Source organism: Klebsiella sp. 2019SCSN059 (genome assembly GCF_021739525.1).
In the GTDB taxonomy this organism is placed as follows: Bacteria; Pseudomonadota; Gammaproteobacteria; order Enterobacterales; family Enterobacteriaceae; genus Klebsiella; species Klebsiella quasipneumoniae.
In genome coordinates this window covers 113,119-224,656 of the sequence record NZ_JAKKOM010000005.1, presented here as the reverse complement: position 1 = coordinate 224,656, position 111,538 = coordinate 113,119, and the positions used below count along the sequence as shown (strand labels likewise).

The following is a 111,538-nucleotide window of genomic DNA, read 5'->3' as shown; positions in this document are numbered from 1 at the left end:
CTACACGCTGATTGGCAGCTGGCTCATCAACGATCAGCCCGCCGGGATCGGCATTCGTGAAGACCGGGCGCTGATTACCCAGGATCTGTCGCGCTTCTATCCGCACATTTTCGTCGAATAATGTCGCGCTCCGGCGACGATACCGCCGCCGGAGCACAATCTATCAGGCGCCAACCACCACCGACAGCATACTCAACGAGCCCATCTCGATGCCATCGACCGGGGTCGAAATCGCCTCCACGCCATCCCACGCCCCCAGGACGTATAACAGCGGCAGAAAATGCTCCGCCGTTGGGTTGGAGAGCGAGCCCCCTTCATGTGCCAGGTAGTTAACCAGCGGGTGCTGATCGTCCGGGCCCTGCCACTGCAGATTCGCCTTCACGTAGTTATTGAAGGACTCCGCCCACGGATACGGCATGTTCTCGCCATGCCAGCGGGCGGTACGCAGGTTATGCACCACGTTGCCGCTGGCCACCAGCATAATGCCTTCATCACGCAGCGAGGCCAGCTTCCGCCCCATTTCGAGATGCCAGGCCGGCGGTTTGGTGCTGTCGATGCTCAGCTGAACCATCGGGATATCCGCCTGCGGATACATCTTAATCAGCACGCCCCATGAACCATGGTCAAATCCCCAGGCTTCTTTATCGAGGGTAGCCGGCACCGGCGAGAGCAACTCCACCAGTCGTTGCGCCAGCGCCGGGGAACCCGGAGCCGGGTAATGGGTGTCATACAGCGCCTGCGGGAAGCCGCCGAAGTCGTGAATGGTCTTCGGGGCCTCCATCGCCGTCACGCCCGTACCGCGCGTGAACCAGTGCGCAGAGACCACCACGATCGCTTTCGGACGCGGCAGGGTTTCGCCCAGGTGAGCCCAGGCGCGGGTATAGCGATTGTCTTCCAGCACGTTCATTGGGCTGCCATGGCCGAGGAACAACGCGGGCATTCGGGTACGGGACATGATGATATCCTTAGGGTGTCAATGTGATGTGCTCACATTACGCGCTTTTGCGCCAGGATAAACTCAGATAACCATGATGATGATCGTCAGAAAATTTGAATGTAATTCGCGGTAAAGGGAGCTGTCCCGTACGCGCATCCTCAGGCAATATACTCGTATGCACTTATTTTCGCAGGGAGAGAAGCGATGTCATCACCCTTAATATTGACGCTGTTAGCCGGTAGCGCAACCTTTATTGGCGCCATATTCGGCGTGATTGGCCAGAAACCCTCTAACCGCCTGCTTGGCTTCTCCCTCGGCTTTGCCGCCGGGATCATGCTGTTGATTTCGTTGATGGAAATGCTGCCTGCCGCGCTGGCCGCCGAGGGCATGTCGCCGCTGCTCGGCTACGGAATGTTTGTTGTCGGCCTGCTGGGCTACTTTGGTCTCGATCGCCTGCTGCCGCACGCCCACCCGCAGGATCTGATGCCGCCCGCCGCGCCGCGGCCGCGCAATTTACGCCGCACCGCCATTTTGCTGACGCTGGGTATCAGCCTGCATAATTTTCCGGAAGGCATCGCCACCTATGTCACGGCCAGCAACAACCTCGAGCTTGGCATGGGAGTGGCGCTTGCCGTCGCCCTGCACAATATTCCTGAAGGTTTGGCGGTTGCCGGGCCGGTATATGCCGCTACCGGATCGCGCAGCAAGGCGGTGCTCTGGGCCGGTCTTTCCGGTATGGCGGAGATTTTAGGCGGCGTGCTGGCGTGGCTGATTCTGGGCAGTCTGGTCTCGCCGCTGGTCATGGGCGCGATCATGGCCGCCGTCGCCGGGATTATGGTGGCGCTGTCGGTCGATGAACTGATGCCGCTGGCAAAAGAGATCGATCCGCAAAGCAACCCGAGCTATGGCGTCCTGTGCGGGATGTCGGTGATGGGGCTGAGCCTGGTGGTGCTCCAGACAATGGGCATCGGTTAAGGCGCAGAAACAATACAGCCCACTAAAAAGTGGGCTGTTTTCACTGGCGTTGTCAGCCGCTGATTAGCTGGCTTTACGCTCATGTTCGCGACGATAGGCCACCAGATCTTCAATCGTGACCACTGCCATATTGTGCTGCTGAGCGAACTTGATGCACTCCGGCGCGCGGGCCATAGTGCCATCGTCATTGGTCAGCTCGCACAGCACGCCTGCCGGTTTGAAGCCGGCGAGGGTCACGAGGTCGATAGTGGCTTCGGTGTGGCCGCCGCGGGTCAGTACGCCGCCCGGCTGCGCCCGCAGCGGGAAAACGTGGCCAGGACGGTTGAGATCGGAAGGTTTCGCGCCGTCGGCAATCGCCGCGCGGACGGTGGTCACGCGGTCGGCAGCGGAAACGCCGGTGGTCACGCCTTCGGCCGCTTCGATGGTGACGGTAAAGCCGGTGCCGTAGGCGCTGGTGTTGTTCTCCACCATCATCGGCAGATCCAGCTGTTTACGGCGATCTTCGGTCAGGCACAGGCACACAATGCCGCTGCCGTGACGAATGGTCAGCGCCATCTGCTCTACGGTCATGGTTTCGGCGGCGAAAATCATATCGCCTTCGTTTTCACGGTCTTCATCGTCAAGCACCATCACGCCGCGGCCTTCGCGCAGGGCGTTTAAAGCGTGTTCCACACGTTCAAAAGCGGTACCAAAAGAAGAAAGGAGCGTCTGATTCATGGTAAAAAAACCTCATTAAAATTATGGTTACCAGAATCAGGGCAGTCTTAGGAGCGCCGGTTTAGCGGCAAAAGTCAACGCGAGCGGGCCTGGGCCCGACTGTGCCGTTACTCTCTCCCATCCGGACTTTAACCGTCGGCCCCGGAATTACACCGGATCTGCTGACCTTCCCGTAGTCACGGGAAGCGCTCGCGGGCTTTCAACGCCATGGTTGATTTACCGCCGGTGGGGAATTTCGCCCCGCCCTGAGAATAAGCGAGATAACTATAACGCTATTGACTATCCTCGGCAATGTATAAGCTTCAAACATTTCTGGTTTATAGGCGGCCTGGTTCGCACTACAATGATCAATCATCCGACCCGAGCAGGAAACCACCATGATTGACCCGAAAAAAATTGAACAAATCGCCCGCCAGGTCCATGAGTCGATGCCAAAAGGACTTCGCGATCTGGGTGAGGATGTTGAGAAGAAAATCCGCCAGGCGTTGCAGTCGCAGCTGACCCGCCTGGATCTGGTTAGCCGCGAAGAGTTTGACGTGCAGACTCAGGTTCTGCTGCGGACCCGCGAAAAACTGGCGCTGCTGGAACAGCGCCTGAATGACCTTGAAAACCGCCCGGCGACGACGCCTGGCAGCGAAGAGCAGCAGTAAAAAAACGGGCCCTCAGGGGCCCGTTTGCGTTGGCTTAGTGTGCGGCTTCCGCCGGGCTGTTCACCTGACGACAGTACAGTTCATAGCGCTGGCAAAACCATTCACGATGTTCTTCATCCATATTGCCGACGATGGCCTGAAGATCAACTGGCTGGCCCTGGGCGTGCATTCTGGCGAAACTCCGCGCCAAAAAATCAAAATTCTTCATTGAATACATATCGTTATGGTTCATGCGCATACTCCTTCAGCGGTGGATGTTCTGATCAGTCATATGCCTTTTACTCACTTCAGTATTTACGCTTACCTTAACGCCATTTGTACGAAAAATGCGCTTAATGTGATTATTTATTGCGCCAAATCATTTTCCACATCATTAAATAAAAACGGCCCGCGATATCGCTATCGCAGGCCGTGATGCCGCACCGTTCTGGTGGGTGAATAGCGAAACGGTTATTTTTCGCTATCTTTCTGTATTTTCTTAATAATGTTGGTGGTTGAGCACCCATCTTCAAAGTTGAGCACCAGCACTTCGCCACCGTTCGCCCAGACCTCTTCACTGCCGGCGATCTGTTCCGGTTTGTAGTCGCCGCCTTTGACCAGCAGATCCGGCAGGATCCCGGCAATCAGGCGCTGCGGTGTATCTTCTTCGAAGGAGACCACCCAGTCGACCGCCTCCAGCGCCCCCAGCACGATCATCCGCTGCTCCATCGGGTTAACCGGGCGGGTTTCGCCTTTCAGACGTTTGGTGGAGGCATCGCTGTTGACCGCCACGATCAGACGGTCGCCCAGTTTGCGCGCATTCGCCAGATAGGAGACATGGCCGGCGTGCAGAATGTCGAAGACGCCGTTGGTCATAACCACTTTCTCGCCGCGCTTGCGCGCTGCCGCAACCGCCTGTTTGAGTTCCTCTTCGCTCATCACGCCGAAGCCAGTCTCAGCCCGTCCGCGAACCGCATTTTCCAGCTCGACAGGAGAAACGGTGGAGGTCCCCAGCTTGCCAACCACCACGCCCGCCGCGGCGTTGGCGAAATAGCAGGCCTCTTCCAGGGTATTGCCGGAGGCCAGGGTCGCCGCCAGCACGCCAATCACCGTGTCGCCGGCGCCGGTGACATCGTACACTTCCTGGGCCTGGGTCGGCATATGCAGCGGCGGACGCCCCGGCTGTAGCAGCGTCATCCCCTGCTCAGAGCGCGTCACCAGCAGCGCTGACAGTTCGAATTCGGCGATGAGCTTCATGCCGCGCTCAACGATCTCCGCTTCATTCTGGCACTTGCCCACCACCGCTTCAAACTCAGAGAGGTTCGGCGTGAGCAGCGTTGCGCCGCGATAGCGTTCGAAATCGGTACCTTTCGGATCGATCAGCACCGGCACGCCTGCTTCTCGGGCGAGCTTGATCATCGTCTGGACGCTGGTCAGCGCCCCTTTAGCGTAGTCCGAGAGAACCAGCGCGCCAATCGAGCCCAGCGCCTGTTGAATGCGCTCGTGCATCGGCTGCGGATCAACGCCGGAAAAGCCCTCTTCAAAGTCGAGGCGGATCAGCTGCTGATTGCGCGACAGCACCCGCAGCTTGGTGATGGTCGGGTGTGTCGGGACGGAGACAAAGTCGCACTTCACATTGACGTTGGCCAGCGCCTGGCTCAGCGCGCGGGCGGCGTCATCAATCCCGGTCAATCCCACCAGGCGCGACGTCGCCCCCAGGGAGGCGATGTTCATCGCTACGTTTGCCGCGCCGCCGGGACGTTCTTCGATATTTTCCACCTTCACCACCGGCACCGGGGCTTCCGGGGAAATACGACTGGTGGGGCCGTACCAGTAGCGGTCCAGCATCACATCGCCCACCACCAACACTCCTGCACGTTCAAACTCCGGCAGCGTTACTTTCATGACTCTCTCCTGCGAGACGCAAACTTTGCGCGCGATAATAGCACACCCGATTTTATAGTTAAGCCATCAGCCACTTCTGCCAGCTGGCGCTGACCTGCTCACGCTCCCGGCTGAATGCCTCCGGCGCCACGTGTCCCGGCAGCTCCTGCAGGGCCAGGTGATGGAGCGCATCACGCAAGGTGGTGTACGCGTGCGTTAAAGCTCGCGCTTCCTCCTCGTCCATGATGTCGTTCTGCGCCAGCAGCTCGAGAATACGCACGTTATCAGACCAGCGGGTCAACTTCGGCTTGTCGCTGGCATAGCGTAGGACCAGATACTGGGTAATAAATTCAATATCCGTGATCCCACCGGCATCGGCTTTGATATCAAAACGATCGGCATGTTTGTTGCCGAGGTGGGCGCGCATCTTCTCACGCATCTCGCGAACTTCGGTCTGCAGGGTCGCGCCATCCCGCTCGGTGGTCAGGATATCGCGACGAATGGCGTCAAATCGCGCCTGCAGCGCCGGGTCGCCATAGACCACGCGAGCGCGCACCAGCGCCTGATGCTCCCATGTCCAGGCTTCGTTCTGCTGATAGTCGGCAAACGCGTCGGCGGTGGTGACCAGCATCCCCGCCGCGCCGGAAGGGCGCAGCCGGGCGTCAACTTCGTAGAGAATACCGGACGAGGTGCGGGTGCTGAACAGATGCATGATCCGCTGAGCCAGCCGCAGGTAGAACTGACGGCCGTCGATCTCCCGCTCGCCGTCGGTCATCACCTCCGCCGGGCAATCATGGAGGAACACCAGGTCGAGATCGGAACTGTAGCCCAGCTCCCAGCCGCCGAGCTTGCCGTAGCCGACGACGGCGAAGCCGCGCCCCTGGAGATCGTGCAGGTGGGTCGGCTGGCCGTAGCGGGCCACCATCTGTCCCCATGCCTGCTGCACCACCGCGTCGAGGATCGCTTCGGCAAGCCAGGTTAAGTGATCGCTGACCTTCATCACCGGCAGCGTGCCGGCGATATCCGCCGCGGCGATATGCAGCTGCTGCGTCTGCTTGAACTGGCGCAGTGCCTCCAGCTGCTGCTCTTCATCCTCTTCCGGCACGCGCAGCAGATACTGGCGCAGCTCGTCGCGATAGGCATCGGTCGCCGTCGGCTGATAGAGGGTGTTGGGATCCAGCAGTTCATCAAGCAGCAGCGGGTGGCGCGCCAGCTGGCTGGCGACCATCGGCGACGCCGCGCAGAGCGTAATCAGGTGCTTCAGCGCGCCGGGGAATTCGCTCAGTAGCTCAAGATAGGTGGTGCGAGTGACGATCCCGGTCAACAGCGGCGTGATCCGCGCCAGAGGCAGAGGCGCATCGGCGCGCGAGCAGATTTCGCTCAGCAGATGCGGCATCAGTTGATCCAGCACCTGGCGGCCTCGCGGGCCGATGGTGCGCCGATCCAGCTCTTTACGGAAATCAGCAATCAGCGCCAGCACGCTGCGGCGGTCGGCGTCGTTTAAATGCGCCAGCGCCGGGCTGGCGTCATCTTCTTCCAGCGCATCCTGCCACAGTTCGCGCCAGTACTCCGCCAACTGCTCATCCGGCGACTGGGCCTCATCATCGCCGATCAGCTCATTAAACACCCGCCGCACGCTGGCCATATGGCTCGCCAGCTGCGCGCTCAGCGTCTCCCAGTCGTCGGTATGCATCCCCCACGCCAGCCTGGCGCGGTTCAGTTCATCCTGCGGCAGAGTCTGAGTCTGCTCATCGTTGATGCTCTGCAGCAGATTTTCCAGCCGGCGCAGGAACAGATAGGCCGCGCGCAGCAGCGTCGCGTCGCCTTCCGGCAGCAGATGCAGCTCATCAATCGCCGCCAGCGTCGGCAGCAGCGCCCGCTGCTGCAGCGCAGGTTCGCGACCGCCGCGGATCAGCTGAAAGACCTGCACGATAAACTCAATTTCACGGATCCCGCCGGCGCCGAGCTTGATGTTGTCTTTCAGCCCGCGACGCCGCACTTCGCGAGCGATCATGCCTTTCATGTTACGCAGCGACTGGATCACGCTGAAGTCGATATAGCGGCGGAAGACGAAGGGGCGAAGCATCGCGCGCAGCTCGCTGGCGTAGACGTCGTCGTTATCGCCCATGATCCGCGCTTTCACCATCGCGTAGCGTTCCCAGTCCCGGCCCTGCTCCTGGTAATAATCCTCCAGCGCCGCAAAGCTGAGCACCAGCGGCCCGCTGTCGCCAAACGGCCGCAGGCGCATGTCCACCCGATAAACAAAGCCGTCCTGCGTCGGCTGGTCGAGCGCCTTGATAAGCCGCTGCCCCAGGCGGGTAAAGAACTGGGCGTTATCCAGCTCGCGGCGGCCGCCGCGGGTGGCACCATGCTCGGGCCAGGCAAAAATCAGATCGATATCGGAAGAGAAGTTCAGCTCGCCGCCGCCCAGCTTTCCCATCCCGAGGATCAGCAGCGGCTGCGGCTGGCCCTCGGCATTGCAGGGCGTTCCCCACTCTTTACAGCAGGCGGCGTACAGCCAGTCGCGGGCGGCGACAATCAGGGTCTCCGCCAGGACGCTCAACTGCTGCAGCGTCTCTTCTTCGCTTACCAGCGACAGCGCCTGCGCCCAGGCGATGCGGACCATCATATGACGGCGGAAAAGACGTAGCTCTCGCATCAACCCCGCTTCGTCAGCCACCGCCTGCAGGCGTTCCTGCAGCCAGGTCTCATAATGCCGCCACTCTTCCGCCTCCGGTGAAGACTGGGCAAGCTCGTTCAGCCAGCCTGGCTGGGCGATCACACTCTGTTCGACAAAATCACTGAACGCCATCACCGACCTGGCCTGCGGGCTCAGTTCGGCGACGGGGAAATCCGCTGGCAGGCGGTCAGCGACCGTCTGCCAGTGCTGCTGTAACTGCGAAGAAAGCGGCATCATAGGGGCTCCCTGGCCTGTAATTATCGTTTTCCACTATGCAGCCAGAACGGCTCGGCAGCCAGCGCCTGGCGACGGAAATATTCAAAGACGCTGCGGTCGTCATGCTCTATCGCACGCTGTAGTTCCTGCCAGTTCTCCAGCCACGGCGCGACGGCGTCGCCATAGGCGCCCGCCAGCAACTGGACGCTGTCGATGTCGCGCGCCAGCTTCGGCAGCTGGTCGGCGGCATCCTCCACCGCCAGGTGCTGCACGGCGCCGCGCAGCTCAGCCGCCGCCCGGGAAAGGTGAATATCGGCAAACCGTTTGAACGATCCGGCTATTTTTTTCTCTCCCGCCTCGTTGAGGAACGGACGCCAGCCGCGCTGGACCAGCCATTCGGTCAGCGCCAGTTTGGCGGCGACGACCTCGGTGCGGAATAACGCCTCATTGGCGGTGTCCGCGGCCAGCAGCGCCGCTTCGGCATCGTTCAGCAACACGCGGAGGTGGGTGGTCGCCTTCCGCGGCACGATGCCGCCGAACAGCACCAGCGCATGGCGCACGCGGGCAATCGCCAGCAGGATTTCCGCTTTGGCTTTCGCGTTGCCGCGCAGCCAGACCTCATCGTGATACAGCCAGTGCGCCAGGGCGCTCTCCAGCGCCGCCTCCAGCCCCTGCTCCACGCTGGCCTTCGCCGCCACCGGCAGCACCGCCAGCCGGGTTACCGGGCGCTCGTCGTTGCCTTGCGCCAGATGATACCCGCGCGCGGCTTTGCTCAGGCTCCCCTGACGCAGGACGCCGCTCTCCAGCAAACGCTGCGCGAGGCGCAGCAGATCGGCGGTCTCCCCGGCGAGCAGCTCCAGCTCCAGCTCGCAGATCGGCTCCTGATGCTCGCCCGCCTTCACTTCGCCGCGATCGAGGGCAATCTCAATTTCACTCTTTCCTTCCTGGATCACCCAGCGCTCACGGGCAAAGTCGGTGCTGAACAGCGGTTGCACATGCTCCGCCAGCGCGGCTGGAAGTTCCCCTTGCGGCCAGACCTCCGCCGGCAGGCGCTCAAGCGCCAGCTCCGGTTTATCCAGTGGAATATTGTATTCCGGGCGCTGGTGCAGGCCGCCCACCACCCGACCGGCGATTTTCAGCGTCATCTCATAACGCCCCTGGTCGCCGCGGATGCGCAGCCCCATGTCGTGACGACGCAGCCAGTTATCGGCGGTTTCATAGTAAATGTTCAGCAACTGGCCCGCGGGCGTATGTTTCGCCTCGAGCGCATTGAGCTGCTCGCGCAGCGTCTCTACCCCATCCTGAGCGACGATAAACTTAAGTTCGATTTCTTGAGCCATGACTGAATTCTTCCGCTTCTGTGCTGCGCCGACAAATTGCGGCGAACTTACGACGATATTTTTTGTCAGTAGATAGTATTTTGCGGCGAATCGCCATGCAACGCGCTTTTTGCCGGGCCACCTCCTGGATGATTCCGATTGTGGTGGAAAACTTTGCGTCGCTCTGGCGATGCCTCTACTATCGTTCCACTTTTTATGACCAAACGATGACCTGATGCCAAAATTACGCCTGATTACTTTTACTTTGCTCGCGCTTAGCGCCGCCACGGCGGTTCACGCAGAAGAAAAGCGCTACGTTTCCGATGAGCTGAACACCTGGGTTCGCAGCGGCCCGGGCGATAATTATCGTCTGGTCGGCACCATCAACGCCGGGGAAGAAGTGTCGGTGCTGCAAACCAACGACAGCACCAGTTACGCGCAGATCCGCGACGCGAATGGGCGTACCGCCTGGATCCCGCTGAAAGAGCTGAGCAACGAGCCCAGCCTGCGCACCCGCGTCCCGGATCTGGAAAACCAGGTCAAAACGCTGACCGATAAGCTGAATAATATCGACGCCACCTGGAACCAGCGCACGGCGGATATGCAGAAGAAAGTCGCCGGCAGCGACAGCGTGATCAACGCGTTGAAAGACGAGAACCAAAAGTTGAAAAACGAGCTGGTTGTCGCGCAGAAGAAGGTGAATGCGGCGAATCTGCAGCTTGATGATAAACAGCGCACCATTATCATGCAGTGGTTTATGTACGGCGGCGGCGTGCTGGGCGTCGGTTTGCTGCTGGGTCTGGTGCTGCCGCATCTGGTGCCAAGCCGCAAACGTAAAGACCGGTGGATGAACTAATTCGTCTTCTCTGCCAGACTTACGTATCATCTTGCGAAAAACAGATACGGGAGAATCAGGCGTGAAGAGTTATCTGGTCGGTGGTGCGGTGCGCGACGCGCTGTTAGGACTGCCGGTCAAAGACCGAGACTGGGTGGTGGTGGGCGCCACCCCGCAACAGATGCTTGACGCGGGCTATCAGCAGGTAGGCCGCGACTTTCCCGTGTTCCTTCATCCGCAAAGCCGGGAAGAGTATGCCCTGGCCCGCACCGAGCGCAAATCCGGCGCAGGCTATACCGGTTTTACCTGCTATGCCGCCCCGGACGTCACTCTTGAGGCGGATCTGCTGCGCCGCGACCTGACGGTCAACGCCCTCGCCCAGGATGCCGACGGCACGATTATCGACCCCTACGGCGGACAAAACGATCTCCGCCAGCGCCTGCTGCGCCATGTCTCTCCCGCCTTTAGCGAAGACCCGCTGCGCGTGCTGCGCGTGGCGCGCTTTGCCGCCCGCTATGCCCATCTCGGTTTTCGCATCGCCGAAGAGACCCAGACCCTGATGGCCGCCATGGTTGAGGCTGGCGAACTGGCCCATTTAACGCCGGAGCGGGTGTGGAAAGAGACGGAAAGCGCGTTGACCACCCGCAACCCGCAGGTCTTTTTCCAGACGCTGCGCGACTGCCAGGCCCTCAAGGTGCTGTTCCCGGAGATTGACGCCCTGTACGGCGTGCCGGCCCCGGCCAAATGGCACCCGGAAATCGATACCGGCCTGCACACCCTGATGACCGTCACGATGGCCGCGATGCTATCGCCGGACGTCGAGGTGCGCTTCGCCACCCTGTGCCATGACCTCGGCAAAGGGCTGACGCCGAAAGCGCTCTGGCCGCGTCACCACGGCCATGGCCCGGCGGGAGTCAAGCTGGTGGAGCAGCTCTGCGCGCGTCTGCGGGTGCCGAACGATATCCGCGATCTCGCGAAACTGGTGGCGGAGTACCATGATCTGATCCACACCCTGCCGATCCTGCAGCCAAAAACCCTCGTCAAACTTTTCGACAGCATTGACGCCTGGCGTAAACCGCAGCGCGTGCAACAGATCGCCCTCACCAGCGAAGCCGACGTCCGCGGGCGTACCGGCTTTGAGGCCAGCGATTATCCGCAGGGGCGCCTGCTGCTGGAGGCCTGGGAAGTGGCGCAGTCGGTCTCCACCAAAGAGGTGGTAGCGGCGGGCTTTAAAGGGGCGGAAATTCGCGAGGAGCTGACGCGGCGGAGAATTGCGGCGGTGGCGCAGTGGAAGGAACAGCGTTGCCCCCAGCCGCAAGGCTGAGGGCGCAGGCCTTAGAAAAAGACCACGTACACCGCTGCCGCGACGATAAAGCGGTAGATAGCGAACGGAATGAACGAGATCCGTTTGATCAGCTGCAGGAAGGTTTTAATCGCAATCAGCGCCACGATAAACGCCATCACGAAGCCGACGGCAAACATCGGAACATCGCCCATGTTGAGGAAGCCGATGCTCTTGTAGACGTCCAGCACCGTGGCGCCCATCATCATCGGTACCGCCAGCAGGAATGAGAACTCCGACGCCGCGTAGCGGCTGACGCCCATCAGCATGCCGCCGGAGATGGTCGCCCCTGAGCGGGAGAAGCCCGGCCACAGCGCCAGGCACTGGAAGCAGCCGATAACGAATGCCTGACGATAGGTCATATCGTCAATCCCGACCGCGCGCGGCTGTTTCGGCTTCAGCACTTCCGCCGCAATTAACAGCACACCGCCGACAATCAGGGCGTACATCACGTTTACCGGGTTAAACAAGGACTTAATGGTGTCGTGGAAAATAAGCCCCATCACCACCGCGGGGATCATGCCGAGAAGGATATGGATAAGCGATAAGCGACCGCTGCCCTTGCCTTCATGCGCCGGCGGCTTGCCGAAATGGATGCCGATCAGGCCGAACAGGCGACGCCAGAACATCACCACCACGGCGAGTATCGAGCCTAGCTGAATAACCACTTCAAAGGTATTTGCCGTATCACCTTCAAACCCCAGCAGGTGACCAACAATAATCATATGACCGGTACTGGAAACAGGTAAAAATTCTGTTAACCCCTCAACCACACCCAATATTGCCGCCACCAGCAGCGAGTGTATATCGCTCATCCAATTAAACCCTTTAAAAAAGTAAAATGAAAAAAACCAGGAACACGGTATCGTTCAACAGGCATAACCCGGCTGCCAGAGGGCGCGCAATCCGCAGCGTACACGGCGTACACAAGGATTCACCTGCCGTTCTGGTAGGAGATCGCCAGTAAAATTGCCTGATGATCGGATGCTATGACCGGTATAAACGCAATTTGTTTAACAAGTATGACCTGAAAAGTTTTGTTTCAGATTAAGGCCACGTTCAATAATCACCCCGACGTTTGCCGCGCGAGCCACGGCGCCAGGTTTGCTGACTTTAATGCGCACCCATGGCGACTGGAATGTCTCCAGCAGCAGGTCGGCCACCTCTTCCGCCACCCGCTCCACTAACGCGAATTTTCCCCCCTCAACATGCGCGATGACGCGCTCGCTGATATCAGCATAGCTAAGGCAATCGCTGACATCATCGCTGGCGGCCGCCTTGCGGTTATCCCATGCAATTTCGATATCGAACACCAGCTTCTGTTCAATGGTTTGTTCCCAGTCATAAACACCAATGGTGGTGATTACCGAAAGTTGCTCTATAAATACAATATCCATCACGCCCTGCCTGCTTTTTAGCTAAACCGGATACCACTTCCGGCGAATTATGCGTATTATCCACAGATGCAGAGAATACAACGACATTTTCAAAACGGAACAGCGTTATGAGTGCAATCGCGCCTGGACTGGTACTCCTCGCCTACCTCTGCGGCTCCATTTCCAGCGCCATTCTGGTATGTCGCCTTGCTGGCCTGCCCGACCCACGCGACAGCGGCTCAGGCAACCCCGGGGCCACTAACGTACTACGAATCGGCGGAAAAGGGGCGGCCGTAGCGGTACTTATTTTTGATGTGCTGAAGGGCATGTTGCCGGTATGGGGCGCCTGGGCGCTGGGCCTGACGCCGTTCTGGCTGGGTTTAGTGGCGATTGCCGCCTGCGTGGGCCACATCTGGCCAGTCTTCTTTCATTTCCGCGGCGGTAAAGGCGTCGCCACGGCCTTCGGCGCTATCGCCCCCATCGGCCTCGACCTGACCGGCGTGATGGCCGGGACCTGGCTGCTGACCATCCTGCTCAGCGGTTACTCTTCCCTTGGCGCTATCGTCAGCGCGCTGATCGCTCCGTTCTACGTCTGGTGGTTCAAACCGCAGTACACCTTCCCGGTGTCGATGCTCTCCTGCCTGATCCTGCTGCGCCATCACGACAACATTCAGCGTCTGTGGCGCCGCCAGGAGAGCAAAATCTGGACGCGGGTGAAGAAGAAAAAAACGCCAGAAGAGAAGTAATCTCCCCTCCCGGCCACGCCAGCCGGAGGGATCCCCGGTTCTATTTAGCGGTCTCACCCGCTCTTTCGCCTTACGTCATCATGATTGGCGATCATCGCCACATCCCCCTTTTGTAACAATGCGTTAGCGGCGACCCACAGCAAAAATCACGCCAGCGACCGGCGGCGCGGCGTGAACCGCGCTGACGCCTTTTCCGCCGCGGCCAGGCAACGGTTCAGGATATTGACGGCAATGATTATCCGGGTGAATAATCCGGAGCGGTTATGCCGCTTTCCCCTCGCGCCCGATGCGACGCTCCGGGTAACAGATGACATAAGCGTTTCGTATGACCGGGATAATCTCCCGCCGATCAATACTCATTGCTGCTGTTTTATCTTGATTTTGCAGGGGCGCAACATTGCACGGCACCGTGTTACCACCACTCAAAAAAGGCTGGCAGGCCACGCTGGATCTACGCTTTCAGCAGGCCGGCGGCAAGACCGTTCTCGCCAGCGCCCAACACGTCGGCCCGCTGACCGTCCAGCGCCCGTTTTACCCGGAAGAAGAGACCTGTCATCTCTATCTGCTTCATCCCCCCGGCGGCATCGTCGGCGGTGATGAGCTGACGATTAGCGCCCACCTTGATCCCGGCTGCCATACCCTGATAACCATGCCTGGCGCCAGCAAGTTTTACCGCAGCAGCGGCGCGCAAGCGCTTTTGCGCCAGCGGTTGACCCTCGCCCCGCAGGCGACCCTGGAGTGGCTCCCGCAGGATGCCATCTTCTTTCCCGGGGCGAACGCCCGGCTGTCCACCACCTTTCACCTTTGTGCCTCCAGCACGCTGCTGGCCTGGGATCTGCTCTGCCTTGGCCGCCCGGTGATCGGCGAAACCTTCAGCCACGGCACCCTCAGCAACCGGCTGGAAGTATGGGTGGACGATGAGCCGCTGCTGGTCGAGCGCCTGCACCTGCAGGAGGGAGAGCTGTCCAGCGTCGCCGGACGCCCCTGGGTCGGCACGCTGCTGTGCTATCCGGCAACCGATGCCCTGCTCGACGGGGTGCGCGACGCGCTGGCGCCGCTCGGCCTCTACGCCGGCGCCAGCCTGACCGACCGCCTGCTGACGGTGCGCTTCCTCAGTGACGATAATCTGGTTTGCCAGCAGGTGATGCGCGACGTCTGGCAGTTTCTGCGCCCTCATCTCACCGGCAAATCCCCCGTACTTCCCCGAATCTGGCTGACTTAAGAGAACGTTATGGAACTGACCCCCCGAGAAAAAGACAAGCTGTTGCTGTTTACCGCCGCGCTGGTGGCGGAACGCCGCCTGGCCCGAGGCCTGAAGCTCAACTATCCGGAGTCCGTGGCCCTGATCAGCGCCTTTATTATGGAAGGCGCCCGCGACGGCAAAAGCGTGGCCTCGCTGATGGAGGAAGGCCGTCACGTCCTGACCCGCGAGCAGGTGATGGAGGGCGTCCCGGAAATGATCCCGGATATCCAGGTCGAAGCCACCTTCCCGGACGGCTCGAAGCTGGTCACCGTTCACAACCCGATTATCTGAGGTAGCGCCATGATCCCCGGTGAATATCACGTTAAGCCCGGCCAGATAGCCCTCAACACCGGCCGGGCGACCTGTCGCGTGGTCGTTGAAAACCACGGCGATCGGCCGATTCAGGTCGGTTCGCACTACCATTTCGCCGAGGTCAACCCGGCGCTGAAGTTCAACCGTCAGCAGGCCACCGGCTATCGCCTGAATATCCCGGCCGGCACGGCGGTACGCTTTGAACCTGGCCAGAAACGCGAGGTTGAGCTGGTGGCCTTCGCCGGTCACCGCGCCGTTTTCGGCTTCCGCGGCGAGGTCATGGGCCCTCTGGAGGCAAACGATGAGTAATATTTCACGCCAGGCCTATGCCGACATGTTCGGCCCCACCATCGGCGACAAGGTGCGCCTGGCCGATACCGAGCTGTGGATAGAGGTGGAGGACGATTTGACCACCTACGGGGAAGAGGTCAAATTCGGCGGCGGCAAAGTGATCCGCGACGGGATGGGTCAGGGACAGATGCTGGCCGCCGACTGTGTCGACCTGGTGCTCACCAATGCGCTGATCGTCGATCACTGGGGGATCGTTAAGGCCGATATCGGCGTGAAGGACGGTCGGATCTTCGCCATCGGCAAAGCCGGCAACCCCGACATTCAGCCCAACGTCACCATCCCCATCGGCGCCGCGACGGAAGTCATTGCCGCCGAAGGAAAAATCGTCACCGCCGGCGGGATCGATACCCATATTCACTGGATCTGTCCGCAGCAGGCGGAAGAGGCGCTGGTCTCCGGCGTGACCACCATGGTCGGCGGCGGCACCGGCCCGGCGGCGGGTACCCATGCCACCACCTGCACCCCGGGGCCATGGTATATCTCACGCATGCTGCAGGCGGCCGACAGCCTGCCGGTCAATATCGGCCTGCTGGGCAAGGGCAACGTTTCTCAGCCGGACGCTCTGCGCGAGCAGGTGGCGGCGGGCGTTATTGGCCTGAAGATCCATGAGGACTGGGGCGCCACCCCGGCGGCGATCGACTGCGCGTTAACCGTCGCCGATGAGATGGATATTCAGGTTGCGCTGCACAGCGACACGCTCAATGAGTCCGGTTTTGTGGAAGATACCCTCGCCGCCATCGGCGGGCGCACCATTCACACCTTCCATACCGAAGGGGCCGGCGGCGGCCATGCGCCGGATATCATCACCGCCTGCGCCCACCCGAACATTTTGCCGTCCTCCACCAACCCAACGCTGCCCTACACCCTTAACACCATCGATGAACATCTCGATATGCTGATGGTCTGCCACCATCTGGACCCGGACATCGCCGAGGACGTGGCCTTTGCCGAGTCGCGCATTCGCCGGGAAACCATCGCTGCGGAAGACGTGCTGCACGACCTTGGCGCCTTCTCGCTCACCTCCTCGGATTCGCAGGCCATGGGCCGCGTCGGGGAAGTGGTTCTCCGCACCTGGCAGGTGGCGCACCGCATGAAGGTGCAGCGCGGAGCGCTGGCGGAGGAGACCGGGGATAACGACAACTTCCGCGTGAAGCGCTACATCGCCAAATACACCATCAACCCGGCGCTGACCCACGGCATCGCACACGAAGTCGGCTCCATTGAGGTGGGTAAGCTGGCGGACCTTGTGGTCTGGTCGCCTGCCTTCTTCGGCGTGAAACCGGCCACCGTGATCAAAGGCGGCATGATCGCCATCGCGCCGATGGGCGATATCAATGCCTCAATTCCAACCCCGCAGCCGGTGCACTACCGTCCGATGTTTGGCGCGCTGGGCAGCGCCCGCCATCACTGCCGCCTCACTTTCCTGTCGCAGGCGGCGGCGGACAACGGCGTTGCCGAGCGGCTGAACCTGCGCAGCGCGATCGCCGTGGTGAAAGGCTGCCGTACGGTGCAGAAAGCCGACATGGTGCACAACAGCCTGCAGCCTAACATCACCGTCGACGCGCAGACTTATGAGGTGCGGGTGGATGGCGAACTCATCACCAGCGAGCCGGCAGAGGTTCTGCCGATGGCGCAACGTTATTTTCTGTTTTAAGGAGAGCGGATGCTTTATTTAACTCAACGTCTGGAGACCCCCGCCGCCGCGACCGCCAGCGTTACGCTGCCGATTGATGTTCGCGTCAAAAGCCGGGTAAAAGTCACCCTCAACGATGGCCGGGAAGCCGGCCTACTGCTGCCCCGCGGGCTGCTGCTGCGCGGCGGCGATGTGCTCAGCAACGAAGACGGCACCGAATTTGTGCAGGTGATTGCCGCTGATGAAGGAGTGTCGGTGGTGCGCTGCGACGATCCGTTTATGCTGGCGAAGGCCTGCTACCACCTCGGCAATCGTCACGTACCGCTGCAGATCATGCCGGGCGAGCTGCGCTACCATCACGATCATGTGCTGGACGATATGCTGCGCCAGTTCGGCCTGACGGTGACCTTTGGCCAGCTGCCGTTCGAGCCGGAAGCCGGCGCTTACGCCAGCGAAAGCCACGGTCATCATCATGCTCATCATGACCACCACGCTCACAGCCACTAGCATGTCGACAGCGGAACAACGCCTGCGGCTGATGCAGCTGGCCAGCAGCAACCTGCCGGTAGGGGGTTACAGCTGGTCCCAGGGGCTGGAGTGGGCTGTGGAAGCCGGATGGGTGCCGGACGTCGCGGCCTTCGAGCGCTGGCAGCGACGGCAGATGACGGAAGGCTTTTTTACCGTCGACCTGCCGCTGTTCGCCCGCCTGTACCGCGCCTGCGAACAAGGCGATATCGCCGCGGCCCGGCGCTGGACGGCTTATCTGCTGGCCTGCCGGGAGACCCGTGAACTGCGGGAGGAAGAGCGCAACCGCGGCGCGGCGTTTGCCCGCCTGCTTGGCGACTGGCAGCCGGACTGTCCACCGCCGTGGCGCACGCTGTGCCAGCAAAGCCAGCTCGCCGGGATGGCCTGGCTCGGCGTGCGCTGGCGCATCGCGCTGCCCGAGATGGCCCTAAGCCTGGGCTACAGCTGGATTGAGAGCGCCGTGATGGCCGGCGTTAAGCTGGTGCCCTTCGGCCAGCAGGCCGCTCAACAGCTGATTTTACGTCTTTGCGACCACTACGCGGCGGCGATGCCCCGCGCGCTGGTCGCGCCGGACGGCGATATCGGTTCGGCCACGCCGCTCGCCGCCATCGCCTCTGCCCGGCATGAAACCCAATACTCCCGATTATTCCGTTCCTAGGAGAAGCCATGAATTCTTATAAACACCCGCTGCGCGTCGGCGTTGGCGGCCCGGTCGGCTCCGGTAAAACCGCCCTGCTGGAAGCGCTGTGCAAAGCGATGCGCGATACCTGGCAGCTGGCGGTGGTCACCAACGACATCTACACCAAAGAAGATCAGCGCATCCTCACTGAAGCGGGCGCGCTGGCGCCTGAACGCATTGTCGGGGTGGAAACCGGCGGCTGCCCGCACACGGCGATCCGTGAAGATGCCTCGATGAACCTCGCCGCGGTGGAAGCGCTGAGTGAAAAGTTCGGTAACCTCGACCTTATCTTCGTGGAAAGCGGCGGCGATAACCTGAGCGCCACCTTCAGCCCGGAGCTGGCGGATCTGACCATCTATGTTATCGACGTGGCCGAAGGGGAGAAGATCCCGCGCAAAGGCGGGCCGGGGATCACCAAATCCGATTTTCTGGTGATCAATAAAACCGACCTTGCCCCCTATGTGGGCGCTTCACTGGAGGTGATGGCGAGCGATACCCAGCGTATGCGCGGCGATCGCCCATGGACCTTCACCAACCTGAAGCGTGGCGACGGCCTGAGCACCATTATTGCCTTCCTCGAAGACAAAGGCATGCTCGGCAAATAGGCCTTTTGCACCAGCCGGGCGCAAGCGCGTCCGGATGGTGCAGCTCCTGCCCTCTCTTCTGTCACCCTGCACCACCCTCCCCGCCACGCCTGCCCTGCAATATGGCATAAGGTTTGCTAATTCAAGTCATGCCTAACCATTAAGGAATGACTATGTCATCACTGGATCTCAACCCTGAATTACCCGCGACCGCGCGGACTTCCGGCTCCCGGGAAACCTTAGAAGATTACACCTTACGTTACGCCCCGCTGAGCTTCCGCCGCTGGGGACCGGGCGTCGTCGCGGTCACGGCGCTGGGCGGCATCGCCTATCTGGCGGACTTTTCCATCGGCGCCAGCATCGGTATGGCCTGGGGCACCAGCAACGCCATCTATTCGATCCTGGTGGCGGCGCTGGTGATCTTCCTCACCGGCATTCCGTTGGCGATCACCGCCGCGCGCTACAACATTGACCTTGACCTGATCACCCGCAGCGCCGGCTTCGGCTATTTCGGCTCGGTGATCACCAGCATTATTTTTGCCGGCTTCACCTTTATCTTCTTCGCCCTCGAAGGCTCGATCATGGCCCAGGGGCTGCTGGTGGGCCTCGGGATCCCGCTGTGGATGGGGTATCTGATCGCCACCCTGATGGTGCTCCCGCTGGTGGTCTATGGCATGAAAGCCCTGACCCGCCTGCAGGTGTGGACCACTCCGCTGTGGCTGGTGCTGATGGTGGTGCCGGTGGTGTGGCTGATTGTCAAAGATCCGCAGCTGGTGGACGGCTTCCTGCATTTCGCCGGTAAAAACAGCGCGTCGACGGTGGATATCACCGCCATCATGCTCGGCGCCGGGGTATGCCTGTCGCTGATCATGCAGATTGGCGAGCAAATTGATTACCTGCGCTTTATGCCGCCTAAAACCGCTGAGAACCGTAAAGCCTGGTGGCTGGCGGTCTTTTCCGCCGGCCCGGGCTGGGTGGTGCTAGGCGCGATCAAACAGATTATCGGCGCTTTCCTCGGCTTCTATCTGTTGACGCGTTTCCCGGCGGTACACAATACCGAACCGGTGCAGCAGTTCGTCAGCGTCTTCGATAACCTGGTGCCCGGCTGGCTGGCCCTGACGCTGGCGGTGGTGCTGGTGGTGATCTCGCAGATCAAAATTAACGTCACCAATGCCTATTCCGGCTCGCTGGCGTGGACCAGCGCCTGGACCCGCACCACCAAACGCTATCCGGGGCGGATTATTTTTGTGGTGGTCAACCTGGCGATTGCCCTGGCGCTGATGGAAGGCGATATGTTCAGCGCCCTGTCGTGGATACTCGGCTTTTACTCCAACTTCGCCATCGCCTGGGTCGTGGTGGTGGCGACCGACATCACCTTTAATAAAGGCTTACTCAAGCTGGCGCCGGCGCAGCCGGAGTATCGTCGCGGCATGATCTACAATGTGAACCCGGTGGGCGTAGTCTCCTTTGGCCTGGCCGCCGGGCTGTCGATCTGCGCCTTCTTCGGCCTGCTGGGGACGACGCTGGCGCCGTTCTCGCCGCTGATTGCGCTGGTCGTCGCCTTTGTCATGACCCCGCTGATGGGGATCCTCACCCGCGGGCGCTACTACATTAAGCAGAGAGATGACGGGATCGCCGAACCGCGCTATGACGCGGCGGGGAACGCCTCGACCACCGTATATCAATGCGTTAGCTGTGAGGAAGAGTACGAGCGCCCGGACGTGATGCTCTCGCATAAGCATCAGGGCGCCATCTGCTCGCTGTGTAAAAGTATGGAGTAGTCAGGAAGGCAGGCCGACGTGACGTCGGCCTGTGTCAGGACGCTTTAGGCGGCAGGCAGCTCGGCCAGCGGCCAGCGCGGGCGGACCGTCACGCCGAGCTCGGCTTTGGCGCCGGTTTGCAGACGCACCATGCCGGCGTAGGCGATCATCGCGCCGTTATCGGTACAGAACTCAGGGCGGGCGTAGAACACCTCGCCGCCGCGTTTTTGCATCATCTCCGCCAGCTTCGCCCGCAGGGTGCGGTTGGCGCTCACGCCTCCCGCCATCACCAGACGCTTAAAGCCGGTTTGCTCCAGCGCGCGGCGACATTTAATCATTAGCGTATCGACGACCGCATCCTCAAACGCGCGGGCGATGTCGGCGCGGGTTTGCTCATCGTCGCCGTTGCTGCGAATGGTATTGGCGGCGAAGGTTTTCAGACCGGAGAAGCTGAAGTCCAGCCCCGGACGGTCGGTCATCGGACGCGGGAAGACGAAGCGGCCTTCAGTACCCTGGGACGCCATTTTCGACAGCATCGGCCCGCCGGGATAATCCAGCCCCAGCAGTTTCGCGGTTTTATCAAAGGCTTCGCCCGCCGCATCGTCAATCGACTCGCCCAGCAGCTCGTACTGGCCGATGCCGGTGACGCTGATCAGCTGAGTATGACCGCCGGAGACCAGCAGCGCGACGAACGGGAACGCTGGCGGGTTATCTTCCAGCATCGGCGCCAGCAGGTGCCCTTCCATATGGTGTACCGGAATCGCCGGCACGTTCCAGGCGAAGGCCAGCGACCGGCCCACGGTGGCGCCGACCAGCAGCGCCCCCACCAGGCCAGGACCCGCCGTATAGGCGACGGCATCGATATCTTTCGCCGTCAGACCGGCCTCTTTCAGCGCCGCCTGGATAAGCGGCACCGTTTTGCGCACGTGGTCGCGCGATGCCAGCTCCGGCACCACGCCGCCGTAGTCCGCATGCAGTTTCACCTGACTATACAGTTGGTTGGCTAACAGACCTTGCTGGTCGTCATAAATCGCGATGCCGGTTTCATCGCAGGATGTTTCAATGCCCAGTACACGCATGAGTTGTTTTACCTCGCTTCAATACCGCGCAGTGTAGGTCCAATGACCGGCGATGTAAAACTTTGCTCACCCCTGGTGCTCTCTTCGTGTATACTCCTCACCCTTATAAAAGTCCCTTTCAAAAAAGGCGCCGGTGCTTTACAAAGCAGCAGTAGTTGCAGTAAAATTCCGCACCATTTTGAAATAAGCTGGCATTGCGGCCAGCGGCAAACCGAATTAATCAAAGGTGAGAGGCACATGCCGGTAATTAAAGTACGTGAAAACGAGCCGTTCGACGTAGCTCTGCGTCGCTTCAAGCGTTCCTGCGAAAAAGCAGGTGTTCTGGCGGAAGTTCGTCGTCGTGAGTTCTATGAAAAACCGACTACCGAACGTAAGCGCGCTAAAGCTTCTGCAGTGAAACGTCACGCGAAGAAACTGGCTCGCGAAAACGCACGCCGTACTCGTCTGTACTAATCTGTTGAGAGCGACGCTCTCAATTCAGACCGAGTTGTAGTTGTAAGGCCGTGCTTCCGAAAGGAATGCGCGGCTTATTTTCGTTTATAGTCATCAGAAATAACGGGGCTTATGGCTGGACGAATTCCACGTGTATTTATTAGCGATCTGCTTGCCAGAACCGACATCGTCGATCTGATCGATGCGCGGGTAAAGCTGAAAAAGCAGGGCAAAAATTTTCACGCGTGCTGTCCGTTCCATAACGAAAAAACCCCCTCTTTCACCGTCAACGGTGAAAAACAGTTTTACCACTGCTTCGGCTGCGGGGCGCACGGCAATGCTATCGATTTCCTGATGAACTACGACAAGCTCGAGTTCGTGGAAACGGTCGAAGAGCTGGCCGCCATGCACAACCTCGAAGTGCCTTATGAAGCAGGCAACGGACCCAGCCAGATAGAGCGCCATCAACGGCAGAACCTCTACCAGTTACTGGATGGTCTGAATACGTTTTATCAACAGTCTCTGATGCAGCCCGCCGCCGACCCTGCGCGCCAGTACCTGGCAAAACGGGGGTTAAGCAGCGAGGTGATTACGCGCTTTGCCATCGGCTATGCTCCCCCAGGTTGGGATAACGTTTTAAAACGTTTTGGCGGCAATCAGGAAAACCGCCAGTCGCTTATTGATGCCGGCATGCTGGTCACCAACGATCAGGGACGCAGTTACGATCGCTTCCGCGAACGGGTAATGTTTCCCATCCGCGATAAGCGAGGCCGGGTGATTGGGTTTGGCGGACGGGTGCTGGGCGATGCCCTGCCGAAGTATCTCAACTCCCCGGAAACCGACATATTCCATAAAGGCCGTCAGCTGTATGGCCTGTATGAAGCGCAGCAGGACAACCCCGAACCACCGCGGTTGCTGGTTGTCGAAGGCTATATGGACGTCGTGGCGCTGGCGCAGTACGACATCAACTATGCTGTCGCCTCGCTGGGTACCTCGACCACAGCCGACCATATCCAGCTGCTGTTCCGGGTGACCAATAACGTCATCTGCTGCTACGACGGCGACCGGGCCGGCCGCGATGCCGCCTGGCGCGCGCTGGAGACGGCGCTGCCGTACATGACCGATGGTCGCCAGCTGCGCTTTATGTTTCTGCCTGACGGCGAAGACCCGGATACGCTGGTGCGTAAAGAGGGCAAAGCAGCGTTCGAGGCGCGGATGGAGCAGGCTCAGCCGCTCTCCACGTTCTTGTTTAACAGCCTGCTGCCGCAGGTCGACCTCAGCACGCCGGACGGGCGCGCGCAGCTGAGCACGCTGGCGCTGCCGCTGATAACCCAGGTGCCGGGCGAAACCTTGCGCATCTATTTGCGTCAGGAGCTGGGCAACAAGCTGGGCATTTTAGATGACGCCCAGCTTGAACGTTTAATGCCAAAACAGGCGGAAAATGGCGCGCCGCGCCCCGCACCACAGCTAAAACGCACGACCATGCGTATACTGATAGGACTGCTGGTGCAAAACCCGGATCTGGCGCCGTTAGTCCCACCGCTGGAGGGGCTGGACTCGCGCAAAATGCCGGGGCTGAGCCTGTTCGGTGAGCTGGTGAAAAGCTGTCTGGCGCAGCCTGGTCTGACAACCGGGCAACTTTTAGAGCAATATCGCGGCACAAAAGAGGCCGCAACCCTTGAAAAACTGTCGATGTGGGACGATATAGCAGATAAAGATATCGCTGAACAAACCTTCACCGACTCGCTCAACCATATGTTTGATTCACTGCTGGAACTGCGACAGGAAGAGTTGATAGCTCGCGATCGCACACACGGTTTAAGCAGTGAGGAACGCCGGGAGCTCTGGACCATCAGCCAGGAGCTGGCGAAGAAATAAATGACAGACTCAGTCATTCACGTTGCATTGATGCAGCAGCAGAACGCAGAGCAACGTGAAGGACACCGTATTTAACGGCTTAAGTGCCGAGTATCGATCGGGAAGCCCCCGACAGCCGCGCAGAGGCGCAGCGGCAATAATATAAGTACGCCCTCGCTTTAAATGTCGACAGCCCGCCTGCCGACACCAATCAAACGAATTAAGTGTGGATACCGTCTTATGGAGCAAAACCCGCAGTCACAGCTGAAGCTTCTTGTCCAACGTGGTAAGGAGCAAGGCTATCTGACCTATGCCGAGGTCAATGACCATCTGCCGGAAGATATCGTCGATTCCGATCAGATCGAAGACATCATCCAAATGATCAACGACATGGGCATTCAGGTGATGGAAGAAGCACCGGATGCCGATGATCTGATGCTTGCCGAAAACACCGCGGATGAAGATGCTGCCGAAGCCGCCGCGCAGGTGCTCTCCAGCGTGGAATCCGAAATCGGGCGCACGACCGACCCGGTGCGCATGTACATGCGTGAAATGGGTACCGTAGAGCTGCTGACCCGTGAAGGCGAAATCGACATCGCCAAACGCATCGAAGACGGCATCAACCAGGTGCAGTGCTCCGTTGCCGAATACCCGGAAGCGATCACCTACCTGCTTGAGCAGTACGACCGCGTTGAAGCGGAAGAAGCCCGTCTGTCCGATCTGATCACCGGTTTCGTCGATCCGAACGCCGAAGAAGATATGGCGCCGACCGCCACCCACGTTGGCTCCGAGCTGTCTCAGGAAGAGATGGATGACGACGAAGACGAAGACGAAGATGAAGACGCCGACGACAACAGCGATGACGACAACAGCATCGACCCTGAGCTGGCCCGTGAGAAGTTCGCCGAGCTGCGTACCCAGTACGAGCTGACGCGCGACACCATCAAAGCCAAAGGTCGTAGCCATGCCGCCGCCCAGGAAGAGATCCTGAAGCTGTCCGAAGTCTTCAAGCAGTTCCGCCTGGTGCCGAAGCAGTTCGATTACCTGGTCAACAGCATGCGCAGCATGATGGATCGCGTCCGTACTCAGGAACGTATCATCATGAAGCTGTGCGTTGAGCAGTGTAAAATGCCGAAGAAAAACTTCATCACCCTGTTCACCGGCAACGAAACCAGCGAAACCTGGTTCAACGCCGCGGTGGCGATGAACAAGCCGTGGTCCGAGAAGCTGCTGGAAGTGAAAGAAGACGTGCAGCGCGGCCTGCAGAAGCTGCAGCAGATCGAAGAAGAGACCGGCCTGACCATCGAGCAGGTGAAGGATATCAACCGTCGCATGTCCATCGGTGAAGCGAAAGCCCGCCGGGCGAAGAAAGAGATGGTGGAAGCGAACCTGCGTCTGGTTATCTCGATCGCCAAGAAATACACCAACCGCGGTCTGCAGTTCCTCGACCTGATTCAGGAAGGCAACATCGGTCTGATGAAAGCGGTTGATAAGTTCGAATACCGCCGCGGCTACAAGTTCTCGACCTACGCCACCTGGTGGATCCGTCAGGCCATTACCCGCTCCATCGCGGATCAGGCGCGCACCATCCGTATTCCGGTGCATATGATTGAGACCATCAACAAGCTCAACCGTATCTCCCGCCAGATGCTGCAGGAGATGGGCCGTGAACCGACCCCGGAAGAGCTGGCTGAGCGCATGCTGATGCCGGAAGACAAGATCCGTAAAGTGCTGAAGATCGCCAAAGAGCCTATCTCCATGGAAACGCCGATCGGCGACGATGAAGATTCGCATCTGGGGGATTTCATCGAGGATACCACCCTCGAGCTGCCGCTGGATTCCGCGACCACCGAGAGCCTGCGCGCGGCAACGCACGACGTGCTGGCCGGCCTCACCGCTCGTGAAGCGAAAGTCCTGCGTATGCGTTTCGGTATCGACATGAACACCGACCACACGCTGGAAGAAGTGGGTAAACAGTTCGACGTTACTCGCGAACGTATCCGTCAGATCGAAGCGAAGGCGCTGCGTAAACTGCGCCACCCGAGCCGTTCTGAAGTGCTGCGTAGCTTCCTCGACGATTAATCGTCGCGGGGCATCGTCTACAGCCTGTTAAAAAGCTCCCTGCGGGGAGCTTTTTTTATGGCGTTTCGCTGGTCGCTCGGGGAAAGTCGCCCCTCTCCGCTACTGGCCGCGGGTCGCCAGGGCATCATCCAGTTCACGATAGGCCGCCACCAGCTTATCGAGCGTCGCCCGGTTTAAGCCGCTGGGATTGGGCAGCACCCACACCTGGGTCGTGCCGATGGTCATGGCCTGTTTCCCCCACTTCGCGCCGCGCTGGTTAAAGGCCAGCTCGAAGGCCTGCTTGCCGAGCACCGCCAGCGCCTGCGGCTGATACTCCTCAATCTTCCTCACCAGCTCACGGCCGCCGCTGCGCAGCTCCTGCAGGGCGACCTCGCTGGCCTGCACCGTCGGACGCTCAACCAGCATGGTGATGCCGCAGCGCGTATCCAGCAGCTGCAGCTCCTCTTCCGGCCTGAGCTGTCGGTCGGTAAACCCGGCCTGATGGATGACCTTCCAGAAGCGATTGCCAGGATGGGCAAAATGAAAGCCGGTATGGGCGGAGGACTTCCCCGGGTTGATACCGCAAAAGACAACGCGCAGGCCCGGCGCAAGGATATCGCTAATCATGTTTTCTCCGGCTGTATGGCTAAAACATGATTATAAAGGATTGAAAATGCATTGTTTATAAAAACAGCAGCTGCGCGCTTTACGCTGGATTGCAACCGTCAGTTACTTTATAATCCCTCGCCACGGCCCCTTAGCTCAGTGGTTAGAGCAGGCGACTCATAATCGCTTGGTCGTTGGTTCAAACCCAACAGGGGCCACCAAATAAAACAAAGGGTTACGATGGAAATCGTAACCCTTTGTTGTTTTCCAGGCTTCCTGTAGGCTACCTTTCACCGGTAATAATCGGCAATCAAGCAGAACATTCGCATACCATCAGCGCCAGTCGATACCATCAATCAGGCATCCTGCCTCGTAGTTTTCCACCATGTAGGCATCATTGCGCGATTCATACATCGCCAGGCGGTTATATTCCGGTTCGTCTTTCGCCTGCTTCCTGACGCCGTTCTTTTGCCAGTACAGCGAAATATTGCTCAGGGTCGTCACCCATACAGCATCGTCGGGAAAGAACGGCACCACAATGGCCGGAAGCCCGCCAATGGTGGGGTTCTTGAGCATAATGTCATTGATCAGCCGCTCGTAGTTTGGCCGGTCTGGCGAGAGGTGACGTACAAAAGGCCACTCCTTCCGAAACAGCGTCTCAGCGCTACAAATTGACACCAGACCGTTCCTGTACTGCTCCGCTATCGCCGACTGCCAGCCATCCAGCGCAAGGGCGTCAATGGTACCGTAATCCCCTGAAGTAATAATTTTGTTGCTCTCATCGCGGCCGGCAACCGAGAGGCCGCTGATAACTCGTTGAGGCGCTTCTTGTCGGTATTTCTCCAGCCAGCCGACCCCGCAATCCTGGCGCTTAGGATAAGCGCTGGCGTCGGAAGGATCGGCGTAATGGGTGCCATTAAAACCAACCAGAAGGCGATCCAGCGCTCTCTGGCGGTCAATGGCCGCCTTTACCAGTTCAGGATAGTTCTCAACGGTAGCCCATGATTCAAGGTCGGCATAAGGAATGCTGACGTCGAGATTCACCTTTTTGCACTGGTAGCGATGCGGTGCGAGTGATGCCGCATTCTGCGGATTGCGGCGCCCTGAATTATTGATATGAGCCAGAGGGCCGCCGGTGCCGACAAGAACCCGCTCCCCTTCCTGATCAGTAACGGGGAGGACATTAATTTTTGTCAGAAAATCCGTGCTGTGGTTGGCCGCCAGCTCGCCCGTCAGCGCCGGTGTGGGCGCGACCTCGCTATAGATGGCAATGGCTTCTTTACCCGGAACGGCGCCAAGCTGCACGACATCATCCCGGCTCACCGCCGTCAGAATATTACCAATCACCGTCAACATTGAGCGCTGATCCTGATCGCCCGGGATGACAGCGGCCGGCGGAGTCAGTCTCCCAGGCGCACTGGCGGAGAAAAAATGCGGGGAGGCATTGTTGCTGTTGTCCTCATTACGGGCCTGAAACTCTGAGTCGTTGGCCAGCCTAGAAATCTCCTCTCCCAGCTTCTTGTTCTCCCGTTCCAGTTCGGCCCGAATAGCCGGGGAAGCGGTTTTCATCGCCTCGATATTTTTGTAAAAGAGCGCACGGGCGCTATCGAGTGGATTCATGGTTAAGCTCCCCCTTGGCTCAGACCTTTACACGGCTCGCGGCCATCGGCCAGCGCCTGCATTTTCTGCGGGCTGGTACGCGCCATAGCCATTTGCGCGGCGGAAGGCGACCGGCGAATAACCTCTTTCATCACTGAGGGTACCGGGCCGGGGAACAACGAAAGTGGCGTTTCGGCATCCCCGGAGGCGGACTGAAGATGCTGTTCGGCAGGGTGTGAATTGTCGCTTTTTTTGACGTCATTGAGCACGTCTTTCAGCATGTTATCAAACTCATAGTCCATGCCCTGCGTCATGCAATGAAGCCCCCAGGCAATTTCCAGCAAAGGCCGCAGGCTACCCAGTAACGCCCGACACTCAGGCTCAATAACCAGAGCGCGCAGCTCCTTATGCTGGTTGATATATTCAAGCGCGGCTTGCCCAGTATCAAACCGGGCGGTAATTACCTCAGCCTGCGCCTTCTCAATCAGCGGGTTAATGCGCTCCAGTTTTTGCATCGCCATCCCGGAAAGGAACGTGGTGGTATCGGATGCCTCCGTTTCAACGCCACCAGACGCCAGGAGGTTACGCTCCCACTCGTCCGACTGGTGATGAGCTTCTTCTTTCAGGCTCTCACGAGTAGCCAGCAGGTTTTTCAGCGTGGTTTGTTTTTCAGCGAGTACGGCGTAGCAGCCTTCGAAATAAGCTCGCTTTTCATCAATATTTTCCGCCAGCGCGGTGATTTTCTTGTCAATGCTCATGCTCTGATCTCCTGATGTATCACAGTTTCACTGCACGCCTGTCAGCGTGAGGTTTCGCGGTTATCTTTCACCAGCTGCCGCAACTGTGTCGCGTCATAAAAGTTGTCAGGAGATGGGGACAACAAAAACTGTATTACAGTAAAAACAGGGCGACAGATAATGCCTCCAACCGGCGAAGAGGAGATGCCATGAAAAGCCCACCAAGAAATGAAAAGTCGATACTACGCAGCCTGCGCATCCCGCATGATATCGATAAGGCAATCCATCACGCGTCAGTTGCCGGCGCCTGCAGCTATTCCGCCTGCCTGATTGAGTTGATTCGCATGGGGCTGAGGAACGCCCACGCCGCAGCACCTTACGGGGTATCTGAGCGGGAGCGTATGGCTGAAGAGATGATAACGAGGATTAAAGGAGCTGCTCAGGGTCAGCGCCGGCCTTAACTGCCATCCCGTCGCCTTCTTTGTCAGGCGTAGGTGCTTTCTGTGGCGCTCCATCCCCGGCAATATCTCTGCGCCTTCGCTGGGGAATAAGTCCTTCGTAAGCGTTAAGCGTGGTAAACGCTGCGCTGCATTCAAGGTTCTGGCACTGGTGGTACTGTCGTACAGTGTAATCACTGAGGCGGCGGCTGGTTCGTGTGTGGGCAGTATGCCCACAATGAGGACAGGTAAACATAAATTCTCCCCACGGGGAGTTAGACTCAGCACCATTATCGCTAATTGCTCAGGGGGGGGGCAACTCCTCCCACCACATCACCATTTCTGGTTGTGTGGTACTGACCTGCAGCACCATCATTTCTCGCTGTATCGGCCAACCCGCAACACCTTCGCGTTATATCCCGAACCAGACACAGCCTGCGCCATTCTGGCGGGCTTTTTCCTGCGCGTTCACCCCATGCTCTGCGAAAGCTCGTGTTCGTCCAGCAGCTTTTGGTGAGGTATGTCGATCCCTGCCCTGCCCCCAAAGCGCGCGCTTGCTCCCCCGCCTCGCCCGCGCGCTAAACATGCGTCTTTTTGTGCACTTTGTGCGAACCATCCAGGCCCCGCCAGCACTGGCGCTGCGTGGCAAAAACGACGTGTCTAAAATTGTGCAAATTTGTGCACTTTTTTGCATGCTCTGATCATGGCTGATGGTATTATTTTAGAGATATTAACCGTTATACTTGTTTTATGGGCGTTGGCTACAGGAGATGCGATGGAGATAGTAACTTCTACTGAGTTTTTCTTAATTCATATTAAAACCACCATACGATTTAAGCAGTAACTTGCGATTGTGAATATGGCTACATTTTTTAATTCGATTATCAAATATAAGTTCAGTTTGAAGGAAATTAAACTATGAGAATGACCGCAGCAGTAAATTCCTTTTCTGATGGCTTTAGCGAAAGCGATGACATTTTTAATCGCAAAAAACTACATGACACAATTATCAGGGTGGCGACAAATGCACCTGATGCGAGCCTAGTTTTAGCACTTAATGATAAGTGGGGGAATGGAAAGACATCATTTGTCAAAATGATGTCTTCAGAAATCAAAAAAAACCACTCGGAACAGTTTGACGTTATTTATTTTGATGCTTTCGAAAGCGATTACCAATCAGACCCATTTATTGCTCTAACATCAAGAATTTACTCATTAATAAAAAATGAAGATTCAAAGCTTAAAAGCTTAGGACAAGAATTGTTATTAATAGGTAAAAAACTAGGTGCTTCATTTGCCCTGAACGGTGCTAAATTTGCCGTAAGCTCACTAACAAGTGGGTTAGTCTCAGGCACTTCGCTGGATAAATTTGGTAACAACATCTCAGAGGCCCTTACGTCTCCAATTGAAGATTATATAGAGGAGAAAATAAAAACCAGTGAAAATGAGTTAGCCACAATCCAACAATTCAGTGACGTATTAACCAAAATACATAAGGAAACTTCCAAAAAAATAATCTTCGTAGTTGATGAACTTGATCGCGCCCGTCCCGACTTCGCCTTAGATCTGTTAGAAAAAATAAAACATATATTCTCCGTTGAGGGGTTTGTATTTTTGCTTGTAATTAATCGCGAGCAGTTTGAGCGGAGTATTGAATGTCGCTACGGGAATATAAATGCACGACTCTACCTTAATAAGTTCATACATTACTGGTTTACTCTACCCAAAAAAAACCTCTTCACTGAAACATGTCTGAATGGATATGAACAATCAACCATAGCTCGACATCTTTTGTCTCTAGATCGTGGGAATAATTTATTATCTAGAAACGGAAAACTTGTCAACACCCTATCATACCTTTTGGAAAGCAATGACTGCTCACTGCGTGAAGCAGAGAGGTGCTATTCTGTTTTCTCTGTCATGTCCCGCCCCGATGAAATACTTGGATATAATATAGAGATATTTCTCGTTGCTTTTGGCATGGTTTCTTTCTTGAAGGTATGTAATGAGTCTCTTCTTAATGATATTGCATACAAAAGAATAAACCTTGAAGAATCCTTAATCAGGCTATCCATTAATAACGCACCTGAAATAACTGAAACATTATATATTGCAATGCTACTAAGATACCACTTCGCCACAGATAAGGAACTCTCCGAACCAGAAATGGCAAGGGAATATGCCTTTATGACTGGAATGCCTGGAAGGCGTATCAGGTGGCTTGAAACAATGTATGAGAAAATTGAAGGATTTACAGTTTCAAATTCATAATTTCGTATGGGGGGGTAATTATCTTTTGGCCTTTTGTTTGACCGCCTTCTTCCAGTGCGTGGCCAGGTCACGCACTGGCATATACTTGGAAGTTGATTTATCTTTCTCGCCTGCGTACCTCACTTTCACTATAGAGCAGTTCGCGGCCCCAGCGTGATAAGGAGGGCCAGCCAGGAATAAGGTATTTTGTTACTGATTGCTGATTTCTATTGAATTCACACTAAACGGCAGTTTTTTATCTTTTTTTAGGTATATGATCTTTTTTGGTGGGAACAGTGGGAACAGAGGGAACGTCGTTGATATTTAATGGTTATTTTTGTTCCCACCAACATTAACCAGTGGGAACAGGCTTACAAGAGGCGAAATAACTTATTGATTATAATCGTGTTCCCACTGTTCCCACCTGGGTACAGAAGGTGGGAACAGAAAAAAGCCTTTTAAATCATACCTGTTCCCACTGTTCCCACTGTTCCCACCGAAATATAATACTCGCGCGATACTTCTTTATTCTGGAAGGGTTGGTCTATCAATGCATGGTGCCTTTGATTGCGGCCGACGCTGCTGCGTACTCCTTGCAGCACGGTCACTTTTGACCGTGCTGGCCGTTCTATCGAGTACCGTCATCTTTGACCGTGCTGCAGATAAGTAGGAGCCGGCGATTAATCTGACCGGAAAAGGTGCGAGGCGGGAAGCATTGATTTCAAACCAGGGTTGCGACTGGGTTAAATCTTACGGCATCAATTAAGTAATCTGGTGAAAAATGCGCATAGGTCATAGTTTGCTGAATCTTAGAGTGACCAAGTATTTTGTTCAGGGTCAAAATGTTACCGCCATTCATCATAAAATGAGCGCTAAATGTATGACGCAACACATGTACCGCCTGTCCTTTCGGTAAATCTGGTTTTATCGCTTTGAGTATTTTGCGGTATTCGGAGTAATCAACATCAAAGAGCCTTCCAGCATGCTTGGTTTTGACATAACTCATAACATCATCCCCGACAGGAACAGTACGTGGTTTTCCATTTTTAGTTTTAGTGAATGTAACTTTCCCATGCAACATGTTTTGAGCCAACATATTAACAGACTCCCCCCACCGACCTCCCGTACTCAAACACAGCACAGTAAGGCGACGAGCATCACCACTAACCGCTGATAAAAGAGCTTTTATTTCCTGAGTACTGAGGTAAGACATTTCTGGCCTCTCCTCCCTGAGATCAGCAACACCTTTGAGCGGATTCTCCAAATAAATTTCCTCGGATTCTATGAGCACTCGAAACATTCCTCTCAGCGTGCTTAGATCCCTGTTAATAGTTGATGCTTTCGCACCATCATAGAGACGCTGACTTTTATACTCCGCAATGAATCCCTTGCTCATTTTTGAAAGCCGAGGGTCGTCCATATCGCTTATAACTTTTATAAGCTCCCGCCGCCTCTTATCTCCGTATTTATTGCTGCGCCCCGAAAGCACCCACCATTTTTCGAGTAACTCACTCAATCGCCTGTGATCTGTTGGTTTTTCGAGCCAATGTTTGTCATTCATGTGGCTGATAACATACCGTTCAAAAGCGACGGCATCTGATTTCTTATTGAAAATTCTCTGTATACGACGCCCGGCTACGCCGTGAGGCCTGATATCTACCTTGTATCGTTCATTACTTATTTTTTTAACCGACATAGATAATCCCTCCGCACAAATTAACCGACAACATCACTTTTAAACACATATACCCATTTGGAACCGATCTCCGGCAACCTTACCTTGCACTGGAGCCGCTTTCCATCATCCGTATCCAGCCATCCCGCCTCGCTACATAAGCGGGCAGTTTTAACCGTATCAGACGTACCGCAGATCTCTTTCCAGCCACTGGGTAGGATGTAATATTTGGTGTCCGTTTCCGTATTGTTATTGCCTTTAGTGACACGGCGAAACCCCACCATATTAGCGGGCCGGTTCTTTTCATCTTCCGTCCATTCAGCAAAGCGGGTGTACTGATTACCGGTGATAAATCGTCGCACTTTTTCTAGCGCATCGGCATCTTCCTGGTTGGCGGTGTGTCCGCGATCCTGTATCCACGCATCAAGACATTTTCTGGCTGCGTACTCAGCCTCGCCGGGTTCCCAGCCGGTTATACCAGCTTCAGTTGCCAGCTCACCCGCAACAGCCAGCAGAGCAAAACGGTCAACTACACGCCCCACCTGATTACCAGCATTTTCAGGCAGAAGTGTTTTCTCATATTTTTTGCGCAAGCCCCTGGCCCGCTCCGTTACCGCGTTGAGGTTAGCTGTCAGCCAGCGCAGCCAGTCGCGGAATACCGCGCCATGATATTGCCTGCTCGCCTGTTCAAGGTGCTCAGCAAAGGCTTTACCCCCGCCGAATCCGTGTAGTTCCTCAAAGGCACCGAACTGGCCGGTATTGCTGGGGATCTGCACCATCCTGACCCCAACCCCGGCACCGGTGCGACGTTCGCCCGCCTCGGCTGCATGCTCGGCAATGGAGACCTCGCCAGTGGAGAGAAATAAAAGCGTCCACTGCGCCTGTTCACGCGGGCTTCCATCCACCCTCGCCCTTGCCTTACCCTGGCCGTTACCCAGCATGTAAGCAATACGGCTGGCCTCTTTACCGTCAACCTCGCTGATCTCGTCGAGCATCAGCACGGCGTCATTACGGCGTAGCGCTATTCCCTCCAGCGCGTTCCCCGTCGCACGCCACGTTTTCCAGTAATCGGGCCCACCACAGACAGAAGCGGCAACTTTCATTGTGGTGGTTTTACCATCGGTGGATTCACCCTTGAGGTGATACCCACCCCCGCCCATCCCCAGCAACGTCAGCAGGGGGGCGGCAAATGCCAGACTCACGCAAAACACTAGGCGGGAATTACCCGCACAGTAACGGCCTACATGCTTCATCCACTCGCGGGTGTCGCCGCTGACCCTGAAATCATTTTTTGATGACCGGGCCGCCTGAAAAATGACCGATCCCGTTTCACCGCCAATCACCTCGCCGTTGAGTACATAAGAGCCACCGTACCAGCCCGTTTTCTCCACACAGGTGACTTTACGCACCGGCCGACAGGTGGCGATATACTCCATCAGCAACCCTCGGGCGGAACCGTTCACGCTGATAAAGTGAAGGCCATTTTCAAGCAGTACTTCGCGCAGATCCTGACCGGCACCAGCCAGTACCGTCATGGGCATGGCCCATTCGTGACGAGAGCCGTTGGAATCATCCCACTCAAGAAGACGCCCGAAATTCCCCCCATCAGCGTCGCAGGTAATCGCTGTCACTTTTAGTGGGCTGCAAATCTTTATCTGCTGTACCTGGCCGCTTTCGCTTCCGTCATTACGGGTACGCTCACACCACAGAAATTCTTTCGTCAGCCTGAAGCCAGGAGGCAGACGGGTTTCCGTATCACCCGGATTAAACATTTCTTCAGCAAAGGACTCCCGCGCCCGCTGTACACCAAAATCACGGCGATAATCATCCCAGTCTGCTTTTGCTCTGCCCGGGGGGATACTGACCCAACCTTTAACAGCAAGCGCAGCCTTGATTGCCACTTCCCGCCCTTCATTGGGCTTACCGTCCATAAAATCATTATCACCGGCAATAATAATCTGCGCTTCAGGCCATCTCTCCCGCACCGCTTCTGCCGCTGCTTTGAGGTTAGTTTTAGACAGCGCCGCCAACGGCCAGGCATCACTGAGCAGAGAAACGGAAACAGCCGTACCGTAACCTTCAGCAATAGCTACCTTTTCGGGTGCCTCCTCCGGGAAATCACTCACAGGGATAAAGCAACCGGAATATTTAGAGCCCTTCATCAGGCTTTTCACGCCATCACCACTGATCAGCTGAATCCCGGTTATCGCTCCCTGACTGTTTTTAACCGGCAACATGAGTGATCCCGCCGGATATTTTTCACCGCCGGCCATCAGTTCTCTTGTTGAAAGTCTGGATACATATCCGGTCAGCCCCTTACTCACAAGATAGGGGCTCTCTCCTGCCACCGACTGACCGAAAATCGCAGGCCAGTTAATAGGTGTCGCCTGCCTTGCAGCTTCTTTTCTGGCGGGGGTATTTACCTCCGGTGCAGACGGCAGACATTCAGCTATACGAGCTGCGGCGGGGACGGTATCAATATCAAGAACCAACTTCACAATATCAATACCATCACCACTGCCACAATGATTACAGAACCACGTTCCGCGGCCATCTTTATTATCAAAACGGAAACGATCTTTACCTCCACATTTCGGGCAGGGGCCATGCTTTCCCCCTTCAGGTATTTTTATGCCAAGAATCTGAAGAATGAACTCCCATTTACCAACAGACTGCTTGCTAATTTCTGATACTTTGATATTCTTCATGTCGTAACCTTTTTCAGTAAATACATTAAGCGCCGCTTGCCACGGCGCTTTTTTCTTATCTGCTCATCACCCCGATTTCTTATCCAGAAAGTCATTACAAATACCCATAGACTTCACTTCCTGTAAAACATCGGAGACATCCTGACTGATATAACTAAAAATATCCGGAATCCATAAAAGTGGCGCTGCATTAACCTCACACCGACGAATATGTAAATGCATCTGGAATGCGACATTACTCGCGCGATTCAGTTTATGATAACTCTCGATACTGAGGTGAGATGGGTTGACGTTATGAATACGATTATTAGTTTTCATTATATAGTCCTCTTTCGACGGATGAAGTTATCCCCCGAAATGATTTCGGTTTAAGTTAAGATGAATTAACTACAGTTTATCAGTGCAGCTTGCTGATTAGTGGTGATGTTATTTCCAGCACTCTGAGGGCCTTAAAGTACGTTAACCCCTCCCAGCGTAATTGAGCTGTTGCCAGAATTATCGCCTCATCACGATTAAGCGCTTCTACGGTTGCCTCTGCACTGCGCGTATAGCCTTTTGACGTTACTGCATAACCGGAAACCAGATATTTTTTATTACGTGTTACTTTGCCGCGAAAAATGTCAGCCATGTTTCACCTTCCCAACCGTCACCGTATATTCGTTATCGTCTAAATAACGCCCATTAAAGGTAATGTCATCAACAAGCCTTCTGGCTGTTTTGAACGCTTTACCCGGTGAATTATATTTTTTTGAATGACGGTAAAAATTGATTTCACCGGTGATTACATTTCTGGCTTTTACATGAATCTCATACATGACTCCCCCCCACAACTTTAACCCTGCATTCGTGCGTGGTCTTGCCGTCATCGCCTTTACGAACATAGGCCATTTTATTTGCATCAATCCAGGCTTCATCACTGGTTTTATAGCGCCAGTTATGCACCAGCTCTCGCTGATCACCGTTTTGATAATTGATGAGTGTGATAATGAGTTTAAACATGAACCACCTCGCGAACCGGCAGACGACCGGCGAAAGAGGCGATAAAATCACGCGCTATAACGCGGCGTGCGCTTGTGAGATCAGGGGCGGTGACTTCCTTACGCTGCGGCTTCGCCAACACGTCAGAACGGCGGACAGCAAGAAAGATCCAGATAAATTGAGGGTGCAAAGAGATAGGGGTAGTAGCCATAAGGCAACCTCCGATAACAGCGCTAAGTACGCTATCGCCGGAGTTTCCACGCTCAGTGGCGATAGCCCAGACGGGGGTGGAAATACCGGCGTTATCGGAAACCGGCCAGCCCGAAGGCTGCCCCGCCTGAGCTACCATTGACATGGCGGAGTGGTGCGCTACCTGTTCATGCCCGGCAATTGAATGGCCGGAGTGAACGCACCACGCCATAATATGGCGCTCTGTGGCGTTGATTACGACGTAAAAAAAGACGCATGGCGCGTCTGTCGTCGCCGATAACATACACGGGTTTCCACGCCCGGTTGCCGATTTTGCGGCAACGTCTGGATTCTGCGATCCATCGGGCGAGGTTGTCAAACAGTATTTTGAATTTATTTTGTCATGTGGCATGATGATTACCTCCGGTGCGGCCTTGTTTGCTCTTCGTTCATATGCCTGTCAGCCTGCCGGTAATTTGAGTTCATAGTAGTGCTGAAATGCATTACCCCGAAGCCCGCTCTCTCCAGCGGGCTTTTATTTTTCTCGCTTACGGTGATGTGGCATATCACGCCTGCAATCGACGGGTTGACTTTAAGTAGTCATCAAGGTCACTTTTGAGATAGATAACCTTTTTGAGGCCAGCCTTGTAATAAGGCAGTTTGACTTTCCCTGTACAAGCCCAGTTAGCCATTGTGGCGGTTGAAACACCGATATAGCTCGCAGCTTCTTTGCGGGTCATGCGGTCTCGAATTTCCATAGTGATTACCTTTCATTGATTTGAATCGACGCAAAACAGAATAAATCGAGACAAAACAAGAAAATAAGATCACATGAGAAAATGATATTATCATTAACAAAATGATTCTACTCATTTAGAAAATGGAACTATGACCATTAACCAAATGAGTTTTTTAAAATCAATAAGTTACACCTTCAAGCTTCAAGTTGCCATCATGCTTTCCTTGCGAGTCCTGACCCGTTAACTCCCGATGTTCTTTGATCCATCTCCTTAACTGGTTTTCTGATATCCGCCAATTTTTCCTTTCGGGATGGTTATGGCGATATTCCTCTAAATGTGCTCCGAGCTTCTCAGTCAATGCGTAAGTCGTTGCATTTGGATTTTTAAGCAACGTTGCGTCAACGATCTTAATAATATATGAATGCAACTCGGGGTTTCTTGGGCCTTTTTTGGGTGATAATCTTACTTTACTTTCTCCTTGCCCATTTTTATGTCGAATATCACTATTGTCGCGAAAAAACTCAATCAGAATATTTGTGTATGGTGACACTATAACTCTACCAACAACATAATCCGAGATCAGAGAAAAAACTTCTGTTTCATAAGAAAAATAATCATCCTTCAGACAAACACCACCAGAAAGAATTTTTATCTCTCTCTCTTCAATAAAAACTAAACCGTTATCATTTAAAAAGTCGCGAATAGATGAAATCACAACGTTCGGTGAAATTAAACGTTCACCATTGAATTTTAATTTAAGGTGTGCACTCATTTCATTAAATTTAATGTTAATTTTTTTATCTAGCTCATCTTTGGCAATGCGGATAATAAATTCAAAAAAAGAAATTATATCTTTGCCATCAACATAATATTGCTCTAATAAATCTCTAACGGTGTCTAATGTTCCAATACCATTAAATCCATATTTATGTATAGAAAATAAAAATTGCGTGGCAATAGAATCAAGTTCATCTACCGACATCAATGCCCCTTCAATTAAATTATTCTTTCTGAATGAGATCCAACTGTCCACAGCAAGGCTCTGTATATCAAAAAATTCAGCAGGCACCCTGATATTGGTCACTTGAGGCTCATTCTGATTGATAGTTTTTCTTTTCATTTTCCACCTCTTTTCATATCATCAATGAATCTTAAAACTAACTCAGTTTCCTCCGGACTAAGACTATCGAGAAAACCCGCTCTAGAATCCTCATGTATTTTTATAAGTCCAGCCTCTTTTAATATTTTTGTTTCAATAATTTTTGCTGGTTCGAGAAGTTCCTCAACAGGAAAGATAAGATAGCCTTGTGTTTGATCTGAACTTTTATAGTTACGTGCTGACTTGTGATTCATTAACCGCTTGAGTATATAGGTTCCGACCCCGCTTAATTCGGCTAAGGTTGCAAAAGTGCGTCTTGCATCATGGCATGTAAATTCTATGGGGTTCTCATTTATATTATTCCCGCTATTTGTTTTTTCAACAATCTTATCAATTGCTCTGCGAGGGTCAGTTATCCTGCCCCCTTTCGCCGCAGGAAAAACATAGTTATTATTATCAACTCTGTATTTTCTTCTTCTGGTAAGAATAGTTAACAGAGTATTAGTTAGGGGAAGTTCAAGCGGTTCGCCGTTCTTTGTTTTGTCTATCCAAAAATATCCTCCATCAATATTTACCCTATCCCATTCCAAGCCGAACACCTCACCACGCCGTAGACCTGTAAATAACGCCATATCAAGAGCATCGCAAATTGCAGCGATATGATCATCCCGGTTAAGTTCAGCTTCCTCTCTGACGTCCTTAACAGCTGTCAGCCATCGGCCTAATTCATGATTGCGGATGCGTGTATTCTTTCTGGTTAAGCCGTGCCATTGCCGCTTTGTGCTTAATGCAATGGTAGGGGGATCAGGTAATAATTTAATACCCTCATCATCACGATAATTATCGTAGGAAAAATTATATACAGCCCTCAGCGACCGGCCCCACAAATCAGCTTGGGCTTTACTCCCAGATCCGACGCCTTTGCGTAGCTTAGATAATTCAGCTCCGAACCAAACCATACCTTCCGTAATAGCTTTATGCCGGCTCTGAGTATCATCTCTTGAGATTTTGGCAATTGGTCTATCTAACCAGTCACCTGAAAAATTGGTGAGCAAACGCCGGTACTGATTGGCCGTTGTTTCTTTTAGTCTATCTCCGCGGGTTTCAATATATAGTTCCATTGCTTCGCGAAGAGTAACACTGGCCCTTTCAGCTTCCCTCTTTGTTTCGTTCGGGTTCTTTCCTGTCGTCCCAATACCTCCGAGCGTTTCAAGAGCCATCGTCCGGGCTTGCTCAACAGATATCTCCGGGAACCGGCCCAACGCAGTTCTGATGAACTTCCCTTTAAGTTTTCTGACGGCATAGAACGTCTTCAAGCCAGTAGCCCCGACCCTGAGGCGCAACCCTCTAACGTGACTATCGTAATATTCGTCCTGCTTGCCTTTTGGTGCGTGTGGCAACTCGTTTATCTTGGATTTTGTGAACTTGAAGGACTCCATTATCTGCCCCTGTAAAAATCGCGCCGAAATCGCTTGGTGCATGACCCAAAAAGCCAGGCTCCCTATAGGCTACCTCAGAACGTTAATAAAAGGGAATAAACGTGATTTTACGTTAGTAATCACAAACCATTAATTAATTGAATTAAAACAAAATATACATAATGAGAACAAACGAAAATATATCAGGTTTTTTCTCATAATCGCTTGGTCGTTGGTTCAAACCCAACAGGGGCCACCAGATATCAAGGGCTTACGTGAAAACGTAGGCCCTTTTCCTTTTCCAGACGCCCCTGAAAAGAGCAGAATCCGGTCAGCCACCGGCCAAACCCGGACCTTCGCTTATGCCGGCAGGCGCCGAAGACGCCCGCCGGGTCTGCCGCAATGTATCAGCCCACCTCTCAGGAGGTCGGTAACGCCATCATGTGGTACTTATTGCCATTGAAGTGAAAGAAACCGACGTCCTCAAACTGGTTGCGGGTATGAAATGCATACGAGCGCGGGTTCAGCACATTGACAAAGGTAACGATGACGGGATAACGCGGTGCAAACACCTTGCGTTGATACTCAAGCAGCATCTCGCCTACGCCCTGGCCACGATACTCTTCTGCGACACAGATGGGGCCATACTGGTATGAGCTAACCGCATCCAGATTTTTTCCCTGGTAGTGATATTCATTGAGAATACTTGCCATGTATTTAAACATGGGCCAGGGGCTGAGAAATTCCCACGATCCACCAAGCAACAGGCCAATGACCTTGTCGCATGTACTATCAACCGCAATCACCACACCACTTTCGGCTGAACGCAGTTCATTTAACTGCTGCTCCGTCATATCGGTGGTGACAAATCCATTCGCCCGTTGCTCTCCCGCAAGATTTTTTGCGTGATAGCGCTCCAGCAGTTGTTTCACCTCTGGAATGTCAGAGTCTTGCGCCAGCCGCACGACGATATTTTCATTGCCCATTGCCATTTCATACTCCTGTAAAATATTTTACTGAAAGCGTCACCATCATCGCACCCACGGTGACAAAGAGAACTTTACGGATAATTTCACCATTGGTTTTAATGGCATGCAGACTGCCAATGTGATTACCAGCCAGACTGGCAATAATCATCGGAATGCCGATTAAATAAGCCATCTTACCGGCAATCGCAAAGGCAACAAACGCCCCTATATTGGATGCAAAATTAAAGATTTTGCTGGTCGCGGATGCCTGCAGCAGTCCAAACTTATTAATAACCGTTAAGGCAATGATGAAAAGGCTACCGGTCCCAGGGCCAAAAAAACCATCATAAAAACCCACGATAAAACACACTACAAAGATTGCCAGAAAGTTAGTCCTGGCAGAGTCGTCTGCGGACTCTTTAATTTTTCCCTTAATCGTTGCTGCGAGTAAACCAACGGGTAATAGCACCACAATGACGATCGATAAGGTCTCCACAGGCAAAAGTAATATCACCTTCGCGCCCACATAGGCTCCCGCCAGGGCAGAAATTAATCCCGCAGGGATAACGCGCCAGATAACAGACTTATTTTTAACAAAATTCTTAATGGCAGCGATGGTACCTATAGTACTGACCAGTTTTTCCTGTCCCAGCGCAAGCTGAGGTGGTAGCCCTGTCAGGATAAAGGCTGGAATTAACACGAGTCCAGCACCGCCAGCAATCGCATCAATATAGCCCGCGATAAATGATGCAATAACCAGCAGGATCACCCCGAGAACAAGGTAATGAGCAATAACGCTTCCCTCAATGAACATTGAGTGATTAACTAAATCTGACATTTTTTGTTCCGTTATAGTGTGCGCAGGTGGTGGAGACAAAGTGAAGAATCGACAAGCTGCGTATCAGTTGGTCTGTGTTTCATAGCAAAAACCCGCAATAACCACCTGTCCGTGCCATCAAAACGAGGTTCAAAAGCATTTCTGGTATGCATTGTTCTTTGGTTTAAAAAAGTCACTGCATAGCCTGGCTCCAGCGGAACATTGAACCACAGGTCATGTTCCAGGGTGATAAATCGCATTTTTTCCAGCGCGGCTTCGGCTTCGAGAGTCATACCTTGAGTATTGTGCCAGTCAAATCGTGAATACCAGACACCGTTGTCGCTCACAATAATCGGCACCTTCTCAATACTGGATCCCTCTGTAAAGCTGGCTGGCCGTTTAATCCTGAAGGCGGGGCTGGCAAGAATAGCGATATCCTTATCAGAAAGCCTCTTCAGAATCTGATCCAGTTTTAACAGACTGGTGTGAACGCCTTCCTCTTTCCTGAGACACAACAAACTCAGAGTGTCAGGACAGCCGCCAAGTCGGTTAGACGGCGTCTCGCCGGTAATGTACAGATCGGGATTATCGACATGCGGGTAAAAGTCATACTTAGCCCCCTGAGAACTTATTTTCTCTTCTGCCTGGAGCATCGGGCAGACATGCCTTATAAGATGTCCGTTATTTTCGCCCTGATAGACGACAGGCCATAGGCCGGCCTGAAAATGTGCAGAAAGATAAGCGCCATGTAACGCTGCATTTTTTGACTCGACATAATCAGCATAAGAGGGAACAACGGGAGTTTGAGTGATTTCTTGTGCATCAAAGTGTGGCAATTTCCATATTACATAACAGTCCTCTTCAAGCCTTTTCCTGAATTCGTCTGTTGGTATGGGAAGCGCATCTTTGATACGGTCGGCGATTGATAGAATAATTCCATTCTTCATAAACATACCCTGTCCTGAAGCTACCAGTATAATAAGATTTATTTCACTATTTCTCTGAATTGTTCATTCAGATATTTCCATTTCATGCTAAATAGTGCGGTTAATTTATAACGCAGATTTATTAACCCCTTCAAGGTAGCGGATAAAATCCAGACGATCTTTCTATCTTTAGCGCTGACTACAAACCTTTAAATTTTAATCACATAATTTTTACAAAATATTATCCTGCGAGCCGTTAGCTGAATCAGTTCAGCTAAACGCTGTCAATGATTCATTAATAACAAATAGAAATAAGATATATCAATATTAGCAACGCTACTGGATACGACGTTTCTCAAGTCAGGTCAGCGATGCGGGCAACTGCGCATTCCTATCCCTGCTGCCCTCAGGATCGTTCATGTCGAACGGCCCGACTTTACGGTAGCGTTCGATTGGTCGATCATCAGGGCGTGGCGCGATATCGGTATCCCCATAGACCGGTTGTGTTGTCAGAGATAAAAAACAGCGATTGCATAGCTACCGTCTCCCTTGCGATGAGCATGGCCGCGATTGCATACATGGCTAACGCAAGCGAGAAACGGCACTATGCAAATTTTTTAGTTAAGCTCATCCTTTTTCCCGGCGGCATCTGATCAGCCCTGGCTTGCATGACAAATGTTGGTGAATTGCTTATCCGCAATGACTGTGGCATAACACCAGTCCAGAATAGAAAGATGTCGTTTTTTATATTGTTGGCGCCACATCGAGGATTTATTGATGCAATTAACGGTTCTGGTTGATAATAATACATTCATTGACAGGTACCTTATCGGTGAACCTGGTGTGTCTTATCTGATTGAGTATGATGGTCAAAAAATTCTTTTCGATACGGGATATTCAGATGTTTTCCTGCAAAATGCGCAAACGTTGAAAATAGATTTGACCAGTATCGATAGTATCGTGTTATCCCATGGCCATAACGATCATACCTGGGGACTCAATCATTTAACCCAATATTATGATCGACTCAACTTCACTCCCGAGAAAAAGATAAACTTAATCTGCCATCCAGATGCATTAAGCCCAAAGTATTTTGATGAAAAATCTATAGGGATAAACTACAGATTCGATAAAAATGATCTCTTCTTCAACAAAATTTGCAGCCAAAAACCTTATCCACTCACTGAAAACATCATCTTCCTTGGTCAAATACCAAGGGACAATAAATTCGAGATGCTGACACCGGTAGGCCAAACGGTGGATGAGACAGGCGAAATCACTGATGATTACGTTATGGATGATTCTGCGCTGGCAATAAAGACAGAAGATGGACTGGTGGTAGTCACAGGCTGTTCTCACGCGGGAATAGCTAACATTATTGAATATGCGAAACAGGTTACCGGAGAACATCACATTGTTTCGGTCATTGGCGGGTTCCATTTGCAAAATGCTGATGAAGATCGCCTCACACAGACAGGGGATTACCTTAAAGCATTGTCCCCGGGCTCCGTCTATCCATGCCATTGTACCGATCTTGCGGCGAAGGTTAGCCTGGCGCGTTTTATCAAAATTAACGAGGTCGGCGTTGGATTAACGCTGAATTTTTCTGCCGCCGGGAAATAAATGTGAAAGCGCGCAGATGACAGCGCCTCTGGATGCCATCTGCGCCGGCGCCAACCCGACGCCAGCGAGCAAGGCCTGCGACGCCCTGTCGCAAAAAGCGGACCGCTGCCGATCCCCGGCGCAGGAATGGGCTGCTAATTGCACATTTAGTCACTTTTTCTGCCGCTTTATCGCGGTCGCTTAATTTAGCGACCGCACCTGCTGGTAGGAATTGAGCCGTTCACGCAGCGAAGTCAGCCAGGCATCTGGCTCCTGACGGCAGATTTCGGTGAGGATCGGCGTCAGCACCAGCTCGGCTTCATGGAAGTCGGTCCACTCCGGCGGCTGCAGGGAAAAAGGATCGTTCATCAGCCAGATCACCATCGGCGTCCAGGTGCGCGGATCCAGCTGCAGATAATCCTGACAGCGCATCATATCGCGCGTCCGCGCCTCAGCGGGCGAGGCGCCCTTACCCACCGCGGCGCTACTCATTGCCACGAGTATTATTCCTGCCATTAGACGTTTCCAAACCCATTTTTGCCAAAGGGCGAGCTTCACTTTTGCCATTGTTATTATTTTACCTGCCAGTTGTCACCGGACGATATTCCCGGCAACTCACCTTAAAAAGAGCAGATTAATCGTTTGCATTTTTTTTAATACCAGACAGCGCTGAAGTAAGCGAACGCCTGTTCCTACAGCTGTCATCCAGATATGCAAATATATTCAGCGAGGGTTCGCCCAGAATATCTTCCCCGGGCGAAAACGATTTGTGTTACAATTGCGCCTTATTACGGCATCGATAAAAATAACCCCCGCCGCACCTGCACCAGACATCGCCCTTCTTTTTCATATCAGGATTTACGCCCCCATGAATGCGATAATCATTGACGATCATCCATTGGCACGTATCGCCATTCGCAACCTACTCGATACCAACGGTATTACCGTCGCGGCAGAGCTCGACAGCGGCGCTCATGCGGTGCAGGCCGCCGAAACGATGCAGCCTGACCTGCTGATCGTTGACGTCGATATTCCGGAGCTCAGCGGCATCGACGTTCTTGAGCAGCTGCGCAAACGCCGCTACCAGGGAAAAATTATCGTCATTTCCGCCAAAAATGAACGGTTCTACGGCAAACGCAGCGCCGACTGCGGGGCCAATGGTTTTGTGAGTAAAAAAGAGGGAATGAATAATATCCTCGCCGCGATCGAGGCGGCCAATAATGGCTACAGCTATTTCCCCTTTTCACTGGAGCGCTTCTGCACCCACGGCATCACCGATCAGGACCGGCTGGATACGCTGTCAACGCAGGAGATGAAAGTCTTCCGCTATATCCTCAGCGGCGTCGACTACACCACCATCGGCAGCAAAATGAATATCAGCAATAAGACGGTCAGCACCTATAAGGTCCGTCTGATGGATAAATTAGGCTGCAGCTCCCTGCTCGAGCTTTATGACTTTGCGCAACGCAATAAAATAGGGTGATGCCATGGTCGTTCGTCTTATTTTATCCCTGATTGTCGGACTGGCGCTAAGCCACTCCCCCGCCGCGTTTGCCATGAAGCAACTGGAGCTGAAAAGCCATGCCCACATTGCGGCAATCGACATTCCGCTTAACGATACGGAAAAGGTCTGGCTGGCCGCCCGGCCGACGCTGACCGTCGGCACCTGGCTGCCTGAGATGACGCCTATCGTCTACGACAGCGACGAGGAGAGCTATCAGGGGATTAACGCCGACTATCTGGCGCTAATGGCGCACAGCCTCGGGTTGAAGGTGGTTATCCGCCAATATGACACCGAGCAGCAGGCGCTGGCCGCCCTGGCCGACCGCCAGGTGGATACCCTGCTCACTCAGGTGGCGCACCGGGATGCGCTCGCGCCGGGACTGACGCACACCGCACCGCTGATCAAAACCTGGCCGACGCTGGTCACCTCGCTAAAATCCCCCCTGCCGCCGCTGACCACCGACCGCCGCGTCACGCTGGCCTGCACCCGCGATTGCGCCTTTTTCGATATCATTCAGCAGGCGTTTCCCAACGCCAAAATCACCCTTTACGATAGCGACTATCAGGCTCTCGCCTCGGTGGTCAGCGGCGAGAATCAGTATTTCATCGGCAATAACATCACCACCGGCCACTGCATCTCGAAATATTTCTCGCAATCGCTGGTCATCGCACACTATTTTCGTCAGCAGGAGCAGCACAACCGCTTTGTCACCCGCGAGGATCGACCGGCGCTGCACCAGCTCCTTGACCGTTTTATCCACGCTATCGACAGCGATACCGCGATGCGGATCATGCAAAACTGGCTCAACCGCGGCGATCTGTCATTTCTCAATACGCCGCTGTCCTTTAGCGCCGAAGAGCAGCGCTGGCTACAGAAGCATCGTCGCGTCCGCCTGCTGGTCAACCCCTACTTTCCGCCTTTTACTCTGGTGGATGACGAGGACGAGCTGCGCGGCATTATGGCCGATATGCTGAATATTTTCTCGCTACAGACCGGGCTGCAGTTTGACCCCATCCTGGTGCGCAACCGTCAGGATCTGGCAAAGCGGATGGAAAAAGAGGACTGGGCGATCATGCCCGCCGCGACCCTGACCCCACAGCCGCAGGCCTACGTCACCCTCAGCGACCCGCTGATTAACGTGGCTTTTGTGCTGGTCGCCCGCGGCAGCGCCCCCGACCCACATCTGCTGGCCCGCCCGGCGCGGATCGCCCTGCCAGTGGGGCCAATCGCCGCCCACGACCTGAAAGCGCGCTTTCCACAGGTTGACTGGGTGGAGACGGATAACGTTGGCGTCGCGATGAAGATGGTGGAGGAAGGCGAGGTGGATGCCGCGGTAGCGTCGGAGCTTTCCGCCCGCTATATGATCGACCACTATTATCCACAGGGTCTGCACTACGCCCGCATCGACGGACTCCCGGTCGCCGCCATTCGGCTGTCGATCCCGCGCGATGAGCCGGTGCTGGCCGCCATCCTCAGCAAAGCGCTGCAGGCCATTCCGCCGCGGGATATTCTGCAGATGACCGAGAAGTGGTCGAAAATTTCCAGCCAGCAAATAGAGAACTGGAGCCAGTACAGCCGCCAGTTTTACCAGCTGATCGCCTTCGCGCTGGTGCTGATCGCCATCAGCCTCGGGTGGGGACTCTCCCTGTGCCGGGAAGTGCGCAAACGTAAAGACTCTCAGCAGCGGCTGGAGGAGGAGCTGGCGCAGAAGGAGGCCCTCTCCTGCGCGCTGGAGCGGGAAAAAGACAAAGCGATTCAGGCGACAAAAGCCAAGAGTCGCTTTCTGGCCAGCATGAGCCACGAGCTGCGCACGCCGGTGAGCGCCATCGTCGGCTTTCTGGAACTGCTGGCGAAACCGGAGCTGAACGTCGGTCAGCGTAAAGAGGCGATCGAGCTGGCGGGGTCGACGGCGCAAACCCTGCTGGGGCTGATCGGTAATATTCTCGATATCGACAAGATTGAGTCGGGGAAATACCAGATCACCCCGCAGTGGAGCGATGTCGCACAGGTCGTGTCGCAGCAGTGTCACACCTTCGGCGCGCTGGCGCAGCAAAAGGGGATCGCGCTCCACGACCATAACGCGCTACAGGAGGGGACCATGCTGTGGATCGACCCGCAGGCGCTGCGGCAAATCCTCAATAATCTCATCGGCAATGCGCTGAAGTTTACCACCGAGGGCGCGATTCAGGTCGACTGCCGGCTGACGCAAGCGGATGAGACGCAGGGGGAGCTGACCCTCATCATTAGCGACAGCGGCTGCGGGATCGGCGAAGAAGAGCAGACCACTCTCTTTCACCGTTATGCGCAGGCGCGCCAGGGGCGCAAACAGACCGGTTCCGGCCTGGGTCTGGTCATTTGCCAGGAGCTGGTCGCACTCATGCAGGGCCGACTGGAGATGGTTAGCCATCCTGGCGTGGGGACCACCTTCACCATCACCCTGCCAGTCAAGGTAAGTCGCTGCGCCGTTCGCGCGCCGAAGGCGTTGCCGGCCAGGCAGCAGGCCTTGCCCGGGCTGTCGATATTGATAGCCGACGACCATCCCACCAACCGGCTGCTGCTCAAGCGCCAGCTCAGCACTATCGGCTATAGCGTCGATGAAGCCTGCGACGGTGAAGAGGCGGAGAATAAGCTCGCTGGCAAACATTACGATCTGCTGATCACGGACCTCAATATGCCGAAGAAAGATGGCCTGGCGCTGGCGGCGTCGCTACGTCGGCGCTACCCGGACCTGATGATTTGGGGGGTGACCGCCAGCGCGCTGCCGCAGTCGCGGGAGGCCTGTCTGGCCAGCGGCATGAATATGTGTCTGTTTAAGCCGGTGTCGGTCCAGACGCTGAGCCACGAGCTGAGCCGTTTAGCGGTGGGCCACGCATCGCCAAACGTCGCCCGACACCTGCGGCTCAGCGTGCTGACCGAAAATACCGGGGGAGACCAGGCGCTGATGACTGAGATGCTGGAGACGTTCCGCGATGCGTCGGCCGCGGATTTACAGGCTGCCGGACAGGCAATCGCCCGGCATGAGCCGCAGATCTTTCTGCGAGCGCTGCACCGTCTGCACGGTTCAGCGCAAATTCTGGGGATTACTGCGCTGCAAGCGCTGTGCGCCCCTTTTGAGGCGAAGCGGCCTGACTCGCTAACGCCGGCAAGCTGTCTGGAGGTGGTACAGCGCATCACCGGCGTCATGCGCGAGATCGATGGCGAAATCGACGCCCTGATCGGCCACTAGCCGTTCCGGTCGGGCAGTCCGCCTGCCCGACCGTTAAGGGGACATCCTTGTCAGTTTCTTCCTCTGCGCTCTCTCAGGGTGGAACAGGTATCAGTTGCCTGCCACCAGCATCTCGCTGTCCACCACGATGCCCTCTTCAGCGCCTTTCAGCACCAGATTCGCTTCGTAATATTTTCCAGCTTTCAGCAGGTCTTGCGCCTGCGCCACCGCCTTACGGGTCTGGTTGAGCGGCATCAGATACTGGTTCTCAATTACGCCAATACCGGCCAGACGGAGGGTATCGATAGCCCCTTTCTGATCGCCTTTCGCCAGTTTTTCGTTAGCGGATTTAATGGCACTCTCTTTTTCCGGCGTGGCTACATAGTCTTCAGACAGAGCGATAGAGGCGTTAATGACCACATAGCGATCGGCGATCATTTTGGCTTTAGCATCGGTTTTCACAAACTTCGCCCAGCTGGCGTCATCGGCGGCCAGCAGCGCGGCGGCGTCGTCAGTCAGTTTTTTCGCGCTATCCGGCTGGCCATGGAACAGCGCCAGACGGGCGAACTGGACGTCGCGCATCGCGTTCGCGCCCTGCACTGCCACCTGCAGCACATCGGCGGCTTCTTTCTGCACCTGCGCTGTGGCTGCCGCGGCTGGCGCTGCCGTCGCGCTATCTGCTGCCCACACCGGAGAGGTACCCATCATGGTTGCCAGCAGGCTCGCCAGAATGACTTTTTTCATCGTTAACTCCTGATTAAAATCGGTAAGCATCACCAAACGCAGCCAGCTTAAAAAATATCGTGGGCATTGAGAATCAGAGCCCGGAAGGAATATTGCGGGCCTTGTCTGACAGCTGTCAGACAAGGCGTATAAAGTCACCTCAGCGCTCTTATTTACGCCTGCCGATAGCGCGGCCTACTATTTTCCTCAGACCTTTCTTTTGGCCCGCTGAATAAAGCATGACGCATTTTATTCAGCGTCAGGCCGGCAACCGGGATCTGCGGAGCAATTATGTTTATGTTTAGCCATTACACCTTAAATGCGTTTAACCCACGCGTCTTGATTCGATATAAACGGCATGCCGGCTTGATGGCCGCGCTGCTGTTTATCTGCGGGGCCTGTTGCCTGGCCTGGCCGCTGGTCGCCGGCTGGTATCTCGCCACGGTGACCGGCATGTTGTTGATGATCTGCGGCTTCTACTCACTGTACAGCCTGATCGTCTTCCGCCAGCAGCACTGGAAATCACGCCTGGTGGCGCTGATCTTCGCCATCGCCTGGATCGTGCTCGGCCTGAGCTTTGTCGTTAATCCTCTTAACGGCATGAGCAGCCTGGCTCTCTTATTCGGCTTTTTATTTGTTCTCGGCGGTATTTCCCGCATCGTCAACGGATGTCAAACCCGAAAACAAAGCGGCGCCGGCTGGAATATTTTTATCGGCCTGTTGGATTTACTTATCGCCTGCCTGTGGCTGGCCATGAATCCGCAGCAAAGCTGGATATTTATTACCGCCTTTATCGGCGTTGAAATGATATTTAGCGCCATCGGCTTGCTGGTCCTGCGCAATAAAATGAAGCACGCCCAGGCTTAAGCCCTATTTTGTCACTGGAGAAGAAAATGAATTTGCCTAAAGCACTCGTACTGACCGTAGCGGCCACCACATTCTGTCTGATGACCAGCCCGGCGTTCGCGATTCTGGAAACCACACCGCAGAATATGACCTGTCAGGAGTTTATGGATCTGAACCCAAAAAGCATGACCCCGGTGGCCTTCTGGGTGGTGAACCGCAACACCGACTTCAGCGGCGGCGACTACGTCGACTGGCATGAAGTCGAGACCGTCTCGGTGCCGAAAATGTTGCAGCAGTGCCACAAGAACCCCGCCGCCAAACTCGGCGAGCTCAATGCGGTCATCAAGAAATAACCCTGATCCCCGGCGACTCGCCGGGGAAAGTTAACCTCGTTGCCCGCCGTGATACGGCGGGCCCCGTTTCACTCATCGCTACCGCATTCGCACGGCAGATGGTGGCCGATAAGCTTGCGGTATAAAAACGCTCCCATAATCGCCCCCACCACCGGCGCCAGCAGCGGCACCCAAAAGTAGGGTATCGACTGCCCGCCGGTAAAGGCGATCGCGCCCCAGCCGGCCAGACTGGTAAACAGTTTAGGGCCGAAATCACGCGCCGGATTCAGCGCAAAGCCGGTTAGCGGCCCCATCGACGCGCCGATCACGGCGATCAACAAGCCAATCAGCAACGGCGCCAGCGGCCCGCGCGGGATGCCATTGCCGTCGTCGGTCAGAGCCATGATCATCGCCATCAGGATCGCCGTGATGGTGGTCTCTACGGCAAACGCCTGCCAAAAGGTGATATGCGGATGCGGGTAGGTGGAAAAGACCCCGGCCAGGTTAAGGCTGGCGACGGTACCGCGAACGATATGCTGGCTCTGTTCAAGATCGAGAAACAGCTGACGATAGAGCCCGTACACCAGGGCGGCGGCGCAGAATGCCCCGGCCGTCTGGGCGACAATAAACGGCAGTACTTTACGGCGTTCAAAACAGGCGAACAGCCACAGGGCAATGGTGACGGCCGGATTAAGGTGCGCGCCGGAGACGCCGGCCGTCAGATAGATGGCCATGGCGACGCCGAGGCCCCAGATAATACTGATTTCCCACTGGCCAAAGCTGGCGCCGGCGACCCGCAGCGCAGCGACACAGCCTGCGCCGAAGAAAATGAGCAGTCCGGTGCCAAGAAACTCGGCCACGCACTGCCCGGTTAAGCTAGAAGTCTGGTTCATCATTGGCATCCTGAAATAGCACGTTATAGAGAGAGGCTGGCGCGAGCGCCGGCTTAATCGGCATGACCGGCCAGCACCAGCCCGGTGGCGACCGCATTGCGCGGCCCTTCTGTTCCCCGAATGTTGCCCTGCCCGGCGACCACGCCGTAGTGCGACAGGGCGTCGGTGATAAGCTGCGGGATCTCAAAATCCAGCGATGATCCGCCCACCAGCACCACAAAGGCGATATCGCGAATGGAACCGCCGGGGGAGACCTGGCGCAGCGCACGCAGGCAGTTGGTAACAAACACTTTCTCCTTCGCCTGGCGGCGCACAAGACGAATTTTTTCCAGCGGGCTGGCGTTATCGATCGGCACCAGTTCGCCCTCCTTGATGTACACCACTTTGGCGAACACCGCCGGGCTGAGGGCTTCCCGGAAGAACTCCACTGCGCCATTCTCGTGGCGGATACTGAACAGGCTTTCCACTTTGGCCAGCGGGTATTTTTTTATCGCTTCCGCCTGCGAAAGATCCTCGAGACCCAGCTCGGTTTTAATCAGCAGGCTGACCATATTTCCCGCCCCGGCGAGATGCACCGCGGCGATCTGCCCCTCCGCGCTGACGATCGCCGCATCCGTCGAACCAGCGCCGAGGTCGAGGATCGCCAGCGGCGCCGCACAGCCCGGCGTGGTTAACGCCCCGGCGATGGCCATGTTGGCTTCCACGCCGCCCACGACCACCTCAGTCTGGAGTCGGGCGCTCAGCTCACGGGCGATAACCTGCATCTGCAGACGATCCGATTTCACCATCGCCGCTATCCCGACGGCATTCTCCATAGCGCACTCCCCAGCCATCCCGCCCTGCACCTTGCGCGGAACAAATGTATCCACCGCCAGCAGATCCTGGATGTGGATCGCGCTCATCTCATGGCCGGTCAGGGACGCCATCACCTTGCGCACCCGCTCGAGCATGCCGCCGGCGTGGGTGCCCGGTTCGCCGCGGATGTCGCGTACCGGAGCGCAGGCGCTTATCGCCTGCATGATCGCCTCCGCGCCCTCGGCGACATCGGCTTCTCCACGGCGCTTTTCGCCGCTGATGTAGATCTTGCCCGCCGGGATCACCCGCGACTGCACGTCGCCCTGGGGGGTCTTGAGCACCACCGCTGAGCGGTTGCCAATCAGCGCGCGGGCGATGGGGACGATGGCCTGGGTCTCCTCCGGGCTCAGCTCAAAGAAGGTGGCGATGCCGTAGGGATTCGACAGGATCCGCACCACCTGCCCCGGCGCGGCTACCTCCACTGCCGCCATCACCCCCTCGGGCACGTGCTCCAGGAGCGTCACTTCATCCACCACCGGCAGGGTTTTGCGCAGGCGGTTGTTCACCAGCACGCCGTCGTCCTTTTTGAGGATCGCCGCCACCACGTTGATCCCGCGGTCGATCGCCTCATTGAGCCACCACACGGCGTCAAGGAAATCGACAGCGTCGTCAATCAGCGCGATCCACCCCTCGGCATACTGCGCCGCCGGCAGCGTCGCCAGCCGGCCGAGGGCGATGGTTGTCCCCACGCCGACGCCCACCCCGCCCGGGGTCTGCGGGTTATGACCGATCATGGTTGACTCGGTGATAATGGTCTCGGTGATGGTCTCCATCGCCACATCGCCAATGACCGGCGCGGCTTCGTTAAGATAGATGCGAGACACATCGCGCATTGACCATGGCGTTTTCGCCAGAGCCTGCTCCAGCGCGGCGAGGGTCCCGGCGATATTGTCCCGCGTCCCTTTCATGCCCGTCGTCGCGACGATCCCGCTGGCAACAAACGTCCTCGCCTGCGGGTCGTCGGACGCCAGCGCCACCTCGGTGGTGGCGTTGCCGATATCAATCCCGGCTATTAACGGCATGCTGACCTCCGCTTAGCTTCCTTTACGCAGCTTATGCCGCTGCTGATACACTTCCGCCGCCTCCCGGACAAAGGCGGCATTCACCGTCGCATGCCAGGTGTGCTCAAGCTCGTCGGCGATCGCCAGCAGCTCCGCCTGCGAGGAGCGGAACGGGCGCAGCGCGTTATAGATAGCCAGAATGCGCTCGTCAGGGATGGCGATAAGCTCCGCCGCGCGGCGAAAATTGCGCGCCACCGCATGGCGCTGCATCTGCTCGGCAATCTGCGCCTGGTACTCAAGGGTTTGCCGGGAGATCCGCACATCCTGCGGGCCCACCTCGCCAGAGAGCACTTTCTCGAGGGTGATGTCGGTCAATGGTTTGCCGGTGGGCGTCAGGATATGCTCCGGGCAGCGGGTGGCTAACGGATAATCCTGCACGCGCATGGTTTTCTCGCTCATGGTCACTCCCTTACTAAGTCGACGTGCAGGGTGACGGGCTCGGCGTCCTGCACCACATGTTTGGTCTCTTTGATATGAAACAGGGCGGCTTTGGCCATAAATTTCGGCCGCACCATCTGGTCGTTCACCACCGGCACCGGCGAAGGTGACTCGTTGCGCGCATAGCGCGCGGCGTTTTTGCCAATCTGCCGGTAGGTCTCCAGCGTCAGCAGCGGCGCCTGGGAGAACAGCTCCAGGTTGCTGAGCGGCAGCAGATCGCGCTGATGGATGACCGTGGTCCCCTTCGACTGGATACCGATGCCGATCCCCGAGCCGCTCAGGTTCGCCGCATCCCAGGCCATAAAGGAGACGTCGGACGTGCGCAAAATGCGCACCACTCGGGCGTGAAGTCCCTCTTCCTCCACCCCGGCAATCAGCTCTTTAAGGATCGCGCCATGGGGCATATCGATCAGGGTGTGATGCTGGTGTTTATCGAAGGCGGGGCCGACGCCGATCACCACTTCATCGGCGCGTTCATCGGCAGAAGCCGCCTCGCCCTCGCGGGTTTTCAGGGTAAAAGAGGGCTGAATTTGGGTTGTCTGTTGCACAGGAATACCGCCTTATTCAATGGTGTCGGGCTGGACCACGCCCGGAATATTTTTGATCTCCGCCCAGCGTTCGGCGGAGATGCGATAGCCGGTGCCCGGCCCCTGATAGTCATTGATGTCGTTGACCGCGCTCACCACCTCGAACTGTCGATCGAGAATGGCCGAGGTCTGCAGGTAATCGCCGGTGACCCGCTGGCGCAGCATATTGAGAATATTGCTGGCGATATCCTCAAAGCCGCTGCGGCTCAGCGCGCCGACAATATCGAGGCCGGTAATATTGCGCTTCATCATCTCTTCCACCGCGCTCAGGTCCTCCACCACGTTACGCGGCGGCATCTCGTTGCTGCCGTGCGCGTAGGTGGCGGCCTCCACCTCCTCGTCGGCGATCGGCGGCAGCCCCAGCTCGCGAAAGACCGCCTGGATCGCCCGCGCCGCTTTCTGGCGAATGGCGATGGTTTCCGCCTCGGTCACTGGACGCAGTCCACCGTCAACCATCAGGTCGCGCTGCAGGATGTTGTAATCATCAAAATCTTCCGCATCGAAGTTCGAGCCGGCGAACATGTTGTCGTAGTTCGGCACCGCGCTGTAGCCGGAGAAAATAAAGTCGGTGCCCGGCAGCATCTGCATCAGGGTGCGCGCGGTGCGGCGGATATCCGAGTGGGAGAAGGTCTGGTCGTTGGCCGAGGCCACTTCGAGGTCGAGCATGGAGGCGATCAGATTTTCCGCCAGCACCGCCCGAATGCCCGAGGGCACGGCGCCGGTCATGCCGATGCAGCTCACCGCCCCGTTCTGTAGACCCTGCACCCCGGCGCCTTTGGTAATGAAGATGCAACGCGATTCGAGGTAGAGCATCGACTTGCTCTCCGAATAGCCCATCAGCGCTTCGGAGCCGGTGCCGGAGGTGTAGCGCATTTTCAGCCCTCGGGAGGCGTAGGCCGAGGCGAGGAACGCCTTTGACCATGGGGTGTCATCGCCGTCGGTAAATACCGCCTCGGTGCCGTAGACTGACACCGTCTCGGCGTAACTGGTTAAGCCACGCATGCCCAGCTCCAGCTCGGTGGCCTCTTCCACCGAGCATTGCGTCAACACGCCGGGGCGGCCGCACTGCGAGCCGACCAGCAGCGCCAGGGCGTTGAACGGGGCATAGCGCGCAATACCGACCGTGGTCTCCTGCTCGGAGAAGCCGCGGATCCCGGCCTCGGCGGCGTCGGCGGCAATCTGCACCGGATTATCCTTCAGGTTGGTGACATGGCACTGGTTGGAGGGCGTTCGGCGGGCGCGCATCTTTTGCAGCGCCATCATCATCTCCACCACGTTCATCTGCGCCATGACTTCAACCGCTTTGGCCGGCGTGATGGCGGTGGTGATGGCGATGATCTCCTCCCGGCTGACGTGGATATCCACCAGCATGCGGGCTATCTCCAGCGCCTCCAGACGCATCGCCTGCTCCGTGCGCTCAATGTTGATCGCGTAGTCGGCGATAAACCGGTCGATCATGTCAAACTGGTCCCGGCGCTTGCCGTCCAGCTCAACGATCCGACCGTTTTCCACTTTGACCGACGAGACCGGGTCAAAGGGGCTTTCCATGGCGATCAGTCCCTCTTCAGGCCACTCGCCAATCAGCCCGTCCTGATTGACGGGGCGCTGGGCCAGTACTGCAAATCGTTTTGATCTTTTCATTGTTCATGGGCTCAAAAGGTGAAATCCGCAGACGGTAGCGAACACGCCGGGCCAGCGTCGCTGCCCGCCCGGCCATTACCGGCAATAGCGGAACTTTAAAGGAGCCACTGGTGAAAAAAATAAAATTAATTTTGTTTCAATCTGGCACGTTAAATCGGCAAACAGTTTCACTATGAAACCCCGCCGCAACGGCTAAAATAAAAAATGTGATCGCCAGCATTGATATAAATCAATTAATAAAAAAATCCCGCCCTCGCGTTTTTCTGAGACCTTTTTTGACCTGTTGACTAAATCATGGCGGGCGACAAAATAACGCTGAGAAAAATAAATTAAGCCAACCGCGTGGCGATAGTTTTTTTAACTTTAGCCCCCTACTGACTATTCGCGTCAGCATTACCCTGGCGCGGGAGATAATCATGAACAAGAGCCAACACATTCAGACTATCACCCTGGCCGCCGCCCAGAAAATGGCGGCAGCAGTGGAGAAAAAAGCTAACGAGATCAACGTATCAGTGGTATTTTCCGTGGTTGACCGCGGCGGCAACACGCTGCTTGTCCAGCGGATGGACGAAGCCTTTGTCTCCAGCTGCGATATTTCGCTGAATAAAGCCTGGAGCGCCTGCAGCCTGAAACAAGGCACCCATGAAATTACGCCAGCGGTCCAGCCCGGACAATCTCTGTATGGTCTACAGCTGACCAATCAACAGCGAATCATTATTTTTGGCGGCGGCCTGCCGGTTATTTTAAACCAGCAGATAATTGGTGCCGTCGGCGTTAGCGGTGGTACGGTCGAACAGGATCAATTATTAGCCCAGTGCGCCCTGGATTGTTTTTCCGCATTATAACCTGAAGCGAGAAGGTATATTATGAGCTATCGTATGTTTGATTATCTGGTGCCAAACGTTAACTTTTTTGGCCCCAACGCTATTTCCGTGGTCGGTGAACGCTGCAAGCTGCTGGGGGGTAAAAAAGCCCTGCTGGTTACCGACAAAGGCCTGCGGGCGATAAAAGATGGCGCGGTGGATAAAACTCTGCATTATCTGCGGGAGGCCGGCATCGAGGTGGCGATCTTTGACGGCGTCGAGCCGAACCCGAAAGACACCAACGTGCGCGACGGTCTCGCCGTGTTTCGCCGCGAGCAGTGCGACCTTATCGTCACCGTGGGCGGCGGCAGCCCGCACGACTGCGGCAAAGGCATCGGCATCGCCGCCACCCATGAGGGCGATCTTTATCAGTATGCCGGGATTGAGACCCTGACCAACCCGCTGCCGCCCATCGTCGCGGTCAACACCACCGCCGGCACCGCCAGCGAGGTCACCCGCCACTGCGTCCTGACCAACACCCAAACCAAAGTGAAGTTTGTGATCGTCAGCTGGCGCAACCTGCCGTCGGTCTCCATCAACGATCCGCTGCTGATGATCGGCAAACCGGCCGCCCTGACCGCGGCGACCGGGATGGATGCCCTGACCCACGCCGTAGAGGCCTATATCTCTAAAGACGCCAACCCGGTGACTGACGCCGCCGCCATGCAGGCGATCCGCCTCATCGCCCGCAACCTGCGCCAGGCCGTCGCCCTCGGCAGCAATCTTCAGGCGCGGGAAAACATGGCCTACGCCTCTCTGCTGGCCGGGATGGCCTTCAATAACGCCAACCTCGGTTATGTGCACGCCATGGCGCATCAGCTGGGCGGGCTGTACGACATGCCGCACGGCGTGGCCAACGCCGTCCTGCTGCCGCACGTGGCTCGCTATAACCTGATCGCCAACCCGGAAAAATTCGCCGATATCGCCGAACTGATGGGCGAAAATATCGCCGGACTGTCGACCCTCGACGCGGCGGAAAAAGCTATCGGCGCCATCGCGCGTCTGTCGATGGATATCGGGATTCCGCAGCATCTGCGCGATCTGGGGGTGAAAGAGGCCGACTTCCCTTACATGGCGGAGATGGCCCTGAAAGACGGCAACGCGTTCTCGAACCCGCGTAAGGGCAACGAGCAGGAGATTGCCGCGATTTTCCGCCAGGCATTCTGAGTGTTAACGAGGGGACCGTCATGTCGCTTTCACCGCCGGGCGTACGCCTGTTTTACGATCCGCGCGGGCACCATGCCTGCGCCATCAATGAGCTGTGCTGGGGGCTGGAGGAGCAGGGGGTCCCCTGCCAGACCGTATCCTGCGACGAAGGCGGTGACGCCGATACGCTGAGCGCCCTGGCGGCCAGAAGCTCGACGCTGCGGGTGGGCATTGGGCTCAGCGCAGCCGGCGAGATCGCGCTAACCCATGCCCAGCTGCCGGCGGACGCGCCGCTGGCGACCGGGCACGTCACCGATAGCCGCGATCATCTGCGTACGCTCGGCGCCAACGCCGGGCAGCTGGTGAAAGTCCTGCCGTTAAGTGAGAGAAGCTGAATGTACCGTATCTATACCCGCACCGGAGATAAAGGCACCACCGCCCTGTACGGCGGCAGCCGCATCGAGAAAGACCATATTCGCGTCGAGGCCTACGGCACCGTCGATGAACTGATATCCCAGCTGGGCGTCTGCTATGCCACCACCCGCGACGCCGGGCTGCGGGCAAGTCTGCATCAGATTCAGGAGACGCTGTTCGCGCTGGGGGCCGAACTGGCCAGCGATACGCGGGGCCTGGTCCGCCTGAGCCAGACGATCGGCGAGGAGGAGATCACCGCCCTGGAGCGACTTATCGACCGCAATATGGCCGAAAGCGGCCCCCTGAAACAGTTTGTGATCCCGGGGAAGAATCTCGCCTCCGCCCAGCTGCACGTGGCGCGCACCCTGGCCCGTCGGCTGGAACGTCTGCTGACGGCCATGGACCGCTCGCACCCTCTGCGCGACGCGCTCAAACGCTACAGCAATCGTCTGTCGGACGCCCTGTTCTCCATGGCGCGTATCGAGGAGACTAGGCCTGATGCTTGCGCTTGAACTGGCTGGCGTCGATATCGTACTGCTTCATTTTGCGCCACAGGGTGGTGCGGCCGATATTCAGCAGTTGCGACATCTCCTGCACCCGCCCGCTGGTCACCCGGGCGGCGTGGATGATGGCCTCTTTTTCGATGGCGCTAAAGGTCAGGCTGGCCGGCAGCAGCGATGAGCCGCTATCGGCCCCCGGCCGATCGGAAAAGAGATATTCCGGCAGGTTGCTCAGGCGAATGTGGCCGTTATCGCTGCTGATGGCGATGTTCTCTATCACGCTGTTAAGCTCAAAATCATTTCCCGGCCACGAGTAGGCCACCAGCTGGGCCAGCGCGTCATCGTCCACTTTCAGCCGGGAAGAGAAACGCTTCTCCAGGCTTTTCAGCCGGTTATGCACCAGCGACGGGATACTGTTGCGCCGGGCGCGCAGCGGCGGAATGACGATCTCGAAAGAGTGCAGCGCATAGTACAGCTGGCGGCTAAAGCGGTTCTGTTCCACCAGGTTGGCCAGATCGACGGTGGTGGTGGCGATCACCTTCACATCCACCGGGATCAGGCGGCGGGCGTCGAGGCGGGTAAGCACTCCCTGCTTAATCACCTGCAGCAGGGCGGACTGCAGCTCCGGCGCCAGATACTCAATTTTTTCCAGAAACAGGGTGCCGCCGTTGGCCAGTTCAAGGCGGCTCAGGCGGCCATTTTCATCATCGGTGGGGGCGCTCCCCATAAAGTCCTGGCCCAGCACGCTGTCGGCATACAGCTGGCAGTTGACGGCGATGTAGGGGCCGCCCGCCCGCTCGCTTTCATTGTGGATGGCCTGGCTCAGCAGTTCTTTCCCCACCCCCTCTTCACCGCACAGCAGTACCGGAAAGCCGCCGCGCGCCGCCTGGCGGCCAAAGTGGATCAGCCGCCGGGTTTCCGGATCGTCGGCTGACATCTGCTCAAAGGTGTGGCTGACTTTGCCCAGCTGGCTGGTCATCAGCTGCCGCATCTGTTCCACCGGGTGCAGCAGCAGAATAAAGCTGTTGCCTTGCGACTCGACAATCGGTTTTAAGGTGATCACCGCGTCGATAAACTGGTGCTGGCTTTCAAAGGTGACTTCAACGTGATTCAGGCCGCGGGCGTGTTTGATGGCGCGGCGCAGCAGCGCCGGCAGGGTCACCAGATCGGCGATATTTTTTCCCTGGCTGGCCTGGGCATCAAGATGCAGCAGTCTCGCCGCCTGAACATTGAGAAATTGCAGTACCCCCTGTTCGTTCCACGCCATCACCCCGTCGTCCATGCTCTCCAGCAGGCCGTACATTTGATTGAGGTGGCGGTTGGATTCCGCCAGCAGGCTGTCGGTGAGCAGGGAATTGCCCACCTCGCGGGCGATGGCCAGCGTCAGGGAGAGGTCGGCGCTGGACTGGTGCTCCATCAGACAGCAAAGCGAGATAGAGCCGAACAGCCGCCCGTGGTTATCGAACACCGGCGTCGAACAAAAGCTCCATGGCTGCAGGGCCTGCTTAAAATGCCGATCGCCGGCGGTGTTGATCGGCTGCCCCTGCATCGCGGCCAGCGACAGCGCGCAGGTGCCGATAATGCTCTCCGCGCAGTAGCTGCCGTCGCGAAACCCCAGGTCAGCCAGCTGCGCCAGCGTTTGCGGTTCGCCGCAGCGGCTCAGAATACAGGCGGTCTCATCAAGGATAAACAGCGCGCAGGGGCGACCGTCCATAAACTCCCAGGCGTCCTCCAGCGCCGCCTGACCGATGGTCAGCAGCGCGGTTTTACGCCGACAGATCGAGTCAAAGGTCAGGCCCTGGGCCTGGTGCGGTTTTTGCCAGGTTTCGCGCTGCATAAACTTGCTGCAGCGATGCCATGACTGGGCGATGACGGAAGAGACCGCCTTCCCGGTATCCTGAGTCTGAACAGTCATACTGTTTTCCGCGTTTTACCATAGAGAACCCCTCCGGCAGCCGCTGCCAGAGGGGAGAAAGAAAGACCGCCGACCGGCGCCAGCGGTTTAGCCACCGCGAATTAACGCGCCAGCCACTGCTGGCCTAACAGATCGGCGGTGAGGATAGCGGCGTGCACGCTCTCCGGGGTCACCGCAAACGGCATATTGTGGATGGTTTCCCCTTCCGCGCAGGTGGCTTTCGCCACCGCGGCGATTTTCGCGTCGATCCCCTCTTTGACGCCCATCTGCGCGAGGGTCACCGGCAGGCCGACGCGCTGGCAGAAGCCCAGCACGGTTTCAATCTCGTCCATCGGGCTGTTCTGCAGCACCAGCTGCGCCAGGGTGCCGAAGGCCACTTTCTCGCCGTGATACAGGTGATGGCACTCTTCCAGAATGGTGAAACCGTTGTGGATCGCGTGGGCGGCGGCCAGGCCGCTGCTTTCAAAGCCAATGCCGCTGAGGTAGGTGTTCGCTTCGATGATGCGCTCCAGCGCTTCGGTCACCACCCCGGCCTGCGCCGCCAGACGGGCCTTTTCGCCCTCCGCCAGCAGCGTATCATAGCACAGGCGGGCCAGACTCAGCGCCGCCTCGGTGGACTGCCCCCCGGCCATGCTGGTGGCGCGCGCATCGTAGCAGGCTTTGGCCTCAAACCAGGTGGAGAGCGCATCGCCCATGCCGGAGACCAGCAGGCGTACCGGCGCTTTGGCGATAATCGCCGTGTCCATCACCACCATATCCGGGTTTTTCGGATAGATCAGATACTCTTCAAACTCGCCCGCTTCGGTGTAGATCACCGACAGCGCGCTGGTCGGCGCATCGGTCGAAGCGATAGTCGGGATCACCACCACCGGCAGCTTCTGGTAGTAACCGATCGCTTTCGCGGTATCGAGGGTTTTACCGCCGCCGATGCCAACCACGCCGCGGCAGCCCTGTTTTTGCAAAATCGCCATCAGGCGGTTAATTTCCGCATGGCTGCATTCGCCGTTAAACCGTTCCGCATGGCAGCGAATATCGTGACTCTGCAGGCCATTCACCACTTTCTCCCCCGCCAGCTTCATCACGAAGTCGTCAGCGATGACGAAGAAGCTCTCCGCCAGGTTTTTGGCATATTGACCGAACAGGACAGCAGCATCAGGACCCTGAAGATATTTGGCTGGAGATTGAATAACTTTTAGCATTCCTTTCACCCTCAAATAAGTGCGCATGTAGACATGATGAGCCCTGGCGTTATCCGCGCCGGCCGGTAAAGCGCGGCCTCAACGGAATGTACCGGAGCAGTGCGATCACTGTAGGGCCGGCACGGAACAAAAAAATCTTTCGCCTTTTTGTTCTGATATGAAACACAGGTTAAATTTTTATGTTCCATATTGGAACAAAAAACCCTAGTCTTCGTCAGGATTGCGATCCCGATCCGCTCCTCTGCCGCATAATTCCCTTACCATCCCCCTTTAGCGGCAGGCTTTTTCCCCACAGCCGGGGGAAATTTAGCAAAAAATTTTTTTCCGCCCGCTGGCCCAGCCGCGATGACCGGCGCTTAAGACAGAGGAAAAAAAGCGCGCCAGCTCGCATTTTCACCGTTTCCTCAGCAAAAACGTTCCATAAAGAAACAAAATCAGCAGGCGATGTTTCGTAATGAAACCCGATCGCCGGGGCATTCTTTTTTTCGTCCGCTCAGCCAGAATCATCATATCGCCAGGCACGCTGCACCGTCAGACGATACCCCTACGCGATGACCGCCTCCGCCAGCAGAGAGGCCGCATCGAACCTTCTCCAACGGAGCACTGAATAATGAAAAAGCTGATTAACCGTGTTGAAGATGTACTGAATGAACAATTACAGGGGCTGGCTAAAGCCCACCCGCAGCTGACCCTGCACCAGGACCCGCTGTACGTCACCCGCGCCGACGCGCCGGTGGCCGGCAAGGTCGCCCTCCTCTCCGGCGGCGGCAGCGGCCATGAGCCGATGCACTGCGGCTATATCGGCCAGGGGATGCTCTCTGGCGCCTGCCCGGGGGAAATCTTCACCTCGCCGACGCCGGATAAAATGTTCGAATGCGCGATGCAGATTGACGGCGGCGAAGGCGTCCTGCTGATTATCAAAAACTACACCGGCGACATCCTGAACTTCGAAACCGCCACCGAGCTGCTGCATGAGAGCGGCATTAAAGTCACCACCGTGGTGGTCGACGACGACGTGGCGGTGAAAGACAGTCTCTATACCGCAGGCCGCCGCGGCGTCGCCAATACCGTACTGATCGAAAAACTGGTCGGCGCCGCCGCCGAGCGCGGCGATTCGCTGGAGGCCTGCGCTGAACTGGGGCGCCGCCTGAATAATCTCGGCCACTCCATTGGCATCGCCCTCGGCGCCTGCACCGTACCGGCCGCCGGACAACCCTCCTTTACCCTGCAGGACGATGAAATGGAGTTCGGCGTCGGCATTCACGGCGAGCCGGGCATCGACCGCCGTCGCTTCAGCTCGCTGGACCAAACCGTCGATGAGATGTTCGATACCCTGCTGGAGAATGGCGCCTACAGCCGCACGCTGCGCCAGTGGGATACCGTTAAGGGCGCGTGGCAGGAAGTGAAGCAGAGCAAAACCGCGCTACAAAACGGCGACCGGGTCATCGCCATGGTCAACAACCTCGGCGCCACGCCGCTGTCCGAACTGTACGGCGTCTATCACCGGCTCGCCCAGCGCTGCGAAGCGTCCGGCATCATCATCGAACGCAACCTCGTCGGCAGCTACTGCACCTCGCTGGATATGGCAGGCTTCTCCATCACACTGCTGAAAGTGGATGATGAGACGCTGGCGCTATGGGACGCCCCGGTTCATACCCCGGCGCTGAACTGGGGAAACTAAGGAGCACGACATGTCACTGAACAGAACGCAAATCGTCGACTGGCTGTACCGCTGCGGCGATATCTTCACCAAAGAGAGCGATTTTCTCACCGGCCTCGATAAAGAGATCGGCGATGCCGACCACGGCCTGAATATGCACCGCGGGTTCAGCAAGGTGGTGGAAAAGCTGCCGTCGATTGCCGATAAAGATATTGGCTTTATCCTCAAAAACACCGGCATGACGTTGCTCTCCAACGTCGGGGGCGCCAGCGGCCCGCTGTTCGGCACCTTCTTCATTCGCGCCGCGCAGGTCACTCAGGCCCACCAGAGCCTGACCCTCGACGAACTGTACCTGATGATCCGCGAAGGCGCGGACGGCGTCGTCAACCGCGGTAAAGCGGAACCAGGGGATAAAACCATGTGCGACGTCTGGCTGCCGGTGGTGGACTCCCTGCGCCAGTCCAGCGAGCAGCATCTGTCGATCGCCGCCGCGCTGGATGCCGCCTGCAAAGCAGCGGAGGCCGGCGCCCACAGCACCATCACCATGCAGGCGCGCAAAGGCCGCGCCAGCTACCTTGGCGAACGCAGCATCGGCCATCAGGATCCGGGCGCCACGTCAGTGATGTTTATGATGCAGATGCTGGCCGCCGCGGCCAAAGAGTAAGGAAATCGCGATGGTAAACCTGGTTATTGTTTCTCATAGCGCCCGGCTGGGCGAAGGTGTCGGAGAACTGGCCCGGCAGATGTTAATCAACGACGGCTGCAAGCTGGCGATCGCCGCCGGGATCGACGATCCAGACAGCCCGATCGGCACCGATCCGATCAAGGTCATGGAAGCGATCGAATCCGTCGCCGATACCGACCACGTGCTGGTGATGATGGATATCGGCAGCGCGTTGCTCAGCGCCGAGACCGCCCTCGACCTGCTCGATCCGGCGATTGCCGCGAAGGTGCGGCTGTGCGCCGCGCCGCTGGTGGAGGGGACGCTGGCGGCCACCGTCAGCGCCGCCTCCGGCGCCGGGATCGACAAAGTGATCGCCGACGCCATGAACGCTCTGGAGGCCAAACGGATCCAGCTGGGTTTACCTTCGCCAACCCCTGACGCCGCCCCGGCGCCGACGCTTGCCGACGATGGCGACAGCAAGTCGCTTGCGGTCGTCATACAGAACCACAACGGCCTGCACGTGCGTCCGGCGTCGAAGCTGGTCGCCGCGCTGGCGGGCTTTAACGCCGATCTGCTGCTGGAGAAAAACGGGAAGTGCGTCAAACCGGACAGCCTCAACCAAATCGCCCTGCTGCAGGTGAGGCGCAACGATAAGCTGCGCCTGCTGGCCCGCGGGCCAGAGGCCGATGCGGCGCTGGCGGCGTTTCAGGCGCTGGCCGCTGATAACTTCGGCGAATCGCCTGCGGCGCAACCGGCAGCGGCCCCGGCCGCCCCCGAGCGCGTCGAAGGCATCGCGCTGCGCTATCCGCTGGCCCTGATCCAGCCGGTCCGCCCGGCCGCCGCCGATGTCGCCCGCGAACAGCAGCGACTGCGCCGGGCTATCGACCAGACGCTGGCGGATCTCACTGCCCTGACCGAGCTGGCGGAGAATAAATTTAACGCCGATATCGCGGCGATTTTCGCCGGGCACCACACCCTGCTCGACGATGAGGATCTGTTTGATGCCGCCAACGATCGTCTGCTCACCGAGCCGTGCTCGGCGGAATGGGCGTGGCATCAGGTGCTGATGGAGCTCAGCCAGCAGTATCGCCAGCTGGATGACCCCTATCTCCAGGCGCGCTATATCGATATCGAAGATATTCTGCAGCGCACCCTGCGCCATCTGCAGGACGTGCAGGAAACGCTGCCGACGCCCGGCGAGCCGACCATTATTATCGCTGACAACATGTTCCCGTCGGCCGTCCTGCAACTGGATGCCAGCCGCGTGAAAGGCCTGTGCCTGCGCGACGGCAGCGAACAGGCCCACGGCGCGATTATCGCCCGCGCGGCGGGGATCGCCTGGCTGTGTCAGCAGGGCGAGGCGCTGAACAGCGTGCAGCCCGGCGAGCCCATCGCGCTCGATATGCGCCGCCAGCGCCTTATCCGTCACTAAATCCACTTTGTCCGTTACCGCTCCGGAGGCCTGCCTCCGGAGGGTGAGTTTTCGCTTACTCTTCAGGAACCACTATGTCTCAATTCTTTTTTAACCAGCGCGCCAGCCTCGTCAACGATGTGATTGAGGGAACCATCATCGCCAGTCCGTGGAACAACCTCGCCCGGCTGGAGAGCGACCCGGCGATCCGGGTGGTGGTCCGTCGCGACCTGAATAAAAACAACGTGGCGGTGATCGCCGGCGGCGGCGCCGGCCACGAACCGGCGCACGTCGGCTTTATTGGTAAAGGCATGCTGACCGCCGCGGTTTGTGGCGATCTGTTCGCCTCGCCGAGCGTCGACGCGGTGCTTACCGCCATTCAGGCGGTGACCGGCGAGGCGGGCTGCCTGCTGATCGTAAAAAACTATACCGGCGACCGGCTGAACTTCGGCCTCGCGGCGGAGAAAGCGCGCCGTCTCGGCTACAACGTGGAAATGCTGATCGTCGGCGACGACATTTCGCTGCCGGAAAACAAACAGCCGCGCGGCATCGCCGGTACGCTGTTCGTCCATAAGGTGGCGGGCTATTTTGCCGAGCGCGGCTACAATCTCGCCACCGTTCTGCGCGAAGCGCAGTATGCCGCCAACCACACCGCCAGCATCGGGGTGGCGCTGGCCAGCTGCCATCTGCCGCAGGAGGCGGACAGCGCGCCGCGCCATCAGGCCGGCCACGCCGAGCTGGGAATGGGTATCCACGGCGAACCTGGCGCCTCCACCATCGCCACGCAAAACAGTGCGGACATCGTCAACCTGATGGTGGAAAAACTGACCGCTGCCCTGCCGGAAACCGGCCGTCTGGCGGTGATGCTCAATAACCTCGGCGGCGTGTCGGTGGCCGAAATGGCGATCCTGACCCGCGAACTGGCCAACACGCCGCTGCAGGCGCGCGTTGACTGGCTGATTGGCCCGGCCTCGCTGGTGACGGCCCTGGATATGAAGGGTTTCTCGCTGAGCGCCATCGTGCTGGAAGAGAGTATTGAGAAAGCGCTGCTGGCGGATGTGGAAACCGCCGGCTGGCCGCGGCCGGTGCAGCCGCGGACGGTTAACATCATGCCGTCCACTCTCGCCAGCCCGCGCGTCGACTTTACGCCTTCGGCCAACCCGCAGGTGGGTGATTACGTGGCCCAGGTGACCGGCACCCTCGTCGGGCTTGAAGACCATCTCAACGCGCTGGATGCCAAAGTGGGCGATGGCGATACCGGCTCCACCTTCGCCGCCGGGGCGCGTGAGATTGCCGACCTGCTGCAGCGCCAGCAGCTGCCGCTGAACGATCTGCCCACGCTGTTCGCGCTCACGGGCGAACGCCTGACGGTGGTGATGGGCGGCTCCAGCGGGGTATTGATGTCGATCTTCTTCACCGCTGCCGGGCAGAAGCTGGGGCACGGCGCCAGCGTGGCCGAGGCGCTGAACGCCGGTCTGGAGCAGATGAAATTTTACGGCGGCGCCGAGGAAGGCGACCGGACAATGATCGACGCGCTGCAGCCAGCGCTGGCGGCGCTGCTCGCCGAACCGGAGAACCTGCAGGCCGCTTTTGCCGCGGCGCAGGCCGGCGCGGATCGCACTTGCCAGTCGGGCAAAGCCGGCGCCGGACGAGCGTCCTATCTCAACAGCGACAGCCTGCTCGGCAACATGGACCCCGGCGCCCACGCGGTGGCGATGGTGTTTAAAGCGCTGGCGGAACGATAAACTTCCCCCGGTGGCGCTGCGCTTACCGGGGCTACAAATCGGCGCCAACCGTAGCCCGGATAAGGCGCAAGCCGCTATCCGGGTTTGACCACGATGGCTTTTTACTTGCTGTGCCAGTACGCCTGCGAGCGCACCAGCTGCTGATCGATGCTCTCATCCTCAAAGCGCGCCAGCAGCGATTTCACCACCGCGCCTTCGCCGGTCAGCCAGATGAAATAATCCTCCGCCGGCACCCTCACCTGCGCCAGACGCTCGGCGACGAACGCCGGATGGTGGCCCACCACCCACTCGATGTTAAAGCCGTCGAGATCCGCCAGATAATCTTTATATGACGCATCGGCGATAGTGACGATGGCCGTCACCTGCGGCGTCACCGCCAGCTGACGCAAACCCAGCAGACGACGACGCAGCGCCGGCATACCGGACTCATCGCAGACATACAGTTGCCAGGCGTAATCCTCCGGCACTACCAGCGAGCCGCGCGGACCGCCGATCACCAGCTTATCGCCCGCTTTTGCCTCCAGCGCCCAGCGGCTGGCGATTCCGCCGTCGTGGATAAAGAAGTCGTACGCCAGCTCATGGCGTTCGGCATCGTACAGCGGCGTATAGTCGCGGGTAGCAGGCCGCACGCCCTCGCCCCAGTCAATCCCCTCCTCGGTCACCTGCGGCGGGGCAAACGCCGCGCCCGGCTCCGGGAAGAAAAGCTTGGTGTGGTCGTCAAAGCCGCGGGAAACGAAACCTTCCAGCGCCTCGCCTCCCAGCACGATGCGCTGGAAGGCCGCGCCTGCGCGCTCCACGCGCAGCACCGTCAGCTCACGGAAACGCAGCTCATTGCGGACACGCTGCGGGTACTTGTCTGCTTTGGTTTTTGTCATCATCGATCGCCTTCGTGAACAGTAAATAGATATATCTAAACTCGATGCAAATGATAATGATTGCCATCTAAAAAGAATGCAAGTCTTTTTTTGATATAGTCAAAACAAACCGCATTAAAATACCAGAATCAAAAATAAACAGATAAATATCAACAAATTAAAAAATAAATCACAACCAGCATTGCGAGAATTCATTTTTTAGATATAAATTAGATATATCAAAACATAGCAGGAGGTAACCATGCGACATCATCATGAAGACGGGCGTGGGCCGCGCGGGCGCCACGGTGACCCCAGCGAACACGGCGACCATGGCCGTCGCGGCGGCGGACGTCGCCAGCGTTTCTTTGGCCACGGCGAACTGCGGCTGATTATTCTGGACATCCTCAGCCGCAGCGCCAGCCACGGCTATGAGCTGATCAAAGAGATCGAAACCCTCACCCAGGGGAACTACAGTCCCAGCCCGGGGGTGATCTACCCGACGCTGGATCTGCTCCAGGACCAGGGTCTCATCAGCGTGGAAGACGACAACGGACGCAAAAAAATCGTCATCAGCGAAGAGGGGAAACAGCTGCACGCGGAGAACCAGGAGCATCTGGCCCATATCCAGGAGCGTCTGCAGGCGCGGATGGTCGGCTGCGAGCTGCGCCGCGATCCGCAGATGAAGCGCGCGCTGGAGAATTTCAAAGCGGTCCTCGACCTGAAAGTGAACCAGCAGGCCAGCAGCGCCGCCCAGCTCAAGCAGATCATCGGCATTATCGACCGGGCGGCGATGGAGATCTCCCAGCTCGACTAAGCCTCCTTTCTCACCATCAGCTGCCCCGCGCTGGGGCAGCCCGCACCACGACGGATCGTGCCGCCCAACGCCGCAAGGCAGAAAATCTCGTCAGCTCAGGAATAAAACGTGCCAATAATGGCGCCATGAGATTAAATTTTACACATTTCGTCTTTTACTTTGCATTTATCCCGATTTTCACCGCTTCTGCCGAACTGGCGTAATCCCTGCAATACTTAATCCAGTATCGTGTGATACGTCCGCCCCAGGAGCACATTTTGAACAGGTTACCTTCCAGCGCATCGGCTCTGGCCTGCAGCGCACACGCACTGAATCTCATTGAAAAGCGCACGCTTGACCATGAGGAAATGAAAGCACTTAACCAGGAGGTCAGAGAATACTTTAAAGAGCATGTGAATCCGGGGTTTTTAGAGTATCGAAAATCGGTCACAGCCGGCGGGGATTACGGAGCCGTAGAGTGGCAAGCGGGAGGGTTAAATACGCTTGTCGACACCCAGGGACAGGAGTTTATCGACTGCCTTGGCGGGTTTGGCATCTTCAATGTAGGGCACCGTAATCCAGTTGTGGTATCCGCCGTCGAGAATCAACTCGCGAAACAACCGCTTCACAGCCAGGAACTGCTGGATCCGCTACGCGCGATGCTGGCGAAAACCCTGGCGGCCTTAACGCCCGGCAAACTGAAGTACAGCTTCTTCTGCAACAGCGGTACCGAATCGGTAGAGGCGGCCATCAAGCTGGCGAAAGCCTATCAGTCGCCGCGCGGTAAATTCACCTTCATCGCCACCAGCGGCGCCTTCCACGGCAAATCGCTGGGCGCGCTGTCGGCCACCGCCAAGTCGACTTTCCGCAAACCGTTTATGCCGCTGCTGCCGGGCTTCCGCCATGTGCCGTTCGGCGATATCAACGCCATGCGCACCATGCTGAGCGAGTGCAAGAAAACCGGCGACGACGTCGCGGCGGTGATCCTTGAGCCGATTCAGGGCGAAGGGGGCGTGATCCTGCCGCCGACGGGGTATTTGCCGGCGGTGCGTAAGCTGTGCGACGAGTTTGGCGCCCTGCTGATCCTCGACGAAGTGCAGACCGGCATGGGCCGCACTGGCAAGATGTTCGCCTGCGAGCATGAGAACGTTCAGCCCGACATTCTGTGTCTGGCGAAAGCGCTCGGCGGCGGCGTGATGCCGATCGGCGCGACGGTGGCGACGGAAGAGGTCTTCTCGGTGCTGTTCGACAACCCGTTCCTGCACACCACGACCTTCGGCGGCAACCCGCTGGCCTGTGCGGCGGCGCTGGCGACCATCAACGTGCTGTTGTCGCAAAACCTGCCGGCGCAGGCGGCGCAGAAAGGCGATATGCTGCTGGACGGTTTCCGCCTGCTGGCGCAGGAGTATCCGGACCTGGTGAATGAAGTACGCGGGAAAGGCATGCTGATGGCCATCGAGTTTGTCGATAACGAGATTGGCTACGACTTTGCCAGCGAGATGTTCAGACAGCGGGTGCTGGTCGCCGGGACGTTAAATAACGCCAAGACGATCCGCGTTGAACCGCCGCTGACCCTCACCCTTGAGCAGTGCGAGCAGGTGCTGAAGGCGGCGCGTAAGGCGCTGGCGGCCCTGCGCGTCTCGGTTGAAGAGGCGTAATAAACTGCCCCTCCCCCCGGTCCTCTCCCAATGGAAGAGGACCGGGATTATCTTCTGCTCTGGATTTCCCTCACACCTGCGGTAGCAGGCCGATAAAGCTGCGCTTCTGCCGCGGCTGCGACATCATCTCTTCCAGCTTTTCGACGCAGGCTAAATAGTGCGGGGTCTTCTTGTGCGCCAGCACCGCTTCATCGTCTTTATAGGCTTCGTAGATAAAAAAGCGGGTCTTCACCTCCGGATCCTGCAGAACATCAAAGCGCAGGTTGCCCGGCTCCCGCAGCGCCCCTTCGTGGTTGGCGCGGAACACCTCGAGAAACTCATCCACCCGCTCGGGTTTGATATTGATCTCCACCAGCGTCACATTCATTTCCGCTCTCCCTGTTTCTCTTCCTGCCAGAACTGGTACGCTTCGCGCGCGTTCAGATTCTCATGCACCACCTTTTTCACCGCCTTCAGCATTGCGCGCGGGGCGCTGGACTGGAAGATATTGCGCCCCATATCCACCCCGGACGCCCCCTGGTCGATCGCCCGCCAGCACATCTCCAGCGCCTCATGCTCCGGCAGCTTTTTCCCCCCGGCGATGACGATCGGCACCGGGCAGCTGGCGGTCACTTTTTCAAAGCCTTCCTCAACGAAATAGGTCTTCACAAACTGCGCCCCCATTTCGGCGGCAATCCGGCTGGCCAGCGAGAAGTAGCGCGCATCGCGGGTCATCTCTTTGCCGACGCCGGTCACCGCCAGTACCGGCATACCGTAGCGGTTGCCGGCGTCCACCAGTTTGATGATGTTGTTGATCGACTGATGTTCGTATTGGCTGCCGATATAGACCTGCGCCGCCACTGCGCAGACGTTCAGGCGCAGCGCATCTTCCATCGCCACCGCCACGCACTCGTTGGAAAGTTCGCTGAGGATCGAGTTGCCGCCGGAGGCGCGCAGCACCACCGGTTTGTTGGTCGCGGCCGGCACCTGACTGCGCAGTACGCCGCGGGTGCACATCAGCACGTCGGTTTCCTCGAACAGCGGCGCAATCGACAGATCGATGCGCTCCAGCCCGGTGGTGGGTCCCTGGAAGTAACCGTGATCGAAGGCCAGCATGACCGTGCGGTTGCTGTGCGGATTAAAAATTCGCGCCAGCCGCGACTGCATGCCCCAGTCCAGCGAGCCGCAGCCTTTCAGGGTATACAGCGTGTTCTGCTGCGGGCGGTCGAGGCCGAAGTCCTTGCCCTCTTTGATATCGTCTAAATCAGCCATCTCATCCTCCGTCAGAAGTCGTAGTTATTGATGTTCTCTTTGCTGAACACCACGCGCTCCGGCAGCAGCACGATACCGTTGCCCTTCGCCTCATACTGGTAGCCCTGCACGCTGTTCGGTTCGACCTTCAGCGAGCCGATATCTTTCACCTCAACGCTGTCGCCGACGTTAAGATCGCCCTTTTTCAGCAGACGATCGGCGACGTTAACCGCAATTTTGCCCTGCTGAACCACATCCCACAGGCCAAAGGCTTTCACCGTGCCGCGCTCCACGTACGGGCGCATTACGTTGGGGGTACTAAAGCCGACGATCGCCACGCCCTGGCGCTTGAGGTTTTCCGCCGCCTGCGCCGCCGCCGGCAGGGCATTGGCATCCGGCGCGATAATGGCGTCAAGATCGGGATACGCTTTTAAGATCCCCTCGGCGGTTTGCAACGATTTGGTGGCATCGTTATAGCCGAACTGGGTGGTGACGATTTGCCACTGCGGATGTTCTTTTTCGATTTTGGCTTTGGCTTCCTTCACCCACTGGTTCTGGTCGGTCACCGTCGGGCTGGAGTAGAAAAACGCCACTTTGGCAGCGGGCCTGGTCACCTGCTTTTCCGCCATCTCCACCAGCAGGCCGCCGAGCTGCTGCGGCGTGCCCTGATTGATATAGATGCTGCGGCACTCCGGTTTGGTATCGGAATCCCAGGTCAGGACCTTCACCCCGCGCTGCATCGCCCGCTTCAGCGCCGGACACAGGCCGTCCGGCGAGACGGCGGAGACGATAATCGCGTTGTAGCCCTGGTTGACGAAGTTGTTGATCAGCTGCACCTGGCCGGAGACGCTGGGCTCGGTGGGGCCGTCATAGGTGACATCCACGCCCAGCGCTTTCCCCGCCTCTTTCGCGCCGTTGCCGCCGCTGGTAAAGAAGCCCACGCCGACCAGCTTAGGTATAAAGGCAATGCGGTCCGCCGCCTGGGCGGTTGCCACGCTTAACGCCAGCGCCAGGACGCTCGTCTGGAGGATTCGTTTGGTTTTCATCGTATGTTTATGCTCCGATTGTTTTACGCGAGAAAAGACGCCGCCAGGTCGCGCGCACCCATTCACGGTGCAGGCTCAGCGAACGCCCCATCACCACCACCACCAACAGCGCCCCTGACAGCGCGCTCGACACCTGGTTGGGGATGCCGACCATCTGTAAACCCTGTTGCAGATACCCCACCAGCAATGCCGCCAGCGCGGTACCCAGTATCGATCCCGAGCCGCCGTAAATATTGGCCCCGCCGAGCACCGCCGTGGTCAGCGCCGGCATCAGCAGGTCATGGCCTAAATCCGAACGCGCCGAGCCAAAATAGGAGACCATCACCAGCGCCGCCACCGCCGACGCCACGCCCACCAGGCCATACAGCACATACGGGATGCCGTTGACCGACAGCGCGGCATAGCGGGCGGCGCGCGGGTTTTGCCCGAGTAAAAAAAGATGGCGGCCAAAGCGCCCGCGATGGGCCAGCAGCCAGAAGAGAAAGGTGATAACCGCGAACAGCACCAGCGGCAGCGGCAGCCCGCCCAGGGTTAAATTGGCGAAGGCGGTGAAGCTGTCGGGAAAGCCGCCGATCCCTTCATAGCCGGTGGCGCCGGCCATGCCGGAAAGCAGCAGCGCGTCGCCGCCGTACAGATACAGCGTCCCGAGGGTGATCACCAGCGGGCTGATGCCGGTGTAGTGGATCAGCGCGGCGTTGATTAACCCGCACAGCAGCCCCAGCAGCAACGTCAGCGACACCGCCAGCCACAGCGGCCAGCCCGTCTGGGTCATCACCCCGAGGGCGATGGCGCACAGGCCGATGGTCGAGCCCAGCGAAATATCGATCCCGCCGCTGATGATCACCAGCGTCAGCGGCAGCGCGACGATGCCGATGCAGATAAAGTCGCTGGTGCTAAAGAGCAGCATATTGAGATCCAGCATGCGCGGATTCAGCGCGCCGAACAGCAGGATTTCCACGACTAACAACGCCAGCAGCGCGCTTTCCCAGTTAAGCTTCAGCTTCATTTACGCCACCTCTTTGCTTTTGCGTTCGGGAAAGCGGGCAACCTGTTTGCCCCCTTTGTTGCCGGGCTGGAAACGGCTGTACTTCAGCGCCCGCTGATGGCGGGTCAGCGCCTGGCGCAGGCGGCCATCAAGGACCAGCACCCCGAGCAGGACCAGGCCGGCGATAAAGTCATTCCACCAGGCGGGAAGGCGGAACAGCACCAGCACGGTGTCGATTTGGGTGAGGAAGAAGGCGCCGAGAAACGCGCCGAGCAGGGTGCCGGTGCCGCCGAGCAGCGAAATTCCGCCCAGCACGCAGGCGGCGATGGCTTTCATCTCCAGACCGCTGCCGGTCTGATTGGGCACAAAGCCAATCTGCGCGGCGAAAACGATCCCGGCGCAGGCCGCCAGCATACCGTTGAGGGTAAAGGCCAGCATCCGCGTGCGGTTGACCGCCACGCCCAGCTGGCGGGCAGCGGCGAGGTTATCGCCAACGGCATAGAAATCACGCCCAGAGGCGGTGCGCGACAGCAGCCATGCGCCCGCCAGCAGCAGCGCCAGCACCAGCCAGCCCAGCGGCGAGACGCCGATAAACAGCGGCTCCGAGAGCGATTTCAGGCTATCGGGCAAGCCTTCGATCCATTTCCCGCCGGTCCACAGCAACATCACCCCGCGATACAACCCCAGCGTGCCGAGGGTGGCGACGATCGCCGGAATGCGCAGCCCCACCACCAGCAGGCCGTTAAAAGCCCCAGCCAGCGCGCCAATCGCCAGCGCGAAGGCGATCGCCGTCGCCAGCCCGTAGCCGTTGTTCAGCGCCACCCCAACGGCGATGGCGCTCAGGCCAACGGTGGAGCCCACCGACACGTCGATATTGCGGGTCAGCATCACCAGCGTTGCCCCCAGCGCCAGCAGGCACAGGATTTGCGAGCTGGCGAAAATCATTGCCAGCGTCTGCAGGCTGAAATAGGCCGGATTGAGCGCCACCAGCACGGCAAACAGCGCCACGATGGCGAAGAAGGCACTCAGTTCGCGATTCTTGAGTAACGTTTTCATGCCTGCCCTCCAAAGGCCAGGATCATCATGCGATCGACGGTCACCGCCTGCCGCGCCAGTTCGCCGCTGTAGCGGCCCTGATGCATCACCAACACCCGGTCGGCCAGGCCAACGAACTCATCCAGATCGCTGGAGATCATCAGCACCGCCACATTTTGCGCGGCAACGCTTTTCAGCAACTGATAGATATCGGCGCGGGCGGAGACATCCACGCCGCGCGTCGGTTCATCAACAATCAACAGCAGCGGGTTAGCCTCCAGACAGCGCGCCAGCAGCACCTTCTGCTGGTTGCCGCCGGAGAGGGTACGCACCGGCTGATCGCCATCGGCCAGCTTGATCCCCAGCGCCCGGTGATAGCGTTCGACCACCGCCGCCTCCCGTTTCCCCTGCTGCCACCACGACGGCTGATTGAACATCACCGTGTTCCAGCGCACCGGCGCATCGAGAAACAGCCCGGAGACCTGGCGGTCTTCGGGTAGATAGACCAGCCCGCTGGCCAGCCTGGCGCGGGTGCTCTCCTGACTAATCTCGCGGTTCTCCAGCCAGATCCGCCCGGCGCGCGGCGGACGCAGGCCGTATAAGGTTTCGGCAAATTCGGTGCGCCCGGATCCCACCAGCCCGGCGAGGCCGACGATCTCCCCGGCGCGGATCTCCAGACTGAGATCGATAAAACCTTCGCCGGTGAGATCCTCCACCCGCAAAACGGGAAAATCCTGCGCCTGGGTGCGGCGGTTGCCCGGCAGCGCCAGCCACAGCTTTTGCGTGTCGCTCAGCGCATGGTCGCGGCTGGCCGGCGTCATGGCGCTGATAAGCTGTTGGTCGCCGTAGCCCGCCGTTTCGCCGCTGAGCACTACCGCCCCATCGCGCATCACCGACACATGGCTGGCAAGCTGGCGGATTTCCGGCAGTTTGTGCGAGATAAAGACGATCCCCACGCCGAGCCCCTGCAATGCCCGGATCTGCTGAAACAGCCTTTCCGTTTCGCCCGGCGTTAAAGAGGCGGTGGGTTCATCAAGGATCAGGATCCGCGCCTCGCGCATCAGGCCGCGCAGGATCTCGACCATCTGTTGATCGGCTACCTCAAGCGTGCTGGCGCTGGCGTCCAGGTTGATCTGGCAGTTCAGCTGCTGCAGTTTTTCCTGCAGCCGCGCGGCGGTATCCGCCCGCTTCGGCAGACGAAAGAGAATGTTCTCGCGCACGCTGAGGTTGGGAAACAGCATCGGCTCCTGCGGCACCAGATAGATGCCCAGCTGGTGGGCCAGCGCCGGGTTAAGGCGCGCAAACGCGCGTTCGCCGATCGTCAGTTCACCGCTATCCGGGGTTTCGACGCCGGCGATGATCTTCATCAGCGTCGATTTACCCGCGCCGTTGCCCCCCATCAGCGCATGCACCTGGCCCGCGCATAGCGTAAAGTCGATGCCCTTCAGCACGGCAACGCCGGAGAACTGTTTGCGGATCTGGCGAGCTTCAAGCAGTGGCTTCATCGTCGCGCCTCGTTTGAACAAATGATTTTTAAATTTAATAATGTTCAAAAGCGTAGACGGTGAACTATATTTACAACCGTGCGAAGATCACAGTTTGGCGCTTTAGATCGTCCGGAAAAAAGGGGCCAGAGAGGAAAGATCCGTTTTGCCAGTCGGCTCACACTTTCCGACCGCGCAATAGCGAACATATGATCTAAATTTTTATAAGAGTTCAATTTATGAGCGAAAAACGCATTACGGAAGACCATCGCTACGCCGGGCTGGCGTTAGCCGAGGAAGAGCTGGTGGCGCGGGTGGCGTGGTGTTACTACCACGACGGCCTGACGCAAAACGACATCGGCGAGCGTTTGGGGCTGCCGCGGCTGAAGATTTCCCGCCTGCTGGAGAAAGGTCGCCAGTCCGGGGTGATCCGCGTGCAGATCAACTCGCGCTATGAAGGCTGTCTGGCGCTGGAAAGCGAACTCCAGCAGCGCTTTGGCCTCAAGATTGCTCGCGTGCTGCCGGCGCTCAACACCCCGCCGATGAATACCCGGCTGGGGATCGGCGCGGCGCAGTCGCTGATGGGGATTCTGCAACCGGGACAGCTGCTGGCGGTCGGCTTCGGCGAAGCCACCATGAGCTGCCTGCAGCATCTCAGCGGCTTTATCGGCTCGCAGCAGGTGCGGCTGGTGACCCTCTCCGGCGGCGTCGGCCCCTATATGACCGGCATCGGTCAGCTGGATGCCGCCTGCAGCGTGAGCATTATTCCGGCGCCGCTGCGGGTCTCGTCGGCGGAGGTCGCCGAAATCCTGCGCCGCGAATCCAGCGTGCGCGATGTGATGCTGGCGGCGACGGCGGCGGACGCGGCGGTGGTTGGCATTGGCGCTATCGATCAGCGGCGCGACGCGACCATTCTGCGCTCCGGCTATATCAGCGAGGGCGAACAGCTGATGTACGCCCGCAAAGGGGCGGTCGGCGACATTTTAGGTTATTTCCTGCAGGCCGACGGCCGGCCGGTAGAGGGGCTGGAGATCCATCGGGAACTGCTCGGCGTGACCCTGGATGAGCTGGCGCAGCTGCCGACCATCGTCGGCGTCGCCGGAGGAGAACAAAAAGCGCAGGCGATTCATGCCGCTCTGATTGGCAAGCGGATTAATGGCCTGGTAACGGAAGAGACAACAGCACGCGCGGTGCTCGCGCTGGCCTCCTGAAGGCCCGGCGCCGCGCGACAACAGCGAGGCGCATGTCATGAGTTACCTGTTAGCGTTAGATGCCGGGACCGGCAGCATTCGGGCGGTCATTTTCGATCTCAATGGCCGCCAGCTGGCGGTGGGCCAGGCCGAATGGAAACACCTGAGCGTCGATAACGTCCCCGGCTCGATGGAGTTCGACCTTACCACCAACTGGCAGCTGGCCTGCCAGTGCATTCGCCAGGCGCTCGACGCCGCCCGGCTCTCTCCCGCCGATATTCAGTCCGTCGCCTGCTGTTCGATGCGCGAAGGGATCGTCCTCTATGACCGCAACGGCGAGGCCATCTGGGCCTGCGCCAACGTTGATGCCCGCGCCAGCCGCGAAGTCGCAGAGCTTAAAGAGATCCACGACTATCGTTTTGAATCCGAGGTGTACGAGGTCTCCGGGCAAACGCTGGCGCTCAGCGCGATGCCGCGCCTGCTGTGGCTGGCGCACCATCGGCCCGATATCTACCGCAAGGCGGCGACCATCACCATGATCAGCGACTGGCTGGCGGCGAAGCTTTCCGGCGAGCTGGCGGTCGACCCGTCAAACGCGGGCACCACCGGCATGCTCGATCTGTTCAGCCGCGACTGGCGTCCGGCGCTGCTGGATATGGCCGGGCTGCGCGCCGATATGCTGTCGCCGGTGAAAGAGACCGGCACGCTGCTGGGCGCCGTCACCGATACGGCAGCCCAGCAGAGCGGCCTGCGCGCCGGGACGCCGGTGGTGATGGGCGGCGGCGACGTGCAGCTCGGCTGCCTGGGACTCGGGGTGGTGCGCGCCGGACAAAGCGCAGTGCTCGGCGGCACCTTCTGGCAGCAGGTGGTGAATCTGCCGCAGGTGCGCACCGACCCGCAGATGAATATTCGCGTTAACCCTCACGTCATTCCCGGCATGGCGCAGGCGGAGTCCATCAGCTTTTTTACCGGCCTGACCATGCGCTGGTTCCGCGACGCCTTCTGCGCTGAAGAAAAGCTGATTGCCGAGCGCCTCGGCGTCGATGCCTATTCGCTGCTGGAGGAGATGGCCAGCCGCGTACCCGCCGGTTCCCACGGCGTGATGCCTATTTTTTCCGACGCCATGCACTTTAAGCAGTGGTACCACGCCGCGCCGTCGTTTATTAACCTCTCCATCGATCCGGAGAAGTGCAATAAAGCCACTCTGTTCCGCGCCCTGGAGGAGAACGCGGCGATTGTCTCCGCCTGCAACCTGGCGCAGATATCGCAGTTTTCCGGGGTGACTTTCGATAGCCTGGTGTTTGCCGGCGGCGGCTCGAAGGGAGCGCTGTGGAGCCAGATCCTCAGCGACGTCACCGGCCTGCCGGTGCGGGTGCCGGTGGTCCGCGAAGCCACCGCCCTCGGCTGCGCCATCGCCGCCGGCGCTGGCGCCGGGCTGTACGGCGACATGGCCAGCGCCGGAGAAAAGTTAGTGAGCTGGCACCGCGAGTTCACCCCTAATCCGCAGCATCGCGAGCTGTATCAGGAGATGATGAGTAAATGGCAGTCGGTATATGCCGATCAGCTTGGTCTTGTCGATAGCGGGCTGACAACGTCGATGTGGCAGGCGCCGGGCCTCGAACGCCGCCAGCGCGCTGTGTCTTCCCCCTCACCCTAATCCTCTCCCGGCGGGAGAGGGAACCGTTCAGCGCGAAGCCTGATTTTCAGTGCCCGCTCGCCCCTCTCCCTTTGGGAGAGGGGCAACGCTTCGCCGTTCTTTGAATCCCATCACAATCACCGCACTCCCCTTTTCCCTTTTTCTCCACGACGGCTAAATTAGTAACTCATCCGACCACATAACAATAATTTTACATTGGAAGCCATTATGAGCCGCTACCCGTCGCTTTTCGCCCCGCTTGAGCTGGGCTTCACCACCCTCAAAAACCGCGTGTTGATGGGCTCCATGCATACCGGTCTGGAAGAACTGCCCGACGGCGCGCAACGGTTAGCGGCCTTTTACGCCGAGCGCGCGCGGCACGGCGTGGCGCTGATCGTCACCGGCGGCATCGCGCCCGCCCCGTCCGGGGTGACCATGGCCGGCGGCGCGGTACTCAACGATGCCAGCCATCTGGCGCATCATCGCCAGATCACCGACGCGGTACATCAGGAAGGCGGTAAAATCGCCCTGCAGATCCTGCACACCGGGCGCTACAGCTACCAGCCTGCGCTGGTCGCCCCCTCTTCTCTGCAGGCGCCGATTAACCGGTTCACCCCTCATGAGCTGAGCCACGATGAGATCCTCACGCTGATCGATGATTTTGCCCACTGCGCCCAGCTGGCGCGGGAAGCAGGCTATGACGGCGTGGAGGTGATGGGCTCTGAGGGCTATCTGATTAACGAATTCCTCGCCGCGCGCACTAACCAGCGCAACGATCAATGGGGCGGCGATTACGCGCGCCGGATGCGTTTCGCCGTTGAAGTAGTCAAGGCCGTGCGCCAGCGCGCCGGTCACGATTTCATTATCATCTACCGTCTGTCGATGCTCGATCTGGTTAACGACGGCAGCACGCTGGCGGAAGTCACCGCGCTGGCCAAAGCCATCGAGGCGGCGGGGGCGACGATCATCAACACCGGCATCGGCTGGCACGAAGCGCGCATTCCGACCATCGCCACTCCGGTACCGCGCGGCGCCTTTAGCTGGGTCACCCGCAAACTGAAGGGCGCGGTGTCGATCCCGCTGATCACCACCAACCGCATCAACGATCCGCAGGTCGCGGAGGCGATCCTCGCCCGCGGCGATGCCGACATGGTCTCAATGGCCCGCCCGTTCCTTGCCGATGCCGAATTTATGTCGAAAGCACAGAGCGATCGCGCCGATGAGATCAACACCTGCATCGGCTGCAACCAGGCGTGTCTCGATCGGATCTTCGTCGGCAAAGTCACCTCCTGTCTGGTCAACCCGCGCGCCTGCCATGAAACCTTGATGCCGGTCCTGCCTGCCAACGCCCCTAAGCGGCTGGCGGTGGTCGGCGCCGGGCCTGCCGGTCTGGCCTTCGCGGTTAACGCCGCCGCCCGCGGTCATCACGTCACGTTGTTCGATGCCCTCCCGGAGATCGGCGGCCAGTTTAATATCGCCAAACAGATCCCCGGCAAAGAGGAGTTTCATGAAACCCTGCGCTACTACCGTAGAATGCTCGATCTTAACGGCGTCGATCTACGTCTGAACACCCGCGTCACGGCAGACGATCTGCTGGCGTTCGATGAGACGATCCTCGCCACCGGCATTGCCCCGCGCCTGCCGGCGATCGTCGGGATCGATCATCCCAAGGTGCTCAGCTACCTGGATGTCTTACGCGATAAAGCGCCGGTTGGCGCGAAGGTGGCGATTATCGGCTGCGGCGGCATCGGCTTCGACACCGCGATGTATTTAAGCCAGTCGGGGGGGGCCACCAGCCAGGATATCGGCGAGTTCTGTCGCGAATGGGGTATCGATACCAGCCTGCGGACGGCGGGCGGGCTGCGTCCTGAAGGCCCGCAGCTGAGTCAAAGCCCGCGACAGATTGTGATGCTGCAGCGCAAGGCGAGCAAACCGGGCGACGGGCTCGGCAAAACCACCGGCTGGATCCACCGCGCCACGCTGCTGGCGCGCGGCGTGAAAATGATCCCGGCGGTCAGCTATGAGAAGATCGATGATGAGGGATTACACGTGACGATCGGCGGCGAGCGCCAGCTGCTGGCGGTGGATCATGTCGTGATCTGCGCCGGTCAGGAGCCGCGCCGTGAACTGGCGGATCCGCTGCGCGCGGCGGGAAAAACGGTGCATTTGATCGGCGGCTGCGACGTGGCGGCGGAGCTGGATGCGCGCCGGGCGATTGCCCAGGGCACGAAGCTGGCCCTGGCGATTTAGCCGTGTCCCGGGGGCGGCGCGATGCGCCTTCCCCGGGCTACCACGATAATCCCGAACGGTAGCCCGGCTAAAGCGACAGTCGGTAGCCCGGCTAAGGCGACAGTCGGTAGCCCGGCTAAGGCGACAGCCGGTAGCCCGGCTAAGGCGACAGTCGGTAGCCCGGCTAAGGCGACAGTCGGTAGCCCGGCTAAGGCGACAGCCGCAAGCCGGGGAAATAGCCACACGGATCAGCGCTGTTTACGCACCTTCGTTGCTTTCAAAATGACGAACTTATTGTTCGTCGCAATCGTCGTGCAGTTACCAAAAGCGCGCTTCAGCTTACGGAAGTAGTCGAGATGACGGTTGCCGACGACGTACAGCTCGCCGCCGTATTTCAGGCTGCGGCGGGCGTCGTTAAACATCTGCCAGGCGATATGGTCGGTAATGGCGTGCTGCTGGTGGAACGGCGGATTGCACAGGATCGCCGTAAAGCGGTCCGGCTCAATGCCGGAGAGCGAGTTGTTGACCATAAATTCACAACGGTCAATATCGTCCGGCAGGTTGTGCTCAACGTTCAACCGGCTGGAAGCCACCGCCATGTGCGACTCATCGGTGAACATCACGCGGGCATGGGGGTTCTGCGCCAGCACCTGCAGGCCAATCACTCCGTTGCCGCAGCCGAGATCGGCGATCTCGCCTTCTAAATCAGACGGTAAATGCTGCAGGAAGAAGCGCGCGCCGATATCCAGACCGCTGCGGGCAAAGACGTTGGCATGGTTGTGGATGGTCCACGGCGTGCCGTCCAGCTTCCAGCTGTAGGTTTGCGGCGCATCGGCAAGCTCAGGGGCGGTGAAAACGCAGTGGATCAGACGCGCTTTTTTCCACGCCAGCGAGGTGGTGGTGGTGCCGAGGATCTTTTCAAACAGCGCCAGCGTCGAGTTATGCACATCGCGCGCTTTCGCCGCGGCGATAATGCGGGTTTCCGGCGTCACCACTTCGCGCAGGGCGCGCAGCTGCTGTTCCAGCAGCGCCAGCTGCTTTGGCACCTTAATCAGCACCAGCGCCGGCGCGGCCGGCAGCGGGCTCAGGCTATCCTGAAAACGCACACTCTCTTCATCAATGCCGTTCATCCGCAGGTTGTGGCGGGTCGCCAGCTCGGAGATAAAGGAGTCGTTGATGCTCACCGGGTTGCGTTCCGCCAGCGCGCAGGCGAGCGCGCCGAAGCCGTCGTTGAAGATGAGCGTCAGGCCGTCGACGTCATTCACCTGTTGCAGCAGATATTCATCCGCCGCTTCCCACGCCTGAAGCGCTTCTTCTTCAGCGTTAGGTGGGAACCGCTCTAATGTGAATAACTCACCGTTTAACTCTGCCTGGCTCATCGCCTCTCCGCCTCCGGAATAGTAAAACCCGCGAGTTTATACGCAAATCCTGTCCAGTTGAAGAGAGATCGCTGATCATCGCCGCTCAGCGTAGATCGCTCTCGTCATCGGCTCGCAGCAGCGTTATCGAGGCGCGGGCGCCGGGCATCAGCTGCTGCAGATAGCCTACCAGCCGCTCTCCCGCCTCATGCAGGGCCGACAACGGCATCGCCGGCAGGCTTTCGAGAATAAACCACATCGTCTGCGCGCCGCTGTCCAGCCGGGTGCGTACGCCCTGCCGCCAGTTCCAGCGTCGGCAGGTTACGCCTATATCATCCCGCCAGATGACTTCGCCCGGCTCTGGATATTCCACCACCGGCTCTGCCGATTTTAGCGTATCGAATGGCTCATCGCCGCGGGCAATGGCCAGTCGCGGTTCGCCACGGTAGGCGGCCAGATTTTCCCCACCGACCGGGATGGCATAGCGAATGCTGATCGCGTTGTAGATATCCACCACCGGATCGATGGCCGGGAGGCTCCCCTCCTTCAGCACCCGCTTGCGCAGCGCCTGCGCCGAACAGGGGGTACGTTTCGCCTTCGCGCCGAAGGCGCTGAACGCTTCATCCCATGCCGCCAGGTGCGCTTGCGCCCAGGGCACATCATCCTGCTGCACCACCAGGCAGGCCTCGGCCAGCGCCTGTTCCGCGACGGCGGGATTGGCCACCGGCGCGCTCTCCACCACAATACTTAATGCCCGAAAGCCCGGCGCCAGGCGGCTGACCGCAGATTCGATTGACGGCGTTACGCTACGCATTCGATAATCCTGTAATGACCAATTTGTTTCATCATAGTGACCAATGAACGTAAAAGTCAATATAACGACCGATTCAGGATCTGATGTCGACCAGATAAGTCGCGCCGTCGCCACGCGGCTGAAGGCCTACCGTAAAGCGAAAAAAATGTCGCTGGACGAGCTGTCGCGCCGGGCCAGCATCAGCAAAGGTATGCTGGTCGAGATGGAAAAAGAGGCCGCCAACCCCAGCATTGCGATCCTCTGCAAACTCGCCGCCGCGCTGGGCGTCTCGGTGGCGGATATTGTCAATGTGGCTAGCGAACCCGCGTTGCATATTATTCCCGCCGAGCAGATCCCCACCCTCTGGCAAGGCCCGCTGGGGGGCAGCGCCAGGCTCCTCGCCGGCACCGCCGGGCCGAATATGATTGAGCTGTGGCGCTGGGAGATGCAGCCCGGCGAAGCCTTTACCTCGCCCGGCCATCCGGCGACGACCTTCGAGCTGCTGCACGTGGAAGCCGGCGCGCTGACGCTGACGCTTGGCGAAACCTGCCGCACGGTGGCGGCCGGGGAATCCGCGGTGGCCCGTACCGAAACAGAGCACGGGTACCGGAATGCGGGGCCCGCGCCGCTGGTCTTTACCATGACCGTGGCTGAACTGCCCTCCTGACAGACATAATGATAAGACGATGACAAAACTCATTTATTTACAGGGCTATCCTGAATCGCTGCTGGCGCAGGTGACCACGTTAATCGAGCAAAACCGCCTTGGAGAGGTGCTGCAAAAGCGCTATCCGCATGGGCACGACGTTAACAGCGATAAAGCGCTATATCAGTACACCCAGGATTTGAAAAACCGCTTTCTGCGCGGCGCGGCGCCGATCAACAAAGTGATGTATGACAGTAAGATCCACGTGCTGAACAATGCGCTCGGCCTGCATACCGCCATTTCCCGCGTTCAGGGCGGCAAGCTGAAAGCCAAAGCGGAGATCCGCGTGGCGACGGTATTTCGCGACGCGCCGGAGGACTTTTTGCGGATGATCGTGGTCCATGAACTGGCGCATCTGAAAGAGAAGGAGCACAACAAAGCCTTCTACCAGCTGTGCTGCCATATGGAGCCGCAGTACCATCAGCTGGAGTTCGACACCCGCCTGTGGCTGACGCACCTTTCGTTAAATCGTTCTGCGTAGTCACGCACTGGTTTTGTCATGGGGGCATGATAGAGTGACGACAGGTTCCCTTTAATGGAGTTCGTCACCGTTTATGATACGTTTCGCAGTTGTTGGCACAAACTGGATCACTAAGCAGTTTGTCGATGCCGCCCATGAAACCGGCAAATATAAACTTACCGCCATCTACTCCCGCAGCCTCGAACAGGCGCAAGCCTTCGCCAATGACTATCCGGTCGAGCATCTGTTTACCTCGCTGGAGTCGCTGGCGCAAAGCGACGCCATTGACGCGGTATATATCGCCAGCCCGAACTCCCTGCACTTCCCGCAGACGCGGCTGTTCCTGAGCCACAAAAAGCACGTCATTTGCGAAAAACCGCTGGCGTCGAATCTGCAGGAGGTCGAGGCGGCCATCGCGGTGGCGAAAGCCAACAACGTGGTGCTGTTTGAAGCCTTCAAAACCGCCAGCCTGCCCAACTTTCTGCTGCTGAAGGAAACCCTCGGCAAAGTGGGTAAACTGCGTAAAGCCTTCATTAACTACTGCCAGTACTCTTCGCGCTACCAGCGCTACCTCGACGGCGAAAACCCCAACACCTTTAATCCGGCGTTCTCCAACGGTTCGATTATGGATATCGGCTTCTATTGCCTGGCGTCCGCTGTGGCGCTGTGGGGCGAACCGCGGGCTGTTCATGCCACCGCCAGCCTGCTGGACAGCGGCGTGGACGCCCAGGGCACCGTGGTGCTGAGCTACGGCGACTTCGACGTGACGCTGCATCATTCCAAGGTGAGCGACTCGGCGATCCCCAGTGAAATTCAGGGCGAAGACGGCGTATTAGTGATCGAAAAAATCTCCGAGTGCCAGAAGCTGGCGTTTGTGCCGCGCGGCGGCAAAGCCCAGGACCTGACGCAGCCGCAGCATATCAATACTATGCTGTACGAGGCGGAGACCTTCGCGCGGCTGGTGGAAACAGACGATGTCGACCATCCGGGCCTGGCAGTGAGCCGTATCACGGCGAAACTGTCGAGCGAAATTCGTCGCCAGACCGGGGTGATCTTCCCGGCCGATACGCAGCCGCTGGCGTAAAAGAGTGTAAAGGCCCGTCTGGCCGCCATTGACGAAAACCGCCCCGTGACATATTTTGTTACGAGCAAAGGGGAGTAACTTCCTTGCCGGCCGATCGTCATTACGATGCGTGTAACACCGCATCCGGTCGCCGGGCAATTACCAAAGCCCATCGCGATGAACTTTGGTTGTTGTAAGTGAGACCTTGCCGGAAGGCGAGGTCTATGCATAAAAGCGCAGCGGCTGCCGTCTTCCGACGTCAGCCGTTTTTGTTTTTATGTAAGGAATATCAAATGAATACTGTCGGCACGCCGTTGCTATGGGGTGGATTCGCTGTCGTCGTCGCGATCATGTTGGCGATCGACCTGCTGCTTCAGGGACGACGCGGTTCGCATAGCATGACCATGAAGCAGGCCGCTGGCTGGTCTATCCTCTGGGTCACACTTTCTCTGTTGTTTAACGCCGCGTTCTGGTGGTACCTGGTGCAAACCCAGGGCCGCGCCGTCGCCGATCCGCAGGCCCTGGCCTTCCTCACCGGCTATCTGATTGAAAAAGCGCTGGCAGTCGATAACGTCTTCGTCTGGCTGATGCTGTTCAGCTACTTCGCCGTGCCGCCTGCTCTGCAGCGCCGGGTGCTGGTGTATGGCGTCCTCGGGGCGATTGTTCTGCGCACCATTATGATCTTCGCCGGCAGCTGGCTTATCTCCCAGTTCGACTGGCTGCTGTACGTCTTCGGCGCCTTCCTGCTGTTTACCGGCGTGAAGATGGCGCTGGCGAAAGAGGACGATTCCGGCATCGGCGACAAACCGCTGGTGCGCTGGATCCGCAGCCATCTGCGAATGACCGATAAAATCGAGAGCGAGCGCTTCTTCACCCGTAAAAACGGGGTGCTGTTCGCCACGCCGCTGCTGCTGGTGTTGATTCTGGTCGAGCTAAGCGATGTGATATTCGCCGTCGACAGTATCCCGGCGATCTTCGCGGTCACCACCGACCCGTTTATCGTGCTGACCTCGAACCTGTTTGCCATTCTCGGCCTGCGCGCCATGTACTTCCTGCTGGCGGGGGTCGCTGAGCGCTTCTCGATGCTCAAATATGGCCTGTCGGTGATCCTGGTGTTTATTGGCGTGAAGATGCTGATCGTCGATTTCTACCATATCCCGGTCGCCATCTCGCTGGGGGTCGTGGGTGGTATCCTGACCGTCACGCTGTTGATTAACGCCTGGGTCAACAAGCAGCACGACAAGCAGCGCAAACTGCCTGAGTAACCTGCCTGGCGCGCCGTCGGCCCCCGCTGGCGGCGCGGTAATCGGCTATAGCAGATCTTTTCGTAACGATAATGCCTGCTCATGTCACAATTATGTTGCTACATAGTTAAAAAATAAGATCCAGATTAAAATCACAGTATTTTGCGCTTCCCGCCCGTCATTCTTTCCGTATACTCGACTATGCAAACATATACTTACATCCTGACATAAACGTAACAAATAATACGTGGCTGGGATGGCTTGCTACATCACTGGAAGGAATGAATTATGACCACACGCACTCCCTCATCAGGGTGGCTTTCCCGCCTGGCACAAGGCAGCCTGGTGAAACAAATTTTAGTCGGCCTGGTACTTGGCGTGCTGCTGGCGCTGGTCTCTAAGCCTGCGGCCATCGCCGTCGGCCTGCTGGGGACCCTGTTCGTCGGCGCGTTGAAGGCGGTAGCGCCGGTGCTGGTATTGATGCTCGTCATGGCCTCGATCGCCAACCATCAGCACGGACAAAAAACCAGTATCCGCCCCATTCTGTTTCTCTATCTGCTGGGCACCTTCAGCGCGGCGCTGACCGCGGTGTTGTTCAGTTTTGTCTTTCCCTCGACCCTGCACTTAACCACCGCCGCCGACAGCATCACGCCGCCGTCGGGGATTGTTGAGGTGCTGCGCGGCCTGCTAATGAGCATGGTGTCCAACCCGATCGACGCCCTGCTGAACGCCAACTATATCGGTATTCTGGTGTGGGCGGTGGGCCTTGGCTTCGCCCTGCGCCAGGGTAACGACAGCACTAAAAACCTGATCAACGATGTCTCCCACGCGGTGACCTTTATCGTTAAAGTGGTGATCCGCTTTGCGCCGCTGGGGATCTTCGGTCTGGTCTCTTCCACCCTGGCGACTACCGGTTTTGAAACCCTGTGGGGTTACGCCCAGCTGCTGCTGGTGCTGGTGGGCTGTATGCTGCTGGTGGCGCTGGTGATTAATCCGCTGCTGGTGTTCTGGAAGCTCCGCCGCAACCCCTATCCGCTGGTGCTGACCTGCCTGCGCGAAAGCGGCGTCTACGCGTTTTTCACCCGCAGCTCCGCCGCTAATATTCCGGTGAATATGGCGCTGTGTGAGAAGCTGAACCTGGATCGCGATACCTATTCGGTCTCCATTCCGCTGGGGGCAACCATCAATATGGCGGGCGCGGCAATCACGATCACCGTGCTGACGCTGGCGGCGGTCCATACGCTGAATGTTCCGGTGGATCTGCCGACGGCGCTGTTGCTGAGCGTGGTCGCTTCGCTGTGCGCCTGCGGCGCCTCCGGCGTGGCGGGCGGTTCGCTGCTGCTGATCCCGCTGGCCTGTAATATGTTTGGTATTCCGAACGATGTGGCGATGCAGGTGGTTGCCGTCGGCTTTATCATCGGGGTGCTGCAGGATTCTTGCGAAACCGCGCTGAACTCCTCCACCGACGCCCTGTTTACCGCCGCCGCCTGCATGGCGGAAGACGACCAGCTGGCGAAAAACGCCCTGCGTAGCTAATGCCTTTCCCCTCCGCTACCGTGCGGAGGGGCTCTCTTCCTGCACCGCGTTTTCAACCCTGAACGGGTCGATACCCCGCTTTTGCATCCGGCGGAAGCGAATAATGTTCAGGCCGTTGACGATCAGGAAGCTGCCTTCAATCAGCGTCCCGCCGATGGAACCCAGCCACAGGTTATGCGTCGCCCAGCAGGCGGTGGAGCACCACATCACGCAGCGGACGGTCAGCCCTTTACAGCGAAACAGCGCCCAGGTGCTGGCGACAGTGCCAATAATCGGCAGCAGCTCCATAGCATGCTGCAGCTTGCCAAGGCCGAGGATCAGCGTCAGCAGGATAAAGATCGTCATCACCCACAGGCTGCGGGTGCGCAGGGAAATGACCGTGCGGAGCGCATTAAGCCCGGCGCTCATCCCGGCAGGCGCGGCGCCCATCAGGAAGAAATGGACGCCGATAACGCCGCTATAGACCGCCAGCTGAAGCCTGAAGCGACGTTCGTCGCGGTTGATAAAGGTGGTAATGCCGATAAGAAAGGCGATGACGCCGACCCCCTGGGCCAGCCAATATGCGGTCATGAAAGCTCCCTGAGAGAAAAAAACAAACGGCGCTTCACAGGCTGAAACGCCGCTGTTGCTTACCCGATGACGCTGCGCTATCAGGCCAATGCGCAATCAACGCCGCCCGGGCGCCAATATGAATGCGCCTTTACAGGGTAACACCGCTTTTAAAGATGGCCAGCTCGCGGAAGTCATTCCGCTCATTACAGGTCGGTTTGCCGTTGGCGAAAGCCACAATGGTGTCCACGAACTCCTCCAGCAGCTGCGGCATCGCTTTGCCGTGGATCAGCTGTCCGGCATCGAAGTCGATCCAGTGCTTTTTCTTTGCCGCCAGCTCGCTGTTGGTGGCGATCTTCACCGTCGGCACAAAGCCGCCGTACGGCGTGCCGCGGCCGGTGCTGAACAGCACCATATGGCAGCCGGCGCCGGCCAGCGCGCTGGTGGCGACAGCATCATTGCCCGGCGCGCTCAGCAAGTTCAGACCATGTACCTTCAGACGCTCGCCGTAGCGCAGGACATCCACCACCTGGCTGGAGCCCGCTTTCTGGGTACAGCCCAGCGACTTATCTTCGAGGGTGGTGATCCCCCCGGCCTTGTTGCCCGGCGAAGGGTTTTCGTAAATAGGCTGGTCGTGAGCGATAAAGTACTGCTTAAAGTCATTGACCATGGTCACCAGCTTGTCGAAGGTCGCTTCGTCGCGGCAGTGGCTCATCAGCAGCTGTTCGGCGCCGAACATCTCCGGCACTTCGGTCAGCACGGTGGTGCCGCCGTTGGCGATCACATAGTCTGAGAAGCGCCCCAGCATCGGGTTAGCGGTGATGCCGGACAGGCCGTCCGACCCACCGCACTCGAGGCCAAACTTCAGCTCGCTCAGCTTGCCCGGCTGACGTTTATCCTGACGCATCACGTCATACAGCTGGTGGAGATGCACCACCCCCGCCTCCACTTCATCGTCCTGATGCTGACAAACCATAAAGTGCACGCGCTGCGGATCATACTCGCCCAGCGTTTCGCGAAAAGCATCCACCTGGTTGTTTTCACAGCCAAGGCCCACCACCAGCACCGCTCCGGCGTTCGGATGGCGGACCATATTCTGCAGCATGGTGCGGGTGTTGATGTGGTCGTCCCCGAGCTGTGAGCAACCGTAGGTATGGCTGAAGAGATGCACCCCATCGATATCTTCGGCGCCGTTCGCCTCTTTCAGAAAACGGTTCTGCATCTGACGGGCCATGGCGTTGACGCAGCCGACGGTCGGCAGGATCCATAGCTCATTGCGCACCCCGACGTCGCCATTGGCGCGACGATAAATCTGCACTTCGCGATCCGCTGGCTGCGGCGGTTGGGCAACCTGCTCCGGTTGATAGCGATACGCGTCAAGGTCGCTGAGATTGGTGCGCGTATTGTGCGCATGGACATGCTCGCCCGGCGCGATATCCGCCAGCGCATGGCCAATCGGCAACCCATACTTAACGACGTTTTCCCCTTTCGCGATAGCGCGCAGTGCAAACTTGTGTCCGCGAACGATATCCTGACCGAGGGTGACCGGGTCATTGTCGATCGTCACCACGCTACCGGCCGTCATATCCGCCAGCGCGACCGCGACGTTATCCTGCGAATGGATTTTGATGTATTGCATATCAACCGACCTCTGGTCTTAGTTCAGTTCAATGGCGAAATAGTCACGCGCATTGTTAAAGCAAATGTTTTTCACCATCTCGCCAAGCAGCGCGATATCCGCAGGCGCTTCGCCGGCGGCCACCCAACGGCCGATCATCTGGCACAGAATACGACGGAAGTATTCGTGGCGGGTGTAGGAGAGGAAGCTGCGACTGTCGGTCAGCATCCCGACAAAGCGGCTCAGCAGGCCGAGCTGCGCCAGCTGGGTCATCTGCCGCTCCATGCCGTCTTTCTGATCGTTGAACCACCAGCCGGAGCCGAACTGCATCTTGCCCGGCATCCCTTCGCCCTGGAAGTTACCGATCATGGTGCCCAGCACTTCGTTATCGCGCGGGTTCAGGCAGTAGAGAATGGTTTTCGGCAGCAGATTCTCTTCGTTCTGCTTGCTCAGCAGCTTAGACAGCTCTTCAGCCATCGGGCGATCGTTGATCGAGTCAAAGCCAACGTCCGGGCCTAACAGTTTGAACTGACGCAGGTTGTTATTGCGCAGCGCGCCGATGTGGTACTGCTGCACCCAGCCGCGACGGGCATACTCTGCGCCGAGGAACACCAGCACCGCGGTTTTGAACTGCGCCACTTCGCGTTCGCTGAGGGTTTCGCCAGCCAGGCGACGCGCCAGAATGGCGTCCAGCTCGGCGTCAGTCGCTTCCGCAAACAGCACCACGTCCAGGGCGTGGTCGGAGACTTTGCAACCGTGAGCGGCAAAGTGGTCCAGACGTTTGGTCAGCGCGCTTTGCAGGTCCGCAAAACGGCGAATATCGGTGTCGGACACTTCACCCAGCTTAGCCATATAGTCATTGAACGTCGCCTGCTCGATGTTGAACGCTTTATCCGGGCGCCAGCTCGGCAACACCTTGATATCAAATGAAGTGTCTTTAGCGACAACCGCATGGTGTTCCAGGGAATCAATCGGATCGTCGGTGGTGCCGACCATCTTCACATTCATCTGCTTCATGATCCCGCGGGCGGAGAAGGCGTCCTGGGCCAGTAACGCATTGCACTGGTCCCAGATCTCATCGGCGGTGGAAGGCGACAGCAGCTTACCTGTAATACCAAATGGGCGACGCAGCTCTAAATGGGTCCAGTGGTATAACGGGTTGCCAATCGTGTGAGGCACGGTGGCTGCCCAGGCGTCAAATTTCTCGCGATCGGAGGCATCACCGGTACACAAACGCTCCGGCACGCCGTTGGTGCGCATCGCGCGCCATTTATAATGATCGCCTTTCAGCCAGATGTCATACAGATTTTTGAAACGGTAATTTTCGGCAACCTGCTGCGGCGGAAGGTGGCAATGGTAGTCGAAAATAGGCTGATCTTTGGCGTAATCGTGGTACAGGCGGCGGGCAAATTCGCTATCGAGTAGAAAATCTTCGGTCATAAACGGTGTCATTCGTGTGTCCTCTTCGCTCCGGAGCGGGAGCCTTTCAGATGATTGACTACAATGCTGACAAAGTTATCACACCAATTTCTACAGACCGAACTGTTTTTCGTGAGTTAGATCAATAAACGCTGATAAAAAAAACCGCCTGCGCGCGGCAAACATCTCGCCAGAGCGCGCCGTATCTGGCTTTCTTCGCCAATCATAAAGACCACACTAACTTTCCCGCTTTTGTGACAGCACTCAACTTTTAAAGTTGTATGACAAGTTATCTTTCTGCCGTCGCAACATATAAACCGACGGAATGCTTTACCGGTGTTTATGGCATCGGCTTATACGGAATGGATACCGACTTTTTACATAACAACTGATGGTAAGGTTCGGGCCAGAGGGGACCGCCCTCCTGAACCCTCCGTTTCGCTTTCCCGACCGCGTATCGCCGTCAGGAGAGGCCGCACCTGGTGCGGAGAAATTACAGACGATGAGGTTTACATGCGTAAAATTAAAGGGTTACGTTGGTACATGATCGCACTGGTGACGCTGGGCACCGTGCTGGGCTACCTGACCCGTAACACCGTGGCGGCGGCCGCGCCGACGCTGATGGAAGAGTTACACATCTCGACCCAACAGTACTCCTATATCATTGCAGCCTATTCCGCTGCCTATACCGTCATGCAGCCTGTCGCAGGTTATGTCCTTGATATTCTGGGGACTAAAGTCGGCTATGCCTTCTTCGCTATCGCCTGGGCGATATTCTGCGGCTCGACCGCCCTCGCCGGCAGCTGGGGCGGACTGGCGCTGGCCCGCGGCGCGGTGGGCGCGGCGGAAGCGGCGATGATCCCCGCCGGGCTGAAAGCCAGCTCCGAATGGTTCCCGGCAAAAGAGCGCTCTATCGCGGTGGGCTACTTCAACGTAGGTTCCTCTATCGGCGCCATGATCGCGCCGCCGCTGGTGGTGTGGGCGATCGTCATGCACAGCTGGCAGATGGCGTTCATTATCTCCGGGGTTCTGAGCTTCGCCTGGGCCATCGCCTGGCTGATCTTCTACAAACACCCGCGCGACCAGAAGAAATTATCTGACGAAGAACGCGACTACATCATTGGCGGCCAGGAGTCTCAACACCAGACCAATAATGCGAAGAAAATGTCGCCGTGGGAGATCCTGCGCAACCGTCAGTTCTGGGGTATCGCCCTGCCGCGCTTCCTCGCCGAGCCGGCCTGGGGGACCTTTAACGCCTGGATCCCGCTGTTCATGTTTAAGGTTTACGGCTTTAACCTGAAAGAGATCGCGATGTTCGCCTGGATGCCGATGCTGTTCGCCGACCTCGGCTGCATCGTCGGTGGATACCTGCCGCCGCTGTTCCAGCGCTGGTTCGGCGTTAACCTGATCGTGTCGCGTAAAATGGTGGTCACCATGGGCGCCCTGCTGATGATTGGCCCGGGGATGATCGGCCTGTTCACCAGCCCGTACGTGGCGATTGCCCTGCTGTGCATCGGCGGGTTTGCTCACCAGGCGCTGTCCGGGGCGCTGATTACCCTCTCTTCCGACGTCTTTGGCCGTAACGAAGTCGCTACCGCCAACGGTCTGACCGGGATGGCCGCCTGGCTGGCGAGCACCATGTTCGCCCTGGTCGTCGGCGCGCTGGCAGACACCATCGGTTTCAGCCCGCTGTTTGCGGTACTGGCGGTCTTTGACCTGCTGGGCGCGCTGGTCATCTGGACGGTGCTGAAAAACAAACCGGCTGACGATGACACGACGCCGCTTAGCAGCCGCAAACCGGCCACCCAGAGTTAGAGACGCTTATGCTGAGGTGATCGCCTGCCAAGCCGCCTTCTCAGGCGGCTTTTTCATCCCTGCCAGTGGTGGAAATCGCGTAAAAGTGGTATAACAAATCGAATATTGTCGCCATCTTGCGGGAGCGAATATGGAAATCATTGAACCACGCCGTCTTTATCAGCAACTTGCCGCTGAGCTGAAGACGCGCATCGAACAAGGTGTCTACCTTGTAGGGGATAAGCTGCCCGCCGAGCGCTTTATCGCCGATGAAAAAAACGTTAGCCGCACCGTGGTTCGTGAAGCCATTATCATGCTGGAAGTGGAAGGCTATGTCGAAGTCCGCAAAGGGTCGGGCATTCACGTCATCTCCAACCATCCGAAATACCAGCAGGTGGCCGATGAAAGCCTGGAGTTCGCCAACTATGGCCCCTTTGAGCTGCTGCAGGCGCGGCAGCTTATTGAAAGCAATATCGCCGAATTCGCGGCCACTCAGGTGACCAAGCAGGACATCATGAAGCTGATGGAGATTCAGGAGAAAGCGCGCAACGAGAAGTGTTTCCGCGACTCCGAATGGGATCTGCAGTTTCACGTCCAGGTGGCGCTGGCCACGCAGAATAGCGCCCTGGCGGCGATCGTGGAAAAAATGTGGACCCAGCGCGTGCATAACCCGTACTGGAAAAAGCTGCATGAGCATATCGATCTGCGCACCGTCGATAACTGGTGCGACGACCACGATCAGATCCTGAAGGCTCTGCTGCGTAAAGATCCGAACGCCGCCAAACTGGCGATGTGGCAGCATCTGGAAAATACCAAGCAAATGCTGTTTAACGAAACCAGCGACGACTTTGAATTTAATGCCGATCGCTACTTATTTGCCGAAAACCCGGTGGTTCATCTCGATACAGCGGCCAACGGCGCGAAATAAGCCTTTATCCCCCCGGCGCGCGGCCCCTGCGCGCCTGTTCCCCATGCAGGCTGGGGTAAGCAAAACATATATAGTGTCAGCCTGTGTAAATCCTCTCGCCTCCCATCGCCGCAATCAGCAAAATCAACGAGCAACACCTTGCAATTTCTCTGACGGAAAGTCAGGTGATTTGTTACAATTAGATGCATTTTGCCGTTCTGGGAGTAGGTATCGACTTACTTCAATTTTATACAGGGAAGCGTTCAGAGCGCCGAAGCAGCGACCATAATCTCATAAAAATCTTGTCGCCCTACATGCCGCGCGCTCAGACGTGCCGTTAACCGATGTACCAGGAATCGTGAATGGAACTATTAACCCAGTTATTGAATGCCTTGTGGGCTCAGGATTACGAAACGCTCGCGAATCCCTCCATGATTGGCATGCTGTATTTTGTCTTGTTTATGATTTTGTTCCTTGAGAACGGGTTACTGCCTGCCGCGTTTTTGCCGGGGGACAGCCTGCTTGTGCTCGTGGGCGTGCTGATCGCCAAAGGGGCGATGGGCTTTCCGGAAACGTTGCTGCTGCTCACTGCCGCCGCCAGCCTCGGCTGCTGGCTGAGCTACATCCAGGGGCGTTGGCTGGGCAATACGCGGATCGTGCAAAACTGGCTGTCGCATCTGCCCTCTCACTATCATCAGCGCGCGCATCACCTGTTTCATAAACATGGGCTCTCCGCGCTGCTGATCGGCCGCTTCATCGCCTTCGTGCGCACGCTGCTGCCGACCATCGCCGGGCTTTCCGGCCTCAATAACGCCCGCTTTCAGTTCTTTAACTGGATGAGCGGCCTGCTGTGGGTGCTCATCCTGACCTCGCTGGGCTATCTGCTGGGCAAAACCCCGGTATTCCTTAAGTATGAAGATCAGCTGATGTCCTGCCTGATGCTCCTGCCGGTTGCGCTGTTGGTCTTCGGACTGGTCGGCTCGCTGGTGGTGCTGTGGAAGAAAAAATACAGAAGCCGGGGCTAATGATGGTCATAAAACGCCCTTCCCTGCGCCAGCTCAGCTGGCTGCTGGGTGGCTCTCTTCTGCTCTGCGCGCTGTTCTGGCTCTGGCTGGCGGTGCAGCAGCAAGAGGCCACGCTGGCGATCCGTCCGGTTGGCCAGGGCGTCAGTATGCCGGATGGTTTCTCCGTCTGGCATCACCTCGACGCCAACGGTATCCGCTTCAAGAGCATTACGCCGCAAAAGGATGGCCTGTTGATTAAGTTTGATTCCACCGCCCAGGGCGCGGCGGCGAAAGAAGTTCTCGGCCGCGCTCTGCCTCATGGTTATATTATCGCCTTGCTGGAAGACGATAACTCGCCCACCGCCTGGTTATCCCGCCTGCGCGACGCGCCGCATCGGCTCGGGTAAACGGCCGTCAGACTGCGTTTTCAACGCAGTCTGGTGGTTTCCCGCATTTGTTACTATGCTTAAACCTGCGTGAATCAACGCATTCACGTTTACCAACGGGAACGGGTTTATCCTCCGGGTATCCCCTAAGACAATGGAAGGTACTATCCATGAAACACCGCATCGCTCTGCTTCTGGCCCTGTCTTCACTTAGCGCCAGCGCCATAGCCGCCTCTCCCTGCCAGGAAAAAGAGCAGGATATTCAACGAGAGATCAGCTATGCCGAAAAGCATCACAATCAAAGTCGCATTGATGGGCTAAATACCGCGCTACGCCAGGTACGGGAGAACTGCAGCGACAGTAAACTCAAAGCCGATCATCAGCAAAAAATTGCCAAACAGCGGGAAGAGATCGCTGAACGTCAGCGCGATCTGCAGGAAGCCCGGAAGAAAGGCGATGCGGACAAAATCAACAAACGCCAGCATAAACTCAATGAAGCGCAACAGGAGTTGAAAACGCTGGAGTCTCGGGATTACTAATCACTATTAACTTTCGCAATACGGACCACGCTACAGGAGAACGACATGGCTAAAGAGAATGTGACTGACGACCTTCGTGCAGAACTGAAAACGCTGGCGGACACCCTGGAGGAAGTACTGAATTCCTCGGCGGACAAGTCGAAAGAAGAGATGGGTAAACTGCGCAGTAAAGCCGAGAGCGCGCTGAAAGAGAGCCGCGCCCGTCTGGGTGAGACCAGCGAAGCGATTCTGCGTCAAACTCGTGAGACCGCCGCGCGAGCGGATGATTATGTTCGCGAAAATCCGTGGACAGGGGTCGGGATTGGCGCCGCCGTCGGGCTGGTGCTGGGTGTCCTGCTGTCGCGTCGCTGATTATGGCGAATACTCAACACACGCAGGGGCCGGGTCAGCGCGTCTTCTCCATTGGCCAGCGTATCGTTACGCTGCTGGTCGAAATGGTGGAAACACGGCTGCGCCTGGTCGTCGTGGAGCTGGAGGAGGAGAAAGCCAACCTCTTCCAGCTGCTGATCATGACCGGACTGACGCTGCTGTTTGCCGCGTTTGGCCTCATGAGTCTGCTGGTGCTGGTTATCTGGGCCGTTGACGCTCAGTACCGCCTGCACGTCATGATCGCCACCACCGTCGTGCTGCTTCTCGCCGCCGCGATTGTCGGTATCCTTACCTTACGTAAGGCGCGACGTTCCACGCTGCTGCGCCTGACGCGAAGAGAGCTGGAGAACGACCGTGCCCTTCTGGAGGAAGATAAACCATGAATGGCCGACAGGAGCGTGAACGGCAAAAGGCGCAGCTGCTGCGCCAGATCCAGCAGCAACGGCTGGAGCTGAGCGCCTGTCGCCGCCACTGGCTGGAAGCGACTGCGCCCTTAGACCGCGGCTGGCATACGCTGCTTAGTTTACGTTCGTGGCTGATGGTGGGCAGCGGTCTGATGGCCGTGTGGTCCGTCCGACACCCGCATTTTTTAATGCGCTGGACCAAACGCGGACTGGGTTTATGGAGTACCTGGCGGCTGGTCCGCGGGATCCTGCGCCAGTCGGCAGTCCGTTAGCCGCCCGGAGCGCGGGCGCTTTTCCCGGCGCCCCGCTCTGCCACTTCCTCGCCCGATACGCAACGCCGTGCGTAAAAACTTGCCCCCTGGCCGCCATCCGCGGTCAGCCAGACTTCTGATCCCACGCCATTCCGCCCGGCCAGGCCTTTACCAGCGCCGGTCGTGACCTATCGCGTTGAGGCATTTTTCGCCCCCTCTTACCGATTACTCAGAAACTTTGAACTAGATCTACAGTTTTCCTTGCTAACAATTCCCTCTCCGCCTCGCTACTATCCTCTCCATCGACAGCAACACCGCGTAACTACGCGGGATTGCGCTAAAAAACAAAACCGCCGCCCTTTGGGTTTTCTGGAGTAAGAAATGAAAAAATTAGAAGATGTTGGTGTACTGGTAGCGCGCATTCTGATGCCGATTCTGTTTATCACTGCAGGATGGGGCAAAATCACCGGTTATGCGGGAACCCAGCAGTATATGGAAGCCATGGGCGTACCGGGTGCGCTGCTGCCGCTGACCATTCTCCTTGAATTCGGCGGCGGACTGGCGATTCTGTTCGGTTTCCTGACCCGGACCACCGCGCTGTTCACCGCAGGCTTTACGCTGTTGACCGCGTTCCTGTTCCACAGCAACTTTGCGGAAGGCGTGAACTCCCTGATGTTCATGAAAAACCTGACCATCGCTGGCGGTTACCTGCTGCTGGCCATTACCGGACCGGGCGCCTTCAGTATCGACCGTGTACTGAATAAGAAATGGTAAGCGCACTATACTGAATGAATGAAAAAGCGAGGAGACCACTCCTCGCTTTTGCTATCTGAAGTCTGAAGGAGGAATAAAGATGGGACAATTAGTCGACGGCGTCTGGCAGGATACCTGGTATGACACAAAATCCACCGGTGGGCGTTTTAAGCGTTCCGTTTCCGCCTTCCGTAACTGGCTCACCGCCGATGGCGCGGCCGGACCGAGTGGTGAAGGGGGATTTGCGGCGGAAAAAGATCGCTATCATCTGTACGTCTCTCTCGCCTGCCCGTGGGCGCATCGCACGTTAATTATGCGTAAGCTGAAAGGACTGGAGCCTTTTCTCCCTGTCTCCGTGGTCAATCCGCTGATGCTGGAAAACGGCTGGACTTTTGACAACAGCTTCCCGGAAGCCACCGGTGACACCCTTTATCAGCACGATTTTCTCTATCAGCTGTATCTGCACGCCGACCCGCACTACACCGGTCGCGTCACCGTCCCGGTACTATGGGATAAAAAACAGCAGACCATCGTCAGCAATGAGTCGGCAGAAATCATCCGTATGTTTAATACCGCCTTCGATGGCCTGGGCGCCAGAGCCGGGGATTACTACCCGCCGGCGCTGCGGGAAAAAATCGATGAACTGAACGGCTGGATATATGACAACGTCAATAACGGCGTGTATAAAGCCGGCTTTGCCACCAGTCAGCAGGCTTACGACGAAGCGGTGGATGCGGTGTTTACCTCGCTGGAGCGGCTGGAGCAGATCCTCGGTCAGCATCGTTACCTGACGGGCAATCAGCTGACGGAAGCGGATATTCGCCTGTGGACGACGCTGGTACGCTTCGACCCGGTGTATGTGACCCATTTTAAATGCGACAAACGACGCATCAGCGATTATCTCAATCTCTACGGCTTCCTGCGCGACATCTACCAGATGCCGGGTATCGCGGAGACGGTGAGCTTTCCGCATATTCGTCACCACTATTACCGCAGCCATAAAACCATTAACCCTACCGGCATCATCTCCATTGGGCCGCAGCAGGATCTCAGCGAACCACACGGTCGCGACCAGCGCTTCCGTTGATCCGTCGGGCGCCAGTGATGGCGCCCAATAATTCAGAAAACAGATATTTACCCACCATTCATTCACGTCTATTCTTATTGCGATCGCTTAAAAAACAAGTGATTGACGGTTAATTGAGGCGTAGAAATGGACTGGTATCTCAAGGTATTAAAAAACTATATAGGATTTGGCGGCCGTGCGCGGCGCAAAGAGTACTGGATGTTTATTCTGGTCAACCTCATCCTGACCGGCGTATTGAGCATCATCGATAAAATGCTGGGCTGGCAGCGGGCGGGCGGAGAAGGCATTCTGACGACCATCTATGGCATACTGGTCTTTTTACCGTGGTGGGCGGTGCAGTTTCGGCGTCTGCACGACACCGACCGTTCGGCATGGTGGCTGCTGCTGCTGTTGATCCCGGTCATCGGCTGGCTGGTGATCCTGATCTTTAACTGCCAGCGCGGAACGGAAGGCAACAACCGATTCGGGCCCGATCCAAAACCCTTTTCCTACTGATCTTCCTGCTCCTCCCGCTAGCGGGAGGAGCGTCCTCGACTATCTGCCGGCAAACAGCTTAGGGATCTCGCGCAGGCACCAGGACTTCGCTTCGCCCATGCTGTCCCGTCGCCAGGCCATGATAATGTCAATTTCATTGGTATATTCCGGACTGACCACCCGCAAGCGTCCTTCAGCAATATCCTTCTCCACCAGTGGATAGGGCATGGTCGCCACGCCTAATCCGGCCAGCAGCGCCTGACGCTTATCTTCAATGGTGCTCACCGTTAAGCGCGGCTGTTTATCCAGCAGCTGAACGGTGAGAACGGGCCGCTCGCGCGCGGTATCCGCCACCGCGACGCCACGGTATTTGACGCGGGTGACCTCGGAGAGCGGTTCAGGCTCCTGGTGGATCGGGTGGTCCGGCGCCGCGACGTACACGCTGAGCACCGAATAGAGTTTGCGCGAGTTAATCTCCGAAGAAGAACGAAAATGCATATCCGGCGCGACAACGATATCCGCCCGCCCCTGCTCCAGCCGCTCCCAGGCGCCGGCCAGCACCTCGGTGATAATCGACAGCTGGGTGTTGGACTTGGTCGCCAGTTTCTCAATCAGCGGAAACAGATCCGGCGTGGGCACCAGCGCTTCGGTGACGATCGTCAGGTGAGTTTCCCAGCCGCGAGACAGGGCTTCGGCATCGGTGGTGAGCTTGTCCGCCGCCTCGAGCAGCACGCGACCGCGCTCCAGCAGCATACGCCCGACGTTGGTGAACTTTGTGCGATGACCCGAGCGGTCAAACAGCACCACGTCCAGCTCTTCCTCCAGTTTTTGCATGGTGTAGCTCAGGGCGGAAGGCACGCGTCCCAGTTCATCAGCCGCGGCAGCGAAGCTCCCGCGACGGTCGATCGCATCCATCACGCGTAACGCTTCCAGCGTTAATGCTCTCTCTTTAGCCATCGCTTTCTCATTCAGGAAATTTGAACATACCGGGCAGAATATCTGGCTAACAATACAGCGTCCATACCTTTACCATTGATTTAGTGTAAAGAGAGGTCAAGAACATGATTACTACCCGAACAGCCAAACAATGCGGACAAGCAGACTTCGGCTGGCTGCAGGCCCGCTACACCTTCTCCTTTGGCCACTACTTCGACCCAAAATTACTGGGCTTCGCGTCCTTACGCGTTCTCAATCAGGAAGTGCTGGCCCCCGGGGCCTCGTTCCAGGCCAGAACGTATCCCAAGGTCGATATCCTGAACCTGATTCTGGAAGGCGAAGCGGAGTATCGCGACAGCGACGGCAATCACCTGCAGGCCAGGGCCGGCGACGCGTTGATTATCGCCACTCAGCCTGGCGTGAGCTATAGCGAGCACAATCTGAGCAAAGAGCAGTCGTTAACGCGAATGCAGCTATGGCTCGATGCCTGCCCGCAGCGGGAAAACCCGCTGCAGCAGAAAATCGAGGTCGCCAACGCGCCGCTACAGCTGCTGGCCTCACCGGATGGGGGGAATAATAGCCTCCAGCTTCGCCAGCAGGCCTGGGTCTATCACATCGCGCTGGAAAAAGGTGAGCAGATCAACGTGCAATTGCATGGCCCGCGCGCCTACCTGCAGTCGATCCACGGCACCGTCCATGCCGTCGCGCAGGAACAACCCAAACAGGCTCTCACCTGTGGTGATGGGGCATTTATTCGTGACGAAGCTAACATTACCCTCGTCGCCGATACGCCGCTGCGCGCTTTGCTGATAGATTTACCGGTGTAACAACGGAAGGGATGGAGTCTGTCAGTGAGTAAGAAGAAAAACAGAAAAAAGGCGTCTCCGACGCCGCTAGCCCCGACGCCGCCGGAAACCGTCGGCGTCGTCAGCTTTGGTTATGATGAGATGCTTAGCGAACTGGAAGCCATCGTCGCCGAGGCGGAGATTCGCCTGCGGGATGAAGAAAGTCTCGCCTGAAGCTGCAGCATGGATTATTCGGCTATCGTTGGTGGCCTGCCGCTAATACCGGCCCCGAAAGGGGCTGATGGCATTATTCACTCAGCGCGTCGGCAAGATCTTTTTTCACCTGGGTGCGCTGCTCTGGCGTCAGTACCTGATTCACATCAAAATAGTACTTCACGCGATAATAACGTACCTGTTGATCAATTTTACTGAATGCCGCCAGCTGATCCTTCACCGCTTTCTCATTCCATTTACCGGAATCAATCACGTTAATCAGCGCGCCATCTTTAATGTCTTGCTGTGAAATCTGCTCAACGTTTTTTTCCATTTGCTGATGCAGACTGTTAATTTTGCTCACCTGATCGGAAGTCAGTTTTAAGTGCTGAACGATAGGGTCCTTAGCGGGTGCTGGCGCAGTCACTTCCGCGGCCTGCGCCGCCAGCGAAAAACCTGCAACGGCGGCGGTCAATAATATAGCTCGTGATACTTTTGTCATTTTATTATCCTGTATAAGTGCGTCATGATAAGACGCACTATTATTCCCTGAACAATAATGGCGATGTGTAAAAAAGCATGAACATAATTGTAAAAGAGGTTGAATGCATTCATAGATCAAATGATCTATAAGCTAAACATCCACATTGTTTATTTTTTTAGGTCCGATAACGTCGAGGTGGTTAAATTAATATCCATCCGTTGCGCGGCGAGGGTGATCTGATGTTCATCGAGCGCTTCTTTAATCGCCTCAAGAAAATCAAAATAAGTCTCCCAATATTCGCTATTTTTCACCCAGACACGAACAGTAAAGTTAAGTGTGCCCGGCATCATTTCAAGCAGACGAACCGTAGTACCACGAGATTGATCGATTCGCTTTTCACTATCAATGATAGCCTGAATGACCTGCTTAACCTGCACAATTTTAGTCTCGCTGGCCACGCCGAGGGTCAGATCGATTCGCCGAAAAGGATGGCAGGAATAATTCACAATACTGTCGGCGATGACTTTACCATTAGGAATAATAACTTCTTTATTATCAACGGTTAGTAGCGTTGTTGAAAAAACATGTACGGACTGCACCATACCAGAAATCGCGCCGACCTGTACAAAATTGCCGGCCCGAAAAGGACGTAAAGTGACTAACAGAACACCAGCGGCAAAGTTAGAAAGCGAACCTTGCAGCGCCAGACCAATTGCCAGCCCTGCCGCGCCAATAACCGCGATGATGGAAGACGTCTCAATCCCTACCCGACCTAATGCGGCGATTATCGCAAAAGCCATCGTAATATAACGAACGAGCGCAGCAAAGAAATGAACGATTGTCGCATCGACGTTGCGTCGTAAGAGAATTTTCTCGAAGGCTTTAGCGAGGACTTTTGCAAGCATTCGCCCGACAAAAAGAATAATCAGCGCTGCCACGATATTCCAGGCAAACTGCATAATTGTTTCACCATGACCGATAAGCCAGGCTATTGCCGATTTGAGCTGCGGGAATAATACTACATTTTTCACGTCTATCACTCCTGTCTGGATAACCTATAAACCTGCTATCCATTAAGCTGAATGATGACCGCTGCAAATCAGGGAATGGAGACTAACGGATAGACAATAAAACATCGTAGCGTGACAGTATTAACGAATCCGGTGTTTAAAGCAGCCAAAAAACTGTTTAAAAGTGGATATTCTACAAACCTGATTTACAACCGACTGAAATTAAAAATAAACACCTTCGTCGAGAGGTTTTATAGAGATAGTTGAAACTCACCGATAAGCCGCTTTCTTTGGGTATAGCGTCGTGGACAGTCATTCATCCGCGTCACGGATTCAGATAGCAAAAACCCCGCCGAAGCGGGGTTTTGACATAAAGCGGTGAAACTGACCGAGAAGCCGCTTTCTTTTGGGTATAGCGTCGTGGATAGTCATTCATCTGCGTCACGGATTCAGATAGCAAAACCCCGCCGAAGCGGGGTTTTGCGTAAAGCGGTGAAGCTGACCGATAAGCCGCTTTCTTTTGGGTATAGCGTCGTGGACAGTCATTCATCTGCGTCACGGATTCAGATAGCAAAACCCCGCCGAAGCGGGGTTTTGCGTAAAGCGGTGAAGCTGACCGATAAGCCGCTTTCTTTTGGGTATAGCGTCGTGGACAGTCATTCATCTGCGTCACGGATTCAGATAGCAAAAAACCCCGCCGAAGCGGGGTTTTGACATAAAGCGGTGAAACTGACCGATAAGCCGCTTTCTTTGGGTATAGCGTCGTGGACAGTCATTCATCCGCGTCACGGATTCAGATAGCAAAACCCCGCCGAAGCGGGGTTTTGCGTAAAGAGGTGAAACTGACCGATAAGCCGCTTTCTTTGGGTATAGCGTCGTGGACAGGCATTCATCCGCGTCACGGATTCAGATAGCAAAAACCCTGCCGAAGCGGGATTTTGCGTAAAGAGGTGAAACTGACCGATAAGCCGCTTTCTTTTGGGTATAGCGTCGTGGATAGTCATTCATCTGCGTCACGGATTCAGATAGCAAAACCCCGCCGAAGCGGGGTTTTGCGTAAAGCGGTGAAGCTGACCGATAAGCCGCTTTCTTTTGGGTATAGCGTCGTGGACAGTCATTCATCTGCGTCACGGATTCAGATAGCAAAACCCCGCCGAAGCGGGGTTTTGACATAAAGAGGTGAAACTGACCGATAAGCCGGGTTCTGTCGTGGACAGTCATTCATCTAGGCCAGCAATCGCTCACTGGCTCAAGCAGCCTACCCGGGTTCAGTACGGGCCGTACCTTATGAACCCCTATTTGGCCTTGCTCCGGGTGGAGTTTACCGTGCCACGGACTGTTACCAGCCGCGCGGTGCGCTCTTACCGCACCCTTTCACCCTTACCTGATCCCGCTTGCGCGGGCCATCGGCGGTTTGCTCTCTGTTGCACTGGTCGTGGGCTGTGACACCCCCCAGGCGTTACCTGGCACCTTGCCCTATGGAGCCCGGACTTTCCTCCCCTCCGCCCGTCTCCCCCCGAAAGAGGACGACGACGAAGCGGCGACTGTCTGGTCAGCTTCGGCGCGCAGTATAGTGGGTTTACCGCCCGTTGTCATCCCTCTGTCGTCATCCCGCCCTGCAGGGCGGCAGCGCTATTGCGCGACGCACGAGAAATATTGTCCAACGCGCGCGAAACGCCGCTTCCTGCGTCGCAACCGAGGTAAACACGCGGAAGACGACGCCGATACCGCGTCCAGGCTCGCCCCGCCGTGGCAGTCTGATACTGTTGCGCCAGGCATAACCACCGGGCCGCGCAGAGCTCTTCTTGTTAGCGAGTCACTTCCACTTTCGCCAGCTTTTCGTAGTAACAAGCCAGCGCGCTATGGTCAGCGGTGCCCAGACCGTCCGCACGCAGCGCCTGCATCATCTCCATTACCGCCGCCGTCAGCGGCAGCTGAGCGCCCACGCCGTGGGAGGTATCCAGCGCATTGGCCAGATCTTTAATATGCAGATCGATCCGGAAGCCCGGCTTGAAGTTACGATCCATCACCATCGGCGCTTTGGCATCCAGTACGGTACTCCCCGCCAGACCACCGCGGATCGCCTGATAAACCAGATCCGGATTGACGCCGGCTTTGGTGGCCAGAGTCAGCGCTTCGGACATGGCTGCGATGTTCAGGGCGACAATCACCTGATTAGCCAGTTTGGTCACATTGCCCGCGCCGATGTCGCCGGTATGCACCACGGAGCCGGCCATCGCTTTCATCAGCTCGTAATATTTGTCGAAGATCGCCTTGTCGCCGCCGACCATTACCGACAGGGTGCCGTCGATCGCTTTTGGTTCGCCGCCGCTTACTGGCGCGTCCAGCATATCAATGCCTTTAGCCTTCAGCGCTTCGCTGATTTCCCGGCTGGCCAGCGGCGCAATAGAGCTCATGTCGATCACCACGGTGCCCGGTTTCGCGCCTTCAATAATGCCGTTCTCCCCCAGCGCCACCTCTTTGACATGCGGCGAGTTCGGCAGCATGGTGATGATCACGTCGCACTGCTCGGCAATCGCCTTCGGCGTGGTCGCGGTCTCTGCGCCCGCGGCAATCACGTCGGCAATCGCTTCCGGGTTACGGTCAGACACCACCAGCGAGTAACCCGCCTTCAGCAAATTTTTGCTCATCGGCTTGCCCATAATGCCAAGACCGATAAAACCCACTTTGATTGTCATATTGTTCTCTCTCTTCATCCTGGTGACTATTTTTTAAAGGCATCAGCAAGTTTCTGGGTTGCGGAACGGAAGACGCCCAGATCGCTGCCGACGGCGACAAAAGAGGCGCCCCACTCCAGGTAGCGCCGCGCATCGGCCTCCACCGGCGCCAGAATGCCGCTTGGCTTACCGTGCTTCTTCGCGCTGGCGAAGATATGCTGGATGGCGCGCTGCACCTCAGGATGGGCGGCATTGCCCAGATGACCTAGCGCGGCGGCCAGGTCGCTCGGGCCGACGAACAGGCCGTCGACACCTTCGGTCGCGGCAATCGCCTCGACGTTGTCCACCCCGATCTGGCTCTCAATCTGTACCAGAACGGAAATGTTCTTATTGGACTGGGCGAAGTAGTCCGGCACGGTGCCGAACATATTGCCGCGATGGGAAACGGAAACCCCGCGGATCCCTTCCGGCGGATAGCGGGTAGAAGCCACCGCCTGCGCCGCCTGTTCAGCCGTCTCGACAAACGGCACCAGGAAGTTATAGAAGCCGATATCCAGCATGCGCTTAATAATGATGGGCTCGTTGGTCGGCATGCGAACCACCTGAGCGCTGGAACTGCCTTTCAGCGCCATAAGCTGCGGGATAAGCGTGGTGACGTCGTTCGGCGCGTGTTCCGCGTCCAGTACCAGCCAGTCGAAACCCGCCAGACCCAACACCTCGGTGCTAATCGGATTGGCCAGCGCGCACCAGCAGCCAATCTGCACCTGATGAGCCGCCAGCGCGGCCTTAAATTTGTTCGGGAAAATTGCGTTATCCATGATTTTTACCTTGCGTTAACCGTTGCTAACTTCTGCAATTCATTCGTTATATCACCAGCCCGGCGAGAGAGCCCCATTAGGCTGGAAAAGCGTATCGCCTGACCCCAAATATTATCCGCAGAGTAAACCGGCGAATGGGTGTCCTTTTTTATTCCCTGACCTTGAGTCCGGAAAATGTAAGCCCATCGCAAATTAACCATTTTTTATTATTCATTAGGTCACGGCTAAATTATTAACCCGCGATTCAAAGGCCAACCATGCAGATATCGGACGTCACAAAAACACGACTCAGTATAGTCAGCGCCAACTCGCCAGACACTATGCATAAACACAATATAAATACATTTTTTAAAGCTTAAGTTGGGCAATCGCCTTAAGCCATGGGCGCTAATCCACACTTCTTACGATTGCCCGCCCACCGCACGCGTCCATGGCGATAAGGAGTGATTTAGATCACATCTTCATACCGACACACCTGACATTCTTTATTTCATTATTCTGCTCTACCGCGCCAGAATGACCATTTAATTATATTTTTAGCACCTGTTTGGAGATAACTGGACAATGGCCGATATTTCAATTCGACAACCATCGCCGACCGCGTTTTATATAAAAGTTGACCCAACAGATAATGTGGCGATTATTGTCAACGATCGGGGATTGACCGCCGGAACGCGTTTTCCGGACGGCCTGACGCTCATCGAGCACATCCCTCAGGGGCATAAAGTCGCCCTGGCGGATATCCCTGCCCGCGGTGAAATTATCCGTTACGGAGAAGTCATTGGCTTCGCGGTGCGCGACATCCCCCAGGGAAGCTGGATTGACGAGTCGTTAGTGGAGTTGCCTACCGCCCCGCCGTTGAACACCCTGCCGCTGGCCACCAAAGTGCCCGCCCCGCTACCGCCGCTGGAAGGCTACACCTTCGAAGGCTACCGCAATGCCGACGGCAGCGTGGGCACCAAAAATCTGCTGGGTATCACGACCAGCGTGCACTGCGTTGCGGGCGTGGTCGATTACGTGGTGAAACTCATTGAACGCGACCTGCTGCCGAACTATCCCAACGTCGACGGCGTGGTGGGTCTGAATCACCTCTATGGCTGCGGCGTAGCGATTAATGCGCCAGCGGCGGTGGTGCCGATTCGCACCATCCACAATATCGCCCTTAACCCGAACTTAGGCGGCGAGGTGATGGTCATTGGCCTTGGCTGTGAAAAGCTGCAGCCCGAACGCCTGCTGCAGGGGACGGAAGATGTCAAAAGCATCCCGGTGGACAGCGCCAGCATCGTCAGCCTGCAGGATGAAAAGCACGTGGGCTTTAAATCAATGGTCGATGACATTCTGCAGGTCGCCGAGCGCCATCTGGCGAAACTCAACCAGCGTCAGCGGGAAACCTGCCCGGCCTCTGAGCTGGTGGTGGGTATGCAGTGCGGCGGCAGCGACGCTTTCTCCGGCGTGACCGCCAACCCGGCGGTGGGTTACGCCTCCGATCTGCTGGTGCGCTGCGGCGCGACGGTGATGTTCTCAGAGGTGACCGAAGTCCGCGACGCTATCCATCTGCTGACCCCGCGGGCAATCAACGAAGAGGTAGGTCAACGCCTGCTGGAAGAGATGGCCTGGTACGATAACTATCTCGACATGGGCAAAACCGACCGCAGCGCCAACCCCTCCCCCGGCAACAAGAAAGGCGGCCTGGCCAACGTGGTGGAAAAAGCGCTGGGGTCGATTGCCAAATCAGGCAAAAGCGCCATCGTTGAGGTGCTTTCCCCTGGGCAGCGCCCGACCAAACGCGGCCTGATTTACGCTGCCACCCCCGCCAGCGATTTTATCTGCGGCACCCAGCAGGTGGCCTCTGGCATCACGGTGCAGGTATTCACCACCGGCCGCGGCACGCCTTACGGACTGATGGCGGTACCGGTGATAAAAATGGCGACCCGTACCGAGCTGGCTAACCGCTGGTATGACTTAATGGACATTAACGCCGGCACCATCGCCACCGGCGAAGAGACGATTGAGGATGTGGGGCTGAAGCTGTTCGAATTCATTCTCGACGTCGCCAGCGGACGCAAGAAAACCTTCTCCGATCAATGGGGTCTGCATAACCAGCTGGCGGTGTTTAACCCGGCGCCGGTGACCTGATCGAGAGCGTAAGGGTTTAACCACTTTAAGCCCGGATTTATCCGGGCTGGTTGCTTTCACTGGTTTTACAGGATCACTCCCCCTGCTGCTCCAGGGCATACTTATACAGCGCATTCTTCTTCACACCGTGGATCTCCGCAGCCAGCGCAGCGGCTTTCTTCAGCGGCAGCTCCGCCTGCAGCAGCGCCAGGGTACGCAGCGCCGCCGCCGGCAGCGCCTCTTCCTGCGCCTTAAAGCCTTCGACGATCAGCACCATCTCGCCTTTGCGACGGTTTTCGTCTTCCTTGACCCACGCCACCAGCTCGCCAATCGGCGCCCCGTGGATCGATTCCCAGGTTTTGGTTAGCTCGCGGGCCAGCACCACGTAGCGGGATTCTCCCAGTACCGCGCAGATATCTTCCAGACTCTCCACCAGCCGGTGGGTCGACTCGTAGAAGATGAGGGTGCGCGGCTCTTCTTCCAGCGCTTTCAGGGTATCGCGACGGCCTTTCGATTTCGCCGGCAGGAAGCCTTCATAGCAGAAACGATCGGAGGGCAAACCGGCGGCGCTGAGGGCGGCGATGGCCGCGCAGGGTCCCGGCAGCGGTACGACGCGAATATTCGCTTCACGACAGGTGCGCACCAGATGGTAGCCTGGGTCGTTAATCAGCGGCGTGCCGGCATCGGAGACCAGCGCGATGTTTTGCCCTTCTTTCAGTTTAGCGAGAAGTGTTTCCGCCTTTTGCTGCTCGTTATGGTCATGAAGCGCAAACAAGCGGGCGTTAATCGCAAAATGCTGCAGCAGCAAACCGGTGTGGCGGGTATCCTCCGCAGCAATTAAATCAACGGCTTGCAACACTTCCAGTGCGCGCTGCGTGATATCAGACAGATTTCCTATCGGAGTGGGCACAATATAGAGCTGCCCCTGAGAATTATCCGCTGATTCGTGTTGTTTCATTGTCTCGTCCGTATTGCCGATTTAATATTGAGCATTGAGCCAAAAAAATATCACTGGACACTTATGGTACCGTCAACATTTCTTCGTTCTAAGCCCGCGCGCTGTCTGCCCGTATTGCTGGCTACTCTTCTTTTTGCTGGCTGCGGCACCCACACGCAGGA

General features: G+C 57.4%; 113 protein-coding genes, 1 tRNA gene, 1 other RNA gene, 3 pseudogenes and 1 riboswitch (2 of these 119 running past the window's edge). Of the genes and pseudogenes, 62 read left to right on the top strand and 56 right to left on the bottom strand.

Annotated features, from left to right (window positions below; translation table 11 throughout):
- A protein-coding gene (locus L2I46_RS08880; protein WP_072420622.1) for a glutathionylspermidine synthase family protein crosses the window boundary here: on the top strand, positions 1 to 121 show its 3' end. 1,040 nt of this gene lie to the left of the window's left edge; only the last 121 of its 1,161 coding nucleotides appear in the window; its start codon lies off the left edge, out of view; it ends in the stop codon at positions 119 to 121.
- Positions 122 to 163: 42 nt separating this feature from the next.
- Here the strand turns inward: L2I46_RS08880 and ygiD are convergent, their stop codons facing one another.
- Complete coding sequence (ygiD, locus tag L2I46_RS08875; protein WP_236947764.1) at positions 164 to 955, bottom strand: 4,5-DOPA dioxygenase extradiol; 792 nt, start codon at positions 953 to 955, stop codon at positions 164 to 166.
- 186 nt (positions 956 to 1,141) lie between these two features.
- Here ygiD and zupT point away from each other — a divergent pair, with 186 nt between their 5' ends.
- Positions 1,142 to 1,912: a zinc transporter ZupT gene (gene zupT, locus L2I46_RS08870; RefSeq protein ID WP_064155330.1), complete on the top strand. Its 771-nt coding sequence runs from the start codon at positions 1,142 to 1,144 to the stop codon at positions 1,910 to 1,912.
- A 63-nt stretch (positions 1,913 to 1,975) separates the two neighbouring features.
- Here zupT and ribB read toward each other — a convergent pair whose 3' ends face one another.
- Positions 1,976 to 2,629: a 3,4-dihydroxy-2-butanone-4-phosphate synthase gene (gene ribB, locus L2I46_RS08865; RefSeq protein ID WP_023159075.1), complete on the bottom strand. Its 654-nt coding sequence runs from the start codon at positions 2,627 to 2,629 to the stop codon at positions 1,976 to 1,978.
- 105 nt (positions 2,630 to 2,734) lie between these two features.
- Positions 2,735 to 2,886: riboswitch (FMN riboswitch) on the bottom strand.
- Positions 2,887 to 3,006: 120 nt separating this feature from the next.
- On the opposite strand from ribB, the gene ubiK reads away from it, so the two are divergent.
- Positions 3,007 to 3,279: a ubiquinone biosynthesis accessory factor UbiK gene (gene ubiK, locus L2I46_RS08860; RefSeq protein ID WP_004174355.1), complete on the top strand. Its 273-nt coding sequence runs from the start codon at positions 3,007 to 3,009 to the stop codon at positions 3,277 to 3,279.
- Positions 3,280 to 3,313: 34 nt separating this feature from the next.
- On the opposite strand, the gene glgS is transcribed toward ubiK, so the two are convergent.
- Positions 3,314 to 3,511, bottom strand: a complete 198-nt coding sequence (gene glgS / locus L2I46_RS08855) for a cell surface composition regulator GlgS (RefSeq protein ID WP_004205248.1) — start codon at positions 3,509 to 3,511, stop codon at positions 3,314 to 3,316.
- Between glgS and L2I46_RS08850 the strand changes: the two are divergent.
- Positions 3,503 to 3,649 (top strand): annotated as a pseudogene (locus tag L2I46_RS08850) (hypothetical protein); the annotation flags it as partial. The gene glgS and the pseudogene L2I46_RS08850 sit on opposite strands and share 9 nt — an antisense overlap.
- A gap of 80 nt (positions 3,650 to 3,729) precedes the next feature.
- Here L2I46_RS08850 and hldE read toward each other — a convergent pair.
- From hldE to L2I46_RS08835, 3 genes are read right to left on the bottom strand one after another with little or no spacing between them, the layout of a single operon-like run.
- Positions 3,730 to 5,163 carry a bifunctional D-glycero-beta-D-manno-heptose-7-phosphate kinase/D-glycero-beta-D-manno-heptose 1-phosphate adenylyltransferase HldE gene (gene hldE / locus L2I46_RS08845; RefSeq protein ID WP_236947762.1) on the bottom strand — a complete coding sequence of 478 codons (1,434 nt, stop codon included), beginning with the start codon at positions 5,161 to 5,163 and terminating at the stop codon, positions 3,730 to 3,732.
- A gap of 58 nt (positions 5,164 to 5,221) precedes the next feature.
- Positions 5,222 to 8,059, bottom strand: coding sequence for a bifunctional [glutamate--ammonia ligase]-adenylyl-L-tyrosine phosphorylase/[glutamate--ammonia-ligase] adenylyltransferase (gene glnE / locus L2I46_RS08840; protein WP_236947760.1), 2,838 nt, complete (start codon positions 8,057 to 8,059; stop codon positions 5,222 to 5,224).
- Positions 8,060 to 8,079: 20 nt separating this feature from the next.
- Positions 8,080 to 9,378 carry a CYTH domain-containing protein gene (locus L2I46_RS08835; RefSeq protein WP_065805146.1) on the bottom strand — a complete coding sequence of 433 codons (1,299 nt, stop codon included), beginning with the start codon at positions 9,376 to 9,378 and terminating at the stop codon, positions 8,080 to 8,082.
- Between the two features lie 214 nt (positions 9,379 to 9,592).
- Here L2I46_RS08835 and L2I46_RS08830 point away from each other — a divergent pair, with 214 nt between their 5' ends.
- Positions 9,593 to 10,213 carry a TIGR04211 family SH3 domain-containing protein gene (locus L2I46_RS08830; protein WP_023291036.1) on the top strand — a complete coding sequence of 207 codons (621 nt, stop codon included), beginning with the start codon at positions 9,593 to 9,595 and terminating at the stop codon, positions 10,211 to 10,213.
- A 61-nt stretch (positions 10,214 to 10,274) separates the two neighbouring features.
- Positions 10,275 to 11,516: a multifunctional CCA addition/repair protein gene (locus L2I46_RS08825; protein ID WP_023291037.1), complete on the top strand. Its 1,242-nt coding sequence runs from the start codon at positions 10,275 to 10,277 to the stop codon at positions 11,514 to 11,516.
- Between the two features lie 11 nt (positions 11,517 to 11,527).
- On the opposite strand, the gene bacA is transcribed toward L2I46_RS08825, so the two are convergent.
- The gene (gene bacA / locus L2I46_RS08820; RefSeq protein ID WP_023291038.1) at positions 11,528 to 12,349 is read right to left on the bottom strand and encodes an undecaprenyl-diphosphate phosphatase; all 822 of its coding nucleotides are present in this window, start codon (positions 12,347 to 12,349) and stop codon (positions 11,528 to 11,530) included.
- Positions 12,350 to 12,547: 198 nt separating this feature from the next.
- Positions 12,548 to 12,931, bottom strand: coding sequence for a bifunctional dihydroneopterin aldolase/7,8-dihydroneopterin epimerase (folB, locus tag L2I46_RS08815; RefSeq protein WP_004150923.1), 384 nt, complete (start codon positions 12,929 to 12,931; stop codon positions 12,548 to 12,550).
- Between the two features lie 107 nt (positions 12,932 to 13,038).
- Between folB and plsY the strand changes: the two genes are divergently transcribed.
- Together plsY and L2I46_RS29620 are read left to right on the top strand one after the other, a co-directional pair.
- The gene (gene plsY / locus L2I46_RS08810) at positions 13,039 to 13,656 is read left to right on the top strand and encodes a glycerol-3-phosphate 1-O-acyltransferase PlsY (RefSeq protein WP_004205257.1); all 618 of its coding nucleotides are present in this window, start codon (positions 13,039 to 13,041) and stop codon (positions 13,654 to 13,656) included.
- A gap of 149 nt (positions 13,657 to 13,805) precedes the next feature.
- Positions 13,806 to 13,907 (top strand): annotated as a pseudogene (locus L2I46_RS29620) (hypothetical protein); the annotation flags it as partial.
- A gap of 10 nt (positions 13,908 to 13,917) precedes the next feature.
- Here L2I46_RS29620 and L2I46_RS08805 read toward each other — a convergent pair.
- Positions 13,918 to 14,064 carry a hypothetical protein gene (locus L2I46_RS08805; protein WP_032428993.1) on the bottom strand — a complete coding sequence of 49 codons (147 nt, stop codon included), beginning with the start codon at positions 14,062 to 14,064 and terminating at the stop codon, positions 13,918 to 13,920.
- On the opposite strand from L2I46_RS08805, the gene L2I46_RS08800 reads away from it, so the two are divergent.
- The 8 genes from L2I46_RS08800 (at position 14,054) to L2I46_RS08765 (ending at position 20,764) form a co-directional block, all read left to right on the top strand.
- A complete protein-coding gene (locus L2I46_RS08800) occupies positions 14,054 to 14,878 on the top strand; it encodes an urease accessory protein UreD (RefSeq protein ID WP_072420625.1) in 825 nt (274 codons plus the stop codon). The genes L2I46_RS08805 and L2I46_RS08800 overlap by 11 nt on opposite strands.
- Before the next feature lie 9 nt (positions 14,879 to 14,887).
- Complete coding sequence (locus tag L2I46_RS08795; protein ID WP_002916871.1) at positions 14,888 to 15,190, top strand: urease subunit gamma; 303 nt, start codon at positions 14,888 to 14,890, stop codon at positions 15,188 to 15,190.
- Positions 15,191 to 15,199: 9 nt separating this feature from the next.
- The gene (locus tag L2I46_RS08790; protein ID WP_023291040.1) at positions 15,200 to 15,520 is read left to right on the top strand and encodes an urease subunit beta; all 321 of its coding nucleotides are present in this window, start codon (positions 15,200 to 15,202) and stop codon (positions 15,518 to 15,520) included.
- Positions 15,513 to 17,216, top strand: coding sequence for an urease subunit alpha (gene ureC / locus L2I46_RS08785; RefSeq protein ID WP_023291041.1), 1,704 nt, complete (start codon positions 15,513 to 15,515; stop codon positions 17,214 to 17,216). The genes L2I46_RS08790 and ureC overlap by 8 nt, the downstream gene beginning before the upstream one ends.
- 9 nt (positions 17,217 to 17,225) lie before the next feature.
- Entirely contained in the window at positions 17,226 to 17,702 is a 477-nt protein-coding gene (ureE, locus tag L2I46_RS08780) for an urease accessory protein UreE (protein ID WP_017899736.1), read from the top strand.
- A gap of 1 nt (position 17,703) precedes the next feature.
- Positions 17,704 to 18,378 (top strand): urease accessory protein UreF, encoded by a 675-nt coding sequence (locus L2I46_RS08775; protein WP_065882644.1) that lies wholly within the window; start codon positions 17,704 to 17,706, stop codon positions 18,376 to 18,378.
- An 8-nt stretch (positions 18,379 to 18,386) separates the two neighbouring features.
- Positions 18,387 to 19,004 carry an urease accessory protein UreG gene (ureG, locus tag L2I46_RS08770; protein WP_023291043.1) on the top strand — a complete coding sequence of 206 codons (618 nt, stop codon included), beginning with the start codon at positions 18,387 to 18,389 and terminating at the stop codon, positions 19,002 to 19,004.
- A gap of 152 nt (positions 19,005 to 19,156) precedes the next feature.
- The gene (locus tag L2I46_RS08765; RefSeq protein ID WP_102002599.1) at positions 19,157 to 20,764 is read left to right on the top strand and encodes a purine-cytosine permease family protein; all 1,608 of its coding nucleotides are present in this window, start codon (positions 19,157 to 19,159) and stop codon (positions 20,762 to 20,764) included.
- A 44-nt stretch (positions 20,765 to 20,808) separates the two neighbouring features.
- Here the strand turns inward: L2I46_RS08765 and tsaD are convergent, their stop codons facing one another.
- On the bottom strand, positions 20,809 to 21,822 hold the full coding sequence (gene tsaD / locus L2I46_RS08760) for a tRNA (adenosine(37)-N6)-threonylcarbamoyltransferase complex transferase subunit TsaD (protein WP_002916879.1): 1,014 nt from the start codon (positions 21,820 to 21,822) through the stop codon (positions 20,809 to 20,811).
- A 237-nt stretch (positions 21,823 to 22,059) separates the two neighbouring features.
- Between tsaD and rpsU the strand changes: the two genes are divergently transcribed.
- From rpsU to rpoD, 3 genes are all read left to right on the top strand, one after another.
- Positions 22,060 to 22,275 (top strand): 30S ribosomal protein S21, encoded by a 216-nt coding sequence (gene rpsU / locus L2I46_RS08755; RefSeq protein WP_001144069.1) that lies wholly within the window; start codon positions 22,060 to 22,062, stop codon positions 22,273 to 22,275.
- A gap of 111 nt (positions 22,276 to 22,386) precedes the next feature.
- On the top strand, positions 22,387 to 24,132 hold the full coding sequence (gene dnaG / locus L2I46_RS08750) for a DNA primase (RefSeq protein WP_017899733.1): 1,746 nt from the start codon (positions 22,387 to 22,389) through the stop codon (positions 24,130 to 24,132).
- Between the two features lie 219 nt (positions 24,133 to 24,351).
- Entirely contained in the window at positions 24,352 to 26,193 is a 1,842-nt protein-coding gene (gene rpoD / locus L2I46_RS08745; RefSeq protein ID WP_004174339.1) for an RNA polymerase sigma factor RpoD, read from the top strand.
- A 99-nt stretch (positions 26,194 to 26,292) separates the two neighbouring features.
- Here the strand turns inward: rpoD and mug are convergent, their stop codons facing one another.
- Entirely contained in the window at positions 26,293 to 26,799 is a 507-nt protein-coding gene (gene mug, locus L2I46_RS08740; RefSeq protein WP_002917636.1) for a G/U mismatch-specific DNA glycosylase, read from the bottom strand.
- A 124-nt stretch (positions 26,800 to 26,923) separates the two neighbouring features.
- Between mug and L2I46_RS08735 the strand changes: the two genes are divergently transcribed.
- Positions 26,924 to 26,999, top strand: a tRNA-Ile gene (locus tag L2I46_RS08735).
- A gap of 112 nt (positions 27,000 to 27,111) precedes the next feature.
- On the opposite strand, the gene L2I46_RS08730 is transcribed toward L2I46_RS08735, so the two are convergent.
- The gene (locus L2I46_RS08730; RefSeq protein WP_236947758.1) at positions 27,112 to 28,398 is read right to left on the bottom strand and encodes a P2 family phage major capsid protein; all 1,287 of its coding nucleotides are present in this window, start codon (positions 28,396 to 28,398) and stop codon (positions 27,112 to 27,114) included.
- A 2-nt stretch (positions 28,399 to 28,400) separates the two neighbouring features.
- Complete coding sequence (locus L2I46_RS08725; RefSeq protein WP_080924475.1) at positions 28,401 to 29,135, bottom strand: hypothetical protein; 735 nt, start codon at positions 29,133 to 29,135, stop codon at positions 28,401 to 28,403.
- Between the two features lie 188 nt (positions 29,136 to 29,323).
- On the opposite strand from L2I46_RS08725, the gene L2I46_RS08720 reads away from it, so the two are divergent.
- On the top strand, positions 29,324 to 29,575 hold the full coding sequence (locus L2I46_RS08720; RefSeq protein WP_032731267.1) for a hypothetical protein: 252 nt from the start codon (positions 29,324 to 29,326) through the stop codon (positions 29,573 to 29,575).
- Here L2I46_RS08720 and L2I46_RS08715 read toward each other — a convergent pair.
- Positions 29,541 to 29,807 (bottom strand): ogr/Delta-like zinc finger family protein, encoded by a 267-nt coding sequence (locus L2I46_RS08715; RefSeq protein ID WP_048293574.1) that lies wholly within the window; start codon positions 29,805 to 29,807, stop codon positions 29,541 to 29,543. The genes L2I46_RS08720 and L2I46_RS08715 overlap by 35 nt on opposite strands.
- Before the next feature lie 447 nt (positions 29,808 to 30,254).
- Here L2I46_RS08715 and L2I46_RS08710 point away from each other — a divergent pair, with 447 nt between their 5' ends.
- Both L2I46_RS08710 and L2I46_RS08705 read left to right on the top strand, forming a co-directional pair.
- Positions 30,255 to 30,395: a hypothetical protein gene (locus L2I46_RS08710; RefSeq protein ID WP_171882475.1), complete on the top strand. Its 141-nt coding sequence runs from the start codon at positions 30,255 to 30,257 to the stop codon at positions 30,393 to 30,395.
- A 74-nt stretch (positions 30,396 to 30,469) separates the two neighbouring features.
- On the top strand, positions 30,470 to 31,822 hold the full coding sequence (locus L2I46_RS08705) for a KAP family P-loop NTPase fold protein (protein WP_080924476.1): 1,353 nt from the start codon (positions 30,470 to 30,472) through the stop codon (positions 31,820 to 31,822).
- A 700-nt stretch (positions 31,823 to 32,522) separates the two neighbouring features.
- On the opposite strand, the gene L2I46_RS08700 is transcribed toward L2I46_RS08705, so the two are convergent.
- From L2I46_RS08700 to L2I46_RS08635, 14 genes and pseudogenes are all read right to left on the bottom strand, one after another.
- The gene (locus tag L2I46_RS08700; RefSeq protein ID WP_048293576.1) at positions 32,523 to 33,497 is read right to left on the bottom strand and encodes a phage integrase; all 975 of its coding nucleotides are present in this window, start codon (positions 33,495 to 33,497) and stop codon (positions 32,523 to 32,525) included.
- 20 nt (positions 33,498 to 33,517) lie between these two features.
- The gene (locus L2I46_RS08695) at positions 33,518 to 36,184 is read right to left on the bottom strand and encodes a DUF927 domain-containing protein (RefSeq protein WP_080924477.1); all 2,667 of its coding nucleotides are present in this window, start codon (positions 36,182 to 36,184) and stop codon (positions 33,518 to 33,520) included.
- Positions 36,185 to 36,250: 66 nt separating this feature from the next.
- On the bottom strand, positions 36,251 to 36,502 hold the full coding sequence (locus L2I46_RS08690) for a hypothetical protein (RefSeq protein ID WP_072072231.1): 252 nt from the start codon (positions 36,500 to 36,502) through the stop codon (positions 36,251 to 36,253).
- Between the two features lie 79 nt (positions 36,503 to 36,581).
- Positions 36,582 to 36,812: a hypothetical protein gene (locus L2I46_RS08685; RefSeq protein ID WP_141438033.1), complete on the bottom strand. Its 231-nt coding sequence runs from the start codon at positions 36,810 to 36,812 to the stop codon at positions 36,582 to 36,584.
- On the bottom strand, positions 36,805 to 36,999 hold the full coding sequence (locus L2I46_RS08680; RefSeq protein ID WP_141438039.1) for a hypothetical protein: 195 nt from the start codon (positions 36,997 to 36,999) through the stop codon (positions 36,805 to 36,807). The genes L2I46_RS08685 and L2I46_RS08680 overlap by 8 nt, the downstream gene beginning before the upstream one ends.
- The gene (locus L2I46_RS08675; RefSeq protein ID WP_171882477.1) at positions 36,992 to 37,183 is read right to left on the bottom strand and encodes a hypothetical protein; all 192 of its coding nucleotides are present in this window, start codon (positions 37,181 to 37,183) and stop codon (positions 36,992 to 36,994) included. The genes L2I46_RS08680 and L2I46_RS08675 overlap by 8 nt, the downstream gene beginning before the upstream one ends.
- The gene (locus L2I46_RS08670) at positions 37,176 to 37,373 is read right to left on the bottom strand and encodes a host cell division inhibitor Icd-like protein (protein ID WP_048293628.1); all 198 of its coding nucleotides are present in this window, start codon (positions 37,371 to 37,373) and stop codon (positions 37,176 to 37,178) included. The genes L2I46_RS08675 and L2I46_RS08670 overlap by 8 nt, the downstream gene beginning before the upstream one ends.
- A gap of 24 nt (positions 37,374 to 37,397) precedes the next feature.
- Positions 37,398 to 37,655 (bottom strand): annotated as a pseudogene (locus L2I46_RS08665) (ash family protein); the annotation flags it as partial.
- Positions 37,656 to 37,917: 262 nt separating this feature from the next.
- The gene (locus tag L2I46_RS08660) at positions 37,918 to 38,109 is read right to left on the bottom strand and encodes a helix-turn-helix domain-containing protein (RefSeq protein ID WP_032731274.1); all 192 of its coding nucleotides are present in this window, start codon (positions 38,107 to 38,109) and stop codon (positions 37,918 to 37,920) included.
- A gap of 160 nt (positions 38,110 to 38,269) precedes the next feature.
- Complete coding sequence (locus tag L2I46_RS08655; protein ID WP_233937939.1) at positions 38,270 to 39,211, bottom strand: hypothetical protein; 942 nt, start codon at positions 39,209 to 39,211, stop codon at positions 38,270 to 38,272.
- The gene (locus L2I46_RS08650) at positions 39,208 to 40,629 is read right to left on the bottom strand and encodes a tyrosine-type recombinase/integrase (RefSeq protein WP_110219524.1); all 1,422 of its coding nucleotides are present in this window, start codon (positions 40,627 to 40,629) and stop codon (positions 39,208 to 39,210) included. Before L2I46_RS08650 ends, L2I46_RS08655 begins: the two co-directional genes overlap by 4 nt.
- 398 nt (positions 40,630 to 41,027) lie before the next feature.
- Positions 41,028 to 41,600 (bottom strand): GNAT family N-acetyltransferase, encoded by a 573-nt coding sequence (locus tag L2I46_RS08645; RefSeq protein ID WP_064155335.1) that lies wholly within the window; start codon positions 41,598 to 41,600, stop codon positions 41,028 to 41,030.
- A 1-nt stretch (position 41,601) separates the two neighbouring features.
- Positions 41,602 to 42,414 (bottom strand): sulfite exporter TauE/SafE family protein, encoded by an 813-nt coding sequence (locus tag L2I46_RS08640; protein WP_223825684.1) that lies wholly within the window; start codon positions 42,412 to 42,414, stop codon positions 41,602 to 41,604.
- Positions 42,415 to 42,425: 11 nt separating this feature from the next.
- Entirely contained in the window at positions 42,426 to 43,346 is a 921-nt protein-coding gene (locus tag L2I46_RS08635) for a TauD/TfdA family dioxygenase (protein ID WP_050533727.1), read from the bottom strand.
- Positions 43,347 to 44,096: 750 nt separating this feature from the next.
- On the opposite strand from L2I46_RS08635, the gene L2I46_RS08630 reads away from it, so the two are divergent.
- Positions 44,097 to 44,942, top strand: coding sequence for an MBL fold metallo-hydrolase (locus tag L2I46_RS08630; RefSeq protein WP_032454125.1), 846 nt, complete (start codon positions 44,097 to 44,099; stop codon positions 44,940 to 44,942).
- A gap of 180 nt (positions 44,943 to 45,122) precedes the next feature.
- On the opposite strand, the gene L2I46_RS08620 is transcribed toward L2I46_RS08630, so the two are convergent.
- Positions 45,123 to 45,488 (bottom strand): HdeA/HdeB family chaperone, encoded by a 366-nt coding sequence (locus tag L2I46_RS08620; protein ID WP_236947756.1) that lies wholly within the window; start codon positions 45,486 to 45,488, stop codon positions 45,123 to 45,125.
- Positions 45,489 to 45,789: 301 nt separating this feature from the next.
- Here L2I46_RS08620 and evgA point away from each other — a divergent pair, with 301 nt between their 5' ends.
- Together evgA and L2I46_RS08610 are read left to right on the top strand one after the other, a co-directional pair.
- Positions 45,790 to 46,404, top strand: a complete 615-nt coding sequence (gene evgA / locus L2I46_RS08615) for an acid-sensing system DNA-binding response regulator EvgA (protein WP_023291050.1) — start codon at positions 45,790 to 45,792, stop codon at positions 46,402 to 46,404.
- Positions 46,405 to 46,408: 4 nt separating this feature from the next.
- A complete protein-coding gene (locus L2I46_RS08610) occupies positions 46,409 to 49,651 on the top strand; it encodes an ATP-binding protein (protein ID WP_236947754.1) in 3,243 nt (1,080 codons plus the stop codon).
- Positions 49,652 to 49,741: 90 nt separating this feature from the next.
- Here the strand turns inward: L2I46_RS08610 and L2I46_RS08605 are convergent, their stop codons facing one another.
- Positions 49,742 to 50,404 carry a YfdX family protein gene (locus tag L2I46_RS08605; protein ID WP_072096602.1) on the bottom strand — a complete coding sequence of 221 codons (663 nt, stop codon included), beginning with the start codon at positions 50,402 to 50,404 and terminating at the stop codon, positions 49,742 to 49,744.
- Positions 50,405 to 50,644: 240 nt separating this feature from the next.
- Between L2I46_RS08605 and L2I46_RS08600 the strand changes: the two genes are divergently transcribed.
- Positions 50,645 to 51,220, top strand: coding sequence for an HdeD family acid-resistance protein (locus tag L2I46_RS08600; RefSeq protein ID WP_064155339.1), 576 nt, complete (start codon positions 50,645 to 50,647; stop codon positions 51,218 to 51,220).
- 26 nt (positions 51,221 to 51,246) lie between these two features.
- Positions 51,247 to 51,552: an acid-activated periplasmic chaperone HdeB gene (hdeB, locus tag L2I46_RS08595; RefSeq protein WP_032454129.1), complete on the top strand. Its 306-nt coding sequence runs from the start codon at positions 51,247 to 51,249 to the stop codon at positions 51,550 to 51,552.
- 68 nt (positions 51,553 to 51,620) lie between these two features.
- Here the strand turns inward: hdeB and L2I46_RS08590 are convergent, their stop codons facing one another.
- From L2I46_RS08590 to L2I46_RS08570, 5 genes are read right to left on the bottom strand one after another with little or no spacing between them, the layout of a single operon-like run.
- Positions 51,621 to 52,424: an MIP/aquaporin family protein gene (locus tag L2I46_RS08590; protein ID WP_117132920.1), complete on the bottom strand. Its 804-nt coding sequence runs from the start codon at positions 52,422 to 52,424 to the stop codon at positions 51,621 to 51,623.
- 53 nt (positions 52,425 to 52,477) lie between these two features.
- Positions 52,478 to 54,301: a diol dehydratase reactivase subunit alpha gene (locus L2I46_RS08585; protein ID WP_236947752.1), complete on the bottom strand. Its 1,824-nt coding sequence runs from the start codon at positions 54,299 to 54,301 to the stop codon at positions 52,478 to 52,480.
- Between the two features lie 12 nt (positions 54,302 to 54,313).
- Positions 54,314 to 54,739 carry a glycerol dehydratase small subunit DhaB3 gene (locus L2I46_RS08580; protein WP_023291057.1) on the bottom strand — a complete coding sequence of 142 codons (426 nt, stop codon included), beginning with the start codon at positions 54,737 to 54,739 and terminating at the stop codon, positions 54,314 to 54,316.
- A 2-nt stretch (positions 54,740 to 54,741) separates the two neighbouring features.
- Positions 54,742 to 55,326: a propanediol/glycerol family dehydratase medium subunit gene (locus L2I46_RS08575; RefSeq protein ID WP_236947750.1), complete on the bottom strand. Its 585-nt coding sequence runs from the start codon at positions 55,324 to 55,326 to the stop codon at positions 54,742 to 54,744.
- A 12-nt stretch (positions 55,327 to 55,338) separates the two neighbouring features.
- The gene (locus tag L2I46_RS08570) at positions 55,339 to 57,006 is read right to left on the bottom strand and encodes a propanediol/glycerol family dehydratase large subunit (RefSeq protein ID WP_023291059.1); all 1,668 of its coding nucleotides are present in this window, start codon (positions 57,004 to 57,006) and stop codon (positions 55,339 to 55,341) included.
- Positions 57,007 to 57,422: 416 nt separating this feature from the next.
- Between L2I46_RS08570 and L2I46_RS08565 the strand changes: the two genes are divergently transcribed.
- From L2I46_RS08565 to L2I46_RS08550, 4 genes are read left to right on the top strand one after another with little or no spacing between them, the layout of a single operon-like run.
- The gene (locus tag L2I46_RS08565) at positions 57,423 to 57,851 is read left to right on the top strand and encodes a GlcG/HbpS family heme-binding protein (protein ID WP_065882633.1); all 429 of its coding nucleotides are present in this window, start codon (positions 57,423 to 57,425) and stop codon (positions 57,849 to 57,851) included.
- Positions 57,852 to 57,872: 21 nt separating this feature from the next.
- Positions 57,873 to 59,036: a 1,3-propanediol dehydrogenase gene (dhaT, locus tag L2I46_RS08560; RefSeq protein ID WP_236947748.1), complete on the top strand. Its 1,164-nt coding sequence runs from the start codon at positions 57,873 to 57,875 to the stop codon at positions 59,034 to 59,036.
- Positions 59,037 to 59,056: 20 nt separating this feature from the next.
- Complete coding sequence (locus L2I46_RS08555; RefSeq protein WP_023291062.1) at positions 59,057 to 59,410, top strand: glycerol dehydratase reactivase beta/small subunit family protein; 354 nt, start codon at positions 59,057 to 59,059, stop codon at positions 59,408 to 59,410.
- Entirely contained in the window at positions 59,411 to 59,941 is a 531-nt protein-coding gene (locus L2I46_RS08550) for a cob(I)yrinic acid a,c-diamide adenosyltransferase (RefSeq protein WP_072420631.1), read from the top strand.
- On the opposite strand, the gene dhaR is transcribed toward L2I46_RS08550, so the two are convergent.
- Positions 59,919 to 61,844 carry a dihydroxyacetone kinase operon transcriptional regulator DhaR gene (gene dhaR, locus L2I46_RS08545; RefSeq protein WP_023291064.1) on the bottom strand — a complete coding sequence of 642 codons (1,926 nt, stop codon included), beginning with the start codon at positions 61,842 to 61,844 and terminating at the stop codon, positions 59,919 to 59,921. The genes L2I46_RS08550 and dhaR overlap by 23 nt on opposite strands.
- 101 nt (positions 61,845 to 61,945) lie before the next feature.
- Entirely contained in the window at positions 61,946 to 63,043 is a 1,098-nt protein-coding gene (locus L2I46_RS08540) for a glycerol dehydrogenase (RefSeq protein ID WP_008806556.1), read from the bottom strand.
- Positions 63,044 to 63,294: 251 nt separating this feature from the next.
- On the opposite strand from L2I46_RS08540, the gene L2I46_RS29615 reads away from it, so the two are divergent.
- The 5 genes from L2I46_RS29615 to L2I46_RS08520 all read left to right on the top strand — a co-directional run bounded on the left by L2I46_RS29615 (position 63,295) and on the right by L2I46_RS08520 (position 68,523).
- Positions 63,295 to 63,498, top strand: coding sequence for a hypothetical protein (locus tag L2I46_RS29615; protein ID WP_101862546.1), 204 nt, complete (start codon positions 63,295 to 63,297; stop codon positions 63,496 to 63,498).
- A gap of 155 nt (positions 63,499 to 63,653) precedes the next feature.
- On the top strand, positions 63,654 to 64,724 hold the full coding sequence (gene dhaK / locus L2I46_RS08535; RefSeq protein ID WP_065882628.1) for a dihydroxyacetone kinase subunit DhaK: 1,071 nt from the start codon (positions 63,654 to 63,656) through the stop codon (positions 64,722 to 64,724).
- A gap of 10 nt (positions 64,725 to 64,734) precedes the next feature.
- The gene (gene dhaL, locus L2I46_RS08530) at positions 64,735 to 65,367 is read left to right on the top strand and encodes a dihydroxyacetone kinase subunit DhaL (RefSeq protein ID WP_017899726.1); all 633 of its coding nucleotides are present in this window, start codon (positions 64,735 to 64,737) and stop codon (positions 65,365 to 65,367) included.
- 10 nt (positions 65,368 to 65,377) lie between these two features.
- A complete protein-coding gene (gene dhaM / locus L2I46_RS08525) occupies positions 65,378 to 66,799 on the top strand; it encodes a dihydroxyacetone kinase phosphoryl donor subunit DhaM (RefSeq protein ID WP_101862525.1) in 1,422 nt (473 codons plus the stop codon).
- A 74-nt stretch (positions 66,800 to 66,873) separates the two neighbouring features.
- Positions 66,874 to 68,523, top strand: coding sequence for a glycerone kinase (locus L2I46_RS08520; RefSeq protein ID WP_048298371.1), 1,650 nt, complete (start codon positions 66,874 to 66,876; stop codon positions 68,521 to 68,523).
- A gap of 101 nt (positions 68,524 to 68,624) precedes the next feature.
- Here the strand turns inward: L2I46_RS08520 and L2I46_RS08515 are convergent, their stop codons facing one another.
- Positions 68,625 to 69,401, bottom strand: a complete 777-nt coding sequence (locus tag L2I46_RS08515; RefSeq protein ID WP_162823504.1) for a siderophore-interacting protein — start codon at positions 69,399 to 69,401, stop codon at positions 68,625 to 68,627.
- Between the two features lie 238 nt (positions 69,402 to 69,639).
- Here L2I46_RS08515 and L2I46_RS08510 point away from each other — a divergent pair, with 238 nt between their 5' ends.
- Complete coding sequence (locus L2I46_RS08510) at positions 69,640 to 70,194, top strand: PadR family transcriptional regulator (protein ID WP_023291070.1); 555 nt, start codon at positions 69,640 to 69,642, stop codon at positions 70,192 to 70,194.
- A 257-nt stretch (positions 70,195 to 70,451) separates the two neighbouring features.
- Positions 70,452 to 71,831 carry a putrescine aminotransferase gene (gene ygjG / locus L2I46_RS08505; protein ID WP_236947746.1) on the top strand — a complete coding sequence of 460 codons (1,380 nt, stop codon included), beginning with the start codon at positions 70,452 to 70,454 and terminating at the stop codon, positions 71,829 to 71,831.
- A gap of 70 nt (positions 71,832 to 71,901) precedes the next feature.
- Here the strand turns inward: ygjG and lsrG are convergent, their stop codons facing one another.
- From lsrG to lsrA, 6 genes are read right to left on the bottom strand one after another with little or no spacing between them, the layout of a single operon-like run.
- Complete coding sequence (gene lsrG / locus L2I46_RS08500) at positions 71,902 to 72,198, bottom strand: (4S)-4-hydroxy-5-phosphonooxypentane-2,3-dione isomerase (protein ID WP_004181386.1); 297 nt, start codon at positions 72,196 to 72,198, stop codon at positions 71,902 to 71,904.
- A complete protein-coding gene (gene lsrF, locus L2I46_RS08495; protein ID WP_023291072.1) occupies positions 72,195 to 73,082 on the bottom strand; it encodes a 3-hydroxy-5-phosphonooxypentane-2,4-dione thiolase in 888 nt (295 codons plus the stop codon). Before lsrF ends, lsrG begins: the two co-directional genes overlap by 4 nt.
- Positions 73,083 to 73,093: 11 nt before the next feature.
- Positions 73,094 to 74,107 (bottom strand): autoinducer 2 ABC transporter substrate-binding protein LsrB, encoded by a 1,014-nt coding sequence (lsrB, locus tag L2I46_RS08490; RefSeq protein ID WP_064155346.1) that lies wholly within the window; start codon positions 74,105 to 74,107, stop codon positions 73,094 to 73,096.
- Between the two features lie 7 nt (positions 74,108 to 74,114).
- Entirely contained in the window at positions 74,115 to 75,113 is a 999-nt protein-coding gene (gene lsrD / locus L2I46_RS08485; RefSeq protein ID WP_236947745.1) for an autoinducer 2 ABC transporter permease LsrD, read from the bottom strand.
- Entirely contained in the window at positions 75,114 to 76,148 is a 1,035-nt protein-coding gene (gene lsrC, locus L2I46_RS08480) for an autoinducer 2 ABC transporter permease LsrC (protein WP_023291075.1), read from the bottom strand.
- Positions 76,145 to 77,632 (bottom strand): autoinducer 2 ABC transporter ATP-binding protein LsrA, encoded by a 1,488-nt coding sequence (gene lsrA / locus L2I46_RS08475; RefSeq protein ID WP_105490927.1) that lies wholly within the window; start codon positions 77,630 to 77,632, stop codon positions 76,145 to 76,147. The genes lsrC and lsrA overlap by 4 nt, the downstream gene beginning before the upstream one ends.
- 218 nt (positions 77,633 to 77,850) lie before the next feature.
- Between lsrA and lsrR the strand changes: the two genes are divergently transcribed.
- From lsrR to L2I46_RS08460, 3 genes are all read left to right on the top strand, one after another.
- Positions 77,851 to 78,822, top strand: coding sequence for a transcriptional regulator LsrR (gene lsrR, locus L2I46_RS08470; protein WP_004206105.1), 972 nt, complete (start codon positions 77,851 to 77,853; stop codon positions 78,820 to 78,822).
- 37 nt (positions 78,823 to 78,859) lie between these two features.
- Positions 78,860 to 80,458 carry an autoinducer-2 kinase gene (gene lsrK, locus L2I46_RS08465; protein ID WP_085551354.1) on the top strand — a complete coding sequence of 533 codons (1,599 nt, stop codon included), beginning with the start codon at positions 78,860 to 78,862 and terminating at the stop codon, positions 80,456 to 80,458.
- Between the two features lie 207 nt (positions 80,459 to 80,665).
- The gene (locus L2I46_RS08460) at positions 80,666 to 82,687 is read left to right on the top strand and encodes an NADPH-dependent 2,4-dienoyl-CoA reductase (protein ID WP_044524818.1); all 2,022 of its coding nucleotides are present in this window, start codon (positions 80,666 to 80,668) and stop codon (positions 82,685 to 82,687) included.
- A 227-nt stretch (positions 82,688 to 82,914) separates the two neighbouring features.
- Here the strand turns inward: L2I46_RS08460 and rlmG are convergent, their stop codons facing one another.
- Together rlmG and L2I46_RS08450 are read right to left on the bottom strand one after the other, a co-directional pair.
- Positions 82,915 to 84,045, bottom strand: coding sequence for a 23S rRNA (guanine(1835)-N(2))-methyltransferase RlmG (gene rlmG / locus L2I46_RS08455; RefSeq protein ID WP_236947743.1), 1,131 nt, complete (start codon positions 84,043 to 84,045; stop codon positions 82,915 to 82,917).
- An 85-nt stretch (positions 84,046 to 84,130) separates the two neighbouring features.
- Positions 84,131 to 84,838, bottom strand: coding sequence for a B3/B4 domain-containing protein (locus L2I46_RS08450; protein ID WP_032454154.1), 708 nt, complete (start codon positions 84,836 to 84,838; stop codon positions 84,131 to 84,133).
- Between the two features lie 43 nt (positions 84,839 to 84,881).
- On the opposite strand from L2I46_RS08450, the gene L2I46_RS08445 reads away from it, so the two are divergent.
- From L2I46_RS08445 to sstT, 5 genes are all read left to right on the top strand, one after another.
- Complete coding sequence (locus L2I46_RS08445; RefSeq protein ID WP_032454155.1) at positions 84,882 to 85,484, top strand: helix-turn-helix domain-containing protein; 603 nt, start codon at positions 84,882 to 84,884, stop codon at positions 85,482 to 85,484.
- Positions 85,485 to 85,503: 19 nt separating this feature from the next.
- Positions 85,504 to 86,004 carry a M48 metallopeptidase family protein gene (locus tag L2I46_RS08440; protein ID WP_032454156.1) on the top strand — a complete coding sequence of 167 codons (501 nt, stop codon included), beginning with the start codon at positions 85,504 to 85,506 and terminating at the stop codon, positions 86,002 to 86,004.
- A gap of 73 nt (positions 86,005 to 86,077) precedes the next feature.
- Positions 86,078 to 87,067: a Gfo/Idh/MocA family protein gene (locus L2I46_RS08435; RefSeq protein WP_032454157.1), complete on the top strand. Its 990-nt coding sequence runs from the start codon at positions 86,078 to 86,080 to the stop codon at positions 87,065 to 87,067.
- A gap of 272 nt (positions 87,068 to 87,339) precedes the next feature.
- Entirely contained in the window at positions 87,340 to 88,311 is a 972-nt protein-coding gene (locus L2I46_RS08430; RefSeq protein ID WP_004188496.1) for a TerC family protein, read from the top strand.
- A gap of 267 nt (positions 88,312 to 88,578) precedes the next feature.
- Positions 88,579 to 89,826 (top strand): serine/threonine transporter SstT, encoded by a 1,248-nt coding sequence (sstT, locus tag L2I46_RS08425; protein WP_121936548.1) that lies wholly within the window; start codon positions 88,579 to 88,581, stop codon positions 89,824 to 89,826.
- 15 nt (positions 89,827 to 89,841) lie between these two features.
- Here the strand turns inward: sstT and L2I46_RS08420 are convergent, their stop codons facing one another.
- The 3 genes from L2I46_RS08420 to uxaC form a co-directional block, all read right to left on the bottom strand.
- The gene (locus L2I46_RS08420; RefSeq protein WP_049013415.1) at positions 89,842 to 90,396 is read right to left on the bottom strand and encodes a YgjV family protein; all 555 of its coding nucleotides are present in this window, start codon (positions 90,394 to 90,396) and stop codon (positions 89,842 to 89,844) included.
- Positions 90,397 to 90,526: 130 nt separating this feature from the next.
- Positions 90,527 to 92,014, bottom strand: a complete 1,488-nt coding sequence (locus tag L2I46_RS08415; protein WP_236947741.1) for a UxaA family hydrolase — start codon at positions 92,012 to 92,014, stop codon at positions 90,527 to 90,529.
- Between the two features lie 18 nt (positions 92,015 to 92,032).
- On the bottom strand, positions 92,033 to 93,445 hold the full coding sequence (uxaC, locus tag L2I46_RS08410) for a glucuronate isomerase (RefSeq protein ID WP_023291088.1): 1,413 nt from the start codon (positions 93,443 to 93,445) through the stop codon (positions 92,033 to 92,035).
- A gap of 480 nt (positions 93,446 to 93,925) precedes the next feature.
- On the opposite strand from uxaC, the gene L2I46_RS08405 reads away from it, so the two are divergent.
- From L2I46_RS08405 to L2I46_RS08355, 11 genes are all read left to right on the top strand, one after another.
- Positions 93,926 to 95,227, top strand: a complete 1,302-nt coding sequence (locus L2I46_RS08405; protein WP_023291089.1) for an MFS transporter — start codon at positions 93,926 to 93,928, stop codon at positions 95,225 to 95,227.
- Between the two features lie 130 nt (positions 95,228 to 95,357).
- Entirely contained in the window at positions 95,358 to 96,134 is a 777-nt protein-coding gene (gene exuR / locus L2I46_RS08400) for a transcriptional regulator ExuR (protein ID WP_004206120.1), read from the top strand.
- Positions 96,135 to 96,475: 341 nt separating this feature from the next.
- Positions 96,476 to 97,138, top strand: a complete 663-nt coding sequence (gene yqjA, locus L2I46_RS08395) for a DedA family general envelope maintenance protein YqjA (protein ID WP_023291090.1) — start codon at positions 96,476 to 96,478, stop codon at positions 97,136 to 97,138.
- Positions 97,139 to 97,146: 8 nt separating this feature from the next.
- Entirely contained in the window at positions 97,147 to 97,524 is a 378-nt protein-coding gene (gene mzrA, locus L2I46_RS08390; protein WP_072096611.1) for an EnvZ/OmpR regulon moderator MzrA, read from the top strand.
- A 149-nt stretch (positions 97,525 to 97,673) separates the two neighbouring features.
- The gene (locus L2I46_RS08385) at positions 97,674 to 98,042 is read left to right on the top strand and encodes a DUF1090 domain-containing protein (RefSeq protein ID WP_004206124.1); all 369 of its coding nucleotides are present in this window, start codon (positions 97,674 to 97,676) and stop codon (positions 98,040 to 98,042) included.
- A 45-nt stretch (positions 98,043 to 98,087) separates the two neighbouring features.
- Positions 98,088 to 98,393 (top strand): DUF883 family protein, encoded by a 306-nt coding sequence (locus tag L2I46_RS08380; RefSeq protein ID WP_002917916.1) that lies wholly within the window; start codon positions 98,088 to 98,090, stop codon positions 98,391 to 98,393.
- Between the two features lie 2 nt (positions 98,394 to 98,395).
- A complete protein-coding gene (locus L2I46_RS08375; RefSeq protein ID WP_023291093.1) occupies positions 98,396 to 98,794 on the top strand; it encodes a phage holin family protein in 399 nt (132 codons plus the stop codon).
- Positions 98,791 to 99,087 (top strand): YqjK-like family protein, encoded by a 297-nt coding sequence (locus tag L2I46_RS08370; protein ID WP_023291094.1) that lies wholly within the window; start codon positions 98,791 to 98,793, stop codon positions 99,085 to 99,087. The genes L2I46_RS08375 and L2I46_RS08370 overlap by 4 nt, the downstream gene beginning before the upstream one ends.
- A 360-nt stretch (positions 99,088 to 99,447) precedes the next feature.
- Complete coding sequence (locus L2I46_RS08365; protein ID WP_002917920.1) at positions 99,448 to 99,840, top strand: DoxX family protein; 393 nt, start codon at positions 99,448 to 99,450, stop codon at positions 99,838 to 99,840.
- Between the two features lie 79 nt (positions 99,841 to 99,919).
- Positions 99,920 to 100,906 (top strand): glutathione S-transferase family protein, encoded by a 987-nt coding sequence (locus tag L2I46_RS08360; protein WP_065805125.1) that lies wholly within the window; start codon positions 99,920 to 99,922, stop codon positions 100,904 to 100,906.
- Between the two features lie 126 nt (positions 100,907 to 101,032).
- A complete protein-coding gene (locus L2I46_RS08355) occupies positions 101,033 to 101,401 on the top strand; it encodes a DUF805 domain-containing protein (RefSeq protein ID WP_017900662.1) in 369 nt (122 codons plus the stop codon).
- Positions 101,402 to 101,440: 39 nt separating this feature from the next.
- On the opposite strand, the gene L2I46_RS08350 is transcribed toward L2I46_RS08355, so the two are convergent.
- A complete protein-coding gene (locus L2I46_RS08350) occupies positions 101,441 to 102,337 on the bottom strand; it encodes a LysR family transcriptional regulator (RefSeq protein ID WP_004144865.1) in 897 nt (298 codons plus the stop codon).
- A gap of 104 nt (positions 102,338 to 102,441) precedes the next feature.
- Between L2I46_RS08350 and L2I46_RS08345 the strand changes: the two genes are divergently transcribed.
- Positions 102,442 to 103,143: a pirin family protein gene (locus L2I46_RS08345; RefSeq protein WP_023291096.1), complete on the top strand. Its 702-nt coding sequence runs from the start codon at positions 102,442 to 102,444 to the stop codon at positions 103,141 to 103,143.
- Between the two features lie 24 nt (positions 103,144 to 103,167).
- Positions 103,168 to 103,335 (top strand): hypothetical protein, encoded by a 168-nt coding sequence (locus L2I46_RS08340; RefSeq protein WP_004206134.1) that lies wholly within the window; start codon positions 103,168 to 103,170, stop codon positions 103,333 to 103,335.
- Between the two features lie 73 nt (positions 103,336 to 103,408).
- Here the strand turns inward: L2I46_RS08340 and L2I46_RS08335 are convergent, their stop codons facing one another.
- From L2I46_RS08335 to garL, 5 genes are all read right to left on the bottom strand, one after another.
- Complete coding sequence (locus L2I46_RS08335; RefSeq protein WP_032454162.1) at positions 103,409 to 103,816, bottom strand: Spy/CpxP family protein refolding chaperone; 408 nt, start codon at positions 103,814 to 103,816, stop codon at positions 103,409 to 103,411.
- 149 nt (positions 103,817 to 103,965) lie between these two features.
- Positions 103,966 to 104,829 (bottom strand): mechanosensitive ion channel domain-containing protein, encoded by an 864-nt coding sequence (locus tag L2I46_RS08330; RefSeq protein ID WP_032454163.1) that lies wholly within the window; start codon positions 104,827 to 104,829, stop codon positions 103,966 to 103,968.
- A 1,156-nt stretch (positions 104,830 to 105,985) separates the two neighbouring features.
- An RNA gene (gene rnpB / locus L2I46_RS08325) (RNase P RNA component class A) lies at positions 105,986 to 106,368 on the bottom strand.
- Positions 106,369 to 106,616: 248 nt separating this feature from the next.
- A complete protein-coding gene (gene garR, locus L2I46_RS08320) occupies positions 106,617 to 107,507 on the bottom strand; it encodes a 2-hydroxy-3-oxopropionate reductase (protein WP_032454164.1) in 891 nt (296 codons plus the stop codon).
- A gap of 26 nt (positions 107,508 to 107,533) precedes the next feature.
- Entirely contained in the window at positions 107,534 to 108,304 is a 771-nt protein-coding gene (gene garL, locus L2I46_RS08315) for a 2-dehydro-3-deoxyglucarate aldolase (protein ID WP_236947739.1), read from the bottom strand.
- 564 nt (positions 108,305 to 108,868) lie between these two features.
- Here garL and garD point away from each other — a divergent pair.
- A complete protein-coding gene (gene garD / locus L2I46_RS08310; protein ID WP_236947737.1) occupies positions 108,869 to 110,440 on the top strand; it encodes a galactarate dehydratase in 1,572 nt (523 codons plus the stop codon).
- Positions 110,441 to 110,513: 73 nt separating this feature from the next.
- Here the strand turns inward: garD and rsmI are convergent, their stop codons facing one another.
- Positions 110,514 to 111,377: a 16S rRNA (cytidine(1402)-2'-O)-methyltransferase gene (gene rsmI, locus L2I46_RS08305; RefSeq protein WP_004144878.1), complete on the bottom strand. Its 864-nt coding sequence runs from the start codon at positions 111,375 to 111,377 to the stop codon at positions 110,514 to 110,516.
- A gap of 63 nt (positions 111,378 to 111,440) precedes the next feature.
- Between rsmI and L2I46_RS08300 the strand changes: the two genes are divergently transcribed.
- Positions 111,441 to 111,538, top strand: partial view of a penicillin-binding protein activator gene (locus L2I46_RS08300; RefSeq protein WP_236947735.1) — the start only. Its footprint extends 2,011 nt past the window's final position; 98 of the gene's 2,109 nt are visible here — the first part of the coding sequence; it begins with the start codon at positions 111,441 to 111,443; the stop codon falls past the right edge of the window.

Excerpts from the sequence above, each read along its gene's own strand:
- L2I46_RS08775 (WP_065882644.1), top strand. The coding sequence starts at position 17,704 with ATGTCGACAGCGGAACAACGCCTGCGGCTGATGCAGCTGGCCAGCAGC.
- L2I46_RS08350 (WP_004144865.1), bottom strand. The coding sequence starts at position 102,337 with ATGGCTAAAGAGAGAGCATTAACGCTGGAAGCGTTACGCGTGATGGAT.
- L2I46_RS08795 (WP_002916871.1), top strand. The coding sequence starts at position 14,888 with ATGGAACTGACCCCCCGAGAAAAAGACAAGCTGTTGCTGTTTACCGCC.
- L2I46_RS08605 (WP_072096602.1), bottom strand. The coding sequence starts at position 50,404 with ATGCTTACCGATTTTAATCAGGAGTTAACGATGAAAAAAGTCATTCTG.
- L2I46_RS08700 (WP_048293576.1), bottom strand. The coding sequence starts at position 33,497 with ATGTCGGTTAAAAAAATAAGTAATGAACGATACAAGGTAGATATCAGG.
- L2I46_RS08675 (WP_171882477.1), bottom strand. The coding sequence starts at position 37,183 with ATGTTTAAACTCATTATCACACTCATCAATTATCAAAACGGTGATCAG.
- dhaL (WP_017899726.1), top strand. The coding sequence starts at position 64,735 with ATGTCACTGAACAGAACGCAAATCGTCGACTGGCTGTACCGCTGCGGC.
- L2I46_RS08445 (WP_032454155.1), top strand. The coding sequence starts at position 84,882 with ATGAACGTAAAAGTCAATATAACGACCGATTCAGGATCTGATGTCGAC.
- lsrB (WP_064155346.1), bottom strand. The coding sequence starts at position 74,107 with ATGAAAACCAAACGAATCCTCCAGACGAGCGTCCTGGCGCTGGCGTTA.
- L2I46_RS08365 (WP_002917920.1), top strand. The coding sequence starts at position 99,448 with ATGAAAAAATTAGAAGATGTTGGTGTACTGGTAGCGCGCATTCTGATG.
- L2I46_RS08355 (WP_017900662.1), top strand. The coding sequence starts at position 101,033 with ATGGACTGGTATCTCAAGGTATTAAAAAACTATATAGGATTTGGCGGC.
- mug (WP_002917636.1), bottom strand. The coding sequence starts at position 26,799 with ATGATTAGCGATATCCTTGCGCCGGGCCTGCGCGTTGTCTTTTGCGGT.
- L2I46_RS08620 (WP_236947756.1), bottom strand. The coding sequence starts at position 45,488 with ATGGCAAAAGTGAAGCTCGCCCTTTGGCAAAAATGGGTTTGGAAACGT.
- L2I46_RS08385 (WP_004206124.1), top strand. The coding sequence starts at position 97,674 with ATGAAACACCGCATCGCTCTGCTTCTGGCCCTGTCTTCACTTAGCGCC.
- glgS (WP_004205248.1), bottom strand. The coding sequence starts at position 3,511 with ATGAACCATAACGATATGTATTCAATGAAGAATTTTGATTTTTTGGCG.
- L2I46_RS08435 (WP_032454157.1), top strand. The coding sequence starts at position 86,078 with ATGATACGTTTCGCAGTTGTTGGCACAAACTGGATCACTAAGCAGTTT.
- dhaT (WP_236947748.1), top strand. The coding sequence starts at position 57,873 with ATGAGCTATCGTATGTTTGATTATCTGGTGCCAAACGTTAACTTTTTT.
- L2I46_RS08460 (WP_044524818.1), top strand. The coding sequence starts at position 80,666 with ATGAGCCGCTACCCGTCGCTTTTCGCCCCGCTTGAGCTGGGCTTCACC.
- L2I46_RS08360 (WP_065805125.1), top strand. The coding sequence starts at position 99,920 with ATGGGACAATTAGTCGACGGCGTCTGGCAGGATACCTGGTATGACACA.
- L2I46_RS08690 (WP_072072231.1), bottom strand. The coding sequence starts at position 36,502 with ATGAAAACTAATAATCGTATTCATAACGTCAACCCATCTCACCTCAGT.
- ribB (WP_023159075.1), bottom strand. The coding sequence starts at position 2,629 with ATGAATCAGACGCTCCTTTCTTCTTTTGGTACCGCTTTTGAACGTGTG.
- tsaD (WP_002916879.1), bottom strand. The coding sequence starts at position 21,822 with ATGCGTGTACTGGGCATTGAAACATCCTGCGATGAAACCGGCATCGCG.
- dhaM (WP_101862525.1), top strand. The coding sequence starts at position 65,378 with ATGGTAAACCTGGTTATTGTTTCTCATAGCGCCCGGCTGGGCGAAGGT.
- yqjA (WP_023291090.1), top strand. The coding sequence starts at position 96,476 with ATGGAACTATTAACCCAGTTATTGAATGCCTTGTGGGCTCAGGATTAC.
- dhaR (WP_023291064.1), bottom strand. The coding sequence starts at position 61,844 with ATGACTGTTCAGACTCAGGATACCGGGAAGGCGGTCTCTTCCGTCATC.
- L2I46_RS08650 (WP_110219524.1), bottom strand. The coding sequence starts at position 40,629 with ATGGAGTCCTTCAAGTTCACAAAATCCAAGATAAACGAGTTGCCACAC.
- L2I46_RS08670 (WP_048293628.1), bottom strand. The coding sequence starts at position 37,373 with ATGGCTACTACCCCTATCTCTTTGCACCCTCAATTTATCTGGATCTTT.
- glnE (WP_236947760.1), bottom strand. The coding sequence starts at position 8,059 with ATGATGCCGCTTTCTTCGCAGTTACAGCAGCACTGGCAGACGGTCGCT.
- L2I46_RS08555 (WP_023291062.1), top strand. The coding sequence starts at position 59,057 with ATGTCGCTTTCACCGCCGGGCGTACGCCTGTTTTACGATCCGCGCGGG.
- L2I46_RS08640 (WP_223825684.1), bottom strand. The coding sequence starts at position 42,414 with ATGTCAGATTTAGTTAATCACTCAATGTTCATTGAGGGAAGCGTTATT.
- garL (WP_236947739.1), bottom strand. The coding sequence starts at position 108,304 with ATGGATAACGCAATTTTCCCGAACAAATTTAAGGCCGCGCTGGCGGCT.
- L2I46_RS08375 (WP_023291093.1), top strand. The coding sequence starts at position 98,396 with ATGGCGAATACTCAACACACGCAGGGGCCGGGTCAGCGCGTCTTCTCC.
- garD (WP_236947737.1), top strand. The coding sequence starts at position 108,869 with ATGGCCGATATTTCAATTCGACAACCATCGCCGACCGCGTTTTATATA.
- L2I46_RS08450 (WP_032454154.1), bottom strand. The coding sequence starts at position 84,838 with ATGCGTAGCGTAACGCCGTCAATCGAATCTGCGGTCAGCCGCCTGGCG.
- L2I46_RS08635 (WP_050533727.1), bottom strand. The coding sequence starts at position 43,346 with ATGTTTATGAAGAATGGAATTATTCTATCAATCGCCGACCGTATCAAA.
- L2I46_RS08765 (WP_102002599.1), top strand. The coding sequence starts at position 19,157 with ATGTCATCACTGGATCTCAACCCTGAATTACCCGCGACCGCGCGGACT.
- lsrK (WP_085551354.1), top strand. The coding sequence starts at position 78,860 with ATGAGTTACCTGTTAGCGTTAGATGCCGGGACCGGCAGCATTCGGGCG.
- folB (WP_004150923.1), bottom strand. The coding sequence starts at position 12,931 with ATGGATATTGTATTTATAGAGCAACTTTCGGTAATCACCACCATTGGT.
- uxaC (WP_023291088.1), bottom strand. The coding sequence starts at position 93,445 with ATGACACCGTTTATGACCGAAGATTTTCTACTCGATAGCGAATTTGCC.
- hdeB (WP_032454129.1), top strand. The coding sequence starts at position 51,247 with ATGAATTTGCCTAAAGCACTCGTACTGACCGTAGCGGCCACCACATTC.
- L2I46_RS08370 (WP_023291094.1), top strand. The coding sequence starts at position 98,791 with ATGAATGGCCGACAGGAGCGTGAACGGCAAAAGGCGCAGCTGCTGCGC.
- L2I46_RS08830 (WP_023291036.1), top strand. The coding sequence starts at position 9,593 with ATGCCAAAATTACGCCTGATTACTTTTACTTTGCTCGCGCTTAGCGCC.
- L2I46_RS08345 (WP_023291096.1), top strand. The coding sequence starts at position 102,442 with ATGATTACTACCCGAACAGCCAAACAATGCGGACAAGCAGACTTCGGC.
- lsrD (WP_236947745.1), bottom strand. The coding sequence starts at position 75,113 with ATGAAGCTGAAGCTTAACTGGGAAAGCGCGCTGCTGGCGTTGTTAGTC.
- L2I46_RS08720 (WP_032731267.1), top strand. The coding sequence starts at position 29,324 with ATGAAAAGCCCACCAAGAAATGAAAAGTCGATACTACGCAGCCTGCGC.
- L2I46_RS08680 (WP_141438039.1), bottom strand. The coding sequence starts at position 36,999 with ATGTATGAGATTCATGTAAAAGCCAGAAATGTAATCACCGGTGAAATC.
- L2I46_RS08835 (WP_065805146.1), bottom strand. The coding sequence starts at position 9,378 with ATGGCTCAAGAAATCGAACTTAAGTTTATCGTCGCTCAGGATGGGGTA.
- rlmG (WP_236947743.1), bottom strand. The coding sequence starts at position 84,045 with ATGAGCCAGGCAGAGTTAAACGGTGAGTTATTCACATTAGAGCGGTTC.
- ureC (WP_023291041.1), top strand. The coding sequence starts at position 15,513 with ATGAGTAATATTTCACGCCAGGCCTATGCCGACATGTTCGGCCCCACC.
- ureE (WP_017899736.1), top strand. The coding sequence starts at position 17,226 with ATGCTTTATTTAACTCAACGTCTGGAGACCCCCGCCGCCGCGACCGCC.
- rpoD (WP_004174339.1), top strand. The coding sequence starts at position 24,352 with ATGGAGCAAAACCCGCAGTCACAGCTGAAGCTTCTTGTCCAACGTGGT.
- L2I46_RS08520 (WP_048298371.1), top strand. The coding sequence starts at position 66,874 with ATGTCTCAATTCTTTTTTAACCAGCGCGCCAGCCTCGTCAACGATGTG.
- dnaG (WP_017899733.1), top strand. The coding sequence starts at position 22,387 with ATGGCTGGACGAATTCCACGTGTATTTATTAGCGATCTGCTTGCCAGA.
- L2I46_RS08515 (WP_162823504.1), bottom strand. The coding sequence starts at position 69,401 with ATGATGACAAAAACCAAAGCAGACAAGTACCCGCAGCGTGTCCGCAAT.
- L2I46_RS08430 (WP_004188496.1), top strand. The coding sequence starts at position 87,340 with ATGAATACTGTCGGCACGCCGTTGCTATGGGGTGGATTCGCTGTCGTC.
- lsrF (WP_023291072.1), bottom strand. The coding sequence starts at position 73,082 with ATGGCTGATTTAGACGATATCAAAGAGGGCAAGGACTTCGGCCTCGAC.
- exuR (WP_004206120.1), top strand. The coding sequence starts at position 95,358 with ATGGAAATCATTGAACCACGCCGTCTTTATCAGCAACTTGCCGCTGAG.
- lsrR (WP_004206105.1), top strand. The coding sequence starts at position 77,851 with ATGAGCGAAAAACGCATTACGGAAGACCATCGCTACGCCGGGCTGGCG.
- L2I46_RS08725 (WP_080924475.1), bottom strand. The coding sequence starts at position 29,135 with ATGAGCATTGACAAGAAAATCACCGCGCTGGCGGAAAATATTGATGAA.
- L2I46_RS08565 (WP_065882633.1), top strand. The coding sequence starts at position 57,423 with ATGAACAAGAGCCAACACATTCAGACTATCACCCTGGCCGCCGCCCAG.
- L2I46_RS08380 (WP_002917916.1), top strand. The coding sequence starts at position 98,088 with ATGGCTAAAGAGAATGTGACTGACGACCTTCGTGCAGAACTGAAAACG.
- L2I46_RS08790 (WP_023291040.1), top strand. The coding sequence starts at position 15,200 with ATGATCCCCGGTGAATATCACGTTAAGCCCGGCCAGATAGCCCTCAAC.
- L2I46_RS08685 (WP_141438033.1), bottom strand. The coding sequence starts at position 36,812 with ATGGCTGACATTTTTCGCGGCAAAGTAACACGTAATAAAAAATATCTG.
- L2I46_RS08655 (WP_233937939.1), bottom strand. The coding sequence starts at position 39,211 with ATGAAAAGAAAAACTATCAATCAGAATGAGCCTCAAGTGACCAATATC.
- L2I46_RS08420 (WP_049013415.1), bottom strand. The coding sequence starts at position 90,396 with ATGACCGCATATTGGCTGGCCCAGGGGGTCGGCGTCATCGCCTTTCTT.
- L2I46_RS08705 (WP_080924476.1), top strand. The coding sequence starts at position 30,470 with ATGAGAATGACCGCAGCAGTAAATTCCTTTTCTGATGGCTTTAGCGAA.
- L2I46_RS08630 (WP_032454125.1), top strand. The coding sequence starts at position 44,097 with ATGCAATTAACGGTTCTGGTTGATAATAATACATTCATTGACAGGTAC.
- rpsU (WP_001144069.1), top strand. The coding sequence starts at position 22,060 with ATGCCGGTAATTAAAGTACGTGAAAACGAGCCGTTCGACGTAGCTCTG.
- lsrG (WP_004181386.1), bottom strand. The coding sequence starts at position 72,198 with ATGAATGTGACGCTGGTGGAGATCAATATCAAACCCGAGCGGGTGGAT.
- L2I46_RS08335 (WP_032454162.1), bottom strand. The coding sequence starts at position 103,816 with ATGACAAAAGTATCACGAGCTATATTATTGACCGCCGCCGTTGCAGGT.
- L2I46_RS08695 (WP_080924477.1), bottom strand. The coding sequence starts at position 36,184 with ATGAAGAATATCAAAGTATCAGAAATTAGCAAGCAGTCTGTTGGTAAA.
- L2I46_RS08585 (WP_236947752.1), bottom strand. The coding sequence starts at position 54,301 with ATGCCGTTAATAGCCGGGATTGATATCGGCAACGCCACCACCGAGGTG.
- garR (WP_032454164.1), bottom strand. The coding sequence starts at position 107,507 with ATGACAATCAAAGTGGGTTTTATCGGTCTTGGCATTATGGGCAAGCCG.
- L2I46_RS08510 (WP_023291070.1), top strand. The coding sequence starts at position 69,640 with ATGCGACATCATCATGAAGACGGGCGTGGGCCGCGCGGGCGCCACGGT.
- evgA (WP_023291050.1), top strand. The coding sequence starts at position 45,790 with ATGAATGCGATAATCATTGACGATCATCCATTGGCACGTATCGCCATT.
- L2I46_RS08600 (WP_064155339.1), top strand. The coding sequence starts at position 50,645 with ATGTTTATGTTTAGCCATTACACCTTAAATGCGTTTAACCCACGCGTC.
- ubiK (WP_004174355.1), top strand. The coding sequence starts at position 3,007 with ATGATTGACCCGAAAAAAATTGAACAAATCGCCCGCCAGGTCCATGAG.
- L2I46_RS08645 (WP_064155335.1), bottom strand. The coding sequence starts at position 41,600 with ATGGCAATGGGCAATGAAAATATCGTCGTGCGGCTGGCGCAAGACTCT.
- L2I46_RS08715 (WP_048293574.1), bottom strand. The coding sequence starts at position 29,807 with ATGTTTACCTGTCCTCATTGTGGGCATACTGCCCACACACGAACCAGC.
- L2I46_RS08660 (WP_032731274.1), bottom strand. The coding sequence starts at position 38,109 with ATGGAAATTCGAGACCGCATGACCCGCAAAGAAGCTGCGAGCTATATC.
- L2I46_RS08580 (WP_023291057.1), bottom strand. The coding sequence starts at position 54,739 with ATGAGCGAGAAAACCATGCGCGTGCAGGATTATCCGTTAGCCACCCGC.
- L2I46_RS08610 (WP_236947754.1), top strand. The coding sequence starts at position 46,409 with ATGGTCGTTCGTCTTATTTTATCCCTGATTGTCGGACTGGCGCTAAGC.
- L2I46_RS08590 (WP_117132920.1), bottom strand. The coding sequence starts at position 52,424 with ATGAACCAGACTTCTAGCTTAACCGGGCAGTGCGTGGCCGAGTTTCTT.
- ureG (WP_023291043.1), top strand. The coding sequence starts at position 18,387 with ATGAATTCTTATAAACACCCGCTGCGCGTCGGCGTTGGCGGCCCGGTC.
- hldE (WP_236947762.1), bottom strand. The coding sequence starts at position 5,163 with ATGAAAGTAACGCTGCCGGAGTTTGAACGTGCAGGAGTGTTGGTGGTG.
- sstT (WP_121936548.1), top strand. The coding sequence starts at position 88,579 with ATGACCACACGCACTCCCTCATCAGGGTGGCTTTCCCGCCTGGCACAA.
- plsY (WP_004205257.1), top strand. The coding sequence starts at position 13,039 with ATGAGTGCAATCGCGCCTGGACTGGTACTCCTCGCCTACCTCTGCGGC.
- zupT (WP_064155330.1), top strand. The coding sequence starts at position 1,142 with ATGTCATCACCCTTAATATTGACGCTGTTAGCCGGTAGCGCAACCTTT.
- L2I46_RS08440 (WP_032454156.1), top strand. The coding sequence starts at position 85,504 with ATGACAAAACTCATTTATTTACAGGGCTATCCTGAATCGCTGCTGGCG.
- lsrC (WP_023291075.1), bottom strand. The coding sequence starts at position 76,148 with ATGAAAACGTTACTCAAGAATCGCGAACTGAGTGCCTTCTTCGCCATC.
- L2I46_RS08540 (WP_008806556.1), bottom strand. The coding sequence starts at position 63,043 with ATGCTAAAAGTTATTCAATCTCCAGCCAAATATCTTCAGGGTCCTGAT.
- L2I46_RS08405 (WP_023291089.1), top strand. The coding sequence starts at position 93,926 with ATGCGTAAAATTAAAGGGTTACGTTGGTACATGATCGCACTGGTGACG.
- L2I46_RS08730 (WP_236947758.1), bottom strand. The coding sequence starts at position 28,398 with ATGAATCCACTCGATAGCGCCCGTGCGCTCTTTTACAAAAATATCGAG.
- L2I46_RS08550 (WP_072420631.1), top strand. The coding sequence starts at position 59,411 with ATGTACCGTATCTATACCCGCACCGGAGATAAAGGCACCACCGCCCTG.
- rsmI (WP_004144878.1), bottom strand. The coding sequence starts at position 111,377 with ATGAAACAACACGAATCAGCGGATAATTCTCAGGGGCAGCTCTATATT.
- bacA (WP_023291038.1), bottom strand. The coding sequence starts at position 12,349 with ATGAGCGATATACACTCGCTGCTGGTGGCGGCAATATTGGGTGTGGTT.
- L2I46_RS08570 (WP_023291059.1), bottom strand. The coding sequence starts at position 57,006 with ATGAAAAGATCAAAACGATTTGCAGTACTGGCCCAGCGCCCCGTCAAT.
- L2I46_RS08415 (WP_236947741.1), bottom strand. The coding sequence starts at position 92,014 with ATGCAATACATCAAAATCCATTCGCAGGATAACGTCGCGGTCGCGCTG.
- dhaK (WP_065882628.1), top strand. The coding sequence starts at position 63,654 with ATGAAAAAGCTGATTAACCGTGTTGAAGATGTACTGAATGAACAATTA.
- L2I46_RS08710 (WP_171882475.1), top strand. The coding sequence starts at position 30,255 with ATGGCTGATGGTATTATTTTAGAGATATTAACCGTTATACTTGTTTTA.
- ygiD (WP_236947764.1), bottom strand. The coding sequence starts at position 955 with ATGTCCCGTACCCGAATGCCCGCGTTGTTCCTCGGCCATGGCAGCCCA.
- lsrA (WP_105490927.1), bottom strand. The coding sequence starts at position 77,632 with ATGAAGCCACTGCTTGAAGCTCGCCAGATCCGCAAACAGTTCTCCGGC.